At 34.0% G+C, this 115,343-nt stretch carries 119 protein-coding genes, 2 tRNA genes, 4 rRNA genes and 1 other RNA gene (2 of these 126 only partly in view); 82 read left to right on the top strand and 44 right to left on the bottom strand.

Going from position 1 to position 115,343, the window contains the following annotated elements:
* The 17 genes from AC1QSP_RS07795 to AC1QSP_RS07715 all read left to right on the top strand — a co-directional run.
* Positions 1 to 266, top strand: the 3' portion of a protein-coding gene (locus AC1QSP_RS07795) for a glycosyltransferase (RefSeq protein WP_484078222.1). 925 nt of this gene lie to the left of the window's left edge; only the last 266 of its 1,191 coding nucleotides appear in the window; the start codon falls outside the window, past its left edge; the stop codon is at positions 264 to 266.
* Positions 253 to 1,155 carry a glycosyltransferase family 2 protein gene (locus tag AC1QSP_RS07790; protein WP_484078221.1) on the top strand — a complete coding sequence of 301 codons (903 nt, stop codon included), beginning with the start codon at positions 253 to 255 and terminating at the stop codon, positions 1,153 to 1,155. Before AC1QSP_RS07795 ends, AC1QSP_RS07790 begins: the two co-directional genes overlap by 14 nt.
* On the top strand, positions 1,156 to 2,025 hold the full coding sequence (locus AC1QSP_RS07785) for a UbiA prenyltransferase family protein (RefSeq protein ID WP_484078220.1): 870 nt from the start codon (positions 1,156 to 1,158) through the stop codon (positions 2,023 to 2,025).
* A complete protein-coding gene (locus AC1QSP_RS07780) occupies positions 2,022 to 3,332 on the top strand; it encodes an FAD-binding oxidoreductase (protein WP_484078219.1) in 1,311 nt (436 codons plus the stop codon). The genes AC1QSP_RS07785 and AC1QSP_RS07780 overlap by 4 nt, the downstream gene beginning before the upstream one ends.
* Before the next feature lie 8 nt (positions 3,333 to 3,340).
* Positions 3,341 to 4,066, top strand: coding sequence for an SDR family NAD(P)-dependent oxidoreductase (locus AC1QSP_RS07775; RefSeq protein ID WP_484078218.1), 726 nt, complete (start codon positions 3,341 to 3,343; stop codon positions 4,064 to 4,066).
* A complete protein-coding gene (locus AC1QSP_RS07770; RefSeq protein ID WP_484078217.1) occupies positions 4,066 to 4,656 on the top strand; it encodes an HAD-IB family hydrolase in 591 nt (196 codons plus the stop codon). The genes AC1QSP_RS07775 and AC1QSP_RS07770 overlap by 1 nt, the downstream gene beginning before the upstream one ends.
* A 26-nt stretch (positions 4,657 to 4,682) precedes the next feature.
* The gene (locus tag AC1QSP_RS07765; RefSeq protein ID WP_484078216.1) at positions 4,683 to 6,191 is read left to right on the top strand and encodes a glycosyltransferase family protein; all 1,509 of its coding nucleotides are present in this window, start codon (positions 4,683 to 4,685) and stop codon (positions 6,189 to 6,191) included.
* On the top strand, positions 6,191 to 7,336 hold the full coding sequence (locus AC1QSP_RS07760) for a glycosyltransferase (RefSeq protein ID WP_484078215.1): 1,146 nt from the start codon (positions 6,191 to 6,193) through the stop codon (positions 7,334 to 7,336). Before AC1QSP_RS07765 ends, AC1QSP_RS07760 begins: the two co-directional genes overlap by 1 nt.
* Before the next feature lies 1 nt (position 7,337).
* Positions 7,338 to 7,886, top strand: a complete 549-nt coding sequence (locus tag AC1QSP_RS07755; RefSeq protein ID WP_484078214.1) for a serine O-acetyltransferase — start codon at positions 7,338 to 7,340, stop codon at positions 7,884 to 7,886.
* 3 nt (positions 7,887 to 7,889) lie between these two features.
* On the top strand, positions 7,890 to 8,954 hold the full coding sequence (locus AC1QSP_RS07750; RefSeq protein WP_484078213.1) for a glycosyltransferase: 1,065 nt from the start codon (positions 7,890 to 7,892) through the stop codon (positions 8,952 to 8,954).
* Positions 8,955 to 9,944 (top strand): glycosyltransferase family 2 protein, encoded by a 990-nt coding sequence (locus AC1QSP_RS07745; RefSeq protein WP_484078212.1) that lies wholly within the window; start codon positions 8,955 to 8,957, stop codon positions 9,942 to 9,944.
* A gap of 4 nt (positions 9,945 to 9,948) precedes the next feature.
* A complete protein-coding gene (locus tag AC1QSP_RS07740; protein ID WP_484078211.1) occupies positions 9,949 to 11,064 on the top strand; it encodes an EpsG family protein in 1,116 nt (371 codons plus the stop codon).
* Positions 11,052 to 11,801, top strand: coding sequence for a glycosyltransferase family 2 protein (locus AC1QSP_RS07735; protein ID WP_484078210.1), 750 nt, complete (start codon positions 11,052 to 11,054; stop codon positions 11,799 to 11,801). The genes AC1QSP_RS07740 and AC1QSP_RS07735 overlap by 13 nt, the downstream gene beginning before the upstream one ends.
* A complete protein-coding gene (locus AC1QSP_RS07730; RefSeq protein WP_484078209.1) occupies positions 11,788 to 12,879 on the top strand; it encodes a glycosyltransferase family 4 protein in 1,092 nt (363 codons plus the stop codon). The genes AC1QSP_RS07735 and AC1QSP_RS07730 overlap by 14 nt, the downstream gene beginning before the upstream one ends.
* Before the next feature lie 2 nt (positions 12,880 to 12,881).
* On the top strand, positions 12,882 to 13,670 hold the full coding sequence (locus AC1QSP_RS07725; RefSeq protein ID WP_484078208.1) for a polysaccharide biosynthesis/export family protein: 789 nt from the start codon (positions 12,882 to 12,884) through the stop codon (positions 13,668 to 13,670).
* A 229-nt stretch (positions 13,671 to 13,899) separates the two neighbouring features.
* Positions 13,900 to 16,116, top strand: a complete 2,217-nt coding sequence (locus AC1QSP_RS07720) for an exopolysaccharide transport family protein (RefSeq protein WP_484078207.1) — start codon at positions 13,900 to 13,902, stop codon at positions 16,114 to 16,116.
* Between the two features lies 1 nt (position 16,117).
* Positions 16,118 to 16,690: a sugar transferase gene (locus AC1QSP_RS07715; RefSeq protein WP_484078206.1), complete on the top strand. Its 573-nt coding sequence runs from the start codon at positions 16,118 to 16,120 to the stop codon at positions 16,688 to 16,690.
* 46 nt (positions 16,691 to 16,736) lie between these two features.
* Here AC1QSP_RS07715 and AC1QSP_RS07710 read toward each other — a convergent pair whose 3' ends face one another.
* The 4 genes from AC1QSP_RS07710 to glmM all read right to left on the bottom strand — a co-directional run bounded on the left by AC1QSP_RS07710 (position 16,737) and on the right by glmM (position 21,930).
* Entirely contained in the window at positions 16,737 to 18,365 is a 1,629-nt protein-coding gene (locus tag AC1QSP_RS07710) for an acyl-CoA carboxylase subunit beta (protein ID WP_484078205.1), read from the bottom strand.
* A gap of 62 nt (positions 18,366 to 18,427) precedes the next feature.
* Positions 18,428 to 19,012, bottom strand: a complete 585-nt coding sequence (locus tag AC1QSP_RS07705; RefSeq protein WP_484078204.1) for an acyl carrier protein phosphodiesterase — start codon at positions 19,010 to 19,012, stop codon at positions 18,428 to 18,430.
* A gap of 86 nt (positions 19,013 to 19,098) precedes the next feature.
* Entirely contained in the window at positions 19,099 to 20,463 is a 1,365-nt protein-coding gene (locus AC1QSP_RS07700; protein WP_484078203.1) for a tetratricopeptide repeat protein, read from the bottom strand.
* A gap of 84 nt (positions 20,464 to 20,547) precedes the next feature.
* Complete coding sequence (gene glmM / locus AC1QSP_RS07695; RefSeq protein WP_484078202.1) at positions 20,548 to 21,930, bottom strand: phosphoglucosamine mutase; 1,383 nt, start codon at positions 21,928 to 21,930, stop codon at positions 20,548 to 20,550.
* A 109-nt stretch (positions 21,931 to 22,039) separates the two neighbouring features.
* On the opposite strand from glmM, the gene AC1QSP_RS07690 reads away from it, so the two are divergent.
* On the top strand, positions 22,040 to 22,324 hold the full coding sequence (locus tag AC1QSP_RS07690; protein WP_484078201.1) for a GlsB/YeaQ/YmgE family stress response membrane protein: 285 nt from the start codon (positions 22,040 to 22,042) through the stop codon (positions 22,322 to 22,324).
* A gap of 52 nt (positions 22,325 to 22,376) precedes the next feature.
* On the opposite strand, the gene AC1QSP_RS07685 is transcribed toward AC1QSP_RS07690, so the two are convergent.
* The 4 genes from AC1QSP_RS07685 to ffs all read right to left on the bottom strand — a co-directional run bounded on the left by AC1QSP_RS07685 (position 22,377) and on the right by ffs (position 26,810).
* Positions 22,377 to 22,946: an acetate uptake transporter gene (locus AC1QSP_RS07685; RefSeq protein ID WP_484078200.1), complete on the bottom strand. Its 570-nt coding sequence runs from the start codon at positions 22,944 to 22,946 to the stop codon at positions 22,377 to 22,379.
* A 217-nt stretch (positions 22,947 to 23,163) separates the two neighbouring features.
* The gene (gene yidC / locus AC1QSP_RS07680; RefSeq protein ID WP_484078199.1) at positions 23,164 to 25,002 is read right to left on the bottom strand and encodes a membrane protein insertase YidC; all 1,839 of its coding nucleotides are present in this window, start codon (positions 25,000 to 25,002) and stop codon (positions 23,164 to 23,166) included.
* 13 nt (positions 25,003 to 25,015) lie between these two features.
* Positions 25,016 to 26,632 (bottom strand): CTP synthase, encoded by a 1,617-nt coding sequence (locus AC1QSP_RS07675; RefSeq protein WP_484078198.1) that lies wholly within the window; start codon positions 26,630 to 26,632, stop codon positions 25,016 to 25,018.
* Between the two features lie 79 nt (positions 26,633 to 26,711).
* An RNA gene (gene ffs, locus AC1QSP_RS07670) (signal recognition particle sRNA small type) lies at positions 26,712 to 26,810 on the bottom strand.
* Positions 26,811 to 27,060: 250 nt separating this feature from the next.
* On the opposite strand from ffs, the gene AC1QSP_RS07665 reads away from it, so the two are divergent.
* The 4 genes from AC1QSP_RS07665 to AC1QSP_RS07650 are packed head-to-tail and all read left to right on the top strand — an operon-like array spanning position 27,061 to position 31,050.
* Complete coding sequence (locus AC1QSP_RS07665; RefSeq protein ID WP_322971883.1) at positions 27,061 to 27,627, top strand: DUF4199 domain-containing protein; 567 nt, start codon at positions 27,061 to 27,063, stop codon at positions 27,625 to 27,627.
* 4 nt (positions 27,628 to 27,631) lie between these two features.
* On the top strand, positions 27,632 to 28,594 hold the full coding sequence (locus AC1QSP_RS07660) for a glycosyltransferase family 2 protein (RefSeq protein ID WP_322971884.1): 963 nt from the start codon (positions 27,632 to 27,634) through the stop codon (positions 28,592 to 28,594).
* A gap of 22 nt (positions 28,595 to 28,616) precedes the next feature.
* Positions 28,617 to 29,321 (top strand): GIN domain-containing protein, encoded by a 705-nt coding sequence (locus tag AC1QSP_RS07655; protein WP_484078197.1) that lies wholly within the window; start codon positions 28,617 to 28,619, stop codon positions 29,319 to 29,321.
* A gap of 13 nt (positions 29,322 to 29,334) precedes the next feature.
* On the top strand, positions 29,335 to 31,050 hold the full coding sequence (locus AC1QSP_RS07650; protein WP_484078196.1) for a phospho-sugar mutase: 1,716 nt from the start codon (positions 29,335 to 29,337) through the stop codon (positions 31,048 to 31,050).
* 566 nt (positions 31,051 to 31,616) lie between these two features.
* Here the strand turns inward: AC1QSP_RS07650 and AC1QSP_RS07645 are convergent.
* The 5 genes from AC1QSP_RS07645 to AC1QSP_RS07625 form a co-directional block, all read right to left on the bottom strand.
* Positions 31,617 to 31,826 (bottom strand): T9SS type A sorting domain-containing protein, encoded by a 210-nt coding sequence (locus AC1QSP_RS07645; RefSeq protein ID WP_484078195.1) that lies wholly within the window; start codon positions 31,824 to 31,826, stop codon positions 31,617 to 31,619.
* Positions 31,827 to 32,106: 280 nt separating this feature from the next.
* Positions 32,107 to 33,204, bottom strand: coding sequence for an anion permease (locus tag AC1QSP_RS07640; protein WP_484078194.1), 1,098 nt, complete (start codon positions 33,202 to 33,204; stop codon positions 32,107 to 32,109).
* A 100-nt stretch (positions 33,205 to 33,304) separates the two neighbouring features.
* Entirely contained in the window at positions 33,305 to 34,417 is a 1,113-nt protein-coding gene (locus AC1QSP_RS07635; protein WP_484080395.1) for an anion permease, read from the bottom strand.
* 30 nt (positions 34,418 to 34,447) lie between these two features.
* Positions 34,448 to 35,092: a DUF47 domain-containing protein gene (locus AC1QSP_RS07630; protein ID WP_322971890.1), complete on the bottom strand. Its 645-nt coding sequence runs from the start codon at positions 35,090 to 35,092 to the stop codon at positions 34,448 to 34,450.
* Positions 35,093 to 35,155: 63 nt separating this feature from the next.
* Positions 35,156 to 37,414, bottom strand: coding sequence for an anion permease (locus AC1QSP_RS07625; protein ID WP_484078193.1), 2,259 nt, complete (start codon positions 37,412 to 37,414; stop codon positions 35,156 to 35,158).
* A gap of 320 nt (positions 37,415 to 37,734) precedes the next feature.
* Between AC1QSP_RS07625 and rpsL the strand changes: the two genes are divergently transcribed.
* The 32 genes from rpsL (at position 37,735) to rplQ (ending at position 55,089) form a co-directional block, all read left to right on the top strand.
* The gene (rpsL, locus tag AC1QSP_RS07620) at positions 37,735 to 38,118 is read left to right on the top strand and encodes a 30S ribosomal protein S12 (protein WP_019974211.1); all 384 of its coding nucleotides are present in this window, start codon (positions 37,735 to 37,737) and stop codon (positions 38,116 to 38,118) included.
* Positions 38,119 to 38,126: 8 nt separating this feature from the next.
* Complete coding sequence (rpsG, locus tag AC1QSP_RS07615) at positions 38,127 to 38,603, top strand: 30S ribosomal protein S7 (protein ID WP_322971892.1); 477 nt, start codon at positions 38,127 to 38,129, stop codon at positions 38,601 to 38,603.
* 6 nt (positions 38,604 to 38,609) lie between these two features.
* Positions 38,610 to 40,733, top strand: a complete 2,124-nt coding sequence (fusA, locus tag AC1QSP_RS07610; protein WP_484078192.1) for an elongation factor G — start codon at positions 38,610 to 38,612, stop codon at positions 40,731 to 40,733.
* 12 nt (positions 40,734 to 40,745) lie between these two features.
* Positions 40,746 to 41,051: a 30S ribosomal protein S10 gene (gene rpsJ / locus AC1QSP_RS07605; protein WP_019974208.1), complete on the top strand. Its 306-nt coding sequence runs from the start codon at positions 40,746 to 40,748 to the stop codon at positions 41,049 to 41,051.
* A gap of 232 nt (positions 41,052 to 41,283) precedes the next feature.
* Positions 41,284 to 41,913, top strand: coding sequence for a 50S ribosomal protein L3 (gene rplC / locus AC1QSP_RS07600; protein WP_322971895.1), 630 nt, complete (start codon positions 41,284 to 41,286; stop codon positions 41,911 to 41,913).
* Complete coding sequence (rplD, locus tag AC1QSP_RS07595; RefSeq protein WP_484078191.1) at positions 41,913 to 42,542, top strand: 50S ribosomal protein L4; 630 nt, start codon at positions 41,913 to 41,915, stop codon at positions 42,540 to 42,542. Before rplC ends, rplD begins: the two co-directional genes overlap by 1 nt.
* Before the next feature lie 7 nt (positions 42,543 to 42,549).
* Complete coding sequence (gene rplW, locus AC1QSP_RS07590; protein WP_322971897.1) at positions 42,550 to 42,834, top strand: 50S ribosomal protein L23; 285 nt, start codon at positions 42,550 to 42,552, stop codon at positions 42,832 to 42,834.
* 15 nt (positions 42,835 to 42,849) lie between these two features.
* Positions 42,850 to 43,674 (top strand): 50S ribosomal protein L2, encoded by an 825-nt coding sequence (rplB, locus tag AC1QSP_RS07585; protein WP_484078190.1) that lies wholly within the window; start codon positions 42,850 to 42,852, stop codon positions 43,672 to 43,674.
* 3 nt (positions 43,675 to 43,677) lie between these two features.
* The gene (rpsS, locus tag AC1QSP_RS07580; protein ID WP_121933338.1) at positions 43,678 to 43,956 is read left to right on the top strand and encodes a 30S ribosomal protein S19; all 279 of its coding nucleotides are present in this window, start codon (positions 43,678 to 43,680) and stop codon (positions 43,954 to 43,956) included.
* Between the two features lie 9 nt (positions 43,957 to 43,965).
* Positions 43,966 to 44,382 carry a 50S ribosomal protein L22 gene (gene rplV, locus AC1QSP_RS07575; protein WP_194182981.1) on the top strand — a complete coding sequence of 139 codons (417 nt, stop codon included), beginning with the start codon at positions 43,966 to 43,968 and terminating at the stop codon, positions 44,380 to 44,382.
* A 4-nt stretch (positions 44,383 to 44,386) separates the two neighbouring features.
* Positions 44,387 to 45,103, top strand: a complete 717-nt coding sequence (gene rpsC, locus AC1QSP_RS07570) for a 30S ribosomal protein S3 (RefSeq protein WP_177707785.1) — start codon at positions 44,387 to 44,389, stop codon at positions 45,101 to 45,103.
* A 35-nt stretch (positions 45,104 to 45,138) separates the two neighbouring features.
* Positions 45,139 to 45,558: a 50S ribosomal protein L16 gene (rplP, locus tag AC1QSP_RS07565; protein WP_019974199.1), complete on the top strand. Its 420-nt coding sequence runs from the start codon at positions 45,139 to 45,141 to the stop codon at positions 45,556 to 45,558.
* A 24-nt stretch (positions 45,559 to 45,582) separates the two neighbouring features.
* On the top strand, positions 45,583 to 45,771 hold the full coding sequence (gene rpmC, locus AC1QSP_RS07560; protein ID WP_177707783.1) for a 50S ribosomal protein L29: 189 nt from the start codon (positions 45,583 to 45,585) through the stop codon (positions 45,769 to 45,771).
* Positions 45,772 to 45,787: 16 nt separating this feature from the next.
* The gene (gene rpsQ, locus AC1QSP_RS07555; protein WP_484078189.1) at positions 45,788 to 46,042 is read left to right on the top strand and encodes a 30S ribosomal protein S17; all 255 of its coding nucleotides are present in this window, start codon (positions 45,788 to 45,790) and stop codon (positions 46,040 to 46,042) included.
* Between the two features lie 9 nt (positions 46,043 to 46,051).
* Positions 46,052 to 46,420, top strand: a complete 369-nt coding sequence (gene rplN / locus AC1QSP_RS07550) for a 50S ribosomal protein L14 (protein WP_092907634.1) — start codon at positions 46,052 to 46,054, stop codon at positions 46,418 to 46,420.
* An 11-nt stretch (positions 46,421 to 46,431) separates the two neighbouring features.
* Positions 46,432 to 46,746 (top strand): 50S ribosomal protein L24, encoded by a 315-nt coding sequence (gene rplX / locus AC1QSP_RS07545; RefSeq protein WP_177707781.1) that lies wholly within the window; start codon positions 46,432 to 46,434, stop codon positions 46,744 to 46,746.
* Between the two features lies 1 nt (position 46,747).
* Complete coding sequence (gene rplE, locus AC1QSP_RS07540) at positions 46,748 to 47,311, top strand: 50S ribosomal protein L5 (protein ID WP_484078188.1); 564 nt, start codon at positions 46,748 to 46,750, stop codon at positions 47,309 to 47,311.
* Between the two features lie 3 nt (positions 47,312 to 47,314).
* Positions 47,315 to 47,584, top strand: coding sequence for a 30S ribosomal protein S14 (gene rpsN / locus AC1QSP_RS07535; protein ID WP_019974193.1), 270 nt, complete (start codon positions 47,315 to 47,317; stop codon positions 47,582 to 47,584).
* A gap of 210 nt (positions 47,585 to 47,794) precedes the next feature.
* Positions 47,795 to 48,196 (top strand): 30S ribosomal protein S8, encoded by a 402-nt coding sequence (gene rpsH / locus AC1QSP_RS07530; RefSeq protein ID WP_322971901.1) that lies wholly within the window; start codon positions 47,795 to 47,797, stop codon positions 48,194 to 48,196.
* A 19-nt stretch (positions 48,197 to 48,215) separates the two neighbouring features.
* The gene (gene rplF, locus AC1QSP_RS07525) at positions 48,216 to 48,761 is read left to right on the top strand and encodes a 50S ribosomal protein L6 (protein WP_484078187.1); all 546 of its coding nucleotides are present in this window, start codon (positions 48,216 to 48,218) and stop codon (positions 48,759 to 48,761) included.
* Positions 48,762 to 48,774: 13 nt separating this feature from the next.
* On the top strand, positions 48,775 to 49,122 hold the full coding sequence (gene rplR, locus AC1QSP_RS07520; protein WP_322971903.1) for a 50S ribosomal protein L18: 348 nt from the start codon (positions 48,775 to 48,777) through the stop codon (positions 49,120 to 49,122).
* A gap of 16 nt (positions 49,123 to 49,138) precedes the next feature.
* Positions 49,139 to 49,660 carry a 30S ribosomal protein S5 gene (rpsE, locus tag AC1QSP_RS07515; protein WP_484078186.1) on the top strand — a complete coding sequence of 174 codons (522 nt, stop codon included), beginning with the start codon at positions 49,139 to 49,141 and terminating at the stop codon, positions 49,658 to 49,660.
* Positions 49,661 to 49,671: 11 nt separating this feature from the next.
* Entirely contained in the window at positions 49,672 to 49,848 is a 177-nt protein-coding gene (gene rpmD, locus AC1QSP_RS07510; RefSeq protein ID WP_322971905.1) for a 50S ribosomal protein L30, read from the top strand.
* 28 nt (positions 49,849 to 49,876) lie between these two features.
* Positions 49,877 to 50,335: a 50S ribosomal protein L15 gene (rplO, locus tag AC1QSP_RS07505; RefSeq protein ID WP_484078185.1), complete on the top strand. Its 459-nt coding sequence runs from the start codon at positions 49,877 to 49,879 to the stop codon at positions 50,333 to 50,335.
* Positions 50,336 to 50,348: 13 nt separating this feature from the next.
* On the top strand, positions 50,349 to 51,722 hold the full coding sequence (gene secY, locus AC1QSP_RS07500; protein WP_484078184.1) for a preprotein translocase subunit SecY: 1,374 nt from the start codon (positions 50,349 to 50,351) through the stop codon (positions 51,720 to 51,722).
* Between the two features lie 13 nt (positions 51,723 to 51,735).
* Positions 51,736 to 51,951, top strand: a complete 216-nt coding sequence (infA, locus tag AC1QSP_RS07495) for a translation initiation factor IF-1 (RefSeq protein ID WP_322971908.1) — start codon at positions 51,736 to 51,738, stop codon at positions 51,949 to 51,951.
* Positions 51,952 to 52,034: 83 nt separating this feature from the next.
* On the top strand, positions 52,035 to 52,151 hold the full coding sequence (gene ykgO, locus AC1QSP_RS07490) for a type B 50S ribosomal protein L36 (protein ID WP_013598490.1): 117 nt from the start codon (positions 52,035 to 52,037) through the stop codon (positions 52,149 to 52,151).
* 12 nt (positions 52,152 to 52,163) lie between these two features.
* Positions 52,164 to 52,541 (top strand): 30S ribosomal protein S13, encoded by a 378-nt coding sequence (gene rpsM, locus AC1QSP_RS07485; protein WP_322971910.1) that lies wholly within the window; start codon positions 52,164 to 52,166, stop codon positions 52,539 to 52,541.
* Between the two features lie 11 nt (positions 52,542 to 52,552).
* Positions 52,553 to 52,942, top strand: coding sequence for a 30S ribosomal protein S11 (rpsK, locus tag AC1QSP_RS07480; RefSeq protein WP_322971911.1), 390 nt, complete (start codon positions 52,553 to 52,555; stop codon positions 52,940 to 52,942).
* 45 nt (positions 52,943 to 52,987) lie between these two features.
* Positions 52,988 to 53,590: a 30S ribosomal protein S4 gene (rpsD, locus tag AC1QSP_RS07475; RefSeq protein ID WP_322971912.1), complete on the top strand. Its 603-nt coding sequence runs from the start codon at positions 52,988 to 52,990 to the stop codon at positions 53,588 to 53,590.
* A 22-nt stretch (positions 53,591 to 53,612) separates the two neighbouring features.
* Complete coding sequence (locus AC1QSP_RS07470; protein WP_177706115.1) at positions 53,613 to 54,605, top strand: DNA-directed RNA polymerase subunit alpha; 993 nt, start codon at positions 53,613 to 53,615, stop codon at positions 54,603 to 54,605.
* A gap of 10 nt (positions 54,606 to 54,615) precedes the next feature.
* Positions 54,616 to 55,089 (top strand): 50S ribosomal protein L17, encoded by a 474-nt coding sequence (rplQ, locus tag AC1QSP_RS07465; protein ID WP_484078183.1) that lies wholly within the window; start codon positions 54,616 to 54,618, stop codon positions 55,087 to 55,089.
* A gap of 64 nt (positions 55,090 to 55,153) precedes the next feature.
* Here rplQ and AC1QSP_RS07460 read toward each other — a convergent pair whose 3' ends face one another.
* The 5 genes from AC1QSP_RS07460 to AC1QSP_RS07440 form a co-directional block, all read right to left on the bottom strand.
* On the bottom strand, positions 55,154 to 56,077 hold the full coding sequence (locus AC1QSP_RS07460; RefSeq protein ID WP_484078182.1) for a T9SS type A sorting domain-containing protein: 924 nt from the start codon (positions 56,075 to 56,077) through the stop codon (positions 55,154 to 55,156).
* A 77-nt stretch (positions 56,078 to 56,154) separates the two neighbouring features.
* A complete protein-coding gene (locus AC1QSP_RS07455; protein ID WP_484078181.1) occupies positions 56,155 to 57,447 on the bottom strand; it encodes a glycosyltransferase in 1,293 nt (430 codons plus the stop codon).
* Between the two features lie 6 nt (positions 57,448 to 57,453).
* Positions 57,454 to 60,093 (bottom strand): YfhO family protein, encoded by a 2,640-nt coding sequence (locus AC1QSP_RS07450; RefSeq protein WP_484078180.1) that lies wholly within the window; start codon positions 60,091 to 60,093, stop codon positions 57,454 to 57,456.
* Positions 60,083 to 60,343, bottom strand: a complete 261-nt coding sequence (locus AC1QSP_RS07445; protein WP_322971917.1) for a hypothetical protein — start codon at positions 60,341 to 60,343, stop codon at positions 60,083 to 60,085. Before AC1QSP_RS07445 ends, AC1QSP_RS07450 begins: the two co-directional genes overlap by 11 nt.
* 6 nt (positions 60,344 to 60,349) lie before the next feature.
* Entirely contained in the window at positions 60,350 to 61,420 is a 1,071-nt protein-coding gene (locus AC1QSP_RS07440) for a DUF6263 family protein (RefSeq protein ID WP_322971918.1), read from the bottom strand.
* A gap of 272 nt (positions 61,421 to 61,692) precedes the next feature.
* Here AC1QSP_RS07440 and AC1QSP_RS07435 point away from each other — a divergent pair, with 272 nt between their 5' ends.
* Positions 61,693 to 62,511, top strand: a complete 819-nt coding sequence (locus tag AC1QSP_RS07435) for a T9SS type A sorting domain-containing protein (RefSeq protein ID WP_484078179.1) — start codon at positions 61,693 to 61,695, stop codon at positions 62,509 to 62,511.
* Between the two features lie 65 nt (positions 62,512 to 62,576).
* On the opposite strand, the gene dnaK is transcribed toward AC1QSP_RS07435, so the two are convergent.
* Together dnaK and AC1QSP_RS07425 are read right to left on the bottom strand one after the other, a co-directional pair.
* Positions 62,577 to 64,463 (bottom strand): molecular chaperone DnaK, encoded by a 1,887-nt coding sequence (gene dnaK / locus AC1QSP_RS07430; protein ID WP_484078178.1) that lies wholly within the window; start codon positions 64,461 to 64,463, stop codon positions 62,577 to 62,579.
* Positions 64,464 to 64,673: 210 nt separating this feature from the next.
* On the bottom strand, positions 64,674 to 65,000 hold the full coding sequence (locus AC1QSP_RS07425) for a tRNA-binding protein (RefSeq protein ID WP_484080394.1): 327 nt from the start codon (positions 64,998 to 65,000) through the stop codon (positions 64,674 to 64,676).
* A gap of 598 nt (positions 65,001 to 65,598) precedes the next feature.
* Between AC1QSP_RS07425 and AC1QSP_RS07420 the strand changes: the two genes are divergently transcribed.
* The 8 genes from AC1QSP_RS07420 to AC1QSP_RS07385 all read left to right on the top strand — a co-directional run bounded on the left by AC1QSP_RS07420 (position 65,599) and on the right by AC1QSP_RS07385 (position 72,000).
* Positions 65,599 to 67,242 carry a M1 family metallopeptidase gene (locus AC1QSP_RS07420; RefSeq protein ID WP_484078177.1) on the top strand — a complete coding sequence of 548 codons (1,644 nt, stop codon included), beginning with the start codon at positions 65,599 to 65,601 and terminating at the stop codon, positions 67,240 to 67,242.
* A gap of 56 nt (positions 67,243 to 67,298) precedes the next feature.
* Positions 67,299 to 68,960, top strand: a complete 1,662-nt coding sequence (lnt, locus tag AC1QSP_RS07415) for an apolipoprotein N-acyltransferase (protein WP_484078176.1) — start codon at positions 67,299 to 67,301, stop codon at positions 68,958 to 68,960.
* Positions 68,961 to 69,035: 75 nt separating this feature from the next.
* Entirely contained in the window at positions 69,036 to 69,272 is a 237-nt protein-coding gene (rpmB, locus tag AC1QSP_RS07410) for a 50S ribosomal protein L28 (protein ID WP_484078175.1), read from the top strand.
* Positions 69,273 to 69,283: 11 nt separating this feature from the next.
* Positions 69,284 to 69,466, top strand: a complete 183-nt coding sequence (gene rpmG, locus AC1QSP_RS07405) for a 50S ribosomal protein L33 (RefSeq protein WP_084018523.1) — start codon at positions 69,284 to 69,286, stop codon at positions 69,464 to 69,466.
* Between the two features lie 14 nt (positions 69,467 to 69,480).
* A complete protein-coding gene (locus AC1QSP_RS07400; protein WP_019974156.1) occupies positions 69,481 to 69,630 on the top strand; it encodes a DUF4295 domain-containing protein in 150 nt (49 codons plus the stop codon).
* A 120-nt stretch (positions 69,631 to 69,750) separates the two neighbouring features.
* Positions 69,751 to 70,713 (top strand): signal recognition particle-docking protein FtsY, encoded by a 963-nt coding sequence (ftsY, locus tag AC1QSP_RS07395; RefSeq protein ID WP_484078174.1) that lies wholly within the window; start codon positions 69,751 to 69,753, stop codon positions 70,711 to 70,713.
* A gap of 262 nt (positions 70,714 to 70,975) precedes the next feature.
* Entirely contained in the window at positions 70,976 to 71,560 is a 585-nt protein-coding gene (locus AC1QSP_RS07390) for a hypothetical protein (protein WP_484078173.1), read from the top strand.
* A gap of 5 nt (positions 71,561 to 71,565) precedes the next feature.
* Positions 71,566 to 72,000: a hypothetical protein gene (locus AC1QSP_RS07385; RefSeq protein WP_484078172.1), complete on the top strand. Its 435-nt coding sequence runs from the start codon at positions 71,566 to 71,568 to the stop codon at positions 71,998 to 72,000.
* Between the two features lie 48 nt (positions 72,001 to 72,048).
* Here the strand turns inward: AC1QSP_RS07385 and AC1QSP_RS07380 are convergent, their stop codons facing one another.
* The gene (locus AC1QSP_RS07380) at positions 72,049 to 73,113 is read right to left on the bottom strand and encodes an acyl-CoA reductase (RefSeq protein ID WP_484078171.1); all 1,065 of its coding nucleotides are present in this window, start codon (positions 73,111 to 73,113) and stop codon (positions 72,049 to 72,051) included.
* Positions 73,114 to 73,175: 62 nt separating this feature from the next.
* Here AC1QSP_RS07380 and AC1QSP_RS07375 point away from each other — a divergent pair, with 62 nt between their 5' ends.
* On the top strand, positions 73,176 to 73,526 hold the full coding sequence (locus AC1QSP_RS07375) for a 4Fe-4S dicluster domain-containing protein (protein WP_322971930.1): 351 nt from the start codon (positions 73,176 to 73,178) through the stop codon (positions 73,524 to 73,526).
* Positions 73,527 to 73,586: 60 nt separating this feature from the next.
* Here the strand turns inward: AC1QSP_RS07375 and AC1QSP_RS07370 are convergent, their stop codons facing one another.
* The 6 genes from AC1QSP_RS07370 to AC1QSP_RS07345 all read right to left on the bottom strand — a co-directional run bounded on the left by AC1QSP_RS07370 (position 73,587) and on the right by AC1QSP_RS07345 (position 78,442).
* On the bottom strand, positions 73,587 to 74,072 hold the full coding sequence (locus AC1QSP_RS07370; RefSeq protein ID WP_484078170.1) for a DUF420 domain-containing protein: 486 nt from the start codon (positions 74,070 to 74,072) through the stop codon (positions 73,587 to 73,589).
* A 5-nt stretch (positions 74,073 to 74,077) separates the two neighbouring features.
* Positions 74,078 to 74,542 (bottom strand): hypothetical protein, encoded by a 465-nt coding sequence (locus AC1QSP_RS07365; protein ID WP_484078169.1) that lies wholly within the window; start codon positions 74,540 to 74,542, stop codon positions 74,078 to 74,080.
* A 78-nt stretch (positions 74,543 to 74,620) separates the two neighbouring features.
* Positions 74,621 to 76,291 carry a gliding motility-associated ABC transporter substrate-binding protein GldG gene (gldG, locus tag AC1QSP_RS07360; RefSeq protein ID WP_484078168.1) on the bottom strand — a complete coding sequence of 557 codons (1,671 nt, stop codon included), beginning with the start codon at positions 76,289 to 76,291 and terminating at the stop codon, positions 74,621 to 74,623.
* Between the two features lie 4 nt (positions 76,292 to 76,295).
* Positions 76,296 to 77,024 carry an ABC transporter permease gene (locus AC1QSP_RS07355; protein WP_322971933.1) on the bottom strand — a complete coding sequence of 243 codons (729 nt, stop codon included), beginning with the start codon at positions 77,022 to 77,024 and terminating at the stop codon, positions 76,296 to 76,298.
* A 1-nt stretch (position 77,025) separates the two neighbouring features.
* Positions 77,026 to 77,571, bottom strand: a complete 546-nt coding sequence (locus AC1QSP_RS07350; RefSeq protein WP_484078167.1) for a CopD family protein — start codon at positions 77,569 to 77,571, stop codon at positions 77,026 to 77,028.
* Between the two features lie 16 nt (positions 77,572 to 77,587).
* Positions 77,588 to 78,442, bottom strand: coding sequence for an SAM hydrolase/SAM-dependent halogenase family protein (locus tag AC1QSP_RS07345; protein ID WP_322971935.1), 855 nt, complete (start codon positions 78,440 to 78,442; stop codon positions 77,588 to 77,590).
* Between the two features lie 66 nt (positions 78,443 to 78,508).
* Between AC1QSP_RS07345 and AC1QSP_RS07340 the strand changes: the two genes are divergently transcribed.
* Complete coding sequence (locus AC1QSP_RS07340; RefSeq protein ID WP_322971936.1) at positions 78,509 to 79,492, top strand: PhoH family protein; 984 nt, start codon at positions 78,509 to 78,511, stop codon at positions 79,490 to 79,492.
* 30 nt (positions 79,493 to 79,522) lie between these two features.
* On the opposite strand, the gene AC1QSP_RS07335 is transcribed toward AC1QSP_RS07340, so the two are convergent.
* Complete coding sequence (locus AC1QSP_RS07335) at positions 79,523 to 81,040, bottom strand: YifB family Mg chelatase-like AAA ATPase (RefSeq protein ID WP_322971937.1); 1,518 nt, start codon at positions 81,038 to 81,040, stop codon at positions 79,523 to 79,525.
* A gap of 110 nt (positions 81,041 to 81,150) precedes the next feature.
* Between AC1QSP_RS07335 and AC1QSP_RS07330 the strand changes: the two genes are divergently transcribed.
* The 14 genes from AC1QSP_RS07330 to AC1QSP_RS07265 all read left to right on the top strand — a co-directional run bounded on the left by AC1QSP_RS07330 (position 81,151) and on the right by AC1QSP_RS07265 (position 95,015).
* A complete protein-coding gene (locus AC1QSP_RS07330) occupies positions 81,151 to 81,624 on the top strand; it encodes a cytidine deaminase (RefSeq protein ID WP_484078166.1) in 474 nt (157 codons plus the stop codon).
* Between the two features lie 56 nt (positions 81,625 to 81,680).
* Positions 81,681 to 82,682, top strand: a complete 1,002-nt coding sequence (pdhA, locus tag AC1QSP_RS07325) for a pyruvate dehydrogenase (acetyl-transferring) E1 component subunit alpha (RefSeq protein ID WP_322971939.1) — start codon at positions 81,681 to 81,683, stop codon at positions 82,680 to 82,682.
* Between the two features lie 8 nt (positions 82,683 to 82,690).
* On the top strand, positions 82,691 to 84,304 hold the full coding sequence (locus tag AC1QSP_RS07320) for a 2-oxo acid dehydrogenase subunit E2 (protein WP_484078165.1): 1,614 nt from the start codon (positions 82,691 to 82,693) through the stop codon (positions 84,302 to 84,304).
* Between the two features lie 97 nt (positions 84,305 to 84,401).
* On the top strand, positions 84,402 to 85,343 hold the full coding sequence (locus AC1QSP_RS07315; RefSeq protein ID WP_484078164.1) for a YihY/virulence factor BrkB family protein: 942 nt from the start codon (positions 84,402 to 84,404) through the stop codon (positions 85,341 to 85,343).
* A gap of 1,199 nt (positions 85,344 to 86,542) precedes the next feature.
* Positions 86,543 to 88,059: ribosomal RNA gene (locus tag AC1QSP_RS07310) — 16S ribosomal RNA — on the top strand.
* Between the two features lie 171 nt (positions 88,060 to 88,230).
* Positions 88,231 to 88,304 (top strand) — tRNA-Ile (locus AC1QSP_RS07305).
* Between the two features lie 34 nt (positions 88,305 to 88,338).
* A tRNA-Ala gene (locus AC1QSP_RS07300) sits at positions 88,339 to 88,412 on the top strand.
* 216 nt (positions 88,413 to 88,628) lie between these two features.
* A 23S ribosomal RNA gene (locus AC1QSP_RS07295) occupies positions 88,629 to 91,405 on the top strand.
* A 146-nt stretch (positions 91,406 to 91,551) separates the two neighbouring features.
* Positions 91,552 to 91,659 (top strand): 5S ribosomal RNA (gene rrf / locus AC1QSP_RS07290).
* A gap of 91 nt (positions 91,660 to 91,750) precedes the next feature.
* Positions 91,751 to 91,858, top strand: a 5S ribosomal RNA gene (gene rrf, locus AC1QSP_RS07285).
* The 16S, 23S and 5S rRNA genes sit together here with 2 tRNA genes alongside, the layout of an rRNA operon.
* A gap of 89 nt (positions 91,859 to 91,947) precedes the next feature.
* On the top strand, positions 91,948 to 92,574 hold the full coding sequence (locus AC1QSP_RS07280) for a DUF3667 domain-containing protein (RefSeq protein WP_484078163.1): 627 nt from the start codon (positions 91,948 to 91,950) through the stop codon (positions 92,572 to 92,574).
* A gap of 73 nt (positions 92,575 to 92,647) precedes the next feature.
* Positions 92,648 to 93,853 carry an IS256 family transposase gene (locus AC1QSP_RS07275; protein ID WP_225539945.1) on the top strand — a complete coding sequence of 402 codons (1,206 nt, stop codon included), beginning with the start codon at positions 92,648 to 92,650 and terminating at the stop codon, positions 93,851 to 93,853.
* A gap of 22 nt (positions 93,854 to 93,875) precedes the next feature.
* Positions 93,876 to 94,316 carry a hypothetical protein gene (locus AC1QSP_RS07270; protein WP_484078162.1) on the top strand — a complete coding sequence of 147 codons (441 nt, stop codon included), beginning with the start codon at positions 93,876 to 93,878 and terminating at the stop codon, positions 94,314 to 94,316.
* 57 nt (positions 94,317 to 94,373) lie between these two features.
* Positions 94,374 to 95,015 carry a hypothetical protein gene (locus tag AC1QSP_RS07265; RefSeq protein WP_484078161.1) on the top strand — a complete coding sequence of 214 codons (642 nt, stop codon included), beginning with the start codon at positions 94,374 to 94,376 and terminating at the stop codon, positions 95,013 to 95,015.
* A 191-nt stretch (positions 95,016 to 95,206) separates the two neighbouring features.
* On the opposite strand, the gene carB is transcribed toward AC1QSP_RS07265, so the two are convergent.
* The 8 genes from carB to AC1QSP_RS07225 form a co-directional block, all read right to left on the bottom strand.
* On the bottom strand, positions 95,207 to 98,437 hold the full coding sequence (gene carB / locus AC1QSP_RS07260; RefSeq protein WP_484078160.1) for a carbamoyl-phosphate synthase (glutamine-hydrolyzing) large subunit: 3,231 nt from the start codon (positions 98,435 to 98,437) through the stop codon (positions 95,207 to 95,209).
* Positions 98,438 to 98,448: 11 nt separating this feature from the next.
* The gene (carA, locus tag AC1QSP_RS07255; protein WP_484078159.1) at positions 98,449 to 99,537 is read right to left on the bottom strand and encodes a glutamine-hydrolyzing carbamoyl-phosphate synthase small subunit; all 1,089 of its coding nucleotides are present in this window, start codon (positions 99,535 to 99,537) and stop codon (positions 98,449 to 98,451) included.
* Entirely contained in the window at positions 99,530 to 100,666 is a 1,137-nt protein-coding gene (locus tag AC1QSP_RS07250; protein ID WP_322971950.1) for an aspartate aminotransferase family protein, read from the bottom strand. Before AC1QSP_RS07250 ends, carA begins: the two co-directional genes overlap by 8 nt.
* Before the next feature lie 32 nt (positions 100,667 to 100,698).
* Positions 100,699 to 101,055 carry a four helix bundle protein gene (locus AC1QSP_RS07245; RefSeq protein WP_484078158.1) on the bottom strand — a complete coding sequence of 119 codons (357 nt, stop codon included), beginning with the start codon at positions 101,053 to 101,055 and terminating at the stop codon, positions 100,699 to 100,701.
* Between the two features lie 46 nt (positions 101,056 to 101,101).
* Positions 101,102 to 102,088, bottom strand: a complete 987-nt coding sequence (argC, locus tag AC1QSP_RS07240; protein WP_484078157.1) for an N-acetyl-gamma-glutamyl-phosphate reductase — start codon at positions 102,086 to 102,088, stop codon at positions 101,102 to 101,104.
* Between the two features lie 81 nt (positions 102,089 to 102,169).
* Entirely contained in the window at positions 102,170 to 103,351 is a 1,182-nt protein-coding gene (argG, locus tag AC1QSP_RS07235; RefSeq protein ID WP_484078156.1) for an argininosuccinate synthase, read from the bottom strand.
* A gap of 4 nt (positions 103,352 to 103,355) precedes the next feature.
* Positions 103,356 to 103,808 carry an arginine repressor gene (locus tag AC1QSP_RS07230; protein ID WP_322971954.1) on the bottom strand — a complete coding sequence of 151 codons (453 nt, stop codon included), beginning with the start codon at positions 103,806 to 103,808 and terminating at the stop codon, positions 103,356 to 103,358.
* A gap of 70 nt (positions 103,809 to 103,878) precedes the next feature.
* Complete coding sequence (locus AC1QSP_RS07225) at positions 103,879 to 104,460, bottom strand: GNAT family N-acetyltransferase (RefSeq protein ID WP_484078155.1); 582 nt, start codon at positions 104,458 to 104,460, stop codon at positions 103,879 to 103,881.
* A gap of 252 nt (positions 104,461 to 104,712) precedes the next feature.
* Between AC1QSP_RS07225 and argB the strand changes: the two genes are divergently transcribed.
* Together argB and AC1QSP_RS07215 are read left to right on the top strand one after the other, a co-directional pair.
* On the top strand, positions 104,713 to 105,480 hold the full coding sequence (gene argB, locus AC1QSP_RS07220; RefSeq protein ID WP_484078154.1) for an acetylglutamate kinase: 768 nt from the start codon (positions 104,713 to 104,715) through the stop codon (positions 105,478 to 105,480).
* Positions 105,474 to 106,541, top strand: a complete 1,068-nt coding sequence (locus AC1QSP_RS07215) for a M20 family metallo-hydrolase (protein WP_484078153.1) — start codon at positions 105,474 to 105,476, stop codon at positions 106,539 to 106,541. Before argB ends, AC1QSP_RS07215 begins: the two co-directional genes overlap by 7 nt.
* Positions 106,542 to 106,645: 104 nt before the next feature.
* Here AC1QSP_RS07215 and AC1QSP_RS07210 read toward each other — a convergent pair whose 3' ends face one another.
* The 4 genes from AC1QSP_RS07210 to AC1QSP_RS07195 all read right to left on the bottom strand — a co-directional run bounded on the left by AC1QSP_RS07210 (position 106,646) and on the right by AC1QSP_RS07195 (position 109,675).
* Positions 106,646 to 107,602 (bottom strand): hypothetical protein, encoded by a 957-nt coding sequence (locus AC1QSP_RS07210; protein WP_484078152.1) that lies wholly within the window; start codon positions 107,600 to 107,602, stop codon positions 106,646 to 106,648.
* 33 nt (positions 107,603 to 107,635) lie between these two features.
* Positions 107,636 to 108,172: an ExbD/TolR family protein gene (locus tag AC1QSP_RS07205; RefSeq protein WP_484078151.1), complete on the bottom strand. Its 537-nt coding sequence runs from the start codon at positions 108,170 to 108,172 to the stop codon at positions 107,636 to 107,638.
* Positions 108,173 to 108,190: 18 nt separating this feature from the next.
* Positions 108,191 to 108,781, bottom strand: a complete 591-nt coding sequence (locus AC1QSP_RS07200; protein ID WP_484078150.1) for an ExbD/TolR family protein — start codon at positions 108,779 to 108,781, stop codon at positions 108,191 to 108,193.
* Positions 108,782 to 108,862: 81 nt separating this feature from the next.
* Entirely contained in the window at positions 108,863 to 109,675 is an 813-nt protein-coding gene (locus AC1QSP_RS07195; RefSeq protein WP_484078149.1) for a MotA/TolQ/ExbB proton channel family protein, read from the bottom strand.
* Positions 109,676 to 109,998: 323 nt separating this feature from the next.
* Between AC1QSP_RS07195 and AC1QSP_RS07190 the strand changes: the two genes are divergently transcribed.
* Complete coding sequence (locus AC1QSP_RS07190) at positions 109,999 to 112,137, top strand: type IA DNA topoisomerase (protein WP_484078148.1); 2,139 nt, start codon at positions 109,999 to 110,001, stop codon at positions 112,135 to 112,137.
* 3 nt (positions 112,138 to 112,140) lie between these two features.
* Here the strand turns inward: AC1QSP_RS07190 and AC1QSP_RS07185 are convergent, their stop codons facing one another.
* The 4 genes from AC1QSP_RS07185 to AC1QSP_RS07170 form a co-directional block, all read right to left on the bottom strand.
* Positions 112,141 to 113,094, bottom strand: coding sequence for a helix-turn-helix transcriptional regulator (locus AC1QSP_RS07185; RefSeq protein ID WP_322971963.1), 954 nt, complete (start codon positions 113,092 to 113,094; stop codon positions 112,141 to 112,143).
* A 70-nt stretch (positions 113,095 to 113,164) separates the two neighbouring features.
* Positions 113,165 to 113,785 carry a hypothetical protein gene (locus AC1QSP_RS07180; protein WP_484078147.1) on the bottom strand — a complete coding sequence of 207 codons (621 nt, stop codon included), beginning with the start codon at positions 113,783 to 113,785 and terminating at the stop codon, positions 113,165 to 113,167.
* A 145-nt stretch (positions 113,786 to 113,930) separates the two neighbouring features.
* Positions 113,931 to 114,641 (bottom strand): hypothetical protein, encoded by a 711-nt coding sequence (locus AC1QSP_RS07175; RefSeq protein ID WP_484078146.1) that lies wholly within the window; start codon positions 114,639 to 114,641, stop codon positions 113,931 to 113,933.
* A 64-nt stretch (positions 114,642 to 114,705) separates the two neighbouring features.
* Positions 114,706 to 115,343 carry the 3' portion of a tRNA threonylcarbamoyladenosine dehydratase gene (locus AC1QSP_RS07170; protein WP_484078145.1) on the bottom strand. It continues 85 nt past the right edge of the window, so 638 of the gene's 723 nt are visible here — the last part of the coding sequence; its start codon lies off the right edge, out of view — the gene reads right to left on this strand; it ends in the stop codon at positions 114,706 to 114,708.

The following is a 115,343-nucleotide window of genomic DNA, read 5'->3' as shown; positions in this document are numbered from 1 at the left end:
GTATGAACAAACCTATTATCTCTACAAATGTTGGTGGAATTTCTGAAATGATAGAAGATGGTGTTGATGGTATTTTAATACAGTATAATGAAGATGAAATGTATGAAGCTATGAAATCATTTTTAACTCATCCTGAATTGGTTGAAAAAATTATTGATGGAACATTAAATGCACCACAAAAATTTGATGAGAATGAAATTTATCGTCAAATAACAGCAGTTTTCGAACAACAATATCAACTAAAACTAGAAAATGAGAGAAGCTAAAATCACTATAGTAACTCCTACATTTAATCGTGCACATACATTAACAAGAGTTTATGATTCATTAAAAAATCAAACGTTTAAAGATTTTAAATGGATTATTATGGATGATGGATCGACAGATAATACAAAAGAGTTGGTGCAAACGTTCATAGAAGAGAAAATTATTGATATTGAATATTATTGGAATAATAACGCAAAAAAATTTTATACCGTATTTGAAGGGATTAAAAAAGTAAAATCACCATATTTTACAATTTTAGATTCAGATGACGCATATATCATTGAGGGGTTGGAGAAAATGTATAATGTGATTTCTCAATTAGATGAATCATATATTTCAGCAACCTTTAATTCTCAATTTCCGAATGGTGAACTAGTAGGAACATTATTTCCAAACAATTTTTCAGGCTCTATTTTGGAGATGAGATATAAATACAAAGTCAGAGGAGATAAGCACACAATTTTTTGTACATCAAAATATTTAGATTATCTGAAAAAATTTGATTACGAAATGTTTAAAGGGAAATATGCACCACAAAAAATATTTTTTAATCAATATGATGGAAATGGAGAGAAATCTAAGTTTGTCAACGATAAAATCAGAATTTACTATCAAGACGAAAATGATTTAGCTTCAATGTCTAATGATCGTGTAAAACCTTCATCTTACTTAGGTTTAATGGAAGGTCATAAATCGTTTTTAAATTCATACAGAAATCAATTATGGAAGTATCCCAAAGCATTAATAAGAAATTTAATAGGGTATCAAGTATATTCGATTTTAAATAAAAGAAACCTGTGTGTGATTAATAAAGAGTTAAAATCATTTAAACTTTTGTCGATTATTATATATCCTTTGAGCCTAACTTATACCAAAATAAAAGCCTAAATGAACCAATACCTAAAACTTATAAGAGTAAAACAATGGGTTAAAAATTTATTCGTTTTTATCCCTGTTTTTTTCTCAGGTCATTTCTTTCATACCGATTTAGTCTTTCAATCGTTTTTAGGATTTATTCTATTTAGCTTTGTAGCGAGTAGTATTTACATTGTTAATGATTATGTAGATATCGAAAAAGATAAAAGACATCCTGAGAAAAAGTTTAGACCATTAGCTGCCGGAACAGTTTCTAAGTCCAATGCGAAAGTACTATTCGCTTCTCTAGTAGGGATATCACTGATTGGGACAGTCTTGTTAGACAATTATAAAGTCGGGATAATTTTATTGGCATATTTTTTATTAAACATTGCTTACTCGTTTAAATTAAAACAAATTGCCATCCTTGATGTCATGATTATTGCCACAGGATTTTTGATGAGGGTTTTTGTCGGGGGGTATATCACTGGAATTGTGATTTCAGACTGGACGATCTTACTTATTTTTACATTAGCTTTAATTTTAGCGCTAGGGAAAAGAAGAGGTGAATTAATTAATAGCGAGTTAACGGGGGAAACTCGAAAATCTTTGGATGGATATAATGAACCCTTTGTTAATGCTGCACTAGTTATTACATGTACGGTAACCATTGTATGTTATTTAATGTTTATTCTTTCGACAGAAACTCAACTTAAATTTCATCATTACATCATCTATACTTTTGTATTCGTATTTGCGGGTGTTCTACGGTATTTGCAACAAACATTTGTATTTCAGAGAACAGAATCACCAACCAAATTAATATTTAAAGATGTTTTTCTTCAAATCTTAATTGTGATGTGGGGAATTTCCTATTTCTTACTAATTTATTTTAAATCATGAGAATCAATAAATCAAAAAATATAGCCAATTGGGGATTGTATCCTTCGATTCGTACGAATGAATATGAACCTCAATCTATAGAAGAATTTAAAGAAGCTATAGCATCAACAAATAAATTAATTGCCAGAGGAAATGGGAGATGTTATGGAGATGCTTCATTACAAAACGATGTTGTATCCACTCGTCGATGGAATAAATTTATCGAATTTGATCGTGAGCGTGGATACATCGAAGTGGAAGCGGGTGTATTATTATCGGATATTTTAGAAGTATCTGTCCCAGCAGGTTACTTTATAACTGTAACACCGGGTACCAAGTTTATCACGGTGGGAGGGGCTATTGCTTCAGATGTACATGGTAAGAATCATCATGTGGATGGATGTTTTTCAGAACATGTTGTCTATTTTGATTTAATGATCGAGAATGGAGAAGTTTTAAGATGTTCTCGTGATATGAATGCTGATTTATTTTGGTCGACGATTGGAGGAATGGGTCTTACAGGAGTTATTTTATCGGCTCGATTTTTATTAACAAAAATTGAAACAGCTTATATCAGAAATGAAGCCATCCAAGCTAAAAACCTTGATGAAATCTTTCAATTGTTTGAGGAATCTGAATCATGGACTTACACAGTAGCATGGTTAGATTGTTTACAAAAAGGAGAAGCTTTAGGGAAATCGATTATGTTGCGTGGAGAACATGCTACATTGGATGAGGTTCCCGAGAAAATAAAGAAGAATCCATTAAAAATTAAAAAGAAACCAAAACTTAATATTCCATTCTTCTTCCCCAATTTTGTTTTAAATCCATGGTCAATTAAAATTTTTAATTGGTTGTACTTTAATAAACAAGTGAAGAAGCATGTCCAAAATTTTGTGGATTATGATCAATTCTTCTATCCATTGGACATGGTGCATAATTGGAATCGAATTTATGGAAAGAATGGATTTATTCAATACCAATTTGTGATTCCAAAAGAAAACGGGTTAGAAGGAATGAGAGAAATTCTTCGAACAATTGCAGAGAGTGGAAATGGCTCGTTCTTAGTTGTTCTAAAATTATTTGGAGAAAATAATCCCAAAGCATACAATTCTTTTCCAAAGCCTGGATACACTTTAGCGCTAGATTTTAAAGTGAATAAGGATTTGAAAAAGTTAATTGAGAATTTAGACTTAATTGTTGAAGCATTTGGAGGAAGAATTTATCGTACCAAAGATGCGATGTCTAAACCTAGCTTAACAGATTATTTAAAAAATACAGATTCATCTAAATTTGAATCTTTACAAAACGAACGTATAAATCGATAGAAAAGAAAATGATTGTATTAGGAAGTAACTCAGATATCTCTCTGGCATTTGTAGAGAAAGTGTTGAAAGAAGGACAACGTTTTCCATTAGTGTATTTATTTACATCGAATGTGGATAAAACGATGAAATTAGCTCGACACATTGAAGCAAAATATGATCAGAAATGCGAAATAGTTGAATTTGATTTAACGAAAAATAATAATTTCGATGCCATTGCACATGTTGAATCTGATTTATTGTTCTGTGCATCTGGGTTTTTAGGAAAAAATTCAGAAGAAGGATTATATGATTTGAATAATACAATACGAATTGTTGAAATTAATTATTCAAAATTAATTCACTTAATCAATTTCTTTGCTCAAAAAATGGAAGTAAAGGGTAAAGGTACTATCATTGCATTAAGTTCTGTAGCTGGTGAAAGAGGAAGACAAAGCAATTTTATCTACGGATCAGCCAAAGCAGGTTTCACGGCATATTTATCAGGACTAAGAAACTATTTGTATCATAAGAAAGTGCATGTCATGACGGTGATACCAGGTTTTATGGATACAGAAATGACAGCTGATATCCAAACACCAAAACCTTTGACTGCTCAACCTGCTCAAGCGGCAAATATTATATATAAAGCATATAAAAAGAAACGTAATATTGTGTATGTAACTTTTGTATGGTGGGGAATTATGATGATTATTCGTAATATTCCTGAATTTATTTTTAAAAAATTAAAAATGTAATGAATCGTAAATTATATTTATTCGATTTTGATGGAACGTTGACGACGAAAGATTCTTTATTCGATTTTTTAAAATTTAGTTTTCCGAACCATTATAATAAATATTTTCTAATTTTCTTCCCTTTATTCATTTTAGCAAAATTAAAATTAGCAGAACCAGGGCGAATAAAAGAAAAATTTATTGCACGTTTTTTAAAAGGGAAATCCTATCACGAAATACAAAGTTTATCTAATCGTTATTTTGAGAAAAATTATCCATTAATTATTCATCCTAAAGCAGATGAATATATTAAATCCGTAAGTAATTATCATGATAAATTCATTGTTTCAGCATCTGTTAATTTTTGGTTGCAACCATTTGCAGATTATTATGGAATGGGATTGATTTGTACTGAAGCAGAATTTGATGAACAAGGATATTTTACAGGTAAATTTGCTTCAGAAAATTGCAACAACGAACAAAAGAAAATTAGAATCGAAAAAGAAGTCGATTTATCACTGTATGATGAGGTCATTGCATTTGGTGATACATCTGGAGATCGAGCAATGTTTGAATTAGCGACCAAGTCCTTTTTTAAACATTTTAATTAATATATTTGTTGGACTAAACTAAACTTATGGAAAATTACATTGATAGGAAGAAAATATTCTTTGCTTCTATCATAATAATTGCACTAAAGTCAATATTCTTTTTTACAAGACATATTCAAGAGGATGCATTGATTTCTTGGCGTGTAGCACGAAATATTATCGAATATGGTGTATATGGTTATAATGGTGCAGAAAAAATATCAGCCTCTACAACGCATTTCTATGTTTTTATAGGGGTAATCTTCCAATCCATTTTCGGTGAAGGAAATTTTATTTACCCTTTATTAATTTTTAACACCATTTTACTAACCATAGGAATCTATTGGTTAGGAAAGCTATTATTATCAACAACTGCAAGAGTAATCTTATTTATTCTTTTTGTAAGTTTTTTACCACCTGCGATAAAGATGTCCATTTTAGGAATGGAATTCGGAATGCTTTTCTTTTTCTACATGGCATTAATTAAATACGGTTTTGTCGAACGAAAAAATTGGGCATTTATTTTAATGCCGATTTTAATATTATGGACACGTATTGATACATGCATTTTCTTGGGAATCTTATTTATCTATGATGTGATTCAACAACGTAAATGGAATAATGCATTAATGATTGGTGGAATTTTAGCTGTATTGACAACCGTCGCATTTAATTGGTTTTATTTTGGTGAAATCGTTAACAATACAATTACTTCAAAGAAAAATAATTACGCCAATCCTTCTTTATTAGAGCGTTGGACAGAATTTAAATATTTTGGTCCAAACTATTTTGGAATGATTAAATTTCCTACATCCATTTATAATTTTTCAACAATATTTTTGTTTGTTGTTTCATTAATTTGCTTAATTATTCTAACAGGAAAATGGGATACGAACCGTAAAAAAGTAATTGGATTTTTATTCCTATTTGGTGTGATTAAAACGTTCATTTTTGGGGCTGCGAACTCTTGGTTCGATTGGTATTATTGGATACCTCAAATCTGTCTATTCATGCCAATTATATTAATTATTTTAGATAATGAATTTTACAAGAAATTAGCTTTAGCATATGGAATATTTGTTTTGATTCCTTTTACAGCATATCAAGCCGTACATTCTATAGCAACCGGACATGGGGAATGGAATCATGCCCGAAATATAGGATTGTATTTAGATTCAATTGAACCAAATAAAGACAATTACATTTTCTTAGAACCAGCAGGTTATATTCCATACTTTTCAAAACTAAAAGTGATTGATTATGTAGGTTTGGTGGACAAACGCTTAACAGAAGAAAATATCGTGAAGAATGGTACTGAAGTAGGTTTTTCAAACTTGATTAATAAAGCAAAACCGAAATATATTTTAGAAGATTTTAAACCAATGTTCAAAGGGAAATTGGCTGATCAATCCATCTATGAGGATTACGAATTAATCAAAGAATTTAAAATTATGGATGTTGCTCAATCAGACAATCCAATTTTAGATAAAATCTATAAATTCAAACCTTCTGGTCGAGATTTCTATTTGTATAAACGTAAGGAAACTGCGAAATAATGGCTGAAAAGAAGAAAATATTAATCCGTATTGGCTCGCTTCGTCACGGAGGTGCCGAAAAGGTATTAGTCACTTTTTTAAAAAATCTTTCACCAGACAAATATGAAATCGATTTGTTGTTGAATCTTTATTCCGGTAAATATTTAAAAGATGTACCGTCTTGGATTAACATCTACTATTTGAATAAAGGAGAAATGATAACAACCAATCGTCCACAAGATATTCCTGAAAAAGCATTCAGAGTAATTTATCAATCTGTTCTGAAGCAGTTTCCCAAATTATTGTACAAATTCATCTTACCCAATAAAACGTATGATATCGAATTTGCTGCAATCCATGGTATGGCCGATGAGATTCTAAATTCTCCTATAAAATCTTCCAAGAAAATTGTTTGGATTCACAACGATTTATCCAATATCCCAGAATATACAAATGAACGTTTGAAATCTTTTTTCAAGTTCGATCGTATTTTGGTGATTTCACAGAAAATCAATCAATTATTTTTGGATTTGGCGACTTCGGATGAGCAGAAAGGGAAAGTCGTTCGAATTTATAATCCGATTGATGTAGAAGAAATCAAACGTTTGGCTAAAGAACCTTGCGATTTAGCGAAAATCGATAATCAACCAACGTTTGTTTCGATAGGAACTGTATTTCCACAAAAAGGTTTTGATCGTTTATTACGTGCGCACCGCCGATTATTAGATGAAGGGTTCAAACATCAAGTGTGGATTGTAGGAGATGGGTACGATTTTCCGAATATCAAAAAATTAGTGGATGAGCTTCAAATAAATGATACAGCACATTTGATTGGTTTCAAAGAAAATCCATATCCGTATTTTATCCAAGCAGATTGTTATATTTTGTCTTCACGTTACGAAGGATATCCAACAGTTTTATTTGAAGCAATGACGTTGGCTAAGCCTATAATAGCTACTGATGTTTCCGGAGTGAGAGAAATGTTGAATGATGGTGAATTAGGTTATATCATTGAGAATTCAGAAGAAGCAATTTACAACGGATTGAAATATTTTCTTCAACATCCTGAAGAAGCGAAAAAATATCAACATAATATTGAAGCAAAAGCATTACCTTTTGAATTAAGTAGTGCAGTAAATTCGATTGAAAAATATTTAAACGATTAAGATGAAAACAATTATTCAGAAAGATTTTTACAGAAACTTTGGATATTGGACCAACTCGCCTTTTTTGAAAGGGTTTATGAGTCCAGGTTTTCGTTTTTTATACTGTTTAAGAAAAGCACAACAATACCCTACTAAACATCCGCTTGGATTATTTTATCGTGTATTGTTGAGAAGATATTCGATTAAATATGGTTATCAAATTTCTGCGAAAACAGAAATTGGACCAGGTTTAAATTTAGGGCATTGGGGACACGTTGTCGTGAATCCTAACGCTAAAATTGGGAAGAATTGTAATATCGCTCACGGTGTAACTTTAGGTCAAACCAATCGTGGAAAATCGAAAGGTTTTCCAACGTTAAAAGATGATGTTTGGGTAGGGACAAATGCCGTAATTGTGGGTGGAATTACAATTGGAAATAATGTTTTAATTGCACCAAACAGTTACGTGACACAAGATGTGCCAGATAATTCGATTGTGATGGGAAATCCAATGCAAATTATCCCGAATGAAAAAGCAACAGAAGGCTATATTAATAATAGAATCGATTAATTGTTGAAAACAATACTATTCATATTACCTGACCTAAATCAAGGTGGAGCAGAACGTGTGATTACAACGCTTTGCAATGAATTGGACCGAACGAAGTTTTGTCCAAAATTAGTGTTGTTCAAAAAGGAAGGGCATTACCTGAATCATTTGAAAAAGGATGTTGAAATTATCGAACTGAATGTGGAACGCATTCGTTATTCGATTTTTAAGATTGTTCCGTTGATCAATAAGCTTCAACCCACTATTGTGTTTACAGGTTGGGGAGAAATCTCAGCATTTCTATCACCTCTGATTCCTATGTTCAAAAAAACTAAGTTTATCACAAGGGAGACAAATGTGGTTTCAAAGCACGTTACTCGAAAAGAGATTTTATTTTTCTACCGTTTTTATAACAATTTTCATCAAATCATTGCCCAAAGTGATGATATGAAAAATGACTTGGTTCAAAATTTTCGAATTTCGGAAAATCGAATTGTAAAGATCAATAACCCAGTGGATTTTGATTTAATCGATCAAATGAAATCTCAAAAGATTAATTTAGGTTTTGACAAGAGCTATAAAAATATTGTCGCAATTGGAAATCTTTCACCTCGAAAAGGATTTGATTTATTATTAAATGTAATGAATGAATTGAAAGATGAAAAAATCAAATTAACAATCTTGGGCGATGGAGCTTTTAAAGATGAATTGTTGCAGCAAAAAAATGAATTAAAATTGGATAACGTGACCTTTCAAGGGAATGTTGCCAATCCATTTGTTTATCTAAAAGCAGCCGATTTATTTATTCTTTCTTCACGTTACGAAGGTTTTCCAAATGTATTGTTGGAAGCTGGTGCCTGTGGTACCTATAGTTTAGCGAATAACTGTCCAGGAGGAATCAATGAAATTATTCAAGAGAATATTAATGGTGAAATTTATCCGATAGAAGATACTGAAGGTTTTGCGGAAAAAATCAAATCCATTTTAGATAAAGAACATTCGTCAGAAAAGATTATAAATAGTATTCATTCGCGTTTTAGCAAAGATATCATTATCCAACAATACGAAACCATTTTCGAAATTATATAAATGAAACCATCGCCAAAAATATCCGTAATTGTACCTGTTTATAATACAGCGGCCTATTTACCGAAATGTTTAGATTCGATATTGAATCAAACGTTTGGTGATTTTGAATTGTTGGTGGTGAACGATGGTTCGAAAGATAATTCACAACAAATTATTGATCAATATGTAGAACAAGATCATCGTATTGTATCAATTATTAAAGAAAATGGTGGTTTAAGCGATGCTAGAAACGTTGGAATTGATCAAGCAAAAGGGGAGTATATCGCGTTTATTGACTCAGATGATTATATCGATTCAAAGATGTTTGAAGAGATGATTCATCTAGTCGAAAAGCATCAATCGGAGATCGTTTTTTGCGATTTGGTAAAAGTGGATGAAAATGGAAATGAATTTCGAGATTTGCCACAATCACCTCAATTACCAGAGAAAATAATTTTAATAGATGATTTAACGATTTTTGGAGAAATGAGTTGTTTTGCATGTAATAAATTATTCAAACGTTCATTATTTGAAAAACATCGTTTTCAAAAAGGTATTCATTTCGAGGACATTGAATTAATTCCGAAATTAGTGTTAGATTCAACTATTATCTCAAAAATAAATCAACCGTTTTATAAATATTTTGAACGTCAAGATTCAATTACGAAAACGCATACCCAAAAAGGCTTGGATATGTTTATTGCGATTGATAATGTGACGAATTATTTTAAACAAAGTCAATACAAAAACAATTTAAAAGAATTGAAACGTTTTCAAATCATTCAGGGTTATTATTCGTATTTGGCTTATGTAGCTTATGTGAAAGATAAAGAATTGAAGTCTGAAATGATTGAATACTTAAAACAATATTTAAAAACAAATAGAATTTCGGATTCTGAAATTATAAATTATAAACGATTTAAATATAATTATTTATCGTCATTACCTTTCAAAAAGAAAGTCTTTTATGGTATCTCATTAATTAACCTTAAACTCCTAGCAAAATTGTAATATAATGAGTTTAATCTATTATTTAATATTCTTTTTATTAGTTGTGACCTCTTATTTTGAGTTCTCGAAAAATGAACAAGGAAGTAAACAATGGTACTATGTCATTGTTATCATTATGATGTTCACAGCAGGGCTTGGATATGGGTTAAGCCCAGATTGGGTGGCTTATTTTCAAACGTTTAATTTATTAGGAGATATTTCATGGGGGCAACTTGATCGATTTGCAGAATTAGCATCCATGGAAAAAGGGTATCTGGGTTTAAATAAATTGCTCGGAGATATTGGATTTGATTTTGGGATGTTAACTTTAATAATGGCGATTGTTGCATTGACTTTAAAAACATCAACTTTTTATAAATATGGAGGATTGCCTTTTCTAGTATTGTTCATCTATGCGATGCCTAATTTTATGTTTGAAGAACATGTGCATATACGTCAGGGGGTGGCAAATGCAATTGCAATTTTTTCGGTACGATATATTATTGATCGTAAATTGTGGAAATTTTTATTGTGTATAGCGATTGGATACCAATTCCACGAATCGATTATCGTATTCATTTTAGCGTATTGGATAGGAGTCATGAAGTTTAATGAGGTGACAATTGGTTGGTTAGTAACAATTGCTATCATTGGCAACTATACAGGATTGAATGCAATTATAGAAATCATAATGCAATTTATGCCAATTGGACAAGATAAGTTTGAAGACTATCAAAGTCAATTGTATGCAGAATCTGATGTGGCTATTGGGGACATAGTTAAAATTCTGTCGGTGATGTCGGTAATGATTTATAATAAATATGCTGTTCATGATAAGTTATATTGTATATTCAGAAATCTCTTTATCATGGGCGTTTTATTATATTTTTTCTTAGGAAAAGGAATTTTTGGAATTCGGTTACCCGGTTTTTATTTAGTCTTTTTAGGTTTGACATTAGGTCGTATGATTTATTCGTTCAATGGAGATCATTTCAAACGCCGATTTGTATATTTTAGTTTTGTTTTTTATACATTATTGTTAATATTTTGGTTCCAAGTTAAACAGGGTCACAAATCTAATTTTGCAAATTATCGCACATTTTTCACTAATGGAGCAGTATACGGATTATGGAGGAATTAGTATCAATTATAACTCCATGTTATAATTCAGAAAAATATATAAAGGAGACATATGATTCAATTCTGAATCAAACTTATAAAAATTGGGAATGGATTATTATAGATGACTGTTCAACTGATGATTCAGTCGAAATTATTGAAAAATTTAATGATTCTCGAGTAAAATTACACGTGAATCATATGAATAGTGGTGCGGCAGTTTCTCGTAATAAAGCATTAGAAATAGCAAATGGTAGATATATTACCTTTATTGATAGTGATGATTTATGGTTACCTCAATTTTTAGAGAAAAGTATTGAATTTTTAAAAATTAATCATGAAGAGTTAGTATACGCTACGTATAAACGTGTAGATGAAGAATTAAATCCGCTTTTAAATGATTTTATTGCGGAAGATCGAATAGATTATCAAAGAATATTATATAATTGTCCTATTCCCATGCTAACATCTCTTTATGATAGTAAGCGGATCGGTAAAATTTCTTTTCCACAAGTAGAGTTGAGAGAGGATCATGCGATGTGGATGGAATTGCTAAAAAAAATTAAATCTGCGCGAGCAATAAAGGAACCCTTGGGAATTTATCGAATGCGTGAAAATTCAGTCTCAAGAAATAAATTATTTATAGCAAAAAAACAATATCGTCTATATCGAAATTATTTAAAATTAAGTATATTTAAGTCAATGTATTATACTTTTCATTGGGGAGTTAACGGATTAAAAAAGTATGGAAAACTTTAAATTATTAGAATTCTTATATCAGTTGAATATCTCTCCGATATTTATCAATGTAATAGGAGCATTTAGCTTTGCATTTCTAATCTCTATAATATCAATCCCAAAGATTATTCGAATTTCTTTTAAAAAGGGATTAATGGATGTCCCTGGAGAACGTAGTTCGCATATTAATAAAGTTCCTACATTAGGAGGAGTTGCTTTATTTTTTGGAATAGTGGTATCAACGTCAATTTTTGCAACGGAATTAGGTGCAAACTATGCTTTTTTCTTATCAGCCATTACCATATTATTTTTTGTTGGTTTAATGGATGATTTATTAGTTGTTGCTCCTGATAAGAAATTATATGCCCAATTAATTAGTACAACTTTAATCATTTTTGGATCGGGAATAATGGTGAATTCATTATTTGGATTATTTGGAATTCATGAATTAAACTATTGGGTGGGAGTTTTCTTAACCTATTTTGTATTTATAGTACTGATTAATGCTTATAATCTGATTGATGGTATTGATGGATTAGCTTCTGGAATCGGAATCGTGATTAGTATGGCTTTTATTTTTATATTTTATCGCATTTTTGATTATAGCATTGGGATTTTAGCAATATCAATCGTTGCTGTATTAATTGGATTTTTGCGTTATAATTTATCCGATAAAATGAAAATTTTTATGGGAGATACAGGTTCAATGGTCATAGGTTTTATTTTAACTTTTATGGCTATTCGATTTTTATATATGGCGAGTTTGCCAACGTATGAACTACATACTGCACCAGTATTATTGATGTTCATTTTTTGTATACCAGTCATCGATACACTACAAGTATTTGTTATGCGTATTTTACAGAAAAAACATCCTTTACATCCCGATAAAAATCATTTGCATCATCATATTTTACGAATGGGGTATAGTCATACTCAAACTTCATCCATTTTAATAATCGTTAATATCATTTTTATTATTATCGGCTATATCTTGAGAAATCTCGAGATCAATAAACTTTTTTTGATATTTCTATTACTTTCGTTTAGTTTTGTTGCTATTATTCGATACAAAATCTCCAAAAATATAACTTCTTAAACATGAAAAATTATTTTACCAACTCTATATTAATCGCTTTGCTTTTATTGATTACTTCGTGTATATCATTAAAAGATATACAATTGATACAACCTGATGAAAATTTGAAGTTGAATAGTAAAGGTATGATTGAATATAACGTCCCAGAATATTATATTCAACAGAATGATTTAATCTTAATTAATGTTTCATCTGTAAATCCTTCTACTTTAGGAATTTTAAGTGATTTTACAACATCAGGGAATAGAACATTTTCAACAGGACAGAATCAAGGAGTTTTAGTGAGAAAAGATGGAAGTATTGAATTACCACGTATTGGTAAAATTAGTGTGGAGGGACTTACAATAGAGCAGGCTCGTAAAGCAATTCAAGAAGAATTTTATAAAATTTATACACCAGATGGAACTTACATTGATGTAAATCTTGCAGGAATTGATTATACGATTGTAGGAGAGGGAACTAATGGTAATTTTAGAGCACAAAAAAGGGATCTAACAATAATCGAAGCTTTTGCACGCGCAGGTGGTGGAAGTAATATTTATGCTGATTTAAAAAATGTACGTATTATTAGAACTACACCTGATGGTACAAAACAAGTATATGTAGATTTAACAAAAGAATCTATCATGAATTCAGAATATTATTGGATTCAAAATAATGATATTATTGTTGTAAATCCACGTAAAGAAAAAGTTTGGGGTGTTGGTCTAAATCCTTTGTCAGTTGTTACAACAACGATGGGGGTAATTGGAACCATTTTAGGGGTGTATTTATTTTTTGATCGTTTTTAATGGAAAATATAAAGAAGAAAAAGACAGGTGATATATTAGATATTGAGAGATTAATTCCTCGATTAATTTCGGCTTGGCCTCTTTATTTAATATCGTTACTAATTTGTTTGCTTGTAGCTTTCTATTTAAATAATTGGAAGTTTGATAAAATTTATAGTGCTTCAACGACTTTTAAAATTGCCCATAATGCAGCAAGTAATAATTTATCGAACAATTCAATCAATTTTATTTGGGGGGGAACTCAAATAAAGTGGATGCACTTTCTTATACTTTAAATTCTAGAATACATAATGAAAAAGTTGTTAAAAAGACGGGCGCATATGTATTTTATTACCAACAAGGTAAATTAAAGAAGTCAGATATTTACAAGTTAGATGCTCCTTTTGTTGTTGAAATTGATACATCGCATCATCAAATCATAAATTCTGAAATTGAAATTACACCTGTAAACGCACAATCATTTCAATTAAAAATGGTAAGTGAATCAGGAAAAATTTACAGTTATCCGAATGATAGTATTTTAGGAAATAGTAATTATAATTTCACTCGTCCTTATCAATATGATCAATGGATACAATCGAAGAATTATCGTTTTAGAATTAAAAAGTCGAATATTCGTTTTGATGATAATACTTATACGTTCAAATTTGTTTCACTTCCAGAAGCAACGCGTAGAGTTATGCAAAATTTTAGTGTAAGTCAAGCTTCAAAAGTTGCTAGTATTATTTCAGTAAGTAAAAATTCTAAAAGTATTAATGAATCGGTTGATTTATTAAATACCTCAATTAAGGTATTAATAGAAACAGAATTATCTGAAAAGAATATTTCAACCATTAAGACTAAAAATTATTTACAAGATCAGATTGCAAAAGTTAGGTTTAAATTAGACAGTGCTACAGCTAATCTTCAGGATTTGCAGAAGCGTACTGGAATTAATAATTTTCCAGCTAAAAAATCAGAGATTTTAACTTCTTTAATGCAATTGGATAGGGAACGAATTGCAATAGAAGAACGAATTGAAGCTCTAAATCGTCTTACACCACGTTCTAATAGTAGTGTTAGCAATATGATTGCATTAAATATTGCTGGTCTTGATGTGTCATATTTCATGTCAAATGTTAATAAACTAGAGGCAGCAGAAAACCAAAAAGATGAATTATTAAAAATTTATCAGAAAAATGCTAAGGAAATTAAGGAAGCTGATTTAAAAATAGCTGAAGCCAGAGCCGCGATTGATAATATTGTAAAAGCTCATAAACTTAAATTAAACACGGACTTAGAACAAGTTGATCAAAAAATAGCAGAAATTGAGTATAAAGTAGCTGATTTACCTTTCCAAGAAATTGAATTCTTAGAAGCGAATCGTGCGTTTGAAATGAACAATAGTTTATATTCAAGTTTAATTACTCAATTAAATGCTACAGGATTAACGTTAGCTTCAAATGTATCAGATATTACAATCATAGATCCTGCGAAGAATCAAAATCAACGTCCTATCTCTCCTGACACGAAAAGAAATTATTTGATTGCATTAGCCATAGGATTAATCATTCCTATTATTTTCGTTATTATTCGAGAATTATTAGACTTTAAAGTTAAAGTGATAAAGGATATCACTTCACGTACTAATATTCCTTTGGTTGGAACCGTTGGAGATTTAGGAGATAATGCACCATTAATTGTAATTAATAGTCCAAAATCAGGTTTGGCTGAATCATTTAGAGCTATTCGATCAAATTTAAAATTCCTATATCGATCAGAGCCATTACATTCAAATAATAAAACAATATTGATGACTTCATTTATCGGAGGAGAAGGTAAAACATTTAATTCGATGAATTTGGCATCTGTTTTAGGATCAAGTGATAAAAAAGCGTTATTAATCGGAATGGATTTGCGTAAACCAAAAATTTTTGATGATTTTAGAATCAGTAATAAATATGGTATGACGAATTACTTGACGGATAATGCTTCAATTGAAGAAATTACTCAAGATACAATCTTACCAAATTTAAAGATCATTACAGCTGGACCAATCCCTCCAAATCCATCGGAGTTAATTCTTAGTAAACGCATGGATGAATTCTTTAAAATTGTTAAGGAACAATATGATTTTATTGTCATTGATTCGCCACCGATCGGATTAGTAGCGGATTCCTATGATTTGATGAAGTATAGTGATTGTACATTGTATGTGACGCGATATAATTATTCTGAAAAGAATTTTATCAATACCATTTCTAACAAATACGATGAAGGAGAAGTTTCTAACATTGGTATTATTATAAACGGATTTAAAGTTAATTCAGGATATGGTTACGGCTATGGCTATGGTTACGGCTATGGCTATGGTTACGGTTATTTCGATGAGGATACCTCTTTTGATGATTCATTAAAAGGGAAAGTGAAACGATTATTTTTACGAATAAAAGAGCGTTTCTTTTAATATGTTTTGGAAACAATTATTTGATTACATATTTGCATTAATCCTACTAATTGTATTGGTAGGATTAATCTTTTGTATGATTTTAATTGCAACAATTGATACTAAGGAGTTTGGACTATTCAAACAAAATAGGGTAGGTCAATTTGGAAAGTCGTTCAAAATTTTTAAAATAAGAACGATGAAGGGTGTACAGCATTCTACGATAACAACTCATTCACATCGAATCACGAGAATTGGTAAATTCTTAAGAGATTATAAATTGGATGAATTACCTCAACTGTTTAATATTTTAATGGGCGATATGAGTTTCGTTGGTCCTCGTCCAGATGTAGAAGGTTATGCAGATCGTTTAAAGGGACAAGATCGCATTATTTTACAGGTAAAGCCAGGCATTACAGGCCCAGCTCAACTAAAGTATAGAAATGAAGAACAGATTTTATCTATGGTGGAACATCCAATAGAATATAATGATGAAGTCATCTGGCCAGATAAAGTTAATATCAACAAAGAATATGTTGAAAACTGGACATTTCAAAAAGACTTGTATTATATTTTAAAAACGGTTTTAAAATAAAAGAGAGCTGTAATAGCTCTCTTTTTTATTTTAATAATTGATTAGACTATACTTGAATTACGCCTAAGTTAAACGGTGTTTCAATTGGAGCATGATTAGCAGCTTCGATTCCCATTGAAATCCATGTACGTGTATCTAATGGATCGATTATTCCATCGGTCCAAAGACGTGATGCGGCATAATAAGGGCTTGTTTGAGCCGTGTACTTATCAGTAATTTCTTTTAATAACTCTTCTTTCTTCGTTTCATCAACTTCAACACCTTTTCCTTTTAAAGTTGCTTCTTGAATTTGTAATAAAACTTTTGCAGCTTGTTCACCTCCCATTACAGCTAACTGAGCTGATGGCCATGCAGCAATTAATCGTGGATCATAAGCTTTACCACACATCGCATAATTACCTGCTCCGTAAGAATTTCCAACAACAATTGTGAATTTTGGAACAACTGAATTTGAGACCGCATTAACCATTTTAGCTCCATCTTTGATAATTCCTCCATGCTCAGATTTTGATCCAACCATAAATCCTGTTACATCTTGTAAAAATACCAATGGAATTTTCTTTTGATTACAGTTGGCTATAAAACGAGTCGCTTTATCTGCAGAATCAGAATAGATGACACCTCCAAATTGCATTCCGTCTTTAGCTGATTTTACAATTTTACGCTGATTCGCGACAATTCCTACAGCCCAACCATCAATGCGTGCATAGGCTGTAATAATGGTTTTTCCATAATCGGGTTTATACTCATCATACTCAGAGTTGTCCACTAAACGTTTGATAATATCGTACATATCGTACTGTTCCGCACGTGAAACCGGTAGAATGCCATAAATTTCTTTTTCGTCTAAAGCAGGTTTTACAGGATCAATACGATTAAATCCAGCTTTTTCATAATCACCAATTTTTGACATTACCGATTTGATACGATCTAATGCATCCTTATCATCTTTGGCTTTATAATCTGTAACTCCAGAAATTTCGCAGTGTGTAGTTGCTCCACCTAGAGTTTCATTGTCAATATCCTCTCCAATTGCTGCCTTTACCAAATAACTTCCTGCAAGGAAAATAGAACCTGTCTTATCTACAATCAACGCTTCGTCACTCATGATAGGTAAATATGCTCCACCAGCCACACATGATCCCATAACAGCTGAAATTTGTGTAATCCCCATAGCAGACATTTTTGCATTATTTCTAAAAATGCGTCCAAAATGTTCTTTGTCAGGGAAAATTTCATCTTGCATCGGTAAATAAACGCCAGCACTATCGACCAAATAAATAATCGGCAGTTTATTTTCCATAGCAATTTCTTGTGCTCTTAAGTTCTTTTTACCCGTAATTGGGAACCATGCACCAGCTTTCACCGTTGCATCATTTGCAACGACGATGCATTGTTTTCCAGAAACGTAACCGATTTTTACAACCACTCCACCAGAGGGACAACCGCCATGTTCCTTATACATATCGTCACCAACTAAAGCTCCAATTTCAATGGATGGCGTGTTATCATCAAATAAATATTCGATTCGTTCTCTAGCAGTTAATTTACCTTTCGCTTTATGTGCTTCAATTCGTTTTTTTCCTCCACCTAAGTAAACCTCGTTTAACTTATGTTTTAGCTTTGATAATTCAAGTTTATTGAAATCTTCTCTTTTATTGAATGTTAAGTCCATTTCGTTTTACTTTTCTACGTTGTATTTTTTGTAAGTTTTGATTCAGAAAGATAATGTATTTGTCAATTATTCTCAATAAAATCTTTGCAATGTGCTATTAACTCGGGAAAAAACAAACTGAAATCATTTTCAATTTCAATTTCATAATGTTTCATTACCCTAAGAGCATCATTGAGATTATTATCAAATGTTGTCCTTTTACTAATACCATTTAATGTCAATTGAATTCCCTCTAAGGTTGAATAATTTTTAAACCAGTTATGTTGCAACAAATGATCTAACATGACTTGTAATCGAGTAGGGAAATTATCATAATTCATATGGAATAATTCATAACAATTGGAAGTAAAATATTCAAAAGGGATGGTTTGATAATTACTCCATTGTTTAATTAAACAATAATCATACATTAAATCTACTAGGATAGGGGCGTATTTATTCTGGGATTGGTGAAAGTAACTTGTACTTTTCTTTACAATATCATGTTGATCTGTAAAGGTATCAATCGCTCGATGCAAAAGAATACCCAATTTAATATCTTCAGGATAATCGTTGTATTTGTTTCCTTTGACAACTTCTCCTAATAAATTTCCGATTTGAAGTGATGGATTATTAAACGATAAAAATTGGTGAGCGACTAAATTCATAAAATAAAATTGACATTTAAATATAGTTTTAAAATTTGAATTGGAGATTGTTTATAAAACATTTAAATGTCAATTTTAGATGAATTTTATTCATCGGATTTGGTGTGAAATCGATGAAGTATGGGATATTTTAAAAAATATTCTTCTTTTATTGATGCGTCTAAGGTTAAAGCTTTTTCTAAATGTTCCTTTCCTTGTAACTCATCGTTAATTTGAAAGAATATGCTGCTCAATTGGTAATGAATTTCTGCACGATTAAAGTGCTTTAATGCATTTTGTCCCTCTTGAATAGCGGTTTGATATTCTTCCATAACAATATTGGCTTCGATTAAAGCAATCCAATTGTTCAATCGAAATGGTTCAATGTCTACAATTGTACGATAGCTAGTAATCGCTTCTTCATATTTTCCAAGCTTGATTAAGATATAGCAGTGAGCCTTCCAATACTCCACATTACGATCATCTAAATCTATTGCGCGGTTCAAGTAAAACAACGCCTCTTGATAATTTTCGGACTTAGAATATAAAGCACTCGTTCTGGCCCATACTTTATCCAATTGGGGATCCTCTTTAATCGAAAGATGATATGATTTCAATGCTTTTAAAGGAAGGTTTAATTTCTCATAGCATTCCCCGATAACTAAATAAGTAATAGCAGGTGAATCATCATATTCTAAAGATTCTTCTAAGGTTAAAATCGCTTCTTCATATCGTCCCAATTGGGTTAATATATTTCCCTTTTGGGTATAACCTGAAATACTTGTAGGATTTATTACAGTAACATAGTCATAAGCTTCTAAAGCATCTTCTAATTGTTTGACTTGCTCGTATTGTGCTCCAAGTTGCCCCCAAGCGATTTCTGAATATGGATTTTCATCAATATATGTTTTTAAAAAATTGATGCAATCTTGGTATGCATGTAGTTCGTTATAACATTGGATGATGGAATAAAATGAATAATCATTATCTTCACTATATTCTAAAGCCTTTAAGAAATACTCTAGGGCGTTACTTACCTCATCTAGATTCAAATATTCATTTCCGATACAATTGTATATAAAATCTAAATCTTCTTCGTGTAGTGCAGCTTTCTTATAGAACTGAATGGCTTTTTTAGGTAAATCCTTTATCGCCCAAAAACGAGCAACGACCAATAAATATTCTAAATCATCGGATAAAATATCTTTTAATTCTGTAATTAATTCCGCTGCTTTTTTTAGTTGAGTTAACGATAGGTGATATTCAATTTTCTTTACTTTAAGGTCATGGTGATCCGGATGCAATGAAAAGGCATAATCAAGCGCTTTCTTAGCATATTCAAAATCGCTCACGTCTAAGTAAAAAGAAATTATTTCTTGTAACTGTTCAGTGTCAAAGTAAATATTTTCTTTGTGGTCCAACATGTGTTCGAATTGTTCGATCAATTCGTTATTTAAAAACTCATCCTCCATAATACCTATCTAAAATAGAAAAATGCTTTTAAATAAAAGCATTTTTCAAAGTTTATAGTTTTGCACAACTAATTAACAAATGGATTATATGATCGACTGGATACTTTCAATCATTTTATCGGCTAATTGGTTGGCATTTTCTTCTGATGTACTTTCTGTATAAATTCTAATAATTGGTTCTGTATTAGATTTACGTAAATGAACCCATTCGTTTTCAAAATCGATTTTTACACCATCCACTGTATTGATTTCTTCATTTTTATAAAGTTCTTGAACTTTAATTAATAAATCATCAACATTTATTTCTGGCGTTAATTCAATTTTCTTTTTTGCCATAAAGTATGCAGGGTAAGATGCTCTTAAGTCAGAAACTGACATTTCATTTTCTGCTAAATGAGATAAGAATAATGCAATTCCAACTAATGAATCACGACCATAATGCAATTCTGGATAGATAATTCCTCCATTTCCTTCTCCACCGATTAAAGCATTATTCTCTTTCATTGCTACAACAACATTCACTTCACCGACTGCGGATGGAGTATAAGTTTGTCCGTGTTTAGTTGCAATATCACGTAATGCACGAGAAGAAGATAAATTAGAAACTGTAGCAGAAGGAGTTTTCCCCAATACATAATCCGCTACTGCGACTAATGTATATTCTTCTCCAAACATATTACCTTTTTCATCAATGATTGCTAATCGATCTACATCTGGATCTACTACAATCCCAAAATCAGCTTTTTCTTCAACAACTTTGGCACAGATATCTCCTAAATGCTCCTTCAAAGGTTCTGGGTTGTGAGGAAAATGACCTGTAGGTTCACAATACATTTTGATGTATTCTACGCCTAATTTATCTAATAAATTAGGAATAGAGATTCCACCAGTCGAATTTACAGCATCAATCGCTACTTTAAATTTCTTCGCTTTGATAGCTTCAACATTCACTAATGGCAATGCTAAGATTTTCTCAATGTGTAAATCAATTGCTCCATCAAATGTTTCGTAAGAACCTAGATCGTCTACTTGAGCAAAATTGTAATCATCTGCATCTACAGTGGCTAAAATTTGAGCGCCATCTTCCGCAGATACAAATTCTCCCTTTGCATTTAATAATTTTAATGCATTCCATTGTTTTGGATTGTGTGATGCAGTTAATATAATTCCTCCATCAGCTTCTAAATGCGTTACCATAACTTCTACTGTAGGAGTTGTTGATAAGCCTAAATCAACAACATGAATACCTAAACCTTGTAAAGTTGAACAAACTAATTGAGAAATCATTTGTCCTGATATACGAGCATCACGACCAACAATTACTTTATAATTTTGTTTATTTGATTGATTTTTTAGCCAAGTACCGTAAGCTGCTGCAAATTTAACAGCGTCAATAGGTGTTAAATTATCTCCTGGATTTCCTCCAATTGTACCTCTAAATCCTGAAATAGATTTAATTAAAGACATAGTTAAGTTTATTAATTTGACCAAAGTTACAAAATGCCCAACAACTTTTAAAATACAGATTGGTATGATTTTAGTTAACTTATAATTAACAACTTAAAATACTATAATTATGATGACATCAGTGTTAATTTTCTCATTCCTATGGAATTGGATTTCATGGGCAATTTTCGGTTTAATTGCTGGAGCGATAGCAAAAGCTATTATGCCAGGGAAAGATCCGGGAGGATTTTGGGTAACAATGTTAATAGGAATTATCGGAGCAATCCTAGGAGGATGGATTTCAACAATTTTATTACAATACGATCCAAACAACTGGTCTTTCGGAGGATTTTTAGTAGCAATTGCTGGAGCATTAATTTTATTATTTATCTACAGAAAAGTAGCTACGAAATAATCAAGGAATTATGAAATACAAAAAAGCCTTACAAAATGTAAGGCTTTTTTTGCTAAAGAGGAAGGATATCCTTTTCGAATGTTCTATTAATCATAATAGTTGATGCTTCGTAAAATGCAATGAATCCACACACGATTCCTACATAACCCGCAATATTTAAAATTTGTTCGCTACCAGTAAAATTACTAGCGGCTAATAAAAAGAATAGTAGAGTCAATGATCCAAATAAAAGTTTACCTACAGTATGTCCTTTTAATGTTTGGATAAAATTAACTAAGGTAAATAGTCCCCACAGTCCTAAGTAGCATCCCATCGCGTTACCATCCGCTTTTTCTGCTCCTAAAACCCCAGGGGCTAACCAAGTAAATACTAAAGAAAGCCAAAAAGCTCCGTAAGCCATAAATGCTATACTTCCAAAATGATTTCCTCTTTTCCATTCCATAACACCAGCGATAAACTGGGCTCCACCGCCAAAGAAAATACCCATACCCATTATCATACTATTTACAGGGAAAAAGCCTGCATTATGGATGTTTAATAGAATTGTCGTTAATGCAAAACCATATAAACCTAATGGTCCGGGATTGGCTGTTTGATCTTTAATAGTGTAAATATTTTCCATAATACTTATTTGATTCGGACAATAATACACTGAAAATAATAAAATTACAACTGATTTATTAAAAATTGTGTAAAAAATACACCATTAATACATGTGATGTGATTTATTTATTTTGAAATGAATAAGTTACGGATTGAATAAATTTATGACTGAATAAAATAAAAAATCCGTTAATTATTATTAACGGATTTAAAGTATTGTGAAATTGTAAAAATATCTATTTACGATTTTTTTTCATTTGCTCTTGTTGCTCTTGCATTTCTTGAGCTTTCTTCATCATGTCTTGCATACGAGATGAGAATTTACCTTCTTTTTTAGGTTTCGCTTTGTTTGCAGCAATAATCTGATGAATCTTTTCTTCATTAATCATTACTTTCTTAATGTATAATACAATAAAGATATTAATCGTATTTGATACTAAATAATACCAAGATAATCCCGATGCATAGTTGTTAAGGAAAATAAAGAAGAAAATTGGCATTATATACATCATGTATTTCATGAATTCCATATTTGGCATTCCTTCTTGTTGTGGCATTTGGAAATTATCCATCGAACCAGAAACTTTAAAGTAAACCATCATGGCAACAATATATAATAATGCAAACACAGATAAGTGACCATCTAATACTGGAATCCATTCCGGGATTTTAATGATATCATCATATGCTGTTAAATCTTCTGCAAATAAGAAAGAAACGCCTCTTAAATCGATTAAGTTAGGGAAGAAACGGAATAATGCATAGAAAATTGGAATTTGTAATAACGCTGGTAAACATCCCGCTAAAGGATTAACACCCGCATTACGATAGATTTCCATCGTTGCTTGTTGTTTCTTCATCGCATCTTTAGAATCTTTAAACTTTTCGTTGATCTCATTTAATTCAGGACGTAAAACCTTCATTAAAGCAGATTGACGATATTGTTTGTACATAATAGGAGATAGGACTAACTTAACAACGATTGTTAATAAGAAAATTACCCATCCTAATTCGATACCAAAGTTCGCTAAGAATTTAAATACAGGTAAGAAGAAATATTTGTTTAATCCTCCAAAAATACCCCATCCAAAATCAATTAAGTTTTGAAAACCTTTATCATTATAATCCTTTAACATATTATAGTCTAAAGGAAGGAAATCAAAAGTTAATTTATGGTTTAATTCAGCATTCTTTAATTCTAATCCTGAGGTAAAGAAATAGTGCTTCGCAAATGTTGTATCTTCTTCGTCAGCATTTAAAGATCCACCTTTTGTATTTTTAAAACCTTCTTCAGAAGATAATACCGTAGCAAAGAATTGTTGTTTATTTGCTACCCATGAGATCGCTTCTTCTTCTTCCCATTCGTCAGAACCAAATAATTCATATTCTAAATCATTAGATCCTTTGAATTGGAAATAAGTATGTGACCAGTATTTTTCTTGATCATGACCTTTCTCTGTAGAGAATCCATCCATTTTCCAGCTCAACGCAACTTCTTTATCTGAAGTCATGTTGGATAACCCTTGAGATTTAACTTCTAAATCAATTCCGTACGAGTCACCTAATGTATACACATACTGAATTTGACCTCCTTGTGCAGCAGCAGTCATCGTCACAATAGTGTTAGATGCATTTTTCTGAACAGAAGGGATAAAGTTTAAGTCTTTGGTATTCACTTCAACTCCATCTTTTGTTTTAAAAGTTAAGTTGAAAGAGTTAGATCCATCTTTTGCTAAATATAAAGGAGTGTCTTTTACACCTTTTTCGTAAGCGGTATAAGAAATCAACTGAACAGATTCAATTTGTCCTCCTTTAGAAGCAAACTTCACATTCATTTTTTCATTAGAAGCTTCGATGTCTTTGGCTTCTCCAGTTACGGGTTGAAAAATGGCTTGCGCTTTCTGTGAATTTACAGCTTGTTTTGCTTTAGCTTCTTTTTCTTTCTGTACTAATTCTTTCTTTTGTTGTTCTAGTTCTTCATCACTTGGTGTATTATAATACATTAAACCAAATAATAAAATACCCATTAAAACAAAAGCAATAATCTGATTAAGATTAGATTTTTCTTGTTGCATTTAACGTTTCAATTTACTTGTTCGACAAAGCTGCTTCGATAAAGCTAATAAATAGCGGGTGTGGTGAAGCAACCGTACTTTTGTATTCCGGATGGAATTGAACACCGATATAATAAGGATGTTCGTTGTGTTCTAATATTTCGACTAAATCAGTTTCAGGATTTTTACCAACTGGAATTAATCCATTTGAAACAAATTCATTGTAATACTCACTGTTAAATTCGTATCTGTGACGGTGACGTTCTAAAATTTCAGTAGAACCATAGATGTCTTTAATTTTAGAACCTTCTTCTAAATGACATTTCCAGTTTCCTAAACGCATTGTACCTCCTTTGTCTGAGATATCTTTTTGATCTTCCATTAAACTAATTACCGGATGAGGAGTCGATAAATCCATTTCCGCAGAATCAGCTTTTTCGTAACCTAAGACATTACGAGCAAATTCAATGGCCATAATTTGCATACCTAAACAAATTCCTAAGGTTGGAATATTGTTTTGACGTGTATATTTTGCCGCAATAATTTTTCCTAAAATTCCTCGATCACCAAAACCAGGTGCGATTAAAACACCTGAAACTCCTGCTAAAACCTCGGCTACATTTTCTTCTGTAATATCACCAGAATATACCCATCTGACTTTTACCTTCGTTTCACTTGCAGCTCCAGCATGAGTAAAAGCTTCTGTAATAGATTTGTAAGAATCATGTAAGGAAACATATTTACCAACTAATGCAATTTCAACTTCATTCGCTGGATTTTTATGACTTGCTAAGAATTTTTTCCAAACCGTAAAATCAGGTTCCTGATTGGTTGGCAAATCTAATCCTTTTAATACAACTTCATCAAAATCTTGTTCGTGTAATAAAAATGGAACATCATATATAGTATCAGCATCCATACACTCAATTACATTTTCTTTACGAACATTACAGAATTGAGCCAATTTAGCTTTTACTTCTTTAGATAAATGGTGCTCAGTTCGTGTTACTAATACATTGGCATTAATTCCACTTTCCATTAATGTACGAACAGAATGTTGTGTAGGTTTTGTTTTTAATTCACCAGAAGCGGCTAAATAAGGAACTAATGTTAAATGAATCACCAGTGAATTGTGATCACCTAATTCCCAAATTAGCTGACGAATTGTTTCGATGTATGGTAATGATTCGATATCACCAACCGTACCACCAATTTCAGTAATGATAATATCATAATCCCCTGTATTACCTAATAATTTGATACGACGTTTAATTTCATTGGTGATGTGAGGAACAACTTGAACTGTTTTTCCTAAATAATCTCCACGACGTTCTTTTTCGATAACTGATTGGTAGATTCGTCCAGTAGTAACTGAATTCGCTTTTGAAGTTGGACGATTTAAATATCTCTCGTAGTGACCTAAATCTAAATCGGTTTCAGCTCCATCTTCTGTTACATAACACTCACCGTGTTCATATGGATTAAGTGTACCTGGGTCAACATTGATGTAAGGATCAAGTTTTTGAATGGTTACACGATATCCTCTTGCTTCTAATAGCATTCCTAATGAAGATGCTACAATTCCTTTACCTAACGACGATGTTACTCCTCCCGTAACAAAAATGTACTTTGCTGTTTTGTTTGTTTCCATTGAATCTCTAAATCAATGGATGCAAAATTAAGAATAATTTATGGGGTAAAAAAAAGGGAATGTAAATTTAGGGAATAAAAAAAGGCAAGCGACCTACATCACACCGCTACGACCGTATACCTTTGCTACGTTCCCGTCCTGGAGGATTCAACAGGAGCTGGTTGTGTAGGACTTGCCTGATGCAAAGGTAAGAATAGTTTGTAAATTTCAAAATGGTTTTTTGAAAAAGTATGATAAAAATAAAGCTGCAAAAAATAAAACAATTGATAATGAGGGTGATATTTATAAAACTTTTTTTTATTTTTTTTACATATCTCCATTTTTGTGAGTAGGAATGGAACATTTTTAGCTCTAATTCGAAGAAAAATTTGCTGTAAACATTATTTTTTTCATACAAGAATATGTATTGATATCCTTATCTTTGCAGCATGAATACAATAAATAAAGTATTAAGAAGCTCACTAATATTAACAGCAATCGTATTAGTGTTGTTTTTTGGATTATATATGGCGTTTTCAACGAATGGGGGGATTACACCAAAAGATTATTATAAATATACAATGATGATTTGTTGTTTTATTTTGGTTCCCTTATTTGCAGGATTCTCTTTCTTTACCACTTTAAGTGTATCGAAAGCAAAAGCAAAAACGGCAACGACTATAGAAGAATTAATGTCATTTAAAGAAGGATTTAAAATTGGCTTTTATACCATGTTTATCGCAGGTGTTATCAGTTTAGCAGTTATTTTTATTTTCTTCAATACAGCAGGAGAATGGGCACAAGATGCATTACGTAATGGAATCTTGGATACATTTATGACCAATATGGATGCTGAACAAGCAAAAGTAATCGAACAAAGTCGTAAAGAACCAGAAATTATGAAAGTGAATTTATTTTCATTTAAATATTTCTTTGGTTTACTTTCAATGTTCTTATCTTTTTATATGGCTGTTTCTGCAATTTTTGCACAGTTCTTAAAAAAACGAGTTTATTAAAACCATGGATTTATCAATAGTTGTTCCTTTACTGAACGAACAGGATTCTTTAGAAGAATTATTTACACGAATCAAAACTGTATGTCACGAAAACGGATTCTCTTTCGAGGTGATCTTTGTGGATGATGGTAGTACAGATGATTCATGGGAAATTATCGAATATTTATCGAAATTTCATCAAGAAGTTAAAGGAATTAAATTCCGTAAGAATTATGGTAAATCACCTGCTTTAAATGCTGCTTTTAAACAAGTTAAAGGGAATGTAGTGATTACGATGGATGCCGATTTACAGGATTTTCCTGAAGAAATCCCCGCATTATACAATACTTTAATCAATAAGAAAGCAGATATTGTTTCTGGATGGAAACAAAATCGTCAAGATAACAAATTAACGAAAAATTTACCTTCGAAGTTGTTCAATGCAGTAGCTCGAAAAACTTCTGGTGTTAATTTACATGATTTTAATTGTGGATTAAAAGCTTATCGTTATGAAGTAACTCAAAATGTAGAGCTTTATGGCGATATGCACCGATATATTCCCGTTTTAGCTAAAAATGCAGGTTACCATCGCATTTTAGAAAAACAAGTACGTCACCAAGCACGTAAATACGGTGTTTCTAAATTTGGTCCAAGCCGTTTTATAAATGGATTTTTAGATTTAATCACATTGTATTTCCAAGCGAAATTCGGTACACGACCAATGCATATCTTTGGATTGATTGGTACGATCATGTTCGTCGTTGGATTTTTAGCATCTGTTTATTTGGGTCTGGATAAATTATTTCGATTATTTATTCTAGATAAACCAACACGACTTATTACAGATAGTCCATATTTTTATATCTCACTTACATCGATGATTTTAGGTACTCAGCTTTTCTTGGCAGGGTTTTTAGGGGAATTAATTGTAAGAGGAAATAAAGACCGCAAGATTTACAGTGTCCAAAAGGAACTTAATCTGGATTAACAACAACCAAAACCTATTAACTATGAATAAATTTTTAGCATTATCACTTTTAGGATTCTCGATGATGAGTTGTTCATCATCTATTGATGGTGAAGGAGCAGCAACTGCTCAACAATCATTTACAGTAGATCAAATCAATGAGCTGAATGTTGCATGTAATTGTAATGTCACTTTAATTCCAGGAAATGAAATTGGCGTTAAAGTAGAAAGTCATCAGAATATTATTGATAACCTAAAGGTTGAAGGTAAAAGTGGGACTTTAAACATATCAGAAAACAAATCGATTGGTCAATACAGTGCATATGATGTATTTGTTTATGTGACACGAGATTTAAAAGATATTGATGTTTCAAAACAAACAAACTTAAAAGTTTCAGGAACTTTAAATGTAGATGATTTGGAAATTGAAGCTTCGGAACAGTCTAAAATTGATGATACTTATTTGATTACAAATAATCTTAAGCTTTCAGTTTATGATCAATCAGCTGTTAAACTTCAAGGGACAGCTTTAGCTTTAATCTATAAAGGGTCTAATCAATCGCAAGGTGATCTTTTTGCTTATGAGTCCAATGATGCTCAAATTAACGTAAGTGATAATGCGATATTAAATATTAATTCTAGAAAATCTTTAGCGGGGTCGGCGAAAGGAAATGCGGTAGTCACTTATGTAGGAGAGCCTTCTAAGGATACTAAAATTTCTGACAACGCTCAAGTCATAAAAAAATAACGATTAGAGAATAATGAGTACAAGTTTAGAAAGAGCTCAACTTTGGCTTTCTGATGCATATGACGCAGAAACAAGAAATGCTGTACAAGATTTAATAGATAACAATCCAACAGAACTAGATGATTCTTTTTACCGTGATCTTGAATTTGGAACGGGAGGTATGAGAGGAATTATGGGAGTGGGTACGAATCGATTAAATAAATATACTTTAGGTGCAGCAACACAAGGTTTATCGAATTATTTAAATGCTCAATTTCCTGAAAAAGAGAAATCAGTTGCGATAGCTTATGATGTAAGACATAATTCAGATAAGTTTGCTAAAATGGTCGCGGACGTTTTAACAGCTAATGGAATTAAGGTTTATTTATTTGAATCTTTCCGTCCTACGCCAGAGTTATCTTTTACAGTACGTCATCTTGGATGCGATGCAGGAATTGTTTTGACAGCATCTCATAATCCGCCAATTTACAATGGATATAAAGTGTATTGGAATGATGGGGCGCAAATTGTACCTCCTCATGATAAAGCCATTATTTCTGAAGTTGGAAACGTAAAAGTGGAAGAAATCCGATTTGAAGGTAACGACAAATTAATTACATACATCGGTCAAGAAATAGATCAAGCATTTATCGATGCAGCGGTTGAAAATGGAAGTTTTACGAATGAAGGGAAAGAAGATGTGAAAATTGTTTTCACTTCCATTCATGGTACTTCTGTAGTGATTACACCTAAAGCTTTTGAACAAGCTGGATTTACGCAAGTTCATCAAGTGGCTGAACAAGCAATTCCTAGTGGAGATTTTCCAACTGTAAAGTCACCAAATCCGGAAGAGCCTGAAGCATTAACGATGGCTGTCGATTTAGCCAATGAAATTAATGCAGATATTGTAATTGGAACTGATCCAGACGCTGACCGTGTAGGTGTAGCAGCTCGTGATAATGATGGTAACATGGTTTTGTTGAATGGAAACCAAATGAATACGATCTTAGCTTACTACTTATTAGAAAAATGGGAAGAAGCTGGTAAAATTACAGGGAAAGAATTTATTGGGTCTACGATTGTAACCTCAGATATTTTCTATGATATCGCTGCTAAATTTGGTGTGGATTGTAAAGTTGGATTAACAGGATTCAAATGGATTGCTGACATGATCCGTAATTTCGAAGGTCAAGAGAAATTTATCGGTGGAGGAGAAGAGTCTTTTGGATTTATGGTCGGTGACTTTATTCGTGATAAAGATTCTGTAACAACTGCTTTATTAGTTTCTGAAATTGCAGCTGTAGAAAAAGCAAAAGGAAGTTCTTTATACAACAAGTTAGTCGATATTTATATTGCTTTAGGAAAAGCCTTCCAAGAAGATTTAATTTCGATAGTTAAGCCTGGTAAAGAAGGAGCCGAATTAATCGCCAATATGATGGTTGATTTCCGTGCTAATCCTCCGAAAGAATTAGCTGGTTCTCCAGTTGTTCGTGTGAAAGATTTCCAATCATCTATCGAAAAGGATTTAGTTTCAGGAGAAGAAAAAGCAATTGATGTTCCTAAGTCGAATGTATTAATTTTCTATACAGCGGATGGAAGCAAAGTAGCTTGTCGACCTTCGGGAACTGAACCAAAAATTAAATACTATTTTTCTGTTAATGCTCCTTTAGTAGCTAAAGAAGATTATAAAGAAGTACAAAAAGTATTATTAGCTAAAATTGATCAATTAAAAGTAGATTTTAGTCAATAAGATTTTAGATGTATAGCATATCAATAGCCCTGGTTTAAATTTAAACCAGGGCTATTTTATGATGTGTATTTTGATTAATAGTTATTGTTGTATTACTGATTGGAAGTAGGGGGGCAATAGTAAGAAAAGAAAAATAGAGAAATTAAGCTGTAGGCGTATATTTATTAAGGAAGAAGGATGTATTGGCAATGAACGAAGAAAGGCAGGATAAACCTTGGAGTTGAGGCGGCATAAAGGCGACATTAAGGTAGCATAAAGGCGGCATAAAGGCGGCATTGAAGATGACGGGATTCACTTTTATCCTGGCGTAGATTAAAAATACAAAAAATCATGAAGTTTATAATATTTCAATAGATGCACTTTCTAAGAAGAAATCAGTTGGCTATACGTCGTGTTGTTTTTAGCGGTATCACTTCAGGATATGGGAAATTATTGATAGCCCGTGTACTGTTTGTAACAGGGTTTGTTAATTCGGTGTAGTTAGAATAATCCCACGAGTTCTTTAACTGTGATTAATAATAAAGACTTAAAAAAATCCTCATCCATTACAAAGAGGATTTTTTATGTTATCGGATAATCAATTTCTCTTGAAAAGGTTTCCCATTGATATCTGTTGCTTTGATGATGTAAGTTCCTTTTGGTAAAAACTGCACCTCAATTGTTTGTGTTAATCCACTTTTTGCTTTTTGATTGATTACCTTTTGTCCGACTAAATTGTAAATTTCTATTGTAGAATCTTGATGAAAAAATCCTTTGATGTATACTTTGGTACTCAAATACTGGTTTTGTATTGTTAATCAGAATTAAATGATTAGGATTTAAGAAATTTAACCATTGATACTTTAGCAGAAGAAGCTGGTTTTAAATACCGAACAACACTTTAAGATGCCTTTTTACAACACATACAGGTTTTCGGCCATCTTACTTCATTAATAAACTGAACAATCGAAAACGTTAATTTTTTTTATAGCACAAAAAAATCCGAAGAAATCAAATTCCTTCGGATGTATATGTTATTGAATAATTTTTTATTATAACCTCGACTGTAATTCTATTTTAGAAAAATAATGTCAAAAAGTAATAAAATCCTGTAGCAATTAAAGCGGAGATTGGAATAGTTAAAACCCATGCCCATAATAAACTTACTGTAACGCCCCAACGAACCGCAGAAACTTGTTTTACCATTCCAACACCAATAATTGATCCTGTGATGACGTGAGTCGTAGATACAGGCATTTTGATGTGTTCTGTAAAAAACAATGTAATGGCAGATGCTGTTTGTGCTGTGAATCCTTCAATCGGAGTAATCTTCGTAATTTTATTCCCCATTGTTTTTAAGATTTTCATACCTCCACCTAATGTTCCAATGGCAATTGCAGAGAAACAAACGATGGGTACCCAATCGTGAATATCGGCACTATTTTCAGTTATAAACCAATCTTTCCAATGGAACGTATCATTTAGGATCCAAGTATTCATATCAGTAGCTAAAATTGCATCTTGATTAGCCAATAAAACGAATGTAATTACACCCATTACTTTCTGAGAGTCATTTAAACCATGTCCAATACTTAACATAGCAGAAGAGACCAATTGTAGTCTTTTAAACCAAGTATCGGCTTTATGCGGTTTTGCATTTCGACAAATATTCAAAGTGATAATACTGATAATATTTCCAGCTAATAAACCAATCACCGGTGCTACAAAGATAAATGCGATAATGGTTAGGATAATTTCAATATTGATTGAAGAGAAATCAAAAGCTGTTGATGCTAAAGCTCCTCCTGCTAATCCACCAATTAAGGTATGAGAGGAAGAAGAAGGAATTCCCAATTTCCAAGTTAATAAGTTCCATGTGATCGCAGCTAGTAGTGCAGCCATAATTACAATGGAAGGATTGGCTCCGAATGAAGTGACGATATCTTCTTTAATAATTTTTGAGATGGTGTCAGCCACTCCAAATTCTCCAATAATAAATTTAGCAATAAAGTATGCTACGAAATTGAAGAATGCCGCCCATATAATGGCTTGAATAGGGGTAAGAACTTTTGTTGTCACAACGGTTGCGATAGAATTTGCAGCATCATGAAAACCGTTGATAAAGTCAAATACAATTGCTAAAGCAATGACTAAAAATAAAATCGTAAGGTCCATCTTATGGATTAGTTATTTAAAAAGTGTGGCAAATGTATAAAAAAAAATAGGTCTATCAATAATAGACCTATCTTAATATATTATGATGACTATCTATAATTTAGAATAATCGAATAATTAAATAGCATATACCTGCAATTACAGCCGATACTGGTATTGTTAATACCCATGCCCATAGCAAGCTAATTGTTACTCCCCAACGTACAGCAGAAACACGTTTTGTCATTCCAACACCGATAATTGATCCTGTAATGGTATGTGTAGTAGAAACTGGGATTCCAAAATGCTCGGAGATATATAATGTCATCGCTCCAGCAGTTTCAGAAGCTACACCTTCTAATGGAGTAACTTTTGTAATCTTAGAGCCCATGGTTTTAATAATCTTCCATCCACCAGCCATTGTTCCTGCACCAATAATAATAAATGATGTGATAGGAACCCATCCCCAGTGTTCAACAAAGTATCCAAATTTATCTTCAGCATCCACATACGCTTGGTTGAAATCAACATTTAAATGATAGAAGATAACTGCTGCTCCAATAATACCCATTACTTTTTGAGCATCATTCATTCCGTGTCCTAAAGAAAATAAAGCAGAAGATACCAGTTGTAATTTTTTAAACCACCATTCTGCTACCGCAGGTTTTGCTTTTTTACAAATTTGTAAAATGATTAACGTTAATGTACTTGCAAGTATCATCCCGATAAATGGTGCCAAGAATATAAATAAGAAAATTGGTAAAACCTTATTGTAAACAATCACATCCCAAATTGAACCTATTTCAGGATTCACATACGCGTGCATTAAAGCTGCACCTATAAAACCGCCAATAAGCGTGTGTGATGAAGAAGATGGAATTCCAAATTTCCAAGTCAATAAATTCCACGATATAGCTGCTACAATTCCTGCAAGAATCACTTCAAGGGTAATGAAGTTTTCGTTGACAGATTTTGCAATTGTATTCCCAATCTTAAACTCTCCAATCCAATAAACTGAAATAAAATAAGCAGCAAAATTAAATGCAGCTGCCCATAAAACAGCTTGAAAAGGAGTTAAAACTTTAGTGGCAACAATGGTTGCAATAGAGTTTGCTGCATCATGAAACCCATTAATGTAATCAAATACAAAAGCTAAAAAGATAATTATCAGTAAAAATATCCCTGCCTTTGAATCTAACATACCATTAATGATATTCAAAACATCATTAATCATTTCCATATGTAAAAAATAAAAATGTATAGATTATGAATGTTTAACTGCTACAGCTTCTAATACGTTTGCAACACTTTTACACTTGTCTGTCGCAGATTCTAAAGATGATAGAACTTCTTTGTATTTGATGATATTTTTAGCATCAGTCTCATTCTCGAATATTTCTTGAACTGCTTTGTCAAAAATACGATCAGATTTATTTTCTAATTTATTGATGCGTTCACAGATTTCGTAAACACGAGTTAAATTTTTAAAATCCTTTAGATTTTCAATTCCCTCACCAATTAATTGACAAGCCTCTAAATTAACCGCAGTAATTTTACGAATTGATTTTGTGATTTTATCAACTTGATAAATGTTGATACGATTAGCAGCACCATTTAAATTATCAGCAACATAGTCAATTGCTTTGATTAATGAATAAATATCTTCACGATCAAAAGGCGTAATAAAGTTTTTACCTAACTCTAAATTTGTTTTTTGAGTTAAAAATTCAATTTTGCTTTCAAGGTTAGAAATTTGAGCAAAGTAATCTTCACGCTCTTCTAATGGAGCATTAACGCATTCGTGTAATAACTCAGCTAAATTGATTAATGTTTTTGATGATTCCTCAAACAAAGGGAAAAATGTTTTATCCCTTGGTGTAAATAATTTGAAAAATGAGTTTACTGACATCTAAAAATGTATTTGTGTGGCAAAATTAATCTAATTAATGTAAAATTAAGGTTAATTCGAAACTTAGTTTTTGATTCTGATTTGATTATTGATCTCATCATATAATTTTACTAATTTTTCTATGCGATCAACAGTATATTCTACTTCGGTTAAAATAGTAAAAAACAAGGTGGCACTTTTCTGACCAACTTTTTGTTGTTGAATCCTTTCAATCTGATTGTTCAATGCTAAAGTGAGTTTTTCATCTAATGCTACACGTTTCTTCTCAAAATTGTAAAAATCATTATTGGTAAAATCTTTAGAAGTCTGCATTAATAATTCACTATAATATTGATTAATATTTTTTAAATCTTGGATTTGTTCATCTGTCAATTTCTTATGGTTATTATTAATGTAAGTATGGATAGAAGTATTAATAAAGTTAATACTTGTTGTAATATTTTGTAAGTAACCAAAAGACTTTACGAAATCTTTTGTAGTATGAACATTCGAATTGTCCATATCTCTTAATAAACGATAGAAATTTGATTTTAAATCTTGAATAGAATTTAATAATTTTTTTAATTTCTTTTTGTTATCGGATAAATGGCTTAAGTTTTCGTCTTCGATACTTGTAATGCTGACTTCAAAAGTTTCTGCAGTTTTATGTAGAACTTTACCAATTTGCTTTTTATTCTTATTTAAGATTTTCTGTAAAGAATCAATATCATCATTGGTAAAATTAACCAATGTGTCTTCAGTCATAGTCTTATCTTTTTTATCGTAGCTGCGATAAGATTTAAATAAAATGAAAGCGAGTAATGCAATCATAGTGAAGATTCCGTATTCCTCTCCAAAATACATTATCAAAGCGACTGTAGCAGCCATAATGAAGGCAGAAATACCAGTTAAGAACCATCCTCCAATTACATTAAAAACTCCTGCAACTCGAAAAACGGCACTATCCCTATCCCATGCTCGGTCGGCAAAAGAAGTACCCATAGCGACCATAAAAGTTACATAGGTAGTAGATAAAGGAAGTTTAAGAGAAGTTCCGATCGAAATTAATACAGCAGCAACAATTAAGTTGATTGAAGCGCGAATCATATCAAATGCTTCTTCATCCGTGGTACGATCCTTTAAGGATAAGTTCTTTTTAGGATTTTCAAAGCGTTGATCAATTTTTAACTGTAAGGATTGGGGTAAAACGCGATCTAGTACTTTTCCGATGATGATAACTCCACGTACTATAGCACGTGATAAGAAATTAGGATTAAAATCTTCTTCACCATCGTCTTGTTTACTTAGATTTAAAGAGGTTTGAATTACATTTTTTGCTTTTTTAGAAGTCCATAATGTAATAATCATGATGACTCCTGCAATAATCAGATAATATACTGGAGCTACAATATTATTGTTCGCTAACTCCGCCATCATAAAATTTCGAGGATCAGTGGAACCTGAAGCGACGAAGATGTCGTAAGATTGTAATGCAGCGATTGGTATCCCGATAAAATTCACTAAATCATTTCCTGCAAAGGCTAATGCTAAAGAGAAAGTTCCAATTAGAATGATAATTCTCAAAATATTTATTCGGAAAAAAATCAAGATCTGAGAAACAATTGTCCAAAGAATAAAATTAATTCCGATCAATAAAATTTGATTGTATTTAATCCAATCTTTTACATCTTCACTTAAAAATGAAAGGTTTTTCGCCCCTTTGATCAAAATGAAAAATGAAATTGCAGTAATTGCAAATCCTCCGAATAATGCGCCATATTTCTTAATGCGTGTTTCAGATTTAAACGTAAAAATAATTCGGGTAATGTATTGTACAATCGAACCTAATATAAAAGATAAGAATACCGATAAAATAATGCTAAAAACAATTTCTGAAGCTTTATCTGTATTAATGTATTGAAGTAGTGTTACAAAAGAATCATCATTCGTAATGATTTTAATAACTGCTAAACATGTTGCTGCTCCTAATAATTCGAAAATAATGGAAACCGTAGTCGATGTAGGGAAGCCAATATAGTTGAACAAGTCCAATAATATGACGTCAGCAAGCATAACGGCTAAAAAGATAATCATCACGTCATAAAATGAGAACATTGACGGGGTAAAAATACCGCTGCGGGCAATTTCCATCATTCCACTCGAAAATACAGCTCCGATTAAAAGTCCTGCCGAGGCGATAATCATAATTGTACGGAAGCTAGCAGCTTTTGATCCGATAGCAGAATTAAGAAAGTTGACAGCATCATTGCTTACACCTACCATGACATCGAGTACAGCAAGTAGAACAACTGTAATTAAGATTACAATAAATATTGTTTCCATATTCAAATTAAAATGTTTGCAAAAATCAGTTTTTTGAATGGCATCTATGTAAACTTAATGTAAAATTATCCTTTACTTCATGAGAAATAATTCGTACACGGAATCAAGTTTTGACTCTTTTAGAATGTAAAAAGCTAAACATTTTGAATTCTGAATAGCGGTTAAAAGATTCATAATAGATTGACAATTAGCACCAGTAAATTAGTGTTAATTCATAGAAAATCAAAAAAATAATTCAAATAAATTTTGCAAGTCGGAGAATATTTGTAGTTTTGCAGACCCGAAAATGGGTTTAAACTAAATTAAAAAGGTAAATTAGTATGCCAACAATTCAACAATTAGTTCGAAAAGGTAGAAAAAAACTAACTAAGAAGAGTAAATCGGCTGCATTGGAATCATGTCCACAACGCCGCGGTGTATGTACACGTGTTTACACTACAACTCCTAAGAAACCTAACTCAGCAATGCGTAAAGTTGCTCGTGTTAGATTAACAAACGGAAAAGAAGTAAACGCATACATCGGGGGTGAGGGTCACAACTTACAAGAGCACTCGATAGTATTAGTTAGAGGAGGAAGAGTAAAAGACTTACCAGGTGTTCGTTACCACATTGTACGTGGAGCATTAGACACAGCAGGAGTAAACGGACGTACTCAGCGTAGAAGTAAGTATGGAGCGAAACGTCCAAAAGACGCTAAAAAATAATTTAAGAAATGAGAAAGACAAGAGCTAAAAAAAGACCTTTACTTCCAGATCCTAAATTTAACGATCAGTTAGTTACACGTTTCGTAAACAACTTAATGTACGATGGTAAAAAGTCAGTAGCATTCAAAATTTTCTATGATGCATTAGATATCGTAGAATCTCGTAAAGAAGATGCTGAAAAAACTGCTTTAGATATTTGGAAAGAAGCATTATCAAATGTAATGCCTCACGTAGAAGTACGTTCTCGCCGTGTTGGTGGAGCTACATTCCAAATTCCAATGGAAATTCGCCCAGATCGTAAGATCTCTACAGCTATGAAATGGTTAATTTCTTATTCACGTAAGCGTAATGAGAAATCTATGGCACAAAAATTAGCGGGTGAAATTATTGCTGCTGCTAAAGAAGAAGGTTCTGCTGTTAAAAAACGTCAGGATACTCACAAAATGGCAGAAGCTAACAAAGCGTTCTCTCACTTTAGATTCTAATACACGATGGCAAGAGATTTAAAATACACAAGAAATATTGGTATTGCTGCTCACATCGATGCAGGAAAAACTACAACTACAGAACGTATCTTATTCTATTCAGGTAAGAATCATAAAATTGGAGAAACTCACGAAGGTTCTGCAACTACTGACTGGATGGAGCAAGAGGCTGAAAGAGGTATTACAATTACTTCTGCAGCTGTAACTGTTAACTGGACTTTCCCTACTGAACAAGGAAAACCATTACCAGATGCTAAAGGATACCACTTTAATATTATCGATACTCCTGGTCACGTTGACTTTACAGTAGAGGTAAACCGTTCTTTACGTGTTTTAGACGGTTTAGTTTTCTTATTCTCAGCAGTAGATGGAGTTGAACCTCAGTCTGAAACAAACTGGCGTTTAGCTGATAACTATAAAGTACCTCGTTTAGGTTTCGTTAATAAAATGGACCGTCAAGGTGCTGACTTCTTAAATGTTTGTCGTCAAGTACGTGAAATGTTAGGATCAAATGCTGTTCCTATCGTTTTACCAATCGGTGACGAAGCAGACTTTAAAGGAGTTGTTGATTTAATTAAAAACCGTGCAATTGTTTGGCATGATGAAAACCATGGATCTACTTTCGACGTAGTTGAAATCCCTGCTGATATGGTTGATGATGTAAAACAATACCGTGGTCAATTAATCGAAGAGATTGCTGCATACGATGAGAACTTATTAGAGAAGTATATGGAGGATGAAAACTCTATTACTGAAGAAGAAGTTCACACTGCATTACGTGCTGCTACTTTAGATATGTCTATCATCCCAATGACTTGTGGATCTTCGTTCAAGAACAAAGGTGTACAATTCATGTTAGATGCTGTGTGTCGTTACTTACCATCTCCAACAGATAAAGAAGCAATTCCAGGTACAGATCCTAAAACAGATGAGCCTATCTCAAGAAAACCATCTGTAGAAGAACCATTCTCAGCATTAGCATTTAAAATTGCTACTGACCCATTCGTAGGTCGTTTAGCTTTCTTCCGTGCTTATTCTGGTGCTTTAGATGCTGGTTCTTACGTGTTAAATACTCGTTCTGGAAACAAAGAACGTATTTCTCGTATCTTCCAAATGCACGCCAACAAACAAGAGCCAATCGAGCGTATCGAAGCTGGTGATATTGGAGCTGCAGTAGGATTTAAAGATATCAAAACAGGGGATACTTTATGTGACGAAAAAGCGCCTATCGTTTTAGAGTCTATGGACTTCCCAGATCCTGTAATTGGTATCGCGGTTGAGCCTAAAACTAAAGCTGACGTTGATAAATTAGGTATGGCTTTAGCTAAATTAGCTGAAGAAGATCCAACATTCCAAGTAAAAACTGATGAGGCTTCTGGTCAAACAGTTATTTCTGGTATGGGTGAGTTACACTTAGATATCATCGTTGACCGTTTAAAACGTGAGTTTAAAGTTGAAGTTAACCAAGGTGAGCCTCAAGTAGAGTACAAAGAATCATTCTCTAGACCAGCTAACCACCGTGAGGTGTACAAAAAGCAATCTGGAGGTCGTGGTAAATTCGCGGATATTGTATTCGAAATGGGACCTGCTGATGAAGGTAAAACTGGATTAGAATTCATTTCAGAAATTAAAGGTGGTAACGTTCCTAAAGAATTTATCCCTTCAATTGAGAAAGGTTTCAAAGCTGCAATGAAAAACGGACCTTTAGCTGGATTCGAAATGGATTCGTTAAAAGTTACTTTAAAAGATGGATCTTTCCACCCTGTGGATTCTGACCAATTATCTTTCGAGTTAGCTGCTCAAATGGGTTACAAAGCTGCTGCTAAAGCTGCTGGTGCTCAAATTTTAGAGCCTATCATGAAGTTAGAGGTTTTAACTCCAGAGGAAAACATGGGGGATATCGTAGGTGACTTAAACAGAAGACGTGGACAAATTTCTGGAATGGATGATAGAAATAACGCAAAAGTTATTAAAGCATTAGTTCCATTAGCTGAAATGTTCGGATACGTAACATCATTACGTACTTTATCTTCTGGTCGTGCTACATCAACTATGGAGTTTGATCACTATGCTCCAGCTCCTACAAACGTAGCTGAAGCTGTAATCGCAAAAGCAAAAGGTAACGCTTAATTAAATTAAGAAATGAGTCAAAAAATCAGAATAAAATTAAAATCTTACGATTATTCTTTAGTTGACAAATCAGCTGAAAAAATCGTAAAAACTGTTAAAGCTACAGGAGCTGTTGTTAATGGTCCAATTCCATTACCAACTCACAAAAGAATCTTTACAGTTTTAAGATCTCCACACGTAAACAAAAAATCTCGTGAGCAATTCCAATTATCAGCTCACAAAAGATTATTAGATATCTATTCTTCTTCATCTAAAACAGTAGATGCTTTAATGAAGTTAGAATTACCTAGTGGTGTTGAAGTTGAAATTAAAGTGTAGTCAGCTGACGAATCTTTAAAATCATATAAATATATAACCTCGAGAAGTGCACGTCTCGAGGTTTTTATTTGATTACAAATCATAAAATAGCTGATTTAAAAATAATTAGCTAAAAATTTGTGTTTTGTGAAATAATTCATACATTTGCAAACTGATTTTAGGGAAGGTCTCTAGTGGATTAACCTCCACATTCTCTAAAACATATAATAAATTATAAACATAAATTAATCAAATGTCAGGTATCATTGGTAAAAAGATCGCGATGACTAGCTTATTTGATGAGAACGGGAAAAATATTCCTGTGACTATCGTACAAGCTGGACCATGTGTGGTTACTCAAGTCAGAACCTTAGAGAAAGATGGGTACGTTGCTGCTCAACTTGGTTTCGATGACGCAAAAGAAAAAAACACGACTAATGCTTTAAAAGGTCACTTTAAAAAAGCTGGAACAACTCCAAAACGTAAGTTAGTTGAGTTCTACGGTGATGAGTGGGTTTCTTCTTTAAACTTAGGAGATGTTGTAGGAGTTGATTTAATCAACGAAGGGGAGTATGTAAGTGTTACAGGTACTTCTAAAGGTAAAGGTTTCCAAGGTGTTGTTAAACGTCATGGTTTCGGTGGAGTAGGTCAAGCTACACACGGTCAACATAACCGTTTAAGAGCTCCAGGTTCTATCGGTGCTGGTTCTGATCCTTCTCGTGTATTCAAAGGAATGCGTATGGCTGGAAGAATGGGTGGTAAACAAGTTACTGTTCAGAACTTACAAGTTTTAAAAGTGGATACGGAGCAAAACCTTTTAATTGTTAAAGGTGCTATCCCAGGTCCAAAAAGTTCATACGTAATCGTTAGAAGATTCAAGTAATGGAAGTAGTAGTATTAAACATAAACGGTCAAGAGACTGGAAGAACAGTTTCTTTAGACGAGACAGTTTTTGGAATTGAGCCATCTACACATACAGTGTATTTAGAAGTTAAGCAATACTTAGCTGCTCAACGTCAAGGAACTCATAAAGCAAAAGAAAGAGCTGAAATTGCGGGATCTACTCGTAAGATCAAAAAACAAAAGGGTACTGGTACTGCACGTGCGGGATCTATCAAATCTCCAGTTTTCCGTGGAGGAGGTAGAGTTTTCGGACCACGTCCAAGAAACTACTCTTTCAAGTTAAATAAAGCTCAAAAGAGATTAGCTAAAAAATCTGTATTATCTCAGAAATTAGCTGATAACGAAATCAAAGTTGTAGAGAACTTTACATTTGAAGCTCCTAAGACTAAAGAATTTAAAGCAATCTTATCTAACTTAGGATTAGAGAACAAAAAATCTTTATTCGTATTAGGTGAATCAAATAATAACGTATATTTGTCATCACGCAATTTACAAAGAACTAAAGTTGTAACTACTTCAGAATTAAATGTTTATGACTTAATCAATGCTTCTGAAATTATCTTTTTAGAAGGTTCTTTAGCGTCAGTACAAGAAAATTTAAGTAAATAAAACGAAAATGGGAATATTAATTAAACCAGTAATTTCAGAAAAAGCGACTAATAACAGTGAAGTATTAGGGCAATATTCGTTTTATGTAGATACAAAAGCTAACAAAATTCAGATCAAAGAAGCGATTGAAAAAGCTTACGGAGTTTCTGTAGTTTCAGTTAGTACTTTAGTTTCTGCTCCTAAAGTGAAAACTCGTTACACAAAAACAGGTTTTCAAACTGGGAAAACTAATAAAATGAAAAAAGCGATCGTTAGCTTAGCTGAAGGTCAAGAAATTGAGTTGTTCGGATAATTTAAGAATTAAAAAATGTCAGTAAGAAAATTAAAACCTATCACCCCAGGACAACGTTTTAGAGTAGTTAATGACTTTTCTGCTGTTGATAAAGCAGCTAAACCAGAGAAAACATTAATCGAAGGTAAATCTAAATCGGGTGGACGTAACAACACTGGTAAAATGACAATGCGTTATATCGGTGGTGGACACAAACAAAAATACCGTATCATCGACTTCAAACGTGATAAAGAAGGTGTTGCAACTGTAGAATCTGTACAATACGATCCAAACAGAACAGCATTCATCGCTTTATTATCTTACGAAGATGGTGAAAAACGTTACATTATCGCGCAAAACGGATTAAAAGCTGGACAAACTGTTGTTTCAGGTGATAACGTGGAGCCAGAGGTAGGTAACGCAATGAAATTAAAAAACATTCCTTTAGGTACTGTAATCTCTTGTATTGAGTTACGTCCAGGTCAAGGAGCTGTTATGGCACGTAGTGCTGGTACTTATGCGCAATTAGTTGCTCGTGATGGTAAATACGCTATCGTTAAGTTGCCAAGTGGTGAAGTGAGAATGATTTTAGTGGAGTGTAAAGCAACAGTAGGTGTTGTTTCTAACACAGACCACCAGTTAGAAGTTTCAGGTAAAGCAGGTCGTTCTAGATGGCAAGGTCGTCGTCCAAGAACTCGTCCAATGGTTATGAACCCAGTAGATCACCCAATGGGTGGTGGTGAAGGTCGTGCGACAGGAGGTATCCCTCGTTCTCGTAACGGTATCCCAGCGAAAGGTTACAAAACTCGCGATAAGAAAAAAGCGTCTAACAAATATATTGTTGAAAGAAGAAAAAAATAATTTATGGCACGTTCATTAAAAAAAGGACCATTCATCCACTATAAATTAGAAAAGAAAGTTCTTGCTAACGTTGAATCTGGAAGCAAAAACGTTATTAAAACTTGGTCAAGAGCATCAATGATTTCTCCTGATTTCGTTGGTCAAACGATCGCTGTTCATAATGGAAAGCAATTTATTCCAGTTTTCGTTACTGAGAATATGGTAGGTCATAAATTAGGTGAGTTCGCTCCTACACGTACTTTTAGAGGTCATGCCGGAGCTAAAAACAAAGGAAAAAAATAGTAGAAGGCCATGGGATCTAGAAAAAGATTAAGTAACGAAAGAATCAAAGAAGCTAACAAGCAGGTAGCTTTCGCGAAATTAAATAATGTTCCTACTTCTCCTCGTAAAATGAGATTGGTAGTAGATATCATTCGTGGAGTTGAAATTCAAAAAGCTTTAGGTATTTTAAAATATACTAAAAACCACGCTTCAATCCGTTTAGAGAAATTGTTATTAAGCGCTATCGCGAACTGGCAAGTGAAAAACGAAGGAGCTGACGTTGAAGAAGCTGGATTATATGTTAAAGAAATCTCTGTAGACAGTGCACGTCAATTAAAACGTATCCGTACTGCTCCACAAGGTAGAGCACATAGAATCAGAAAACGTTCAAACCATGTAACTTTGGTTTTAGGAACTAAAGAAGATAAACAAAAAGTACAAGATTAAGAATATGGGACAAAAGACTAATCCAATCGGAAATCGTTTAGGAATCATCAGAGGATGGGATTCTAACTGGTACGGTGGAAATGATTACGGTGATAAAATTGCTGAAGATGCGAAAATTCGTACTTACTTAAGAGCTCGTTTATCTAAAGCCGGAGTTTCTCGTATTTACATTGATCGTACTTTAAAATTAGTTACTGTAACTGTAACTACTGCTCGTCCAGGTATCATTATTGGTAAAGGTGGACAAGAGGTTGACAAATTAAAAGAAGAGTTAAAGAAAATCACTGGTAAAGAGGTTCAAATTAACATCTTCGAAATTAAGAGACCAGAATTAGATGCAATCTTAGTAGGTGATAGTATCGCTCGTCAAATTGAGAATCGTATTTCTTACCGTCGTGCTATTAAAATGGCTATGACTTCTGCGATGAGAATGAATGCTGAAGGAATCAAAGTTCAAATCTCTGGACGTTTAAACGGAGCTGAAATGGCACGTTCTGAAACTTACAAAGATGGACGTATTCCATTATCAACATTCCGTGCGGATATTGATTACCACATTTCAGAGGCTCACACAACTTACGGTCGTTTAGGGATCAAAGTGTGGATCATGAAAGGTGAGGTATATGGTAAGAGAGAATTATCTCCATTAGTTGGATTACAAAAGAAACAAAAGAAATCTAACGGAAAAGGAGGTGAAAGATCTAATAATAGAAAGCGATAATTTAGTTTTAAACTAACATAAAGAATTAAGTAGATATGTTATCACCGAGAAGAGTAAAGTTTAGAAAAACCCAAAAAGGTAAGATGAAAGGTGTTTCTCACAGAGGAACTCAATTAGCTTACGGGACTTTCGGGATCAAATCTTTAGACGAAGCGTTTATTACAGCTCGTCAAATCGAGGCAGCTCGTATTGCTGCAACTCGTTTCATGAAGAGAGAAGGTCAATTATGGATTAAAATATTTCCAGATAAACCAATCACTAAGAAGCCAGCAGAGGTACGTATGGGTAAAGGTAAAGGTGCTCCAGAATATTGGGTAGCTCCAGTACAGCCAGGACGTATTTTATTCGAAGTGGGAGGTGTGCCATTAGAGGTTGCTACTGAAGCATTGCGTTTAGCTGCTCAGAAATTACCTGTTAAAACTAAGTTTATCGTTGCACGTGATTTCCAAAATTAATTAATTACAAAAAATTAAGAAAAAATGAAAGCAGCAGATATCAGAAATCTAAGCGTAGAGGAGATCAAAGCTAAATTAGCTGAAGAAAAAGCAAACTACGATTCGTTAAAATTAACAAACGCAGTTTCTCCTGTAGGAAATCCAATCGGTATTAGAGACTTACGCAGAACAATTGCTCGTCTTAATACTGTATTAAACGAAAAACAATCATAACAGTAATCTGTAACTGATGGAAAGAAATTTAAGAAAAGAAAGAATTGGTTTAGTTACTTCAAACAAAATGGATAAAACCATTGTTGTAGCTGAAACTAAAAAGCAAAAGCACCCATTCTATGGGAAATTCGTTTTAAAAACGAAGAAATATACAGCGCACGACGAAGCTAACGAGTGTAACGAAGGTGACACTGTGCGTATCATGGAAACTCGTCCTTTGTCTAAAAACAAAAGATGGAGATTAGTAGAAATTATTGAAAGAGCTAAATAATAATAAGTTATGTTACAACAAGAATCTAGATTAAAAGTTGCAGATAACACAGGAGCTCGCGAAGCATTAGTAATCCGCGTTTTAGGGGGTACTAAAAGAAGATACGCATCAGTTGGTGATAAAATCGTCGTTGCTATTAAAGATGCAACTCCAAACGGAAACGTTAAAAAAGGTGCTGTATCTAAAGCTGTTGTAGTTAGAACTAAGAAAGAAGTTCGTAGAAAAGACGGTTCATATATCCGTTTTGACGATAATGCTTGTGTATTATTAAATACTCAAGGTGAGATGCGTGGTACTCGTGTATTCGGACCAGTAGCTCGTGAATTACGTGACAAAGAATATATGAAAATTGTTTCATTAGCCCCAGAGGTATTATAATATAGATCAACATGGCAAAGTTAAAAATTAAAAAAGGAGACAACGTAGTTGTTTTATCAGGTTCTTCAAAAGGACAAACTGGTACAGTATTACGCGTATTCCCAGACAAAGCTAAAGCTATCGTTGAAGGGGTTAATATCGCAAAAAAACGTGTAAAGCCAAGCGCACAGAATCCACAAGGAGGTGTTGTAGAAAAGGAAGCTCCAATCTATTTATGCAAATTGGCTTTAGTTGATCCTGAAACTGGAAAAGCAACTAAAGTTGCAATCAAAGTGGAAGGTGATAAAAAAGTAAGAATTGCTAAAAAATCAGGAAAAGCTATCTAAGATGAGTACAACTAAATTCACACCTCGTCCGCAGGTTAAATATAAAGAAGAGATTGTATCTGCTCTAATGGAAGAGTTCGGATATAAATCAATTATGCAAGTTCCTAAATTAGAGAAAATTGTTTTATCTCAAGGTTTAGGTGCTGCAACAGCAGACAAAAAAATTGTTGATTACGCTATCGAAGAGTTAGAGTTAATCACAGGTCAAAAAGCAGTTGCTACTATCTCTAAGAAAGATGAGGCAGCTTTCAAATTACGTAAAGGAATGCCAATTGGTGCTAAAGTTACTTTACGTGGTGAGAAAATGTACGAATTCTTAGATCGTTTCGTATCTGCATCTTTACCTCGTGTACGTGATTTCAACGGTATCTCAGCTACAGGATTTGACGGTAGAGGTAACTACAACTTAGGTATCAAAGAGCAAATTATCTTCCCAGAGATTTCTATTGATAAAATCAAAAAAATCCAAGGTTTAGATGTTACTTTTGTTACTTCTGCTAACACAGATAAGGAAGCAAAATCTTTATTAACTAAGTTTGGTTTACCATTCACTAAAGAAAAATAAGACATGGCTAAAGAATCAATGAAAGCGCGTGAGCGCAAAAGAGAAGCATTAGTTGCTAAGTATGCTGCTAAACGTCAAGCTTTATTAGAAGCTGGTGATTATGAAGCATTACAAAAATTACCTAAAAACGCTTCTCCTGTTCGTTTACACAACCGTTGTAAATTAACAGGTCGTCCAAGAGGATACATGAGAACTTTCGGGATCTCTCGTGTAACTTTCCGTGAGATGGCTAACGAAGGGTTAATCCCAGGTGTTAAGAAAGCTTCTTGGTAATCTACCAATCGCTTATAGATATAAAAGTCCTTACTCAGAAATGAGTAAGGATTTTTCTTTTTGGGATAAATCTTAAGTTAAGATAATAATTTGCAACGTATTGCGATTATATTAAAAAAAAGATATATATTTGCAACCCAAATGCATAGTGCATTAAGGTAAAATTTTAATTTTAAAAGTAGGGTTTAGCCCTATACTATAGAATTATTTATGTATACAGATCCAATTTCAGATTTTCTAACGCGTGTTAGAAATGCACAGATGGCGGGACACAAAGTTGTGGAAATCCCAGCATCTAAAATTAAAAAAGAGATCACTAAGATCTTATTTGAACAAGGTTATATCTTAAACTACAAATTCGAAGGTCAAGATCAACCTCAAGGTACAATCAAAATCGCTTTAAAGTACGACAAAGTAACTAAAGAAGCTGCTATCCGTAAAATCAAAAGAGCTTCGACTCCAGGTTTACGTCAATACGCAGGTGCTAAAGAATTACCACGTGTTTTAAACGGTTTAGGTATCGCTATCGTTTCTACTTCTAAAGGAGTAATGACTGATAAACAAGCTCGTCAAGAGAATGTAGGTGGTGAGGTATTATGTTTTGTTTACTAATATTTAAAAGCAAGTAATTATGTCAAGAATAGGAAAAGCAACAATAAATATCCCTGCAGCAGCTACAGTAGAATTCGCTAACAATGTTGTAACTGTAAAAGGTAACAACGTCACGATGACTCAAGAAGTTAAACCAGGTTTCGAAATTAAAATCGAAGACGGTGTATTATCAGTAGTTCGTCCAGATGATTCTAAAGAAAACAGAGCATTACACGGTTTATACCGTGCGTTAATCAATAACATGATTATCGGTGTTACTGAAGGATTCAAAAAACAATTAGAATTAGTAGGGGTAGGGTATAGAGCATCAAACCAAGGACAAAAATTAGATATGTCTTTAGGTTTCTCTCACAACGTAGTTATGGAAATTCCTGCTGAAGTAAAAGTTGAAACTTTAACTGAAAAAGGTAAAAACCCAATCATTACTTTATCTTCTCACGACAACCAATTATTAGGTATGATCGTAGCTAAAATTAGAGGATTCCGTAAACCAGAACCTTACAAAGGAAAAGGTATCAAGTTCGTAGGAGAAATTATTAGAAGAAAAGCAGGTAAATCTGCATAAAAATCATTGAAAAATGGCATTATCTAAAGTAGAAAAAAGACAAAAAATAAAAAGACGCGTTCGTCGTAATATTTTTGGTACTGCTGAGAAACCTCGTTTATCAGTTTACCGTTCAAATAAAGAAATTTACGCTCAAATTATCGACGATAATTCAGGAGTTACTATCGTATCTGCTTCATCACGTGAGGCTGGAGTTGAAGGAACTAAATCTGAAAAATCAACGACTGTTGGTAAAGCATTAGCTGCAAAAGCTATCGCTAAAGGAATTGAAACTGTTGTTTTTGACCGTAATGGTTTCGTATATCATGGTAGAATTAAAGCTTTAGCTGAAGGAGCTAGAGAAGGTGGTTTAAAATTCTAAAAAAGAGAAAGAAATTATGTTAGGATTCAAAAACGTAGAAAGAGTAAAACCAACAGGATTAGATTTAAAAGATCGTTTAGTTGGAGTTCAACGTGTTACTAAAGTAACAAAAGGAGGTAGAGCATTCGGATTCTCTGCTATCGTAGTTGTAGGAGATGGTAATGGTGTAGTAGGTTACGGTTTAGGGAAATCTAAAGATGTTGCTTCTGCTATCGCTAAAGCAATTGAAGATGCTAAGAAAAACTTAGTACGTATTCCATTAAATGGAAACACAATTCCTCACGAACAAGAAGCTCGTTTCGGTGGTGCGCAAGTATTCATCCGTCCTGCAGCAAAAGGTACTGGGGTAATCGCTGGTGGTACTGTACGTGCAGTATTAGAATCAGTAGGTGTACACGACGTATTATCTAAATCTAAAGGTTCTTCTAACCCTCACAACGCTGTTAAAGCTGTATTCCGTGCTTTATTAAGCTTACGTTCAGCTGAAACAATCGCTCGTCAAAGAGGTATTTCTGTAACTAAAGTATTTAACGGTTAATTAAAATTATCATGAAAGTAAGAGTAAAACAAACACGTAGTGCTATCAACCGTGATAAATCTCAAAAAGCAACGTTAGTAGCTTTAGGATTAAGAAAGTTAAATCAAGTTGTTGAGCACGAATCAACTCCTCAAATTGAAGGAATGATCCGTAAAGTGCAACACTTAGTAGTAGTAGAAAGAGCTTAATCGCTTTAACCTTTAAAAGATTTAAAAAATGAATTTAAGTAATTTAAAACCAGCTGCTGGTTCAGTAAAAAATAAATTCCGTAAAGGTAGAGGTGAAGGTAGTGGAAACGGTTTAACTGCAGGTCGTGGACACAAAGGTGCTAAATCTCGTTCTGGTTATTCAAGAAAAATCGGATTCGAGGGTGGACAAATGCCTTTACAAAGACGTTTACCAAAATTTGGTTTCAAAAACATCAACCGTGTTGAGTACAAAGGAATCAATTTAGATACTATCCAAGCTTTAGTTGATAACAACAAAATCACGGATACATTAAATAAAGAAACTTTAGTACAGTTAGGATTAGCTCACAAAAACGACTTAGTGAAAATCTTAGGTCGTGGTGAATTAACTGCTGCTGTTACAATCACTGCTGATAAATTCACTCAATCTGCTCAAGAGGCTGTTGAGAAAGCTGGTGGTAAAGTTGAATTAATTAACGCTAAGTAATATTTTTTTATAGATGAAAGGGTTTATTCAGACCGTAAAAAATATCTGGAGCATTAAAGAATTAAAGGAAAAGTTAATTTTAACTTTTCTTTTAATTTTGGTTTATAGATTCGGATCATATATTCCGCTTCCAGGTGTCGATATTAACGAAGTAAATCGTTATGTTGCAGACCAAGCAAGTGCAAATTCTGGAATTTTAGGATTATTAAACTCTTTTACCGGAGGTTCTTTTAGTAGAGCTTCCGTTTTGGCGTTAGGTATTATGCCATATATCTCTGCTTCAATTGTTGTACAATTAATGGGATTAGCGGTACCTTATATACAAAAACTACAAAAAGAAGGGGAAAGTGGACGTAATAAAGTAAACCAAATTACACGTTGGTTAACGATTGGTATCTGTTTAGTACAGGCACCTGCGTATCTTACTTTAGTAACTTCACAAATTTTACCTTATGATCCTGCATCACCATATGCATTTTATTTAGTTCCACCATCGAACTTTTGGTTTTGGTTTCCTTCAGTAATCATATTAATTACAGGAACAATCTTTTCGATGTGGATGGGAGAAAAAATTACAGACAAGGGAATCGGTAATGGTATTTCAATCTTAATTATGGTTGGTATCTTAGCAGATTTACCTCGTGCAATCTTAAATGCATTTGAAACTGATGCTTCAGGAGGAATCTTCTTCTTGTTAGAAATGTTAGGATTAATTATCGTAATTGCATTATGTATTCTAATTGTGGCAGCTGTACGTCGAGTACCTGTACAATACGTTAGAAGAGCGCAAACTTCAAGTAGCTCATATATGAGATCAGTTACTGATTCAGTACGTTCTTATATTCCTTTAAAGGTGAATGCTGCGGGAGTTATGCCAATTATCTTTGCACAAGCAATTATGTTTTTACCAGGAACGCTAGCAAGTTATGTTTTATCAGACGAAAGTCCAATAAAACAATTCTTTACGAAGATGGCAGATCCATTTACATTAGAGTATAATTTAATCTTCGGATTCTTAATTATTATCTTCACATATTTCTATACTGCGATTACAATTCCAGTAAATCAGATGGCTGAAGACTTAAAAAGAAACGGAGGAATTATACCAGGAATCCGCCCAGGAAAAGAAACTGCAGATTTTTTAGATGAAATTTTATCAAAAATTACGTTACCTGGAGCAATTTTATTAACTTTGCTTGCTGTTTTACCTGCGGTTGTCAATTTATTAGGTGTTGAACAAAATTTAGCTATGTTCTATGGAGGTACATCAATGTTAATTATGGTTGGTGTAATTCTTGATACAGTTCAGCAAATCAATACTTATTTATTGAATCACCGTTATGATGGATTAATGTCATCAGGAAGAACATCTAGTGATATAGCTTAATTAAATTTTAAGAATGGCTAAAACAAAACATATTGAACAAGACGGAACAATTACAGAAGCATTATCAAATGCCATGTTCCGTGTTGAATTAGAAAATGGGCATGTCGTGACATGTAACATTTCTGGTAAGATGCGTATGCACTATATTAAATTATTACCAGGTGACAAAGTAAAAATTGAAATGTCTCCATATGATTTAAGTAAAGGGCGCATTTCATATCGTTACTAATACAAGTAAAAATATTAATAATGACTGGAGATAGAGTTAATAGGCGATATTAGCTCTATCGGATTATAGATAAATTTATAAAGATGAAAATTAGAGCATCCATTAAAAAGAGAAGCGCTGACTGTAAAATTGTGCGTCGTAAAGGACGTTTGTATGTGATCAACAAAAAGAATCCTAAGTTTAAACAAAGACAAGGTTAATTATTTAGAATTATGGCAAGAATTTCAGGTGTAGATTTACCTAAAAACAAAAGAGGGGTAATCGGACTTACATACATTTACGGTATCGGTAGAAGTACAGCTTCTAAAATCTTAGCTGAGAACAACATCTCAGAAGATACAAAAGTTAGCGATTGGTCGGATGAAGAAATCAATGCAATCCGTGCGTCAATCAACGACAACTTTAAAGTTGAAGGGGAATTACGTTCAGAAATCCAATTAAACATTAAACGTTTAATGGATATCGGATGTCAGAGAGGTATTCGTCACAGATTAGGTTTACCATTACGTGGTCAAAGAACTAAAAACAACTCACGTACTAGAAAAGGTAAAAAGAAAACAGTTGCTAACAAGAAAAAAGCCACTAAATAATAAATAGGATCATGGCAAAAAATCAAAAAGTAGTTAAGAAAAGAAAAGTAGTTATTGAAGCTACTGGACAAGCTCATATTCAAGCATCGTTTAATAACGTTATCGTTACTTTAACGAACAAAAACGGTGAAGTTATTTCTTGGTCTTCAGCAGGTAAAATGGGATTCCGTGGTTCTAAAAAGAACACTCCTTACGCTGCTCAAGTTGCTGCTCAAGATGCGACTTCAGTTGCTTACGAAGCTGGATTAAGAAGAGTAAAAGTATTTGTTAAAGGACCAGGTCAAGGTCGTGAGTCTGCTATTAGAACTATTCACAACGGAGGGATTGAAGTTTCTGAAATCATCGACGTAACTCCATTACCACACAATGGATGTCGTCCTCCTAAAAAGAGAAGAGTATAATTTATTTTTCTTTATTTAACAATTAATTTTATAACAGAATAAATCATGGCAAGATATACAGGACCAAAAACTAAAATCGCTAGAAAATTTGGACAACCAATTTTCGGTGATGACAAATCTTTTGAGAAAAAGAAATATGCTCCAGGGCAACACGGGCCAAACAAAAGAAGAGCTAAAAAATCTGAGTATGCTATCCAATTAGCAGAAAAGCAAAAAGCGAAATATACATACGGAATCTTAGAGCGTCAATTCTCTAATTTATACAAAAAAGCAAATGCTTCTAAAGGAATTACTGGTGAAGTATTATTACAATTATGTGAGTCTCGTTTAGACAACGTAGTTTACCGTTTAGGTATTGCTAATTCTCGTGCTTTCGCTCGTCAATTAGTTTCTCACAAACACGTAACTGTAAACGGAGAAGTAGTTAACATCCCTTCTTACCAATTAAAAGCTGGTGATGTTATTGCTGTAAGAGAAAAATCAAAATCTTTAGCTCCTATCGCAAACTCATTACACGCACGTAAAGAGTACGATTGGTTAGTTTGGAATGATGAGCAATTATCAGGAACTTTCACTAAAGCTCCAGAAAGAGTTCAAATCCCAGAAGAGATTAAAGAGCAATTAATCGTCGAGTTATATTCTAAATAAACCTTAAAATCAGACTAATAAAATGACTATTTTAAATTTCATCAAACCTGACAAGGTAATCTTAGTTGAATCTGATTCTAACTTTGGACAATTCGAATTCCGTCCATTAGAGCCAGGTTACGGGATTACTGTTGGAAATGCTCTTCGTAGAGTATTACTTTCTTCATTAGAAGGTTTCGCAATTACTTCAATCAAAATTGAAGGTGTAGAGCACGAATTTTCAACAATTCCAGGGGTAGTGGAAGATGTTACAGAGATCATTTTAAATCTGAAAAAGGTTCGTTTTAAGAAACAAATTGATGAATCAGATGCTGAAACTGTAACTGCTACTATCTCAGGGCAAGATCAATTAACAGCAGGTGATTTAGGTAAGTTTATTTCTGGATTCCAAGTTTTAAACCCTGAATTAGTAATCGCTAACTTAGATTCAAAAGTGAATTTGACAATCACTTTCACAATTGAGAAAGGTAGAGGATACGTACCAGCTGAAGAGAATAAAAAGGCTTCTGCGCCAATTGGTACTATAGCAATTGATTCAATTTACACTCCGATAAAGAATGTAAAATACGCAATTGAAAACTATCGTGTAGAACAAAAAACTGATTATGAAAAATTAGTTTTTGAAATTACTACTGATGGTTCTATAACTCCACAAGATGCTTTAACAGAAGCAGCTAAAATCTTAATTCACCACTTTATGTTATTCTCTGATGAAAGAATCACTCTTGAAGCAGAAGAAGTAGCATCTGGTGAAACATACGATGAGGAAGCTTTACATATGCGCCAATTGTTAAAAACTAAATTGGTTGATATGGACTTATCAGTTAGAGCATTAAATTGTTTAAAAGCAGCTGAAGTTGAAACTTTAGGCGAATTAGTTTCTTTCGCTAAGTCTGACTTAATGAAATTCAGAAACTTTGGTAAGAAATCACTTACTGAATTAGAAGAATTGGTGGATAGCAAAGGGTTAAACTTTGGTATGGACATCGTAAAATATAAGTTAGACGTAGAATAATATTATTACAATGAGACACGGAAAAAAAATAAACCATTTAGGTAGAACTGCCTCTCATAGAAGAGCTTTATTATCTAACTTAGCTATCGCGTTAATTACTCACAAGAGAATTAATACGACTGTAGCTAAAGCTAAGGCTTTACAAAGATACATCGAGCCTTTATTAACAAAGTCAAAAACTGACGATACAAACAACCGTCGTGTTGTTTTCTCTTACTTACAAGATAAAGAGGCCGTTACTGAATTATTCAGAACAGTAGCTCCAAAAATCGCTAACCGTCCAGGTGGATACACTCGTATCATCAAAACTGGTTTCCGTTTAGGAGATAGCGCTGATATGGCTATGATCGAGTTAGTAGATTTCAACGATATCTATACTAACGCTAAAGTTGAGAAAAAAGCAACTACACGTCGTGGACGTAAAAAAGCAACTGAGACTGTAGAGGAAACTCCTGCAACTCCAGAAGCTACTGAAGAAGCTTAATCTTAATTAGATTATCAATAACGAAAAAAGGACTCCATTGGAGTCCTTTTTCATTTTATATCGTTTACTTCTTAATGAATTTTTTCGTCATCGTTTTACCATCTTTAAAAGTGATTTTAGCGATATAATTTCCTGGTTTTAGAACATTAGTATCCACTGATTTTAAACCTTTAGAAATCATTTCTAATTGTCCTAATCCATTATATATTTCAACGGTTTGTACTTCTTCAATGGTATGGACAAATAGATTTTCTTTCACTGGATTTGGATAGATAGAAGCCTCATGAATTGCAAGTTCTGATGTATTCATCTCGACTTCATTAATCTTAAAGTTATCATAGAAAGCATCTCCGCCGTAATTGTTATGGAGTATTGTTAATCCCTTAATCTCAGTTTGTGTAAAATTAGGGGTCGTATGAATTAACGTACCATTCAAGTAATAATTAATTTGATTGGCATTTACTTCTATTCTAATAGAATTCCAGGCATTAAGAGGCCAGTTTTCTCCTGCATCGGCGTATTCAAATTCATAATCTGTATTTTTAGTGATGTAGATGTAACCTCTATTCTCCATTCCAATTCCAACTACAGGTACATATTCCTCATTTGCATTAATTCCATATAAATTAAATTCAAAATCTGCACCATTACGTTGTGAAATATATACATCGTACGAGATTGTAAATTCTTGATAAGAATAAGGAGTTTCAAACGCTTTACTACTTCCGAATATTGGTAACCATTGGGGATTATATTCGGATTGATGACCATTTTTGAACGATAAGATTCCATCACTTGCTCTTTCGTCTGTAATGATTTGATTCGTTAAAAATCCATTATACCCTTCTGTGACTTCCCAACCATTTTGTTCGTTTAATGATCCTATGATATAACCTTCATTGGTCTCGAAAGAAATCGTTTCTTGTGCATAAGTAGTAGATGCTAATGCAAAAACAACAGCACAAGCAAAGTAAAATTTTTTATTCATGATTAATGTTTATTGAATTTATAAATATACAAATTTCATGATATAAAAAAACTCCATCGCATGGGATGGAGTTAATACTATAAGCGTTGAAGTGTTTGTGCTAATTCTTGGGTCAATTGACGTCGATGAAATTTTTGTACTTCGGAAATATCGGCTTGCATAGTTTGATTAGGATTTGCTAGCCATTGATTATAGATTTCTAAAATATATTTTTTGATGCTATCGACCTCTTGATGGGAAAAGTATTGTCCAGCTTTGGTTTGGTTTAATATTTTTTCTACATCTGCATCTTGTGGTCCAATGGCGATTATCGGGTTATTTGTAGCCATATATTCAAATAACTTTCCAGGAATGATCCCTTTTGAAGCTTCAGTATCAAAGTTGGTTAAAACTAAGATATTCGCTTTATTGATTGCTTCTAATGACTCTTGATGCGATACATATCCATGAACCAATAATTGATCTTTAATTCCAGCTTCTAAAATAGATGCCTTTACATCTTCTGCTAAGGAACCATAAAAATTCAATTTAAGATCACTTTTAAAAAATGAATTGCTAGCCGAAAGATCAGCTAAAGCTTTCCAAAGTGCGACGGGATTACGAAGCATTTCTAAACCTCCTGAATAGGTAATATGAAAATGTTCATGATCCTTTTTCGTATCCTTTTTAACGGATTCAAAACCATTCGTGATAACTTGAACATTTTTAGCACCAATTTTTGTGAAGTTTTCACCATCCGTGTAACTAGTGGCAAGAACCAAGTTAGCTTTAGTCATCACTTCATGTTCTAAGGATTCATGTTTTTTGGCTGCCCATGAAGTTAATTTTAATTCTTTATGGTAACTGATTTGTGTCCATGGATCACGAAAATCTGCAACCCATTTAAGTTTTGGATTGGATTTTTTCAAACCTAAACCAATCAAATGCATACTATGAGGTGGACCAGAGGTCACAATAGTATCAATTTGTTCTTTCTGGATGTAATCCGTTAAAAACTGGATGGAAGGTTTAATCCAATATTTTCGAGCGTCAGGTATAAAGAAATTCCCTCGAATGAATACCGATACTTTTGACATGAAAGATTGTGATTCTTTCTTTTCAAAATGACCACCTTTATAGGATTTGTTCTTGGGATTTAATTTCTCAGCAATTTGGTATGGTTCCCAAATTTTAGATTTGATGATTTTAACTTTTGAATTGATGTCCTTAGCCAATGTTTCATCTAAAATGGGATAGGATGGATTTTCTGGAATATACACATGAGGTTCATACCCAAATTCAGGAAGATATTTGGTAAACTTCAACCATCTTTGAACACCAGGGCCTCCCGCAGGAGGCCAATAATAGGTGATAATTAATATTTTTTTCATTTCAAATTAAGCAACTGATTTGAAATCGTCATTTTTATTTTTACAATTCTTATATCCAAAGAATATTCCACCAATTAGGATGGCAATCAGAAGAATATTGGATGCAATCATAATGGTTTTTCCTGTAGAAATGACCGACGGTTCGTAGGTAAATACAATTTCATGATTTCCTTTTGCTAAAGGAATTGCTCTTAAAATGTAATTTGCTTTTACAATTTCAACCTCCTGTCCATCGACAGTAGCTTTCCATCCATGCGGATAATAGATTTCAGAGAAAACAGCAATTTGATCTGTAGTACTATTTGCTTGATATACCAATTTTGTAGGTGAATAAGAAGTTAATTTGATTTGAGCTGTAGAATCAGGCGTGATAGTTTGCGGTAATTGTTTCGCTATATCATTTCTTACAATAACTTCTTCTTCTAAAAAAGTATTATTAAGCGCTAAAATTTCTTCGTTCGCATTATTTACAACTTTTGTTTTACCCACTAACCAAGCATTTCCAAAAGCTGTAGGATTCACTTCAATTTTTGGTTCTTGAATACTACCATGAACAATGTATTTGGTATTTAACATGTTCAATACATTGATCATTCCACTTTCGTCTGTAATCCCATATTTTTTAGCACGTGGATCATTTGAAAAATACAAATCGATAATATCTTGGTATTTTCCTAATTTGGCTGCGTGATACCCTCCAATTGAATGAACAAAGAACGATGTTCCGGCTTCATTAAAGGTGCTTTGAGTCGTATTATAAACGCGATATTGTCCTTTATCCGATTGTGCTAAATCAGAGAGAGCTTTATTCAGTGGAACCTTGTAAGCAATTTGAGCTACATTGTTATTGGAATTTGCCTCTGATTCTAACTTCACAGATAATTCAGTAGGGAATGGGTTATCTACGATATAGCTCGATACAAAGTTTTCTTCATTAAAATATCTTTTGTTTACAAACAATCCATCAATCAGTGCCAATCCTCCTAATGCTAAAACAACAATCGTTGCATTTTTGATGTATTTCTTTTGATAAGCAAATAATAAGGCTACTGTACATAATACAAAAATCAAAGTACGTATAGTATCTGCTCTAAACATTGATACACGATCTGCGATTAAAGCTTGATCCAATTGCTGTAAAGTAGATTGCCAAAAACCAATGGCATTTGGATTCGCCTGACCAATCAATGACATGAATTGATCCGTCATGTATTTATCAGTAGACGATTGGAAAGGGAAAATAGCATCTGCCCCTAGGTATAAAATTCCTAATATTACAACTGTAGCCCCACCAACAACCGTTAAGATTTTTGTTTTGTATTGATCATCTTTTTCTTCATTCATAAAGTAATAAACTGTGATGATAGCAAGTAAAGGCATTGTAAATTCAGCCATTACTAAGATGGAAGATACAGCACGGAATTTATCGTACATTGGGAAATAGTCGACAAAAATATCTGTTAACCATTGTAAATTTTTACCCCATGCCAATAAGATACTTAAGACAGTAGCTGATAATAACCACCATTTGTATTTGGCATAATGACCTCTAATCATGACTAAACCTAAGATGAAAAGGAATACAACAATAGCTCCTTGATATGCTGGTCCTGAAGTTCCAGGTTGTTCCCCCCAATACGTTGATCGAGGTTGCTGTGCTAATGCTTGAAATACCTGCTGATTAAATTCATCATCTCCAATATTTTGATATAGATTTTGTAATTGACCGTAATAATTGGCTAAATCTTCTTCAGAACTCATCGATGAACCACCCATTAAATTCGGAATGAATAAGTTTAAAGTTTCTAATTTTCCATAGCTCCATTGCGTGATATAATCATGATCTAATCCCTCTGTATTGGTTTTTAATAAGGACATTTCAGATTTTCCACGAGTTGTTTCTTTAGAATATTCGTAAGTGGATAATAATCGTGAAGCATTAAGTCCTAAAGCAATGATACATGCTACAACAACTAGTCCCGAGGCTTTAAAGAAATCTGGAAGTTGTTTAGCTTTGAGATCGGCAATGAATTGGAAAATTGCAAACACTAACATCACTAAGAATAAATAAAATGTCATTTGGATGTGATTGGCTTGCAATTGTAAGCCCATAAAAAGTGTCGTTAAGACAAAACCAGAAATATATTTTTTACGGTAAAGTAATAGTATTCCGGCAACCAACGGAGCAAAATATGCAATCGTGTGAACTTTTGCGTTATGTCCCGCGGCTATGATAATAAAGAAATAGGCTCCAACAGCAAAGAAAATCGATCCTGTTAATGCATATTTCCATTTTTTAAATAAGGTAAGTCCAAGGATAAAGAATCCACTGAATAATAAAAAGATATAATCTGCTGGCCTTGGTAAAAATCGAATAACTTTATCAATACCTTTAATTAAATCAAAATCATATTGTGCTCCTGTTTGGTAGGTTGGCATCCCTCCAAACATAGCATTGGACCAATAGACATGATCATCGGTTTGTTCTTGATAAGTTAACATTTCTTCGGCACTACCACGGTAATTGATAATGTCGGGTTGTATAATGGATTTTCCTGATAATACAGGGGAACAATAAATCAATGCAACCAATGCAAAGAAAATGATTGAACCAAGGATGTAGAGTAAATTCTTTTTATTTTTCATTCTTTTCTTCGATTATTTCGAAATCTATAGTTTCAGCTTCAATATTATAGCGTGGTTTCTCTGTGTTAGGACGTTGTGATTGTCCTTGTGATGATTGTTGATATGGATTTTGAGGATGACCACCACCAAATTGTTGACTTTGGTTAATGGCATCCTTAAATGCTTTTTTGATCATCAATAATTTTCGGACAAATCGAAAAACGAAAAGGAAAATAATCCCTAAGACGATAATCCAAATAATAGTTTTCATTTTTTCTTAATTTACAGTCGTTGTCGTCGTCACATTTTCAGTCATGGTTTGTTTTTGTCCATTGACTTCAATTGTACGTTTCATTGACTCTTTTTTCGTTAAATTAACATTATTGATCCAACCTGATTGGGTATCAATTAAAATAGTACCTGTGACATCAGCGTTTGCATTTGCACTCATCGACATTCCTTGCTGAGAATCTGATCCACTTAGTTTTTGATTTCCTTTTACAGTAATTTTAGTGTTCTTAGAATCGACATTGGCAAGGGTACGTGTTAGATCAGAATTCCCTTTCATTCCCCCTTGGTTTAGATTTTGTTTATCCGACCAAGTTTCTTTTAATTTTAATTTTTTATCCGGATAAATGTTCATGGTTTCTTCGAACTGACCTGATATCACTTCTTTGCTTAAAGATGCTTTCAACATTTCAGAAACAAATTTTTGCTCTTCTGCTGATAATCCGTTTTTTACTGAAGCTTCGATTTGTTGACGGATTTTGTCAAGACCTTCTACAGCAACCACTTTACCTTTCTGATCAATTTTTAAGGTATATGTTTTTCCAATCATCGCTTTGTAAATAGACCAAGGGAAAGCTACATCTTTATCCGCAGGTTTTGGTCCATTGGTATCATAAGCGATTGTTTTACCGGTTTGATCAGTCATTTTTTCGCTATAATGTTTCGATTTAACTTCTAAAGTATACACTCCATTCGAAAAATCTTTCACATAGTATTCAATGGTCTTTTTGTTTTCATTTGTCATTTTCACCGTTTCTTTTCCGTCACTTGCAGAGTGCGTACCTTTTACGGTTAACGTCATAGGATATGTTTTTCCTTTCTCTAAGTTATAACGGAAATCATATGTGTCATCTTCATTTTTTTGAATCGCTGTTTGATCGTCGATTGTAATAGGTTTTGCAATGGTATCAGCCACATCTTCCACTTTTACAATGGTATCTCCTTTTTCGTCAACAACTAACTCTTGTCCTGCTTCATTTTTACCAACTACTTTTTGTTCTTCTTTCTTACAAGCAACAACTGCAGAGATAATCGCAACAGCGAATAATATTTTTTTCATAGTAAATTCAATTTATATTTTGATCAAATACCAAAATCAATCCAAAAATATGGATTTATATCCTAATGGAATTCATTTTAAAAGCCGAACCACTTTATTTCAGACGGTTTGAAGTTTAAATTCATTCATGCTCAATCATATAGAGAGGTATATTGCAGAATGTCCATTGAAACAAAAATAAGGCTTTTTATTTTCATGAATTTAGAAAGTGTCATGTTTTTATTGTAATTCTTGACCACTTAATTTTATCCCCTAATCAAAACAATCAAAACATGAGAAAACAATTACTGTTTGCATTTTCATTAGTAGCGATGATCACAACAAATGGACAAATTAATATTTCGGAGAATTTTGAAAACCCCTATAATGATTGGGCAAATCCAGAATCGGGAAGGGATCGTTTTGTGGTTTCCGAAATTTACGTATGCAATGGCTCAGGTGCTGCGGGTGCAATGATTGGATCAATTTTAGGGAATTTCGGAGTAGGTCCTAAATACATGTATTCTCCACTATTGACAAATAATAACGGCAATGATCTTCATATTCAATATTCGGTGATGATTGGTCAAGCCAATGCAACTTTAACGGAAATGATTGCCATTCCTTCTGAAATTGATTGGGGGTATATGAAGGTAGCGTACTCTACGGATAATGGTAGTTCTTGGACTGAAATTCAAACCCTGAATTCTAGTAATTATACATCCAAAACGACATGTGAACCTTATCATTTGATTATTCCATCCGATGAATTATCAAGTTTAAATCCTGTAATTCTTCGTTGGGAAGTCGATAAAAATGTTAATCATGATGAACTGATGATGTATGTCATCGATGATGTGATGGTCAACCAAGATGCATTATCGACGCACGATGTAATGAAATCGAAAGTGAAAATATATCCTAATCCAGCTTCTGATTTTGTCCAAATTGAGATCGATGATGTAATAAAAGTGGTGGAAATTTATAATCCAGCGGGAGTCCTTGTAAAAAAAGTATTCAATACCAACTATATTGAAATTAAAGATTTACCGAGAGGAAATTATTTTTTAAAGATTAATGATTCCTTGACGTCAAAGTTCATGAAGAAATAAAAAAAAAGCCACTCGAAAAATCGAGTGGCTTTTGAATATGAAAAAGAAATGTATTTAATCTATGATTATTTTACTTCTTCGAAGTCTACATCTTCAACACCATCTGCTTTAGCGTCAGTACCTGGTTGAGCTTGAGCTCCTCCTTGTTGACCTTCGTTCATTGCAGCATAGATTTCTTGTGATGCAGCGTTCCATGCAGAATTTAATTTCTCCATTGAAGTGTCGATTGCAGCAACATCTTGTGCAGCGTGAGCAGCTTTAACTTCTGTTAATGCTTCTTCAATTGGTTGTTTTTTATCTGCAGGGATTTTATCTCCGTACTCTTTTAATTGTTTTTCCGTTTGGAAAATTAAAGCATCAGCCGCATTGATTTTTTCAATCTTTTGTTTTGCTTCTTCATCTTTAGCCGCATTTTCTTGCGCCTCTTTTTTCATTCTTTCGATATCTGCATCAGATAATCCTGAAGAAGCTTCAATTTTGATTGATTGCTCTTTTCCAGTTCCTTTATCTTTAGCTGATACATTTAAGATACCATTCGCATCGATGTCGAAAGTAACTTCGATTTGAGGAACACCACGTGGTGCTGGTGGAATATCAACTAAGTCAAAACGTCCGATTTCTTTGTTGTCATTGAATAATGGACGCTCGCCTTGACCAATTCTTAAAGTTACAGCAGGTTGGTTGTCAACAGCTGTTGAGAATACTTCAGATTTTTTTGTTGGGATTGTAGTGTTCGCTTCAATTAATTTTGTGAAAACACCTCCTAACGTTTCAATACCTAAAGATAATGGTGTAACGTCTAATAATAATACGTCTTTTACATCACCTGTTAATACCCCTCCTTGAATAGCAGCTCCGATCGCAACAACCTCATCTGGATTAACTCCTTTTGATGGTTTTTTACCGAAGAATTTTTCTACTTCTTCTTGAATTTTAGGGATACGAGTAGATCCACCTACTAAAATTACTTCATCGATATCAGAGATTGATAAACCTGCATCGTTTAAAGCTTTTTTACATGGTTCCATTGAACGACGAACTAAATCTTCTGTTAATTGATCAAATTTAGCACGAGTTAACGTTTGAACTAAGTGTTTAGGACCTGTTTCGTTTGCTGTAATATATGGTAAGTTAATTTCTGTTTGAGCAGAAGAAGATAACTCAATTTTTGCTTTTTCAGCAGCCTCACGTAAACGTTGTAATGCCATTGCATCTTTCTTTAAGTCTACATTTTCAGCCGCTTTAAATTCGTCAGCTAACCAATCGATGATGGCATCATCAAAATCGTCACCACCTAAACGAGTATCTCCATTAGTCGCCAATACTTCAAATACACCGTCACCTAATTCTAAGATCGAGATATCGAATGTACCACCACCTAAATCGTAAACTGCGATTTTTTTATCTGATGAAGCTTTATCTAATCCATAAGCTAATGCTGCTGCAGTAGGCTCATTGATGATACGCTCAACTTTTAAACCTGCAATTTCACCTGCTTCTTTTGTTGCTTGACGTTGTGCATCATTAAAGTAAGCTGGTACTGTAATTACGGCTCTTGTAACTTCTTGTCCTAAGTAATCTTCAGCAGTTTTTTTCATTTTTTGTAATGTCATTGCTGAGATTTCTTGTGGAGTATATAAACGACCATCGATCTCTACACGTGGCGTATCGTTGTCACCTTTTACAACTTTATATGGCATTGCTTCTGCATCAGCAGTATCAAATTTAGAACCCATGAAACGTTTTACAGAGTAAATTGTTTTTGTAGGGTTAGTTACTGCTTGACGTTTTGCAGCATCTCCAACTTTTCTTTCACCTCCTTCAACGAAAGCTACGATAGATGGAGTTGTTCTTTTTCCTTCTGCATTTGGGATAACAACTGGCTCGCTACCTTCCATTACAGATACACAAGAGTTTGTTGTCCCTAAATCGATTCCAATAATTTTGCTCATATTATTTTTTTATTCTTTTAATTAAGATTCAATTTCTATAGTAAAGTTCAATGCTAATTCAAGATTGAACGTTTCTATATAGACAATCTTTATGCCAAGGCAAAAAATAATGACAATCAAGAATTATTAAATGTCATCTTGTCATATTTCGAAGCAAAATATTCCCTAATTTTTACCTTTCGTCACATCTAAAGGATTGTTATGTCAAAATCAACCAATCTTCCAACCATTTTCTACTTTACGTTGAGGATTTAAAAGAATTACATCCTTATCATTCCCATAAATTCCCATTACTAGACATTCGCTCATAAACTTTCCTATTTGTTTAGGCGAAAAATTAACAACAGCAATAATTTGTTGATGAATTAATTGTTCTTTGGAATACAACGAAGTAATTTGAGCAGCGCTTCTTTTGATGCCTAATGGTCCAAAATCTATGTGTAATTGATACGAAGGATTTAATGCTTCTGGAAAATCATCAACTTGTATAATTGTTCCTACACGCATATCAATCTTTTCAAAGTCGTGCCATGCAATCGTGGTCTCCTTTTCATCAGGTTGGGGTTGTTCTTTTTGTAGAATCGTTTCAATAACCTGATCGATCTGACTTTTTTGATGTTGATAAGCTAATTTAAAATCCTCCGTCATGCGTTGATAATAAGACAGAGCTTTATTTGCGAATTGTTTGCAATAGAAATCACTCAATGGAGGGATGTTTGGGAATTTTTCATGAAAAATCATTTCATAATAGGCTTGCCATTCGCGCTCTTCCCTTGTCTCCACTTGATTTTTTCCGCTGCGTTGGAAAACGTGATACATTTCGTGCATTAATAGGTTTGCAACCAAAGCTAAATCGAAGTCTAAAATATTACGCGGAACTTTTATCGTAATTCCAGTAGTTTCTGTCCCTTCTGCCGTTAATAATAATCCTTTTGGGTTGATTTCTTCTCGAAATTCAAATCCATTAAAAGAGGAATGGCGTAAATCAAACTTTTCAAGAATTTCGTATAAGGCTTCAAATATGAGTTGATTTTTCTTTAGATATAGGATTCGATTTTTAAATTCTTTTGTAATCATTATTTTAGGCTTTACTTCAAATATATAATGTTATTTTTGATAAGTTTTAATAATTAACATGAAGAAGATACTGTTACTCCTAGGTTTACTTTCGTTGCCTTTAAGTGCACAAGTTTTAAGTCAAAAACAAGAATTTACCAAACAAGATACTTTGCGTGGAACCAATACGCATTATAGGGATTGGTGGGATGTCAAACATTATAAAGTTTCGGTAGAACCTGATTTTAAAACAAAGTCCATTAAAGGGCATACAACGATAACATTTGATGCTGTAAAAAAATCAGAGACCAATGAACTTCAGATCGATTTACAAGCACCAATGCAAATTACTTCAGTTCAATTCAATGGAAAGAAAATAAAATCTTGGACAACCGATGGACATGTGGTTTTTATTCCGGTTGGACCAAAATTTAAAGCGCAAGGAAATCAGTTGACGCTAGGATTTGATGGTATTCCAAAGGAAGCTAAAAATCCTCCATGGGATGGTGGATGGATTTTTCGTAAAGATGAAAAGGGACGTGAATGGATGTCTGTGGCATGTCAAGGATTAGGAGCGAGTGTGTGGTATCCCAATAAAGATTATTTAGGCGATGAACCTGATCATGGAATGGAATTGGAAATTATTACCCCTAAGGATTTGGTGGGTGTAGGTAATGGTCGTTTGGTAAGTCAAAAACCTAAGGGTGATAAAATGATCTATACCTGGAAAGTAACCAATCCCATTAATAACTATAATATAATTCCTTATATCGGAAAGTATGTCAACTTTAAAGATACATACCAAGGGGAGAAAGGGGTTCTTGATTTAGACTATTATGTCTTGGATTATAATGTAGAGAAAGCTAAAGTTCAATTTGAACAAGCAAAATCGATGTTAACAAGTTTTGAACATTGGTTCGGTCCTTATCCATTTTATGAAGATTCTTTTAAAATGATTGAATCGCCACATTTAGGAATGGAACATCAATCGGGAATCGCTTATGGAAATCGTTTTGAGAATGGATATTTAGGAAATGATTTATCCAATACAGGATGGGGATTGAAATGGGATTTTATCATTATTCATGAAGCAGGACATGAATGGTTTGGTAATAATATTACGAACAAAGATGTAGCTGATATGTGGATTCATGAAGGTTTTACATCCTATTCAGAATCCTTATATACTGAATCCTTATTTGGAAAACAAGCTGGTTCAGATTATGTGATTGGAACGCGTTATTCAATTGCTAATGAAAAACCATTGATTGGGATTTATGGCGTGAATCATGAAGGACCTACAGACATGTACAATAAGGGAGCAAATATGATTCATACATTCCGTACATGGTTGAATGATGATGTCAAATTTCGTGAAATCCTTCGTGGCATGAATAAAACATTCTATCATCAAACTGTCACTACAAAACAAATTGAAGATTATTTAGCGCAACAATCAGGGTTGGATTTAAAATTATTTTTTGATCAATACCTAAGAACGCCTCGTATTCCTCTATTGGAAATTAAACAAGAAGGAAAAGATATTTTATATCGTTACAATTATGTGGTAGATGGATTTAATATGCCAGTACGTTTGGTTGGGGATCAAATTACATTATACCCAACGCAGGAGTGGAAAGTGTTAAAAGAAGAAAAGTTTAAATCATCATTTGATGTAGAAGTAAATCCGAATTATTATATTGACACGTTTGTCATCAAATAAATCGATACAGAATAAATATCAGCAATTTCTATTGTCTGATGCACTAAATTTGTCTCATGAAAAAATACGTTGCTTATGCAATAGCCTCAGGGCTTTTATTATCGGCAGGTTGGCCATCGTATGGTTTTCCGTTGTTACTCTTCTTTGGATTCGTTCCATTGATGTTAGCCGAACATCAGATTACTCAACGTGCACAATACAAAAAGAAAGCACGTAAAGTTTTTGGATTATCGTTACTATCATTCCTAATTTGGAATGCCATCGTTATTTGGTGGTTGCATTATGCACAACAAGCAGATGCCAATGGTGATTTTCATAATTCGTGGGTATCCTATATTGGACCTGTGATCGCCAATTCATTATTAATGAGTGGATGTTTTATGCTTTATCATTTTGTGAAGCGTAAAGCAGGAAATTTATATGGATTAATCTTTTTACCTGCGGTTTGGATGTCATTTGAAAAAATGCATCTGAATTGGGAATTGGCATGGCCATGGTTTAATTTAGGAAATGGGTTTGCTCGATTTTATGAATGGGTCCAATGGTACGAATTTACAGGTACGTTTGGAGGAACATTGTGGATTTGGTTGGTAAATATTACAGCCTTTTACTATATCACAGCTTACATCAACAAAAAAGAGATGAAGTATGTGAACAAATTAGGGATGTATGTATTGCCTATGATTTTAGTTCCAATTGGAATTTCATACATCATGTATGCCACATATGAAGAAAAGGGAGAACCATTACATGCATTAGTTCTTCAACCAAATTTGGATCCTTATACAGAAAAGTATGAAAAAGATGGATTACAAATTTATGATGAGGTAAAACAATTGGCGATTCAAAATATTAAACCAGAAACGCAATTTGTTGTTGCACCAGAAACATCTATTCCAGGTTCTTCGTATTTGGTATTTGATAATATGTACAAAGATTTAATTGTACAAGATATCCGCCAATGGACGGGAATGAAGAAAGACCTGAATTTCGTCTTTGGAGCATCAGTGATTCGTTTTTATCCAACCCCATCATTAGCATCTGAAACGGCTTCTGTCATGCCGGATGGAATCACTTGGTATGATAGCTTCAACTCAGCATTACAAGTGAACGGAAATGATTCAATTTCGATTTATCATAAGTCAAAATTAGTCGTTGGTGTAGAAAATTTTCCATATCGTAGCATTTTAATGCCAATTATTGGAGAATTTATGCTTAACTTTGGCGGCACAACAAAAACGTTAGGGGTTCAACCTACTCGTTCTGTTTTTAATAATAAAACAAACGACGCTTCTGTCGCTCCGATAATATGTTACGAATCGATTTTCGGAGAGTATGTGACAGACTATGTGAGAGCGGGTGCGAATGTTTTATTCACGATGACCAATGATTCTTGGTGGGGCTACACCGATGGACATCGTCAATTACTATTATATGGTAATTTAAGAGCCATTGAAAACAGACGCGCTATTGTTCGATCAGCAAACTCCGGAGTTTCGGCTTTCGTGAATCAGCGAGGAGATATCATGAAATCAATTCCATATGGAGAGCAAGGGGCCTTAAATGGTACCGTATTGATGAATAGTGAGTTAACGTTTTATTCGAAGTATGGTGATTATCTAGCGAGAATAGCTTTATTGGTAATGGGAATTATCTTAGCTTATACTTTCGCTCAGAAACTGCTATACCAAAAGAATACGAAAAAAATTAAGAAATAATAACCTAAAAGAGTTGCTTAAGTGATTTATAATTTGTTACTTTGCACTCCGTTTAAAATAAGACAAGAAAAGGAAATGTCAAAAATTTGTCAAATTACAGGTAAGAAAAGATTAGTTGGAAACAATGTTTCTCACGCTAATAACAAAACAAAGCGCACATTTGAGGTAAACTTATTCTCAAAAAGATTTTTTATGCCAGAAGCTGGTGAGTGGATTACATTAAAAGTTTCTGCACACGGTTTAAAAACAATCAACAAATTAGGTGTTGATGAGGCTGTTAGACGTGCACGTAAAGAAGGTTTAATCAAATAATTTAAGACACGATGGCTAAAAAAGGAAACAGAGTACAAGTTATTTTAGAGTGTACAGAGCATAAAGAAAGTGGTATGCCAGGAATGTCTCGTTATATCACTACAAAAAACAAAAAAAATACTCCTGATCGTATCGAGTTGAAAAAATTCAACCCAGTATTAAAGAAGTATACAGTTCACAAAGAGATTAAATAATAAAACTTTAGACGATGGCAAAGAAAACCGTAGCAACATTACAAACTGGGTCAAAGAAAATGACTAAAGTTATTAAGATGGTAAAATCTCCTAAAACTGGAGCTTACGTATTTGTTGAAAAAGTAGTAAACGCTGACGAAGCAGATTCTTTCTTTGCGAAATAATCTTTTGGCATTACTTACAATATAATATATTAAGAGCTGCTCTATCAAATAGAGCAGCTTTTTTTATTCGTTCAATTTATTGTATCTTCGTACAGAATTTTTAAGATAAATTAACTTTTAATGAGTTGGTTCAAAAAAATATTAGGTAAAGAAAGCAAAGAAAAGTTAGATGAAGGGTTAGAAAAATCTAGTTCATCTTTCTTTGATAAAATATCTCGTGCGGTCGTTGGTAAATCTAAAGTTGATGATGAGGTATTAGACGATTTAGAAGAAGTGTTAATCTCTTCAGACGTGGGTGTTGAGACAACAATCAAAGTCATTCGTCGCATCGAAGAACGTGTAGCACGTGATAAATATGTATCGACATCAGAATTAGATAAAATCTTACGCGAGGAAATTGCTGGATTATTGTCTGAAAATAATGTAGAAGATACCAATGGTTTTGCTATTCCTAAAAAGAACGTACCTTATGTAATTATGGTCGTTGGGGTGAATGGAGTAGGAAAAACAACGACAATTGGTAAGTTAGCTTCTCAATTCAAATCACAAGGATTAAAGGTTGTTTTAGGTGCAGCGGATACTTTCCGTGCAGCAGCTGTGGATCAATTGGTGATTTGGTCAGAGCGTGCAGATGTACCAATTGTTAAACAAGCCATGGGGTCTGATCCCGCATCAGTTGCTTTCGATACCATTCAATCAGCCGTTGCTCAGAATGCTGATGTGGTATTAATTGATACTGCAGGGCGTTTACATAATAAAATTAATTTGATGAACGAGTTATCGAAAATCAAACGTGTCATGCAAAAGGTCATTCCAGATGCGCCTCACGAAGTTTTATTGGTTTTAGATGGTTCAACTGGTCAGAATGCTTTTGAACAAGCCAAACAATTTACACAAGCGACTGAAGTGTCTTCATTAGCGGTAACTAAATTAGATGGTACTGCAAAAGGTGGGGTAGTAATTGGTATTTCAGACCAATTCAAAATTCCAGTGAAATACATTGGAGTAGGAGAAGGTATCAATGATTTACAAGCCTTCAATAAAATGGAGTTTGTCGATTCTTTCTTTAAACGAGTAAAATAAGTTTTTTAAAACTTTTATATAAATGAAGCTTCCTTTGGGAAGCTTTTTTTGTTTAGTAGATTTTGGATTTATTTATATAAGCATCACATTCTATTCGTTTTTGTGTCAAGAAAAAATGAATGAAATTTTGATTTAATTTCATTATCATAAAAAAAAATCAAAAAGCTTCGATAGGACTATTTTCAATTTTTATTTACTTGTCATTCAATTAAAACGATTAAAATTTATTAAGTTTTATTAACTTAAATAAATAAAATTCTTATTGTTAATCGTATTAATGCTAGCTTCAATCGGTCATGCTCAAATCATAGAAATTAGAGTGACAGATTTTAAAACCAATTTACCACTAAGTAATGCAGATGTATATTTTATGCATTCTACAAAATATTTTAGTACGAATAATGATGGTAAAGTAACTATCGATTTATCTGGTATATCACCATCTGATGAATTGTTTGTCGCAAAAAAAGATTATCAAAACGCAAAACTTCGTGTGAAGAATATAGCCTCTGATTTAAATGTGAAATTAGAAAAAATGAGTGAAGTAAAACTTAATGAAGCATTGATAACTAATTTGACAATACCAGACATTTTACAGAAAGTAATTGAAAATTACGATTCTAATTACAATGTGGACAAATACTATTTTTTGGTTGATTTAAGACAGGATTTTAAAATCGATACTTTATATCACAATTTAATCCATCTCAATTTACAATTAAAATATAATAAAGGTAAAGTGAAAGTAAAAACGAGTGGGATTGTAAAAAATAAATTAGAAGGGGTAAAGCGCCAATACATTTATCATTTGATCAGTCTGAGTATTTTAAGCATCTATATATTTTAGAAACATTGAAAAGTACTTATCAAAAATTCGTGGATAAGAAATATAAATTTACTGATTTAAAGAAATCGAGTTATGCAGAGAAGAAAATGTATGAGATTATTCTAGAAAATGATATTGATGACAAAACGTTCTTTTTAATAGATCGAGAAACTTTTTCTGTAGTGGAATATGCGTTGCAATTAAATAATGTGATTTTAACCAATAAAATTTTACCCCTTGAAAGAGTAGGTCATATATCTTTTAAATATCGTCCGTATAATGATCAATGGGTACTAAAAGAATCTGAAGTGAATTTTAGGATAAATTTAAAACAGTTAAATAAAGAAGATTTAAAGATCGATTTTATGCATAAAATTTCTTCTTGGAATTTTTCAGAAAAACCATTTCAATATTTCAACAAAACATTAAATCTAGGGCAGGATTTACATGATCAATTTTAAATATTTCAGAATAAAATAAAAACCCCACCAATGGGAGGGGTTTTTATTTTATATTTCAGCTAAGAATTTTAACGTATCAATATTATCGGCATAATCCGTTAAGGTTGGTGTTTGCGTTTTTCCAAATTCCACATAGTTTGGATTATCTTTCATATCATGTCCAACTACACATTGGATTTGATCTTGGTTTTCGTTTAAGAAAGATTTTACTTGATCTAAATCTTCATAAATTTCATAATTTACAACAGCAATTGGTGAATGTAAATTTTGATCTTTCTTTAATAAAACAAAGTTGTTATCTAAGAAATCATCTTTTCCTAATAAGTAAATCGCACGATTGTAATCATAATTGTTTGCGTATTTCGGGTGATTAATCACAATATTTCCCCAGTCCATTATATTTTCAAAAAACGTTGGGATTTGTTCTTCTGATTTAAAGTAAATCTTTGTGATGTTTCGACAACCTAATCCATAATAGCGGAAAATATCATCACCTAAAGCTTTAAAATCTTCTAACGTTTCTGTTCCATTTAATACAGCAACAGAGGTTCTATTTTTACGGATGATGTTCGGAACTTTTGAAAAGTATTGTTCAAAATAACGAGCAGTATTGTTGCTACCTGTAGCAATTACGGCGTCAAATCCTTCTAAACGTTCAACAGTTTGAATAATCGTTTGGAATTCTTCATCTATACCTTGTAAAAATTGAATCACAAAAGCCATTAATTTATCATCTTTCGATGAGGTTTTGATTAAGGCATTGTGTCCAGCCAATACAACCGATAACAAATCATGAAATCCAACCAATGGTAGATTTCCTGCCATAATAATCCCTACGTTTTTAGGTGTAGTAGCCATGGGATAATCTTTTACCCATTCGGCTAAATTCGATGTGGTTAATGCTTCTGCCCAATTGTCCAAAGCAAAAAATACATTTTCTTTTGTAAACCAATTGTTGTATGCTTCAGCATCGCTAATGGTATAACCAATCGTTTCGTCTAACGATTCAAATTTAGTTTTTAAGGCTTCTGATGTAGGAAGCGTCTTATTTGTAATATATTTAAATAGTTGTGCTAATTGGTTAAATGCTGAAATCCTTTGATTGATTGTCATAATACTTAAAAAATAAAATGTAATTTTGTAGCTACAAATGTAGGAATTTAAAAACAGATACAATGGCTATTATTATAACTGATGAATGTATAAATTGTGGAGCTTGTGAACCAGAATGTCCAAACAACGCAATTTATGAAGCTGCTGTGGATTGGAAATATTCTGAGGGAACTTCTCTTTCAGGAACTATCGTAAATATCGACGGAAAAGAATTTGATGCCGATGCTGTACAAGATCCTGTAAGTGATGAAGTATACTACATCGTTCCTGATAAGTGTACAGAATGTAAAGGTTTCCATGAAGAACCTCAATGTGCTGCAGTTTGTCCAGTGGATTGTTGTATTCCAGATGATAATCATGTGGAAAGTGAAGAACGTTTATTATCAAAGAAAGCTTTCTTACACGCAGAATAATCTTATTTTAAACACATAAAAAAAATCCCTTTTGATTTCGGTCAAAAGGGATTTTTTATTTTATAAGATAAATCCAAAGATGTAAAGAATTAATCCTGTGATACAGGTAAGTGCCATGTCCCACATTCCAATCCTTCCCCAAAATTTATGTCGTTTACTGAAAGTGTTCGGTTGGGGATTTTTTCCAAATTTCAGCAAAGAAACCACAATCAATACCAACCAAATAAGGGATGTCGTGATGGATAAGAACGTATGAAAATAAATCATGAAATTAAGAAAAAATGTTCCTTCATAACTGGATCCTTTGACCATTTCAAAGATTCCACCATTTTGTTTCATGTCATATTCAAATAAGAGTACAACAAAAAACAAGATGATAAACATGTACAATTGGATCTTACGATGTTTCTTATACGCTTTTTTATATTTAACTTCTTGTACAGAATACCAAAGCATTGGAAGAATAATGGCCATGGAAATAACGACAATATCCATTAAAATATCACATCTTCCACCCAATATACTAGGAGGTAAATTGAATTGCATAATATTTATTCTTTTGACTTATTCATATAGGCTTGGATAAATTCATTGGTGAATTCTTCCATTTCTAAATCTTTTGGAGCTTCCTTTCCATTAAATAATAACACAGAAAAAGGCTTTTCAACTAAATTGACATCGTGTAATTGCCCCTCACTTGTCGTAAACGTAATGATCTCATTGGCTAGTCGATCAATGGTTTCAATTTTATTTTCTTCCAGAATAAGATTAGCTTCATTGATGAAATGTGCTCCATCGCCATGAAATATTTGATAATCCTCACCGAACTCTTTTTTGGCTTCTTCCAATTGTTCGTTTGTTGGAACCACTAAAATAGCCATGGGACGATTCACGACGAAGTTTTTACCGACGGTAATCTCTCCTTCCGCATTTTCATGAATTTTAGCTTCATTTTTAGGTTGTTCACAACTTGTGAATAATGCCAATACGGATAGTATTAAGATGTACTTTTTCATATTTTGTGTTTTGTACTTCTAAAATAAGGGATTTACGACCAATAAAAAAGTCCGATATCAATCGGACTTAAAAAAAAATTATTTACTGAATTTTTTTCTTCGAATAAAGTAACCTAATCCGCCCAAAATGGCGATGATTCCAATTGGAACAATTAAGTTCAGCTGTTGCCAATATTGTTTATCAGATAATACTTTAGTTTCATTTAATAAAGGAATTTCCAATTTACGATTACGTAAGGCTAAGAAATCTTCATCACCCAATAAATAATCCATGGCATTTAATACAAATGTTTGATTCGCATAGGTTGTAGGACGAGAATTTGGATTATCAGGTCGTACAGAATATTTATCTTCTCCCAAACGCATCGGCATTCCTCGCCACAGGTGATTTTTTAAAACATCACCATCCGAGATAACAATCATTTTACCATTGGTTGATTGTGCCTTGAAATTTGGAATCTCTTGTCGTTCGAATCGAGAGGCATAAGCCGATTTAAAGTTCCCTTCCAATAACACAGCCATTGGAATTTTTCCCATCACAAATTCATCCACATTCTCTACATCAACTTCACCCAACGAAATATAATTTAATGCAGGTTTCATTGAGGTTTGTGGAGACGAACTTAATAAGACAGTTTGTTTAATGTTTGGATTTTCTAAAAGTTCAATAGGATTCGCAAAATTAAAAATAACTGGATCAATACTCGCGGTAATAGGATTAGGATCACCTGCTAAACCTAACTCAAAGTATGGCCAAGTGTAGTAATTGTAACTTACATTTCCAGCCGTTTCACCATCTGCTAAAACGATTTTCCCTCCATTTAAGTCTTTGATAATGGTATTGTGTAATCGAACCCCATAATTGAATAAGAATTCATTAATTTTTAGATCACGTGGGAAAGCAACAATTTTACCTGATCGAAAAATTGAATCCATTTCAGCATCAACAGTTTCAACAGCAAAAAGCATTTTTCCTCCATTCATGATGTATTGATCTAATACCATTTTATCTTTTTCTGAAAATGGTAAAGTAGGTTTTGCAACAATCAATCCATCAAATCGTTTCAGACTATCAATATCTTCATAGTCAAAACTAAATTTTTTATTGGCAATTGGATTTAAGTATATCTCAACATCGTATTTTTCTGATAGCGCACGACCTAATCCATCGATATTTTGCTGTGGTAATTCATCATGATGAACAATAAATCCAATTTTCTTACGATTGGTATTGGTAATTTTCTGAATCTTTTCAGCAAATAGATATTCTAACTTTTCAGTCGAAGCCACGGCTAATTCTTCGAAAGGAGTAGACGGGTCATTGACTAACGTTTCCATCCACATTACTTTATCACCATAAGAAAGACGAGCGTAGGGATAAACATTAAGTACACCTTTATCTGTTTTTATAGGTATTGCAACTATCCCTGCTTCTTCCATTTCTGAAGTATTCATTTCCAATGGATCAACGAAACGGTATTTTACTTTTGGATTTTTCTCTTTTAATTCCTCTAGTAAAAACTGAATTTCATTTTTAAGAATACGATAATTACCTGTTAATTCGCCACCTAAAAGAATATCAATTTGTAATTCTTTATCGATATTTTCTAATAACAGATTTGAAGTTTCTGTTAAAGTATAGCGTTTATCTTGTGTTAGGTCAAAACGTTTATAAGCAAATTGGCTGATAATCAAAACAGCGATTAAAAGCCCAAAAACAACGAATGATTTTTTTTCAATTGCTTTCATTCAATTATTTTTTAAGGTGTAGGTTAATAATAGTTGCTTGAAGTAATAAAGCAATAATCACGACAAAATAGGCTAAATCTCTCGTGTCTAATATTCCTTTTAAAAATTGTTGGTAGTGAGAATAACTTCCTATTTTTTGTACATAGTAATCAGCAGATCCTAATAAGTTATAAGATGCTAATCCTTCAAATCCATAATAGCTAATAAAACAGATGAATACAGCAAAAACATAGGCCATCACCTGATTTTTAGAAAGGCTAGAAGTCAAAATTCCAATTGCTGAAAATAAACTTCCCAATAGAAACAATCCCAAATAACCATTATAAATCGTTCCATAATCCAACGATTGATCAGAAATGATAAAGTTTTCTAATGTCAAAGTAAATAAGAACGTTCCCAATAAACAGAAAATAACAATGCTTAGAACAGCAAAGAATTTTCCCCATACAATTTGGTTAATTTTTATAGGTAGTGTAAATAACCATAATAAAGTACCATTGTTTTGCTCTTCAGCAATCATCTTCATGGTTAGCGCGGGTATCATAAACATAAAGATCCAAGGTGCGATAAAGAAGAAACTACTTAATGAAGCGTTTCCGGTATTGAATACGTTAAACTGGTTATCGAAGAACCAAAGAAATAATGTAGAAATGAAAATGAATGCAAATGCAGCCAAATACGCTGTAAATCCTAAAAAGAACTGATTAAATTCTTTTTTGAAGATGGTCCACATGTTAGTTTTTATTGTTACGGTTAATAATCTTTACAATTGCCATAATGATAAATCCAACTAAAAAGAAGCTGATTACCGCCCATGGCCAATGTTGTACAAAACCTCCTTTTTGGATAACTGCAAACACAACAGCAAATAAAATAATCGTTGCTACTTCATTCATCATGCGAAGACGAACGGATGTATATTTATGAATATCTTTTTTCTGTTCTTGGATGGTTTTCCAGCACCAAAAGTGGTAGGCAGACAATAAAACGATAACTCCGAGTTTAAATTGCATCCAACCTGCATTTAATAATCCTGGATTTTTAAAAAGCATGTTAGCCCCCATAATTACCATAATGGAAAATGCAGGCACAGTAATCACATTCCAAAGACGTGATTTCATAAATTTATACTGTTCAGCTAAAATGGACTTTTTTGGTTCATCCATCGATTGGGTGTCATTATGATAAATCATTAATCGGACGATATAAAATAATCCTGCAAAATAACTTACCACGAAAATCACGTGTATCGCTTTATATATAAGATAATTATAACCCATATAATTCTATCTATCGTTAGAAATTCGATTGGTTATCGAATTCAATTGTAATTGTATCTCCTTTTTTTAATCCCATTAATTGATTTGCTCCACCCGTAAGTTCAGGATTACTTTTATACAACGTGACTTCTAGGAAATCCGCTGAATTGAACAGACATAATGTTCTACCCATTGCTTGGAATTCTTTCGAGAAATCCTGAACAACGTCATTGTAATGATTGTAGATGATATCAATGTCTGTAATCGAAAAGTCTTTTTGTCTTAAAATGATTTTGAATGCTCTATCATTCGATACTTCATTAAAATATCGACGTGTAATATTCGTAATCACATTTCCAAAATGATCGATGTAAATCACATTCCCTACTAAGAATTTATCATCACGATAAATTGGTTTTAATTCATTCAGTTGTTTAAATTCGTTTCGTTTAAACCCAAGTAAAGATGGTAATCCACCACGTGCTAAATGGCACGCTACAGGAACAAAACAATTCTTTACAGGGAACAAACTATCGATTCCTTCCGGATGTACCGTTATTTCATAAACTTCCTCATGAATCTCCGTTTGGCAAATCAAAGATAATATTCCATTATCTCCACAAATAAAATAGTGTCCATTGATATGAGCACAAATAGGTTTTTGGTCTGGTGTTGTCAATGAGTTGACACCAATAATGTGTATCGTTCCTTTCGGAAACTCATTGTATGAATTACGAATAATATACGCCGCTTCTGATAAGTCGTAAGGACTGACCTGATGCGAAATATCTACAATAGTAACGTCCGACAATTCTTTAAGAATTGCACCCTTAATACTCGAAACAAAATAGTCTTTGGTTCCAAAATCGGTAGTTAACGTAATAATTGCCATTATTCTTTTAATACTTAGCAAATATATTGTTTATTTTTGTGTTAGTGAACCAAAACAATAGCACATTTGACTGAAATTAATATAGAACTAAATGAAATAAATGCACAAGACTTCTATGGTCCTAATAATGAGCATTTAAAGCGTATTAAAGAATACTATCCTAAACTAAAAATTATTGGGAGAGGGAAGGTTTTGACGGTGTTTGGAAACGAAGATCAATTGCAGATTTTCGAACAAAAAATAGCAAAAATTATTCAGCATATTCAAAAATATAATCGTTTGAACAATAGAGATCTTGAGATTATTATGATGGAAGATCAATTGGAAATGCTTCAAATGAAAAAAGAAGATGAAATTATTGTTCATGGAGTAAATGGGAAGTTAATAAAGCCTCAAACTCCGGGACATAAGAAGCTCGTCGAAAAAGTGTATGCGAAAGATATGACATTTGCGATTGGTCCTGCTGGAACTGGAAAAACCTATATGAGTGTAGCTTTAGCTGTTCAAGCATTAAAAAATAAGGAAGTTCGTCGAATTATCTTGACTCGTCCAGCTGTAGAAGCAGGTGAAAGTTTAGGATTTTTACCAGGGGATATGAAAGACAAATTGGACCCATATTTACAACCTCTATATGATGCATTAAAAGATATGATTCATTTCGAAAAATTAGATGGTCATTTGGAGCGTGGAGTAATTGAAGTAGCGCCTTTAGCTTTTATGCGTGGACGAACGTTGGATGATGCTTTTGTGATCTTAGACGAAGCCCAAAATACAACATATGCTCAAATGAAAATGTTCTTAACGCGTATGGGGAAAAACTCGAAGTTTATTATTACAGGAGATCCGAATCAGGTTGATTTACCACCACGTCAAAAATCAGGTCTACGAGAAGCATTGCATATTTTAAAAGATGTAAAAGATATTGGATTTATCTTTTTGGATGATCGTGATGTGGTTCGTCACCAATTGGTGAGGGATATTTTAAAAGCTTACAAAGTTTCCGAAGATAAAGAAAGAGAAGAAATCGACATCAATGATGTCAAAAAATAAAAAGAAAGCAAGGGGTTAAGCCTTGCTTTTTTAGTTTCGGTCCAAACTTCGGTATTGGATGGCCTCCCCAATATGTTTCGATAAAATTGGCTCTGATTCATCTAAGTCAGCAATTGTACGTGCCACTCTCAATATTCGATCGTATGCTCGTGCCGAAAGATTTAATCGGTCCATTGCAGTTTTAATTAATTTTTTACTCCCTTCATCCAATACACAATAACGATCCAATTCCTTAGGTCCCATTTGAGAATTATAATGAATGGTTTGATTTTCGAAACGTTGGGTTTGTTTAGCTCTTGCTTGAATAACCCTTGCGCGAATGACATCACTTTTTTCTCCATTTCGACTTTGAGATAAATCATCAAAAGGTACTGGAGTAACTTCGATATGTAAATCAATGCGGTCCAATAAAGGACCAGAAATTTTATTCATGTAACGTTGCATTTCGGCTAATGTGGATGTATTTTGTGGGTCATCTGGGAAGAATCCACTTGGACTTGGATTCATAGAAGCAACAAGCATAAAACTTGAAGGATAAGTAACCGTAAACTTCGCTCTTGATATGGTTACTTCTCGATCTTCCAAAGGTTGACGCATGACCTCTAAAACGGAACGTTTAAATTCAGGTAATTCATCTAAAAATAATACGCCATTATGCGATAACGAAATTTCTCCAGGTTGTGGATATGAACCACCTCCCACCAAAGCAACATCTGATATGGTATGATGGGGTGATATAAATGGGCGTTGCAAAACAAGAGACTTCGAGCCTAATTTACCTGCGACGCTATGAATCTTTGTGGTTTCAAGTGCTTCATCAATGGTCATCGGTGGTAAAATGGTCGAAATTCTTTTCGCTAACATTGTTTTCCCACTTCCCGGTGGACCTATTAATATAATATTATGTCCACCAGCAGCAGCAATCTCCATGGCGCGTTTCACATTTTCTTGTCCTTTTACATCCGAAAAACAATATTTGTATTGATTAAGTTCATTTAAATGATGATGCGTCAAATCAAAATGATGAGGTTCTAATTCGATGTCGTGATTTAAAAATTGAATCACTTGCAAGATATTAGTAACTCCATAAACTTCGATACCTTGTACTACGGCTGCTTCATCCGCATTTTGTTTTGGTAGAATGATTCTTTTAAATCCTTGATTTTTGGCTTCGATTGTAATAGGTAATGCTCCTTTGATTGGTCGCAATGATCCATCTAAAGAAAGTTCACCCATCATGACATATTCTTCCAATTGATCATTATGAATCTGTTCAGAGGCGGATAAAATTCCAATCGCAATGGTTAAGTCATAAGCAGAACCTTCTTTTTGTAAATCGGCAGGCGCCATGTTGATGGTAATTTTTTTTCCAGGAATTTTGAATCCTTGATTCTTGAGCGCGGATTGGATGCGAAAATTACTTTCTTTAATCGCTGAATCGGGTAGTCCGACCAGATGATATCCAACGCCTTGATCAATATTTACTTCGACCGTGATGGTCTGAGCTGAAACTCCAAAAATTGCACTTCCATAAATTTTCTTCAACATAACAACTATTTTTTATAAATTTACTTCCTTTTTCTAGTTAATAAAAGCTCAAAAAGGATTTAAATGTTTAATTATAAACAGAATAGCGAAGAAGTCTATTCAAAATCTATATGAAGAAAGAAAAAATAAGTTTCGAATACGAAGTATTTGACTCAATCCACGATTTATCTGAGGAAAATAAAGTCTTAGTATCGAAAGCCAATCATATCTCAAAATCGGCTTACGCCCCTTATTCAAAATTCCATGTTGGAGCTGCTGTAGAATTGGAAGATGGACAAATCTTTGTCAGTAGCAATCAAGAAAATGCATCCTACCCTGTAGGAACATGTGCAGAACGTGGTCTATTAGCATATGTCAATGCCAATTTCCCTAATATTAAAGTAAAAAAACTAGCGGTTTCTACCATTAATATTAACGTTCCTTTACCTCCTTGCGGGATGTGCCGTCAATACATTCTTGAAATTGAAAAGAAGCAAAACGATAATATAGCGTTGTTTTTATCCGGAAACGAAGGGCAAGTAATTAAAGTAGATGCTGCTAAAGATTTGCTACCGCTCCATTTTACGGAAGATTTTTTAGACTAGCAATTTTGCACACTTATAAAGTTTAGTTTATTTTTGTTCGAACGAATTGTGCAATTATGGAAAAATTAACGCAAGAACAATACCTACAATGGTATCGAGATATGAACTTTTGGCGTCGCTTCGAAGACAAGTGCCGTTCATTGTATTTAAAACAAAAGATTAGAGGTTTCTTACATTTATATAATGGTCAAGAAGCTTTACCAGCTGGGTTTTTACATGCAATGCAACCAGAAGATCGTGTAATTACAGCTTACCGCTGTCACGTATGGCCAATGGCAATGGGAGTAGATCCTAAACGCATCATGGCTGAGTTATGTGGGAAAGCGACAGGTACTTCTCAAGGTTTAGGAGGTTCGATGCACGTATTTAGTAAAGAACACCACTTCTTCGGTGGACACGGAATTGTCGGTGGACAAATTAACTTAGGGGCAGGTATTGCATTTGGGGATAAATACAACGACAAAAAACATGTAACAATCTGTTTAATGGGAGATGGGGCTACGCGTCAAGGAACATTACACGAAACTTTTAACATGGCAATGAACTGGAAATTACCCGTGGTATTTGTTTGTGAAAACAACCAATACGCTATGGGAACTTCTGTAAAACGTACAGCGAATCACGAAGACATTTGGAAATTAGGTTTAGGATATGATATGCCTTCAATGCCTGTGGATGGAATGGATCCTGTAAAAGTAGCGGAAGCGGCTTACGAAGCGATTGAACGTGCGCGTCGTGGTGATGGACCAACATTCTTAGATATTCGTACGTATCGTTACCGTGGTCATTCGATGTCGGATGCAGAACCATACCGTACGAAAGAAGAAGTTGAATCATTCAAACAAGAAGATCCAATTTTACATGTTGAAAATGAAATTTTATCAAATAACTGGGCAACTCGCGAGCAGTTAGATGTAATTATGGATGAGGTGAAAAGCGCTGTAGAAGAGTGTGTGGAATTTGCAGAAAATTCACCATATCCAGACGCGAATGTGATGTATGACTACATCTATTCTCAAGAAGATTATCCATTTTTAGATAAAGTTGAAAATAACTAATTAAAACCATGGCAGAAATTATTACAATGCCGCGCTTAAGCGATACAATGGAGGAAGGTACTGTTGTAAAGTGGCATAAAAATGTTGGAGATAAAGTTTCAGAAGGGGATATTTTAGCCGAAATAGAAACAGATAAAGCAATTCAAGAATTCGAATCCGAATACGATGGTGTTTTATTATTTCAAGGGGCAAAAGAAAATGAGCCTGCTGCTGTTGATACAATTTTAGCAGTAATCGGAAACGAAGGGGAAGATATTTCAGCGCTTATCAATGGTGAATCGACTCAAGGATCAGAAGTAGAGGTAAAACAAGAAACTCCTGTAGTTTCAGAACAACCTGCTTCTGCACCTGCAGAAATTCCATCTAATGTAAATGTAGTCACAATGCCTCGTCTTTCAGATACAATGGAAGAAGGGACAGTGGTTGTTTGGCATAAAAATGTTGGAGATAAAATTTCAGAAGGTGATATTTTAGCCGAAATTGAAACGGATAAAGCAGTACAAGAATTCGAATCTGAATTTGATGGTGTTTTATTATATCAAGGGGCTAAAGAAAACGAACCTGCACCTGTAGATACAGTATTAGCAATTATAGGTGAAGAAGGAACAGATGTTTCAGCTCTTGTAGCAAATGGAGGTCAAATTCCAGTTCAAGAATCAAAAACTGAAGTGATTGAAGACGAAAAACCAGTAGTGGTGGAGTTAGCTGTCGAGCCAACTCAAACGTCGAATGATCGTATTTTTGCTTCTCCATTAGCAAAGTCAATTGCAAAAGATAAAGGAATTAATTTAGCTGAAGTTAAGGGTTCAGGAGATCAAGGTCGTATCGTGAAGAAAGATGTTGAAAACTTCCAACCAGCTGCTAAAGCAGAAACTCCTAAAGAAACGAAATCAGAAGTAGCTGCTCCAATTGCTGCTGCTCCAGTTCAAGAGTTTATATCAGGAGAGGATAAAGAAATTCCAAATTCTCAAATGAGAAAAGTAATTGCAAAACGATTAGCAGAATCGAAATATTCAGCTCCTCATTATTATTTAAATATTGAGCTGGATATGGATCATGCGATCGAAGCACGTAAGCAATTAAATACTGTGCCTAATACGAAAGTATCGTTCAATGATATTGTAGTGAAGGCTTGTGCAATGGCATTACGTAAACATCCAGCAATTAATGCTTCTTGGTATGATGATAAAATTGTACAACACGGAAACATTAATATTGGAGTAGCGGTTGCTGTAGAAGATGGATTATTAGTACCGGTTGTTAAAAATACAGACCAAAAAACATTCTCTCAAATTTCTGCAGAAATTAAAGATTATGCAGGTCGCGCAAGAGAGCGTAAATTGAAAGCAGATGAAATGGAAAAATCGACTTTCTCAGTTTCTAACTTAGGAATGTTTGGTATTGAATCATTTACTTCTATTATCAATCAACCAAACTCTTGTATTTTATCTGTTGGTGCAATCATTGAAAAACCTGTCGTGAAAAATGGTCAAATCGTTGTAGGGAACACAATGAAGTTGTCTTTAGCATGTGATCATCGTACGGTAGACGGGGCAACAGGTGCTCAGTTTTTACAAACATTGAAAATGTACATCGAGAATCCAGTAACTATGTTAGTTTAGGATTTAAGATTTTAACATAATCGATAAAGGTCATTCATTTTGAATGGCCTTTTTTTTGTTTCAAAAATTGTACATTTACGTTAACCAACAAATTTCTATGAATAAGCTAAAATTCTACTTTAATATATTAAAACAAACAATTGTCGAATTTGGGGATGATCGCATTATGAAAATGAGCGCGTCATTAACGTATTATACGATTTTCTCCTTGTCGCCCTTGATCTTAATTATTATTTCAAGCGCCAGTTTGTTTTATAAAAAAGATGCTATTGAGAATCGATTATTCTATGAATTGAAAAATGTGGTAGGTCCAGATGTCGCTTTATCAATTCAGAATTTTGTGGCTAATTCTACATTATCAGGGGATAGTTCGGTTGCTTTATATATAGGTATTGGAGTTCTACTGTTTGGTTCAACGACGATGTTTACTGATATGCAAGATTCACTCAATCTTATTTGGAGAGTAGAAGCAGTGCCTAAAAGAGCATGGTTAAAACAAATCATTAATCGCGTATTATCTTTTTCAGTGATTTTGGGCTTAGGATTAATTTTAATGACCACGGTTATTTTAAATAGTGTGCTGGTTGGATTTGGAGAAGAAATTTTTTCAACTTTACAATTGGACACAAAATTAACTTCTGCAACGGTAATTCTGATTAATAATGCGTTGAGTGTTTTATTGTCGATATTAATTTTTTATATCTTATTCAAAGTGTTACCCGATGCAAAGATTAAAACGCGACCTGCTTTAATTGGAGCTTTATTTACAGCTGTATTATTTTTTATCGCTAAATATTTAATCGGTATTTATATTTCAAATACACGTTACACAACGATTTTTGGTTCAGCAGGTTCGTTGGTGATTTTATTGTTGTGGATTTATTATGTTGCGACCATTATTTACTTGGGAGCTAAATTCACAAAAGTATATGCCGAACATATGGGATATCCTATTATCCCAACTAAAAATGCTAAACTGCGCCAAGTAACTTTTGTCCAGAATGAAAATCCAAATAAATTTTTGAATGATGAGGTATAGTGTGAATCTGTAATATTTATTCAAAAGTGAGTAAAAGGTCTGCTTCTAGAGTAGTCCTTTTATTTTTTTATGGGTATTGCATTAATATTGTAGTGAGGTAGTGATTTGGTGAATGAGATAATTTGTTAATTTTTTAATTTGAGAATGAGATAATTATTTTATTCTTATAATTTAATAGTTGTTCATCCTGAGTTGGTCTCAGGATCCCCTACGATCTATTATAGGATAAGAAGTTGAAACGAGTCCAACTTGACAAGTTTATCCTTATGTCTTAAACCTTACGTCTTATGCCTTAGATTGTTATGGGTTGTGGGTTCTGGGTTATTTTGTATAAAGTAAAATGTAAAATGTAAAAAGATTAGTGAATAACTAAAAGTGAAAAGTGAAAAATTAAAAGTGAAAAATTAAAAGTGAAAATTTACTTTTCTTCTAACCTATCCGTCACTTCGAGTAATTTTCGAAATGAAATGAATAAAATTTTATCGAGAAGTAAGACGATAAGTGGCAAGACGCATAAAATTTGTCAAAAATTCTAAGCTTCAATATTTCGATAATAAAATCATTAAATATAAAAGCTCGCAGTCTTTTTAATAGATACTCCCTAGATAAAGGCAGGATAAAGGCAGGATAAAGGCAGGATAAAGGCAGGATAAAGGCAGGATAAAGGCAGGATAAAGGCAGGATAAAGGCAGTATAAGGTATAGACAGTATATCAATTTGTATTTTACTAACCTTTATCCCATAGCTATTAACCCAAAACATAAAACACTTTAAAAAATATTTCACCGAGGTTCAGTGAGTTAGGGATAAAAGTGAAAATAATTCCCAAAACCATTTGGAAAAACGAAATATGTTGCCCTATATTTGCACTCTCAATACGAAAGAAGAGTAGTGTTGAAAACTTGAAATCGCGAAGAAGTAAACTTATTAATGAGAGATGAGATTATTCTTAATAAAGTCTTGAAAAAATAAAACTTCAAAAATTTTTAAAAAAAAAGATTTTGTAGTTTAAAAATAAGTATTACCTTTGCAACCGCAAACAACGAAAGAAGTTTGCATGATTTGAGAAGTTCATTTGAAATTACAATATAGACAGAAGAAATAAAAGCCGAATATAAATTAGGTCAATCCTTAAATAATAGAGCTAAAGGAAATTCGAAGTTGTAAAACATAAGCAGAAATGCTAAAAGAAATTATTTACAATGGAGAGTTTGATCCTGGCTCAGGATGAACGCTAGCGGGAGGCTTAACACATGCAAGCCGAGGGGTAGAGATAGCTTGCTATCTTGAGACCGGCGCACGGGTGCGTAACGCGTATGCAACTTGCCCTACTGAAAGGGATAGCCCAGAGAAATTTGGATTAATACCTTATAATAAATTTCATTGCATGATGAGATTTTGAAAGATTTATCGCAGTAGGATAGGCATGCGTCAGATTAGCTAGTTGGTAAGGTAACGGCTTACCAAGGCGATGATCTGTAGGGGGCCTGAGAGGGTGAACCCCCACACTGGTACTGAGACACGGACCAGACTCCTACGGGAGGCAGCAGTGAGGAATATTGGACAATGGGTGAAAGCCTGATCCAGCCATCCCGCGTGAAGGATGACGGCCTTATGGGTTGTAAACTTCTTTTATATGGGGATAAACCTACTCACGTGTGAGTAGCTGAAGGTACCATATGAATAAGCACCGGCTAACTCCGTGCCAGCAGCCGCGGTAATACGGAGGGTGCAAGCGTTATCCGGATTTATTGGGTTTAAAGGGTCCGTAGGCGGACCAATAAGTCAGTGGTGAAAGCCCATCGCTTAACGATGGAACTGCCATTGATACTGTTGGTCTTGAGTGAGGTTGCAGTGGCTGGAATGTGTAGTGTAGCGGTGAAATGCTTAGATATTACGCAGAACACCAATTGCGAAGGCAGGTCACTAAGCCTCAACTGACGCTGATGGACGAAAGCGTGGGGAGCGAACAGGATTAGATACCCTGGTAGTCCACGCCGTAAACGATGGATACTTGCTGTTGGGCGCAAGTTCAGTGGCTAAGCGAAAGTTATAAGTATCCCACCTGGGGAGTACGTTCGCAAGAATGAAACTCAAAGGAATTGACGGGGGCCCGCACAAGCGGTGGAGCATGTGGTTTAATTCGATGATACGCGAGGAACCTTACCAAGGCTTAAATGCATAATGACGTATTTGGAAACAGATATTTCTTCGGACAGAATGCAAGGTGCTGCATGGCTGTCGTCAGCTCGTGCCGTGAGGTGTTAGGTTAAGTCCTGCAACGAGCGCAACCCCTATCATTAGTTGCCAGCGTTTAAAGACGGGGACTCTAATGAGACTGCCAACGCAAGTTGAGAGGAAGGTGGGGACGACGTCAAGTCATCACGGCCCTTACGTCTTGGGCTACACACGTGCTACAATGGTAAGTACAGAGGGCAGCTACCTGGTGACAGGATGCGAATCTCGAAAACTTATCTCAGTTCGGATTGGAGTCTGCAACTCGACTCTATGAAGCTGGAATCGCTAGTAATCGCATATCAGCCATGATGCGGTGAATACGTTCCCGGGCCTTGTACACACCGCCCGTCAAGCCATGGAAGCTGGGGGTACCTGAAGTCGGTGACCGTAACAGGAGCTGCCTAGGGTAAAACTGGTAACTAGGGCTAAGTCGTAACAAGGTAGCCGTACCGGAAGGTGCGGCTGGAACATCTCATTTTTAGAGAACGACGAATTTTCTTCTATTTATAGAAGATTGACCTTTGTTCGGTTTTATTTTACTGTCATATACTAGTAATTAGTAAAAAGTAAATAGTAATTAGAAAATCTAAGTACTCATTACTAACTACTGAAAACTAGAAATATAGACCACTCTTTAAGAGTATTAAAGAGTCTCATAGCTCAGCTGGTTAGAGCGCTACACTGATAATGTAGAGGTCGGCAGTTCGAGTCTGCCTGAGACTACAACGTTTAACGTTGTACGTAATACGTAAAAAGAGGGGGATTAGCTCAGCTGGCTAGAGCGCTTGCCTTGCACGCAAGAGGTCATCGGTTCGACTCCGATATTCTCCACGAAGTCCTAACGGACAAGAAGAGTTCATTGACATTATTAGAAAAAGATAACAAGAAATTGTTAACGACATACAATCAAACAGAGATTAAGAAATTAATCAAAGCAATATAGAATTAAATAATTAAACGATTTAATTCGGCAAATTGAAGGTATACAATTAAACAAAAACGAGTAAGATTAACATAACCGCTCATTATTATGACGGTTAAATTATGAAAAAAGTTACTAAGGGCGTACGGCGGATGCCTAGGCTTTGAGAGGCGATGAAGGACGTGATAAGCTGCGATAAGCTACGGGGAGCGGCACATACGCATTAATCCGTAGATTTCCGAATGGGACAACCCGGCATGTTGAAGACATGTCACTGCGCAAGCAGAGCGAACGTTGGGAACTGAAACATCTAAGTACCAATAGGAAAAGAAATCAATTGAGATTCCGTAAGTAGTGGCGAGCGAACGCGGATTAGCCCTAAAGACTTTATAATGCTAGCAGAATAACCTGGAAAGGTTAACCGAAGAGGGTGATAGTCCTGTAAGCGAAAGTGTTATAAGGTTGATAACGAGTAAGGCGGAACACGAGAAATTCTGTCCGAATATGGGAGGACCATCTTCCAAGGCTAAATACTCCTCAAAGACCGATAGTGAACTAGTACTGTGAAGGAAAGGTGAAAAGCATATCGAATAGATAGTTGAAATAGAACCTGAAACCGTACGCCTACAAGCGGTCGGAGCACGTAAGTGTGACGGCGTGCCTTTTGCATAATGAGCCTACGAGTTAATGTCACTGGCAAGGTTAAGTACTTCAGGTACGGAGCCGAAGCGAAAGCGAGTCTGAATAGGGCGATGCAGTCAGTGGTATTAGACGCGAAACCTTGTGATCTACCCATGGGCAGGTTGAAGCTTTGGTAACACAAAGTGGAGGACCGAACCGGTTGACGTTGAAAAGTCTTCGGATGACCTGTGGGTAGGGGTGAAAGGCCAATCAAACTGGGAAATAGCTCGTACTCCCCGAAATGCATTTAGGTGCAGCGTTTAGTGAAGTATATTAGAGGTAGAGCTACTGATTGGATGCGGGGGCTTCACCGCCTACCAATTCCTGACAAACTCCGAATGCTAATATATGTTTCTAGGCAGTGAGGGCATGGGTGCTAAGGTCCATGTCCGAGAGGGAAAGAACCCAGACCATCAGCTAAGGTCCCCAAATATATGCTAAGTTGAAAAAACGCGGTTGGATTGCATTGACAGCTAGGATGTTAGCTTGGAAGCAGCTATTCATTTAACGAGTGCGTAACAGCTCACTAGTCGAGCGATCCGGCATGGATAATAATCGGGCATAAGCATATTACCGAAGCTATGGATTCATACTATGTATGACTGGTAGGGGAGCATTCTAACGGCGCAGAAGTCACCTGGTAATGGGTGGTGGAGCTTTTAGAAAAGAAAATGTAGGCATGAGTAACGATAAAATAAGTGAGAAACTTATTCGCCGTAAGACTAAGGTTTCCTAAGCTATGCTAATCAGCTTAGGGTTAGTCGGGTCCTAACACGAACCCAAACGGGGTAGTGGATGGCAAACGGGTTAATATTCCCGTACCTGCACTCAATAAAAGTGACGAATGATTGTAGGAGGTGCGTGCTGACGGAATAGCACGTTGAACCTGCGTAAAGCAGGGATAGTACACAAATCCTTCGGGTGGCGTGATAATCCTCTGAAAATTGTTCCAAGAAATAGCGAGATGTGCAGCCCGTACCGTAAACCGACACAGGTGGTCGAGGAGAGTATCCTAAGGCGCTCGAGTGAGTCATGGTTAAGGAATTAGGCAAAATAGACCTGTAACTTCGGGAGAAAGGTCGCTGGCGTAAGTCAGCCGCAGTAAAAAGGCCCAGGCGACTGTTTATCAAAAACACAGGACTCTGCAAAATCGAAAGATGACGTATAGGGTCTGACACCTGCCCGGTGCTGGAAGGTTAAGGAAGGGGGTTAGCTTCGGCAAAGCTCTTAACTGAAGCCCCAGTAAACGGCGGCCGTAACTATAACGGTCCTAAGGTAGCGAAATTCCTTGTCGGGTAAGTTCCGACCTGCACGAATGGTGTAACGATCTGGGCACTGTCTCAACCATGAGCTCGGTGAAATTGTAGTATCGGTGAAGATGCCGGTTAATCGCAACGGGACGAAAAGACCCTGTGAACCTTTACTATAGCTTTGTATTGACTTCGGGTAAATAATGTGTAGGATAGGTGGGAGACTATGAAGCAGGTTCGCTAGGATTTGTGGAGTCATTGTTGAAATACCACCCTTTATTTACTTGGAGCCTAACTCCCTTTTGGGAGGACAGTGCATGGTGGGTAGTTTGACTGGGGTGGTCGCCTCCAAAAGAGTAACGGAGGCTTTCAAAGGTACCCTCAGCACGCTTGGTAACCGTGCGTAGAGTGTAATGGCATAAGGGTGCTTGACTGTGAGGCCAACAAGCCGAGCAGGTGCGAAAGCAGGACATAGTGATCCGGTGGTTCCGTATGGAAGGGCCATCGCTCAAAGGATAAAAGGTACTCCGGGGATAACAGGCTAGTCTCCCCCAAGAGCTCACATCGACGGGGAGGTTCGGCACCTCGATGTCGGCTCGTCACATCCTGGGGCTGGAGAAGGTCCCAAGGGTTGGGCTGTTCGCCCATTAAAGTGGCACGCGAGCTGGGTTCAGAACGTCGTGAGACAGTTCGGTCTCTATCTGTTGTGATCGTTAGAAGTTTGAGCGGACTTGACTCTAGTACGAGAGGACCGTGTTGAACAAACCTCTGGTGTATCAGTTGTGCCGCCAGGTGCACCGCTGAGTAGCTACGTTTGGATGAGATAAGCACTGAAAGCATATAAGTGCGAAACTCGCCGCAAGATTAGACTTCTTTAAAGGGTCGTGGCAGACTACCACGTTGATAGGCTATAGATGTAAAGGCAGTGATGTCAAAGTCGAGTAGTACTAATTACCCATAAACTTTTTCAAATATTAATTTAACCGTCATAGAGAAGGTTAGTTAATCTTATTTGAATTGTATACTGGATTGTATAAGCAAGAGTATTTGTATTCAATTATCTAATAATGTCAAAAATAGATTAGGAACAAAACCTAATTAAAAATAACTAAGAAATTAGGGTGGTTATAGCGAAAGGGCTCACCTCTTCCCATTCCGAACAGAGAAGTTAAGCCTTTCAGCGCCGATGGTACTGCTATTGCGGGAGAGTAGGTCGCCGCCAGTCTTTATTTAAATCCTCAATCATTTATTTGGTTGGGGATTTTTTATCCCATATCAGGATTGTAAACCTGAACAAAAAATACACTTAAAAATATTAGGGTGATTATAGCGAAAGGGCTCACCTCTTCCCATTCCGAACAGAGAAGTTAAGCCTTTCAGCGCCGATGGTACTGCTATTGCGGGAGAGTAGGTAGTCGCCAGTCTTTGTCGAGAAGTCTTTAGATTCGTTTCTAAAGACTTTTTTATTTCCAAAAGTTTCTCGTTAATTTAGTAGTACTAATAGAATTAACAAATGAGTCACGGAAAATTACGAGAAGATTCTTCTTGTCAAAACTGTGGAAATCACGTAGAACATCGTTATTGTTCCTATTGTGGACAAGAGAATACAGAAACCCGTCAACCTTTTCATTTTTTATTTACCCATTTTATCGAAGACTTTGTCCATTACGATGGAAGTTTTTGGAAAACTGTAAGAACATTATTTTTTGAACCTGGAAAGGTAACTAAAGAATATCTTTCTGGTAAAAGGAATCGTTGGGTAAATCCTGTTAAACTATATATTTTTGTCAGTTTTATAGCCTTTTTTGTAATGGCTATTTTTCCAACTAAAAAAATTGACCAAAATAAAATATATGCAGATGTCAAAAACAATGTTGAAATTACCAATCAACAGCTGGATAGTTTACGTCTAATCAAAGAACTTTCAGAAGATGAATACCAATTAGCAAAAAAACAAATGGCAAATAAAATAACGTTGTTAAGCCATGATGAAATAAACACAAAAGAGTTACGTCGAAAAGTTGAACAGCAAGCACCCATATTAAAACCATTGACCGAAAAATACATCCAGTTACAAGAAAGTAAATTAACAGCAAATGATAAGGAACGTCTGTTTGGCAGTATCCAAAAAACTGTGTAAACATAAAATAGGGTGGGTTATTATAACTCACCTTTATTTTTTTTTTAATTACATTTATAAAACACAGTTTGTTATGAAGAAATCTGTCGGCAAAATGATCAAAGATCAAGGTTTATTAGAAGGCGTTAAAACGCAAGAAGACCTTAGTAAATTACTAAAAGAACTCCATTCAGAATTATTAGAAGCCATGCTCCATGGCGAGCTTGAAGCACATTTAGGCTATTCAAAAAATGAAAAAAGTGATAATTCTAATTCACGAAATGGGACTACTTCCAAACGTATAAAAAGCGAATACGGAGAATCTACAATAGAAGTTCCACGTGATCGAGAGGGTAGTTTTGAGCCTATAATTGTTCCAAAGCATCAATCCAAATCAGTTTCAGTCGAAAATATGGTGATATCGCTATACGCTAAAGGTCTGAGTGTATCGGATATCGAATCGGAACTTTACGAATTATATGGTTATAAACTCTCTACTTCTGCGATATCTATCATCACCGATAAAGTGAATCAGCAAGTATTAGATTGGCAAAACCGTCCATTAGAATCGGTTTATTGCATTGTTTGGATGGATGGTATCGTTTTTAAAGTTCGACAAGCCGGAAAAGTGATAAATAAGACTATTTATTTAGCCGTTGGTCTAAACCGTGAAGGATACAAAGAAATCCTTGGAATGTGGCTTGGAGAGAACGAGTCTGCTGCTTTTTGGCAAGGTGTAATGACAGATTTAAAAGTTCGTGGTGTGGAAGATATTTTGGTTTCTGTAACCGATAATTTGCATGGTTTTACACAAGCAATTAGCAATATTTTCCCTCAAACAAACACGCAAATTTGCGTAGTTCATCAGATCAGAAATTCAGCTCGATATGTGGTGTGGAAAGATAAAAAAGAGTTTACTTCGGATATGAAATTAATTTATAATGCGACAAGCAGAGAAATGGCGGCGCATGAATTAGATCGTTTTGCAGAAAAATGGAATCAAAAATATCCTTATGCAATACAATCTTGGAGAAAGAATTGGGACGAATTAACCGTATTTTTTGACTTTCCGGTAGAAATTAGAAAAATTATATATACCACTAATTTAATTGAAAATCTAAATGGAAAAGTCCGTAAATACACTAAAAATAAGATGGTTTTCCCAACGGATGATGCGCTTAAAAAATCGGTATATTTATCCTTAATGCAGATATCCAAAAAATGGACAAAACCAATTCAAAACTGGGGATTAATTTTAAATCAATTTTTAGCTATATTTGAAAAAAGGGTTCAACTATAAAATAGTCAAACCCATCTGAAATATGTTTACACAAAATTTTGGACAGTGTCGTCTGTTTAAAAATAAAATACTAACTGCCATTCCAAAAGGTTTATTCATCTATATGCCATTATTTGCTTTTGTATTATGGATTTTTTACAACAAGAAGAAATGGTGGTACTTTGATCATGGAATATATACTTTACATTATTTTTCCATACTCTTATTATCCATAACTTTTATTACGATATTATCTAGAACTTCCGATTGGATTGATATAGGAATCATCAGTTTCTTTATTGGATGCCTTAATTTTATCCTATCAATTTATTTAATCTATATTTTTTACAAAGGTGCCAATGTCCTTTATACAGGTAATAAATACATTAATTTCGTTAAATTATCAATGGCATTATTTATCAATACTATCATATTTACTATATTGTTGATTTTTTTATTAATTTATGCTTTTTTAAATATGTAAATTACTAAGCCACTCATTTGTGTGGCTTTTTGTATATTAGAATATAGCTAATCATTTATGAAATATATATTCTTTTTACTCGTGATATTTTCTAGTTCTGCATTTGGATGTAGTTGTGCATTTTCTTCTATAAAAACATCATATGAAAATTCTGATGCCATATTCATAGGAAAAGTAATAGCGGTTGATTCATCTAAATATGATTTTTCTTCCAATCCTGTTTATGCTTATACTTTTGAAATTGAAAAGGATTTTAAAAGAAAATGGGAAGATAGTTCAAGAAAGAAATTTACAACTATTTATTCACCTCTTAGGAATATGTTTGGAGGTTGTGGAAGTTCGTTTCAACTAGATAAAAATTATGTTGTATATGGAAAAAGAGAAGAATATGGCACATATACTGATATTTGTTCTAGAACTTTAAAACTAGATTTAGTTGAAAAACAAGAGTTAGATTCTTTGAATATTTTAGAAAATAATTTCTTCAAAGAAAAGAAAGATTTAATCGATGTTGATTATTATGGAGAATATTTAGATTCTAATAATGAATTATTAATTAAGTTCGAGGATAAAATTAAAAGTCAAAAATTGCAGATCGATAATGAAAAACAAAAAAGTAAGAATTATTTGTTTGGATTTTTAACTTCGACAATATTTCTAATAACCAGTATCTTTTTCTTTTATTTAAAAAGAAGATAAATTATGTTCATTTTTTTCTTGATAAAAAAACGAACCAAAAAATCAAGATTTTAAATCTATATTTTAGGCACAATCGTTAAGCTGAATTTAGTTCAGCTTCTCATTCTACTACTCATCTCTTTATGTGAAACAAATAAAAAAGCCTCGCAATTGCGAGGCTTTTTTAACTTCTAATATATAGATTCTAATTTCTATTTATTTCGATATTCGTTCCAAGTTTTGATTTTTAAATCATCCATTGTTAACGTTGTAAATGCGTTGATGAAAGCCGAAGCTAAACGTGCATTCGTAACTAAAGGAATGTTGAAATCTACTGCTGTACGACGAATTTGGTAATCGTTATCTAATTCCGCTTTTGTTAAATTTTTCGGAATGTTAATTACCATATCAATTTTCTTATCGTGTAAGTAAGACATAACGTTAGGTTCTTTTTTATCCGATGGCCAGTACACTAACGTCGAATATACATCATTATCCATAAAGAATTTGTGTGTTCCTTCTGTTGCGTAGATTTTGTATCCTTTCTCGATTAATTGTTTCGCAGGAGCTAATAAAGCCACTTTAGATTCAATTGGTCCTCCAGAAATTAAAACAGTTTTCTCAGGAATTTCGTATCCTACCGATAACATTGATTTTAATAAAGCTTCTTCCGCTGTATCTCCAATACATCCAACTTCACCTGTAGATGACATATCTACTGATAAAACAGGGTCAGCACCAGCTAAACGAGTAAATGAGAACTGAGAGGCTTTAACCCCAACGTAATCTAAATCGTAAACAACTTCTGATTTACCTTTTTCTACTTCAATTCCTAATAAAACTTTTGTCGCTTTTTCGATTAAGTTATTTCCTGCTACTTTCGATACGAATGGGAACGAACGAGAAGCACGAATATTTGTTTCGATTACACGAACAGTATTGTTTTTCGATAAGAACTGAATGTTCATTGGTCCAGAGATTTCGAAACGTTTAGCAATTTTCGCTGCCACTTTACGCATTTGGCGAATTGTTTCGATATACACTTTTTGAGGTGGATAGTACATTGTCGCATCACCCGAGTGAACTCCGGCGAACTCCACGTGCTCAGAAATTGCATAATCTACAATTTCTCCGTTTTGACAAACAGCATCTAATTCGATTTCTTTTGCTCCTTGTACGAATTCAGAAACTACCACAGGATAATCCGGAGAAACTTCTTTCGCTAATTTTAAGAACGCATCTAATTCATCCGTATTTGATACAACATTCATTGCCGCACCTGATAATACGTAAGAAGGACGAATTAAAACTGGGAAACCAACTTCATCTACAAAGTGATGAACAGCTTCTAACGAAGATAACTCTTTCCAACGTGGTTGATCGATTCCTAATTCATCTAAGATTGCAGAGAATTTGTGACGATTTTCAGCATCATCAATACGTAAAGGAGATGTTCCTAAAATATTGATTTTTTCATCGTACAATTTCATCGCTAAGTTATTTGGAATTTGACCACCTGTCGAAACGATTGTTCCTGCTGGTTGTTCAAAATCCATAATATCCATTACACGTTCGAACGATAATTCTTCGAAGTATAAACGATCTGACTCATCATAATCTGTAGAAACCGTTTCTGGATTATAGTTGATGATGATTGTTTTGTAACCGTTTTTAGCCGCTGTATGTGCTGCATTTACAGAACACCAGTCGAACTCAACTGACGAACCGATACGGTAAACACCAGAACCTAAGATACAAACTGATTTTTCAGTTTCAGGTTGTAAATCATTTTCAGTTCCGTGGTAGGTTACATATAAGTAATTTGTTTGCGCTGGGAATTCAGCTGCTAACGTATCAATTTGTTTAACAACAGGAACAATTCCAAAGTTCTTACGTAATTCACGAACCGTTAATTCGTTACGGTGAACATTTTGGTTACCTTTTACTAAAACAGCGATTTGTTGATCAGAGAAACCAGCTAATTTTGCTTTTTTCACTAAGTCAGCATCCACTTGTTCAAATCTTTCTAAGGCTTCAAATTCTTTCGAAATGTTGAAAATTCTTTCTAAACGTTGTAAGAACCATAAATCGATTTTCGTTAAATCGTGGATTTTCTCAATTGAATATCCCGCTTTGAACGCTTCAGTAATCGCGTATAAACGCTCATCATTTGGTTCAGCTAACCACGTATCTAATGATTCTCCTTCTGGAATAGTGAATGAGTTGGCAACAAAACCTCTGTGTCCGATGTCTAACATACGAACCCCTTTCTGAATTGCTTCTTCGAAAGAACGTCCGATGGCCATTACCTCACCAACTGATTTCATGGCAGAACCGATGTTACGACGAACGCCGTAGAATTTGTTTAAGTCCCAACGAGGTAATTTAACTACACAGTAATCTAACGCTGGCTCGAACATCGCAGATGTGGTTTGCGTTACACTGTTTTTTAATTCGTATAAAGAGTATCCTAATGCTAATTTAGCCGCTACGAAAGCTAAAGGGTAACCCGTAGCTTTAGATGCTAAGGCAGAAGAACGCGATAAACGAGCGTTCACCTCAATTACACGGTATTCTTCAGAAACTGTATCAAATGCGTATTGAATGTTACATTCTCCAACTACACCAAGGTGGCGGATTGTACGAATAGCAACTTCACGTAATTTGTGGTATTCTGAGTTTGATAACGTTTGAGATGGAGCGATTACGATAGACTCACCCGTGTGAACACCGATTGGATCGAAGTTTTCCATATTACAAACGGTAATACAGTTATCGTACGCATCACGTACCACTTCGTACTCAATTTCTTTCCATCCTTTTAATGATTCTTCCACTAAAACTTGAGAAGAATAGTTGAATGCTTTTTCAACTAATTCTAATAATTCCTCTTCGTTGTTCGCGAAACCAGAACCTAAACCTCCTAAAGCGTAAGCTGCACGGATGATTAATGGGAAACCGATACGTTTTCCAGCTTCCATTGCTGCTTCCACTGTTTCAACCGCTTCTGAACGCGCTGTTAAAACACCAATTTGGTCTAATTTTTCGATGAAAATATCACGGTCTTCAGTTGCTTCAATGACAGGAATTTGTGTTCCTAAAACTTCAACACCGTATTTTTCAAAGATGTTTTCTTTATTTAATTCAACCGCACAGTTTAAAGCTGTTTGTCCTCCAAAGGCAACTAAAACACCGTCTGGTTTTTCTTTTTTAATTACTTCTTCTACAAAGTAAGGGGTAACAGGTAAGAAGTAAACTTCGTCTGCAATACCTTCAGAAGTTTGAACAGTTGCAATATTTGGATTGATTAAAACTGTTTTAATTCCTTCTTCTTTTAAGGCTTTTAACGCTTGAGAACCAGAGTAGTCAAACTCACCCGCTTGACCAATTTTTAATGCTCCTGATCCTAATACTAATACTTTTTTAATATCTTTTTTTAACATCGTGATTCTGATTATGCGTTAGCGCTTTTATATTTTTTTACTTCTTCGATGAATTCATCAAATAAATACTCTGTATCCACTGGACCTCCCATGGCTTCTGGGTGGAATTGAACTGTGAAAATTGGTTTAGACTCGTGACGAATCCCTTCACACGTTCCATCATTTAAATTCGTGAAGAATGTTTTAAATCCTTCTGGTAATTTAGAATCATCCACTGCGAAACCGTGGTTTTGTGAAGTGATGAAACATTTTTTTGTACCCACTAATTGTACTGGTTGGTTGTGCGAACGGTGTCCATATTTTAATTTGAATGTCGATGCACCAGCTGCTAAACTTACCAATTGGTTCCCTAAACAAATCCCAAAGATTGGTTTATCCCCTTTTAAAGATTCTTTGATGTTGTTGATTGTAGGCACACATAAAGCAGGATCTCCAGGTCCATTCGAAATGAATAATCCGTCATACTCTAACGTTGAGTAATCGTAATCCCAAGGCACACGAATTACTTCAACACCGCGGTTGGTGAAACAACGGATGATGTTATTCTTCACCCCACAGTCGATTAAAACAATTTTTACATCAGCACCTTCATTGTAACGAATCACTTCTTTACAAGAAACTTGATCCACTAAATTATCTAAATCTGGATTGTAAAATTCTACGTCTGTATCTGCTACGATTTTACCTAAAGTAGAACCTTGCTCACGTAATTTCTTTGTAATCATACGTGTATCTACACCGTAGATTCCAGGGATATTTTGGCTTTCTAACCAAGCACCTAATTTTTGAATCGCGTTCCAGTGTGAGTAATCATCAGCGTAATAAGAAATTACTAAACCAGTTACTTGGATTTTGTTTGATTCCATCCAAGCTTCGATTGATTCAATCATCGCTTTATCGTCTGGAACACCATAGTTTCCGATCATTGGAGCTGTCATTACCATAATCTGACCTTTATAAGAAGGGTCAGTCAAACTTTCATTGTATCCAACTAATGCTGTGTTGAATACTACTTCTCCTGCGGCAGAAGTGTAAGCACCGAAAGATTTACCTTCGATCTCTAATCCGTCTTGGAATACTAATTTTACTGTCTTATCCATTGATGATAATGTTAATTTCAGTTTCTAATGCTGATATGAATTTATCTACGTATTGTTTTGTAATAGTAAGTGGTGGTAGTAATCTGATTACATTTGTTCCAGCGTATCCCACAAAAATGTTGTGTTTCGCTAGTAAGTTTTTCTTTAATTCCGCAATTGGGAAGTCGAACTCGATTCCGATCATTGATCCTCGACCACGAACTTCTTGAATTTTAGGGAATTTATTTAATTGAATACCGATGTATTCACCGATTTCTTTTGCGTTTTCGATTAAGTTTTCTTGCTCGATCACATCTAAAACAGCAACAGCTGCCGCACATGCTAAGTGGTTTCCTCCGAAAGTTGTTCCTAATAAACCGTAAGACGCTTTAAATTCAGGAGAGATTAATACACCACCGATCGGGAAACCGTTCCCCATCCCTTTTGCCATTGTGATTAAATCTGCTTTGATGTTGGAATGTTGGTGTGCAAAGAATTTTCCTGAACGTCCGTATCCTGATTGTACTTCGTCTGCGATTAAAATCACGCCGTTTTCTGTACAAATAGTTCTTAATTCTTGAACGAATTCGTCTGAAGGTAAAATGATTCCTCCAACCCCTTGGATTGGTTCGTAAATGACTGCAGCTACATCTCCACCTGCAATGATTTCTTTAATTGCATCGATGTTGTAGTCAACGAAAGAAACTTTGTGGTGAGCGTTGAAAGGTGCAACAATTTTTGGGTTGTCTGTTAAAGCAACTGTTCCTGATGTACGTCCGTGGAAAGCGCCGTTGAACGCAATGATACGATCTTTACCTGTGTGGAAAGATGCTAATTTTGCTGCATTCTCGTTGGCTTCCGCTCCAGAGTTACATAAGAATAAGGTATAGTCATCATATCCTGATAATTTCCCTAATTTCTCTGCTAATTCTGTTTGAATTGGAATTTGAACAGAGTTAGAGTAAAATCCGATATTGTTGACTTGTTCTGTAATTTTTTGCACATAGTGAGGGTGTGCATGCCCGATCGAGATCACTGCGTGACCACCGTATAAGTCTAAATATTCTTTTCCGTTTTCATCCCAAAGAATACAATCTTTAGCTTTAACCGGAGTTACGTTCATTAATGGATATACGTCGAATAGTTTCATTTTTCTTTATGTTTTATGTGATACGTTGTAGGTTATACGTTTTTAATTTTACCGATAAGATTAATTAACATCGCTTTGATTTGTTCAATTTGATTGTTTAAAATTTCAAAATCTTCATTTGTTAAATAATTCAAATCTTTAGCTAAGAATAATAAGTATGATGTTTCGTTAGCAGAACCTAAACTGATATTTAAGTATTGAGTCAATTCTTTAGAAGAATATCTTCCACAACCTTCAGCAATATTAGTAGGAATTGAGCTTGCAGCTCTTCTAATCTGAGATGTTAATCCAAACATTTCCTCTTTTGGGAAAGTAAAAGATTTTTGATAAACCATTAATGTTAATTCATGGCTTAATTCCCAAACTTTTAATTTCTTATAATCTTGCATATTGAAACGTATAACTTATAACTTATTACTTATAACGTACAACTTTTTAAAACGCTACCGTCTTTAAATTAAGTCCTAAATTCTCTTCCCATCCGAAGATGATGTTCATATTTTGTACCGCTTGACCAGACGCCCCTTTTGTTAAGTTGTCGATGATCGAAGTGATTAATAAAACATCGTCTTGTTTTTGGATGTGTAATAAACATTTGTTGGTATTTACCACTTGTTTTAAAGCAATTGGCGCATCCGATACAAATGTGTAAGGCTCATCTTTGTAGTATTCTTTGTACAATTGGATCGCCTCTTCTTCTGATAAATCAGATTTTAAATAAACACCGGCTAAAATACCACGAGCAAAATCTCCACGCATTGGTAAGAAATACACTTTGTGATCAAAACCTGGTTGTAATAAATTCAACGTTTGATAAATTTCTCCTTCGTGTTGGTGCGTAAATTCTTTGTAGAAAGATACATTATTGTTTCTCCAGCTGAAGTGAGTAGAAGCCGATAATGATTGTCCAGCTCCAGTAGAACCTGTAACAGCGTTGATATGGATGTCTGCATGAATTTTTTTACTGGCAGCTAATGGTAATAACGCTAATTGAATGGCTGTTGCAAAACATCCTGGGTTCGCAATATTTTTCGCATCTAAGATGGCCGAACGATTGTATTCTGGTAATCCGTAAACGAAATCTCTTTCTTCAAATTTTTGATTAGCATCTAATCGGAAATCGTTACTTAAGTCGATGACAACGGTATGCTCCGCATATTTGTTGTTTGATAAGAATTCTGCCGATTTTCCGTGACCTAAACATAAGAAAACAACATCTGCATTTTCGTCAATTTTATCCGAAAATACGATATCGGTTTCACCGTATAAATCATCGTGAACCTGAGAAACAGGATTTCCTGCATTGGATGTGCTGTATACAGAAGAGATATTGACATTTGGATGATGAATCAAAATGCGAAGTAATTCTCCGGCAGTGTAACCAGCTCCACCTACGATACTAACATTAATTTTATGTGTCATTTGTTATTTTTGCGCGTGTTTATTGTAATCTATATTGAAATAAAGTGGATTCAAGTCAATGAACCCACTTTAACGAATCAATTAATCGAAACTATGAACAATCTTTAATTGATTACCAAATATTTTGATAAATCCTCTGGCATCTCTCGAATCCCAAGCGTCGTTCTCTTCACCATATACAGCAACTTTAGACTGCATCATATCGTAAGGAGATTCGATACCGATCATTGAGAAGTGGTAAGGGTTTAATTGTAATTTCACTTTACCCGTTACTCTCTCTTGCGAAGACTCTAAGAAAGCTTCGATGTCACGCATCACAGGATCTAAGTACTGTGCTTCGTGTAATAAAGTTCCGTACCAGTTTGATAACGAATCTTTGTGTAATAACTGCCATCTTGTTAACGTGTGTTTCTCTAACAAGTGGTGTGCTTTAATTAAGATGTAAGCTGCAGGCGCTTCGAAACCTACACGTCCTTTGATCCCTAAAATTGTATCACCAACGTGGATGTCACGACCGATCGCATATTCACCACCGATTTTGTTTAATTTTTGGATTAAATCAACTGGAGACATTTTTTCACCATCTAAAGCCACTGGAATCCCTTTTTCGAATTCTACTTCGATCACAGATGGTTCTGTTCTTGATAATTGTGTTGGGTAAGCTTCTTCTGGTAAAGCTTCGTTAGAAGTTAATGTTTCTACACCTCCAACTGAAGTTCCCCAAATACCTACGTTTACAGAGTATTTTGCTTTTTCCCAGCTATAATTTACTCCTTTAGAAATTAAGTAATCTACTTCTTGTTGACGAGATAATTTTTCGTCACGGATAGGAGTGATGATTTTTGAATTTGGAGAGATCACTGCGAAAGCAACGTCAAAACGAATTTGATCATTTCCTGCACCTGTTGATCCGTGTACGATGTATTCAGCTTCTACATCTTTTGCGTACTGAGCAATAGCAATTGATTGGAACATACGTTCAGCACTTACAGATAATGGGTAAGTGTTGTTCTTTAAGATGTTTCCGTAAATTAAGTAGCGAACACAATCGTTATAATATTTATCTGTAATATCGATTGTTACGTGTTTAGAAGAACCTAATTCGTAAGCACGAGTTTCGATTTCTTTTAACTCTTCCTCTGAAAATCCACCCGTATTTACAATGACTGTGTGAACTTCCATTCCTTGATCTTTTGTTAAGTTAACTAAACAGTAAGATGTATCTAAACCACCACTGTAAGCTAAAACCGCTTTATTGCTCATTTTGTTATTTGTTTATATTGGGAACTATTGTTTTTAATTCTGTTGTTACCTCTTCTCGAGTACTTGTTTCTTTCATGATGATCAAAATGGTGTCATCTCCTGCGATAGTACCGATGATGCTTTTGAAAGGTGCATTGTCAATCTCGAAAGCTAAACTTGTTGCGTAACCTGGTTTGGTTTTGATAACCCCTAAGTTCTGAGAAAAAGTTAGCGTAACTTGATTCGTATGCGTTATGGTTTGATGAGAATGTTCGTTTTCTGTAAGTTTATAAATGTAATTTCCATTATGATTTGGAAACTTAGAAACTTTTAATTCGCGTAAATCTCTTGATAAAGTTGCTTGAGTGACCACGATGTCCAGGTCCATTAACTTTTTTAAAAGTTCATCTTGACTTCCAATTTCTTCAGTAGAAATCAATTCTTTAATTACCTGGAATCTGTATTTTTTATTACTCATTTTGAATATTTATTCGAAAATTTATGCAAATATACTATTTTTAGACAAAAAAAAACCTAAGAACGAATATTTATTCATTCTCACCATTAATATTTTTATTTTCTTTCGCTGCTTTTGCAAAATCATCATCTAAATTATCGTACACTAATCCTGTACAGATGCATCGTTCTCTATCGTTCTCCATTAAGATGTGGTAGTTTTTACAACTCTTACATCCGTTCCAAAATTCATCAGACTGCGTTAATTCCGAAAAAGTTACTGGTTTGTAACCAAGTTTAGTATTCATACGCATTACGGCTAATGAAGTTGTAATACTGAAAACTTTAGAATGAGGAAATTTCGTTCGAGATAAAGCAAAGACTGCTTTTTTGATTTCTTTACCGATTCCTGAGCTCCTTAAATCCGTACGTACAATTAAACCTGAATTAACGACGAACTTTTCTTCTTCGTACGTCTCAATGTAACTAAAACCTGCTATTTGATCTTCATCATCAAAAGCAATGACCGCATTACCGTTACGCATCTTGCGTTCCAGATATGCCGGATTTCTTTTCGCGATACCAGTCTTTCTCATACGAGCGGATTCTTCATACCACTCGCACAAAAGCGCAGAGTACTTGGCATCGTCTGCATTTGCTATTCTTACATACATAATTTAGGGAGTGTTGATTAGGAAATTAGAAGTTAAAAAAATAGATGACCAATAGCCATCATTACCATTAAAGTTTCTAAAAGAAGTAGAAACCTTTGAATTAAAAGAGTCTTTCTCAGAGTTGAGAAGAATGTTCTTAAAATTTTCTTCCATTAATCAACAAGATATTCAGTTATTATACTGAGATGCAAAGTTAAATACTTTATTTTTGTATCACCAAAAAAACACAATAAAATTTACAGATTTATTAACATGCTTAAAATTATTAAGATAGGAGGAGGGATTATTGATAATCCAGAGGAGTTAACGCGATTTTTGAAAGCGTTTTCTGAAATCCAAGAACCAAAGATTTTAGTTCATGGAGGAGGTAAAGGTGCTTCAAAAATGTTACAGCAATTAGGAATTGAACCTCAGATGGTGGAAGGAAGACGTATTACGGATCAAGCCACACTAGATGTCGTGACAGGTTTATATGCAGGAAATCTTAATAAGAATATTGTAGCACAATTACAACAATTTGGTACAAATGCTGTCGGTCTTTCTGGTGCTGATGGAAATGTGATACAAGGAGTGAAACGTCCGGTAAAAACTATTGATTTTGGATTTGTGGGCGATATTACTCTAGAAGGAATCAATACAGATTTCATTCAATTATTAATTGATCATGGATATACACCTGTTTTGTGCGCCATTACTCATAATGGCGAAGCTCAACTGTTAAATACAAATGCCGATACGATTGCTTCAACGGTAGCAGAAGCTTTGGCTGTAAAAAATGAAGTACAATTGAATTTTTGTTTCGATAAAATCGGAGTTTTACGTGATGTAAATGATGACACCACATTAATCCCAACCATCAACAAAGAATTGTATCAAACGTTGAAAACTGAAGGAGTTATTTTTGAAGGAATGATCCCAAAATTGGATAACGCGTTTCGAGTGATTGAAAATGGAGTGAAACAAGTGACGCTTGTTCATGCCAATAACATTAATTCGGATATTAAAACTACATTATGTTAGAATTATCAATTTTAAATAAAAAAGCAGTTGACTTGTTATGTCAATTGATCGAAACCCAATCATTCTCGAGTGAAGAGCATGAAACAGCAGAAATTATTTTTAATTTCTTAAAAGAGAATGGAGCCACTCCACAACGACAAGATAATAATGTATATGCCATCCATCCTGGATATGATGAATCGAAAAAGACCATTCTTTTAAATTCTCACCATGATACAGTAAAATTTGGAAAATCGTGGACTTATAATCCTTTAAAGGCGACTATTGAAGGTGATCGTTTAACAGGTTTAGGGAGTAATGATGCGGGTGCATCAGCAGTGAGTTTATTAGCCACATTTATTTACTACTTAAATGAAGATATTCCATTTAATTTAATTGTTGCAATTACAGCAGAGGAGGAGAGCTCTGGAAAATTAAATGTAGGAAGTTTGTTACCCGCTTTGCCTAAGATTGATTTAGGAATTGTAGGTGAGCCAACAAAAATGGATATGGCGATTGCCGAAAGAGGGTTAATCGTTTTTGACGTGATTGCAAAAGGTAAAACTGGGCATGCAGCTCGTGAAGAAGGAGTGAATGCTATTTATGAAGCATTAAATGTTATTGAATGGTTTAAAACATATCAATTCGAAAAAGTTTCGGATATGTTAGGACCAGTAAAAACAACGGTAACTCAAATTAACGCAGGGAAACAACACAATGTAGTTCCTGATGAATGTGCTATGGTTGTCGATTGTCGCGTGAATGAATTATATACCAACGAAGAAGTGGCATCAATTATTCAAAAAGCTTTACCTCATGCAGAAGTAAATCCTCGTTCATTGCGATTAAATTCATCGCGAATTTCAATTGATCATCCCATTGTTCAAAAAGGGATTGCATTAGGATGTTCTACCTATGGATCTCCAACGATGTCGGATCAAACGATGATGGCTTTTGATACGATCAAAATTGGTCCTGGAGATTCTGCTCGTTCACACACCCCGGATGAGTATATTTTAATTTCTGAAATTGAACACGGTATTGATCGTTACATTAAATTATTAAAAGATTTTAATTTCTAAATATAAATTCATTGGAAAAAAAATGCGAATCAATAAGATTCGCATTTTCTATATATCATATACAAAAAGAATAGGACAACCATTGGATTGTCCTATTTTGTATGTTATTGCATTTGGAAACGTACCGGGATGTTGAATTGTAACACCGCTGGTCTTCCGTCTTCAGATTCTGCAGGTTTAATTGTTTTACCTCTTCTCTGTTGTTTTTGCGTAATACGCTCTAAAGCTTTTTTCGCTTCAGGACCTAATTTTGCATCTCCTTGAGGAGAGATTTTAACAATACGACCTTGAGTATCAATTTGGAAATTTAATTTCGCTACTGCACTTGTGATACCATCACGTTCTGCAATATCCACGAAATCTGATAACTCATCAGTTAAGTCGTTTTGTAAGCGTTTCGACATACACTCAACTGCTTGGTCTTTCCCTTTTGCTGCTTCTTTTTCACATCCTGGGTAAACTGCCATAATTTTAGCAGAACGGGCTGTTACTGTAGCCGGAGCAGAAGGTTTGTTATTATCGCTATCATTTTTTGGAGCTTGAGTTGTGTTTTTAGGAGCTTCAGGGTTTAAGTTAACTGGACCACCTCCAGTTTGTCCTGTAGACTCTTTACCTTCTCTTTTCTCGAATGATAAATCTTTTCCTTTTAAATCTTCAGCAGGCGGAACCGTTTCTTGAACTTTAGGCTCAGGTTTTGGTTCAGGCATCACAAATTTTTCTTGTGCTGTTTCCTCCTGATAGTGATTTTGTTGAGGTTCTGGTTCTTCTGGTTCTGGCTCAACCACTTCTGGTTCTTCTTCTTCTTCAGGAATATCAGGAATTTCAATATTTGCTAACTCAACGTCAACAGAAATATCTTCGTTTGAATCTCCTTTTACTAAATCAGAAACTGATAACCAAACACCAATTACCATTAACAAAACAATAAAACCACCGCGTAAAAGAGCTCTTAATAAGGTTTGTTTCTCAGACATACGTAAGTCGTAGGCCCCATATTCCTTATTTCTGTTCTCGAATACGATTTCGTCTAGAGACTTTATATTCTTATTGTTATCTGACATTTTAAATTTTCTTTTTTAATTAATCAATCTACGTTATTTACCTACTTTCTCGTCTAAAGCAGCTTGCTCGTAAGGAGCTACTTCCACGATACCATATTTAGTAGATTTCGTAATTTCCATCTCATCTAAAACGTCAACTAAGTTTTTATAACTTGCTCCGTCTGTTGGTTTAATGATAACAGTGAATAATTCTTTATCTTCTGCTCTTGCTGCTGCATCAGTAATTACTTTACGGATACCTTCAGCAGAGTAGTCTGTTTCATTTAAATCAGCTGCAGTTAAGGTTTGATCTTTTTGATGCCAAAGGATTTTACCTTCTTTTCCAATTAAAATAGATAACGAGTTTGATAATTTAATCTCTGGTTTAACAGATTGCTCTATTTTCTCATCTAATTTTGGAGGCATGTTTAAGTTCATCACGTTCGGTTTGATTTGCGTCGCTGCGAACATAAAGAATGTAATTAATAAGAAACCTAAGTCTACTAACGGTGCCATATCAACTTTCGTTGACTGCTTCTTGGAGCGAACTTTTTTACCGTCGCCACTATCTGATGTATCTATTTGCGCCATTTCTTAAACTTCTTTTAATTATTCTTGTGATGTGATTAACTGAAACTTGTTCATATTTTTCTCTTGCAATTGCTTGATTAAAGTTTTGAATTTTGAATATTCAGAATTTTCATCACCTTTAATTGCTAAGAATAAATCTGGATTTGTTTCTTTCGCTTCAAATATCCAATCGATAACTTCCACATTTTTACCACCGATAGTATCCAAAGGAATACCAGGGTTATATTGTGACTGTTTATCAGCAGTAAGATTCAAAAATTGTCTCATTTCTGCCATTGGTACTCCAAACTCGGGGATACTTTTGAAAGCTTTCTTTTCAGCGTCTGTAAATCTAACTCCATATTTCTCACCCATTCTCTCAAGAACTGGAATTCTATCATCTTCTTCGAAAGATAATAAGTAATTTCCTTTTCCATCAATTTTAGCGATCATCATGTTTTCCTCTGCCATTTTCTCATTTGAAACAGATGTAGGTGTTACAACTGCTACAGTTTCTGGATCACGGAAGTTAGATGTTAAGATAAAGAAAGATAACAAAAGCCAAGCCATGTCAGACATAGCTGTTAAGTCCATCGATGGACCTCTTCTTTTTGGTTTTACTCTTGCCATTTTTCTCTGTTTTAATTATTAATATTCGGGATTGTTTTACTAAATCTCAAAGTTTAACTTTGAATTGATTTGCGTTGAATATTAATTGTGAGCAGAGAAAGATTGTTGAATGCTCATACCAACTTCGTCAATTTTGAAAGTTAACTCATCAATTTTAGAAGTAAAGTAAGCATAAGCGATGATAGCGAATGCTGACGCACCAATACCCATACCTGTATTAATTAAGGCTTCCGCGATACCTACAGATAATGTAGCTGAATCTACAGATCCTCCACCTTCACCTAATGCGAAGAACGACTTAATCATCCCGATTACAGTACCCATTAAGGCAATTAATGTACCTACTGAGGCAATTGTAGAAATGATTGTCATGTTTTTCTCTAAAGTTGGCATTTCTAATGTAGTAGCCTCTTCTAAAGTTTTTTGTAATTGAGCTAATTTTTGCTCTTTATTTAAAGTTGTATCGTTTTCTAAAGCTTTGTAAGTTGTTAAACCTTCTTTCACTACGTTTCCGATAGACCCTTTTTGTTTGTCACATAATTCGATCGCTTTGTTAATTTCGTTTTTGTTTAATAAAGCGCGGATATCATTTACAAATTTGTCAGCACTTCCTGTTCCTTTAGCTTTTCCTAAAGCGATAGCACGGTCAATTGAGAAAACAATTACCATGAAGAAGAAAGACATTAAGAATGGGATGATTACCCCCCCTTTATAAATAATTCCTAAAAAGTTTAATGGGTGACCTTTTGCAGTGTCCCCACCCTCGAAGTTAGAAGGTTGACCAAATAAACCGTAGAAAATAGCCATTGCAAGACCAATTAATACGATCATAGTAATAACAGGATTTATACCTCCTTTTTTACCTTTAGCTGGTACTGATACATTCTTTTCCATTTACTAATTCTTTTAAATATTATGATTTTTATTAATGTGGGTGTAAATTAAGTGAAAATATTTTAAAGTCACGATATTTTTTATTCACATATCACGTTAAATTTATAATAAATCTGTTTTTTCTACAATTTATTATTAATCTGCTAATCTGAATTTTTATTGTATTTTAATACATTTTCAGCGGTAATTTACTGATGTTAAATTAAATGAAAGACGAATATATTACTTTTTTTATAGTATTGTATTTTTAAATTATAGTATTTCTAAAAATATTTTAAAAATTAAATTTTAATCAGGAATTTTGTCAAATATTAATAGACTTCATGAAAATTTGTATTGCAGAAAAGCCAAGTGTAGCGAAAGATATCGCCAAAGTAATCGGTGCGCATCAAAAAAAAGATGGGTATTTTGAAGGGAATGGCTATCAAGTCACATGGACTTTTGGACATCTTTGCACTTTAAAAGAGCCACATGACTATGCTGCAGAGTGGAAAAGTTGGGATTTGAATTATCTTCCAATGATCCCACCTACTTTTGGAATCAAAGTGATTGAAGATAAAGGGGTAAAGAAACAATTCAAGATTATCGAAAACCTTGTAACTCATCCAGAAGTGGAAGAGGTTATAAATTGTGGCGATGCCGGACAAGAAGGAGAGTTAATCCAGCGCTGGGTTTTGCTAAAAGCAAGAAGCAAAGCTCCTTTAAAACGTTTGTGGATATCGTCCTTAACGGAAGAAGCCATTAAAGAAGGTTTTGCCAACTTGCGTTTAGGGTCACAATACGAAAACCTTTTCGCCGCAGGCCAGGCTCGTGCCATTGGTGATTGGCTGTTAGGAATGAATGCGACTCGTTTATTTACCAAAAAATTTGCACCACCTAAAACAGTCTTATCAATAGGCCGTGTGCAAACTCCAACATTGGCAATGATTGTAAAACGCCAAAAGGAAATCGATGCCTTCCATTCAGAAGAGTATTGGGAATTAAAAACATTATATAAGACAGTAGAATTTACTGCTGACATTCCACGCCTAAAATCAGAGGAAAAAGCCAATAATGGGTTGGCTTTTATTAAGGATCGTCCTTTTGAGATTATTAATTTCGAAGTAAAAGAAGGGAAAGAAAAAAATCCTCGTTTATTCGATTTAACTTCTTTACAAGTAGAGGCCAATAAGAAATATGCTTATTCAGCTGAAAATACATTAAAGTATATCCAAAGTTTATATGAAAAGAAATTTGTGACTTATCCCCGTGTGGATACCACATATTTATCCGAGGATATTTATCCTAAAGTTCCTGGCATTTTACAAAAACTAACCGCATATCAACCGTTGGTTGAACCATTGCTACAACAACCGATACCAAAATCTAAAGCGGTGTTTGATGATACTAAAGTGACGGATCACCATGCGATTATTCCTACAGAGATTTTTCCTCAAGGGTTAAACTTAGATGAAAAACGCATTTATGATTTAGTTGCTCGACGCTTCATAGCTGTTTTTTATCCAGAATGTAAAGTAGCGAATACCAATGTAGAGGGTAAGGTTGAAAACGAAAATAAAGAAGGTAAACTTTCGGCAATACACTTCAAAGCATCAGGAAAACAAATATTGTTTATGGGATGGCGTGAAGTATATGCTAAAGATAAGCAAGACGATAAGAAAGAGGAAGAAGAAAAATTGATGCCGATATTTGAGATTGGAGAAAGTGGACCTCATGATCCTCATATTCATAAAGGAAAAACGACTCCTCCGAAATATTATTCTGAAGCGACCTTATTACGTGCGATGGAAACAGCGGGGAAACAAGTAGATGATGAAGAGATGCGTGAACTCATGAAAGATAATGGGATTGGTCGTCCATCGACACGTGCCAATATTATCGAAACATTGTTTCGTAGAAAATACATCGAAAAGAAGAAACGAAACATTATAGCTACTCAAACGGGAATGGATTTGATTGATACCATTCAAGATGAATTACTGAAATCCCCAGAATTAACAGGAATATGGGAACGTAAATTACGTTTAATCGAACGAGGAGAATATGAATTAGAGACCTTTAAATCTGAATTGATTCAGATGGTTACTGATCTGACAAATACTGTGAAGAACAGTTATTTTCGACCAATTTCGAATCATGTGGTTACGGAGGTAAAACAGAAAACCCCGAAACCCCGCAAAGAGAAAGAAAAAATCGTTATCGAAGATTCAACTTGTCCAAAATGTAAACAACATCAATTGATAAAAGGAAAAGCAGCGTATGGGTGCGCAAATTTTAAAGTTTGTGGCTTCAAAGTTCCTTTTGCAATCGGAGGTAAAAAATTAACTGACAATCAAATTCATCAATTGTTGACGAAACAAAAGACAACAAAGATCAAAGGCTTTATCGATGGAAATACGAGCGAAAAATTTGATGCCAAATTAGTTTTAAACACCCATTACGAAATCGAATTCGAGAAATAAAAGTTATTGGTAAAACTTATTTAAATCATCTAAGTGTTCTTTTATACGATCTTTTAAAAGCTGTGGTTCCAATACTTTTATAAATCGTCCCATCGATAAAATTTCAGAAATAAAATCGGTTGTGATATATACCTTAAGTCCTATATGGACTTTATCACCCGAACGTTTAATAATATGTTGCGAGCTGTGTAGTGGAAGTGTTTCCAAATATGCAGCTTGTTTTTTTGATACTTCTAAAACAACATCGTAAGGCTCTTCGGTATTAGGGGCAATGATTCCAAAACAATGTTGGTATTTTTCTTCATAATCAAATGCAATTTTTTTTCCAATCCGTTCGTTCAGTGTTACCAATTTTGTCATACGGTCCAGTCCAAAATTCTTGATGGTTTCTTGATCTTCTGCAATTAGATACCAACGGTTATTAAATTCTTTAATCGCAATCGGATTCACTTTACGCGTCGTTTCTTCCGATTCACCAAATTTTAAATAATTGAATTCAATTTTATTTTTCTTTTGAATTGCTTGGATAATTTCAGGTAAAAATTCCGCACGTTTGGGTTGGCGTTTCTCTAAATACACTACATTTTCTAAAGAGTTCGTCAATTTAAGTGCAGAGAAACTATTAATTTCTTCAATGGTTTTTAGAAAGAAATCAGATCCATAATCATCTTGTTCGATGTAATATCCTTTATTCGCTCGACTAAAAACAATATCTATTCCTAAGATGGTACGGATTTCTTTGATGTCGCGTTGTAAGGTACGTTTTGAAAAATTAAATTCTAACGTATCATCATATACTTTCATCATTTCGAATTCTTCTTCTAGGAAAGAATTTAAATCTTCAAAAGAACAATATTTCTGTTGAGATAATTTTCGAACAATATTAAAGTAACGTGCAATGTAACCTTGTTTAGACATGATGATTTGGATTTCAACAAATTTATAACTTTTGCACATAAAAAAAAGTAGTAAAAATGGTCATTCTTACTACTTTTAATTGTTGAATTAGTATATGGTGAAGAAAGAATTAATCGATTTCTACATCCTCTGATTTAACTTGAGGTGAGGTTTCTTCAGTTGTTTCTACTTTTACATCTTTAATGTATTGGCTCAATGTTTCTACAATTTCCGTGTTGGATTGTTGATCATTTTTAGTCTCAATACTCACAAACATTGCTGGGGCAAAATTATCTTGGATATATTCGGATTCTGCTTGGAAAACTCCTCCATTTTTAACTAATGCAGTATCAAAAGAGGCAGTTAAGTTTCGCGCTGTTCCTAATGAATGATCAAAATGTTGGTTGTTTTTTGATACTACAGCAGTAACGGTATTATTTCCATCTGTAGTATTCTTAAAATTTACAGTTAGAATAACTTCTGGTTTAATGCTATCTAGAATTTCTTTTTTCTTTGCATCATCTAATCCATCTGCAATTTTTTTCCATTCTACAATTTTAACCGTTTCATCTTGATTTAATTTTTCAATCTGTTGACGAAAAGTTTGTGTGATGTTTTGATTATTCGTCGTTTCAATATTATCTACAATATCAACAATGACTACTTTAGGCGTTTGATCATCTAAGGTTGTAAAGGAGAATGAGACTAATCCTGCGACAGCTAATGCGCTTGACTTAATTAATGTTTTCATTTGTACGTTTTTATAAATTAGTTCTAAGTACTTAAAAACATGAATTGTTCCGAGAATTCCTAAATTATGGTAAAAGATGTTATAATTATCCCAATAAAAAAAGCACATCCGATGGATGTGCTTTTATAGGTATAACATATGATGCTTATACGATAGAATTGAAATATTCTTCAATTTTTTCCTTACCAGCTTCATCAAGACTTCCATGTAAATCATCATAAATGATCTCTAATTCATCTTCTGAATAGCGCTTAAGAAGAGGAGTAGCCGTTTGCAAGAAATTTTCAATTGGTTCCAATGCACGTGAACGTAAGAATTTCTCGTCGGTATTCTTCACTTTCATATACACTTGTTTTAACAATTGAAATTGCTCTTTTGCTAATTCGAACTCCTCAACTGTTATTAATGTGATCATATAATGTAACATTAATTGAACAGAAGGCATATTCTTTTGTGTTCCGTAGTGAGTATATTTATCTAAAGCGACTTCAAAAAGAGCTTTACTGCGTTCAAAATTTTTGTTCAACGCAGCAGCAATTACTGCATTAAAATAATCATCCGAGTTCGTAGAACTTTGTGTTAAATCGTAGAATGCTTCATCCGCATTCGCAAAATCTTGTTTGCTATAATAAGATAGTGCAATTAATTTTTTTGCATCATACAATTGTTTTGGATCTGTACTATCTAATAATCCTTGACAAATTTGTATACACATATCAAATGCTCCTTGACTGAAAACATCACGTGCTGAATTTAAAATAGAATTCGTAGCGTGTTTTTCATATGCTCTTTCATACATCTCACGTCTTGCACGTAAGACATCTTCGTACGTGATATAATCGTAGTTGATATTCATTGATTAATGTGTTATAGTTTATTTTAAAGTTCTAAATTAAGAAAACACAAGGGTAAACACAAGATTATTTTTTGTTTTTCAATAAATCTCGAATCACTGTTTCAGCCGCGTGTAATCCAAATAAACCAGGCATCCATGAATTGGTACCGTAAAATGATTTCTTGAAGTTCGACCCATCTGTTAATTTTACTGAAGATTCATCAGGTACTTCTGTTGAAAATACAGCTTTTACACCTTTTGAAATGCCTTCTTTTCGTAAACGTTTACGAACATTTTTAGCTAATGGACATACATCTGTTTTACTGATGTCTTTTACTTTAACTTTACTCGCTAAGAATTTTCCACCAGCACCCATATTACTAATCACTTTTACCTTTTTGCGTTTAGCTGCGATAATCAAATTAATTTTTGGGGTAACCGAATCGATGCAATCCATCACATAATCAAAATCTTCCGTCACGATCTCGTGTGTACGTTCAGGGGATAAAAATTCGTTGATACGAGTTAATTGTAATTCGGGATTAATATCCATCAAACGATCTCCCACAATATCTACTTTGTTCATGCCAACCGTAGAGTGTAAAGCAGGTAATTGACGATTGATGTTGGTAATATCTACCGTATCTCCATCAACAATGGTCATTTTTCCAACGCCTGCACGAGCTACAAACTCAGCAGCAAATGATCCCACTCCTCCTAATC

This window comes from Faecalibacter sp. (assembly GCF_057177045.1).
This window is presented reverse-complemented; position numbering and strand designations above follow the sequence as displayed.

Coding starts and splice junctions, on each gene's coding strand:
- AC1QSP_RS07790 (WP_484078221.1), top strand. CDS start 253: ATGAGAGAAGCTAAAATCACTATAGTAACTCCTACATTTAATCGTGCA.
- AC1QSP_RS07785 (WP_484078220.1), top strand. CDS start 1,156: ATGAACCAATACCTAAAACTTATAAGAGTAAAACAATGGGTTAAAAAT.
- AC1QSP_RS07780 (WP_484078219.1), top strand. CDS start 2,022: ATGAGAATCAATAAATCAAAAAATATAGCCAATTGGGGATTGTATCCT.
- AC1QSP_RS07775 (WP_484078218.1), top strand. CDS start 3,341: ATGATTGTATTAGGAAGTAACTCAGATATCTCTCTGGCATTTGTAGAG.
- AC1QSP_RS07770 (WP_484078217.1), top strand. CDS start 4,066: ATGAATCGTAAATTATATTTATTCGATTTTGATGGAACGTTGACGACG.
- AC1QSP_RS07765 (WP_484078216.1), top strand. CDS start 4,683: ATGGAAAATTACATTGATAGGAAGAAAATATTCTTTGCTTCTATCATA.
- AC1QSP_RS07760 (WP_484078215.1), top strand. CDS start 6,191: ATGGCTGAAAAGAAGAAAATATTAATCCGTATTGGCTCGCTTCGTCAC.
- AC1QSP_RS07755 (WP_484078214.1), top strand. CDS start 7,338: ATGAAAACAATTATTCAGAAAGATTTTTACAGAAACTTTGGATATTGG.
- AC1QSP_RS07745 (WP_484078212.1), top strand. CDS start 8,955: ATGAAACCATCGCCAAAAATATCCGTAATTGTACCTGTTTATAATACA.
- AC1QSP_RS07740 (WP_484078211.1), top strand. CDS start 9,949: ATGAGTTTAATCTATTATTTAATATTCTTTTTATTAGTTGTGACCTCT.
- AC1QSP_RS07735 (WP_484078210.1), top strand. CDS start 11,052: ATGGAGGAATTAGTATCAATTATAACTCCATGTTATAATTCAGAAAAA.
- AC1QSP_RS07730 (WP_484078209.1), top strand. CDS start 11,788: ATGGAAAACTTTAAATTATTAGAATTCTTATATCAGTTGAATATCTCT.
- AC1QSP_RS07725 (WP_484078208.1), top strand. CDS start 12,882: ATGAAAAATTATTTTACCAACTCTATATTAATCGCTTTGCTTTTATTG.
- AC1QSP_RS07715 (WP_484078206.1), top strand. CDS start 16,118: ATGTTTTGGAAACAATTATTTGATTACATATTTGCATTAATCCTACTA.
- AC1QSP_RS07710 (WP_484078205.1), bottom strand. CDS start 18,365: ATGGACTTAACATTCAATAAAAGAGAAGATTTCAATAAACTTGAATTA.
- AC1QSP_RS07705 (WP_484078204.1), bottom strand. CDS start 19,012: ATGAATTTAGTCGCTCACCAATTTTTATCGTTTAATAATCCATCACTT.
- AC1QSP_RS07700 (WP_484078203.1), bottom strand. CDS start 20,463: ATGGAGGATGAGTTTTTAAATAACGAATTGATCGAACAATTCGAACAC.
- glmM (WP_484078202.1), bottom strand. CDS start 21,930: ATGTCTTTAATTAAATCTATTTCAGGATTTAGAGGTACAATTGGAGGA.
- AC1QSP_RS07690 (WP_484078201.1), top strand. CDS start 22,040: ATGATGACATCAGTGTTAATTTTCTCATTCCTATGGAATTGGATTTCA.
- AC1QSP_RS07685 (WP_484078200.1), bottom strand. CDS start 22,946: ATGGAAAATATTTACACTATTAAAGATCAAACAGCCAATCCCGGACCA.
- yidC (WP_484078199.1), bottom strand. CDS start 25,002: ATGCAACAAGAAAAATCTAATCTTAATCAGATTATTGCTTTTGTTTTA.
- AC1QSP_RS07675 (WP_484078198.1), bottom strand. CDS start 26,632: ATGGAAACAAACAAAACAGCAAAGTACATTTTTGTTACGGGAGGAGTA.
- AC1QSP_RS07665 (WP_322971883.1), top strand. CDS start 27,061: ATGAATACAATAAATAAAGTATTAAGAAGCTCACTAATATTAACAGCA.
- AC1QSP_RS07660 (WP_322971884.1), top strand. CDS start 27,632: ATGGATTTATCAATAGTTGTTCCTTTACTGAACGAACAGGATTCTTTA.
- AC1QSP_RS07655 (WP_484078197.1), top strand. CDS start 28,617: ATGAATAAATTTTTAGCATTATCACTTTTAGGATTCTCGATGATGAGT.
- AC1QSP_RS07650 (WP_484078196.1), top strand. CDS start 29,335: ATGAGTACAAGTTTAGAAAGAGCTCAACTTTGGCTTTCTGATGCATAT.
- AC1QSP_RS07640 (WP_484078194.1), bottom strand. CDS start 33,204: ATGGACCTTACGATTTTATTTTTAGTCATTGCTTTAGCAATTGTATTT.
- AC1QSP_RS07635 (WP_484080395.1), bottom strand. CDS start 34,417: ATGATTAATGATGTTTTGAATATCATTAATGGTATGTTAGATTCAAAG.
- AC1QSP_RS07630 (WP_322971890.1), bottom strand. CDS start 35,092: ATGTCAGTAAACTCATTTTTCAAATTATTTACACCAAGGGATAAAACA.
- AC1QSP_RS07625 (WP_484078193.1), bottom strand. CDS start 37,414: ATGGAAACAATATTTATTGTAATCTTAATTACAGTTGTTCTACTTGCT.
- rpsL (WP_019974211.1), top strand. CDS start 37,735: ATGCCAACAATTCAACAATTAGTTCGAAAAGGTAGAAAAAAACTAACT.
- rpsG (WP_322971892.1), top strand. CDS start 38,127: ATGAGAAAGACAAGAGCTAAAAAAAGACCTTTACTTCCAGATCCTAAA.
- fusA (WP_484078192.1), top strand. CDS start 38,610: ATGGCAAGAGATTTAAAATACACAAGAAATATTGGTATTGCTGCTCAC.
- rpsJ (WP_019974208.1), top strand. CDS start 40,746: ATGAGTCAAAAAATCAGAATAAAATTAAAATCTTACGATTATTCTTTA.
- rplC (WP_322971895.1), top strand. CDS start 41,284: ATGTCAGGTATCATTGGTAAAAAGATCGCGATGACTAGCTTATTTGAT.
- rplD (WP_484078191.1), top strand. CDS start 41,913: ATGGAAGTAGTAGTATTAAACATAAACGGTCAAGAGACTGGAAGAACA.
- rplW (WP_322971897.1), top strand. CDS start 42,550: ATGGGAATATTAATTAAACCAGTAATTTCAGAAAAAGCGACTAATAAC.
- rplB (WP_484078190.1), top strand. CDS start 42,850: ATGTCAGTAAGAAAATTAAAACCTATCACCCCAGGACAACGTTTTAGA.
- rpsS (WP_121933338.1), top strand. CDS start 43,678: ATGGCACGTTCATTAAAAAAAGGACCATTCATCCACTATAAATTAGAA.
- rplV (WP_194182981.1), top strand. CDS start 43,966: ATGGGATCTAGAAAAAGATTAAGTAACGAAAGAATCAAAGAAGCTAAC.
- rpsC (WP_177707785.1), top strand. CDS start 44,387: ATGGGACAAAAGACTAATCCAATCGGAAATCGTTTAGGAATCATCAGA.
- rplP (WP_019974199.1), top strand. CDS start 45,139: ATGTTATCACCGAGAAGAGTAAAGTTTAGAAAAACCCAAAAAGGTAAG.
- rpmC (WP_177707783.1), top strand. CDS start 45,583: ATGAAAGCAGCAGATATCAGAAATCTAAGCGTAGAGGAGATCAAAGCT.
- rpsQ (WP_484078189.1), top strand. CDS start 45,788: ATGGAAAGAAATTTAAGAAAAGAAAGAATTGGTTTAGTTACTTCAAAC.
- rplN (WP_092907634.1), top strand. CDS start 46,052: ATGTTACAACAAGAATCTAGATTAAAAGTTGCAGATAACACAGGAGCT.
- rplX (WP_177707781.1), top strand. CDS start 46,432: ATGGCAAAGTTAAAAATTAAAAAAGGAGACAACGTAGTTGTTTTATCA.
- rplE (WP_484078188.1), top strand. CDS start 46,748: ATGAGTACAACTAAATTCACACCTCGTCCGCAGGTTAAATATAAAGAA.
- rpsN (WP_019974193.1), top strand. CDS start 47,315: ATGGCTAAAGAATCAATGAAAGCGCGTGAGCGCAAAAGAGAAGCATTA.
- rpsH (WP_322971901.1), top strand. CDS start 47,795: ATGTATACAGATCCAATTTCAGATTTTCTAACGCGTGTTAGAAATGCA.
- rplF (WP_484078187.1), top strand. CDS start 48,216: ATGTCAAGAATAGGAAAAGCAACAATAAATATCCCTGCAGCAGCTACA.
- rplR (WP_322971903.1), top strand. CDS start 48,775: ATGGCATTATCTAAAGTAGAAAAAAGACAAAAAATAAAAAGACGCGTT.
- rpsE (WP_484078186.1), top strand. CDS start 49,139: ATGTTAGGATTCAAAAACGTAGAAAGAGTAAAACCAACAGGATTAGAT.
- rpmD (WP_322971905.1), top strand. CDS start 49,672: ATGAAAGTAAGAGTAAAACAAACACGTAGTGCTATCAACCGTGATAAA.
- rplO (WP_484078185.1), top strand. CDS start 49,877: ATGAATTTAAGTAATTTAAAACCAGCTGCTGGTTCAGTAAAAAATAAA.
- secY (WP_484078184.1), top strand. CDS start 50,349: ATGAAAGGGTTTATTCAGACCGTAAAAAATATCTGGAGCATTAAAGAA.
- infA (WP_322971908.1), top strand. CDS start 51,736: ATGGCTAAAACAAAACATATTGAACAAGACGGAACAATTACAGAAGCA.
- ykgO (WP_013598490.1), top strand. CDS start 52,035: ATGAAAATTAGAGCATCCATTAAAAAGAGAAGCGCTGACTGTAAAATT.
- rpsM (WP_322971910.1), top strand. CDS start 52,164: ATGGCAAGAATTTCAGGTGTAGATTTACCTAAAAACAAAAGAGGGGTA.
- rpsK (WP_322971911.1), top strand. CDS start 52,553: ATGGCAAAAAATCAAAAAGTAGTTAAGAAAAGAAAAGTAGTTATTGAA.
- rpsD (WP_322971912.1), top strand. CDS start 52,988: ATGGCAAGATATACAGGACCAAAAACTAAAATCGCTAGAAAATTTGGA.
- AC1QSP_RS07470 (WP_177706115.1), top strand. CDS start 53,613: ATGACTATTTTAAATTTCATCAAACCTGACAAGGTAATCTTAGTTGAA.
- rplQ (WP_484078183.1), top strand. CDS start 54,616: ATGAGACACGGAAAAAAAATAAACCATTTAGGTAGAACTGCCTCTCAT.
- AC1QSP_RS07460 (WP_484078182.1), bottom strand. CDS start 56,077: ATGAATAAAAAATTTTACTTTGCTTGTGCTGTTGTTTTTGCATTAGCA.
- AC1QSP_RS07455 (WP_484078181.1), bottom strand. CDS start 57,447: ATGAAAAAAATATTAATTATCACCTATTATTGGCCTCCTGCGGGAGGC.
- AC1QSP_RS07450 (WP_484078180.1), bottom strand. CDS start 60,093: ATGAAAAATAAAAAGAATTTACTCTACATCCTTGGTTCAATCATTTTC.
- AC1QSP_RS07445 (WP_322971917.1), bottom strand. CDS start 60,343: ATGAAAACTATTATTTGGATTATCGTCTTAGGGATTATTTTCCTTTTC.
- AC1QSP_RS07440 (WP_322971918.1), bottom strand. CDS start 61,420: ATGAAAAAAATATTATTCGCTGTTGCGATTATCTCTGCAGTTGTTGCT.
- AC1QSP_RS07435 (WP_484078179.1), top strand. CDS start 61,693: ATGAGAAAACAATTACTGTTTGCATTTTCATTAGTAGCGATGATCACA.
- dnaK (WP_484078178.1), bottom strand. CDS start 64,463: ATGAGCAAAATTATTGGAATCGATTTAGGGACAACAAACTCTTGTGTA.
- AC1QSP_RS07420 (WP_484078177.1), top strand. CDS start 65,599: ATGAAGAAGATACTGTTACTCCTAGGTTTACTTTCGTTGCCTTTAAGT.
- lnt (WP_484078176.1), top strand. CDS start 67,299: ATGAAAAAATACGTTGCTTATGCAATAGCCTCAGGGCTTTTATTATCG.
- rpmB (WP_484078175.1), top strand. CDS start 69,036: ATGTCAAAAATTTGTCAAATTACAGGTAAGAAAAGATTAGTTGGAAAC.
- rpmG (WP_084018523.1), top strand. CDS start 69,284: ATGGCTAAAAAAGGAAACAGAGTACAAGTTATTTTAGAGTGTACAGAG.
- AC1QSP_RS07400 (WP_019974156.1), top strand. CDS start 69,481: ATGGCAAAGAAAACCGTAGCAACATTACAAACTGGGTCAAAGAAAATG.
- ftsY (WP_484078174.1), top strand. CDS start 69,751: ATGAGTTGGTTCAAAAAAATATTAGGTAAAGAAAGCAAAGAAAAGTTA.
- AC1QSP_RS07380 (WP_484078171.1), bottom strand. CDS start 73,113: ATGACAATCAATCAAAGGATTTCAGCATTTAACCAATTAGCACAACTA.
- AC1QSP_RS07375 (WP_322971930.1), top strand. CDS start 73,176: ATGGCTATTATTATAACTGATGAATGTATAAATTGTGGAGCTTGTGAA.
- AC1QSP_RS07370 (WP_484078170.1), bottom strand. CDS start 74,072: ATGCAATTCAATTTACCTCCTAGTATATTGGGTGGAAGATGTGATATT.
- AC1QSP_RS07365 (WP_484078169.1), bottom strand. CDS start 74,542: ATGAAAAAGTACATCTTAATACTATCCGTATTGGCATTATTCACAAGT.
- gldG (WP_484078168.1), bottom strand. CDS start 76,291: ATGAAAGCAATTGAAAAAAAATCATTCGTTGTTTTTGGGCTTTTAATC.
- AC1QSP_RS07355 (WP_322971933.1), bottom strand. CDS start 77,024: ATGTGGACCATCTTCAAAAAAGAATTTAATCAGTTCTTTTTAGGATTT.
- AC1QSP_RS07350 (WP_484078167.1), bottom strand. CDS start 77,571: ATGGGTTATAATTATCTTATATATAAAGCGATACACGTGATTTTCGTG.
- AC1QSP_RS07345 (WP_322971935.1), bottom strand. CDS start 78,442: ATGGCAATTATTACGTTAACTACCGATTTTGGAACCAAAGACTATTTT.
- AC1QSP_RS07335 (WP_322971937.1), bottom strand. CDS start 81,040: ATGTTGAAGAAAATTTATGGAAGTGCAATTTTTGGAGTTTCAGCTCAG.
- AC1QSP_RS07330 (WP_484078166.1), top strand. CDS start 81,151: ATGAAGAAAGAAAAAATAAGTTTCGAATACGAAGTATTTGACTCAATC.
- pdhA (WP_322971939.1), top strand. CDS start 81,681: ATGGAAAAATTAACGCAAGAACAATACCTACAATGGTATCGAGATATG.
- AC1QSP_RS07320 (WP_484078165.1), top strand. CDS start 82,691: ATGGCAGAAATTATTACAATGCCGCGCTTAAGCGATACAATGGAGGAA.
- AC1QSP_RS07315 (WP_484078164.1), top strand. CDS start 84,402: ATGAATAAGCTAAAATTCTACTTTAATATATTAAAACAAACAATTGTC.
- AC1QSP_RS07280 (WP_484078163.1), top strand. CDS start 91,948: ATGAGTCACGGAAAATTACGAGAAGATTCTTCTTGTCAAAACTGTGGA.
- AC1QSP_RS07275 (WP_225539945.1), top strand. CDS start 92,648: ATGAAGAAATCTGTCGGCAAAATGATCAAAGATCAAGGTTTATTAGAA.
- AC1QSP_RS07270 (WP_484078162.1), top strand. CDS start 93,876: ATGTTTACACAAAATTTTGGACAGTGTCGTCTGTTTAAAAATAAAATA.
- AC1QSP_RS07265 (WP_484078161.1), top strand. CDS start 94,374: ATGAAATATATATTCTTTTTACTCGTGATATTTTCTAGTTCTGCATTT.
- carB (WP_484078160.1), bottom strand. CDS start 98,437: ATGTTAAAAAAAGATATTAAAAAAGTATTAGTATTAGGATCAGGAGCA.
- carA (WP_484078159.1), bottom strand. CDS start 99,537: ATGGATAAGACAGTAAAATTAGTATTCCAAGACGGATTAGAGATCGAA.
- AC1QSP_RS07250 (WP_322971950.1), bottom strand. CDS start 100,666: ATGAAACTATTCGACGTATATCCATTAATGAACGTAACTCCGGTTAAA.
- AC1QSP_RS07245 (WP_484078158.1), bottom strand. CDS start 101,055: ATGCAAGATTATAAGAAATTAAAAGTTTGGGAATTAAGCCATGAATTA.
- argC (WP_484078157.1), bottom strand. CDS start 102,088: ATGACACATAAAATTAATGTTAGTATCGTAGGTGGAGCTGGTTACACT.
- argG (WP_484078156.1), bottom strand. CDS start 103,351: ATGAGCAATAAAGCGGTTTTAGCTTACAGTGGTGGTTTAGATACATCT.
- AC1QSP_RS07230 (WP_322971954.1), bottom strand. CDS start 103,808: ATGAGTAATAAAAAATACAGATTCCAGGTAATTAAAGAATTGATTTCT.
- AC1QSP_RS07225 (WP_484078155.1), bottom strand. CDS start 104,460: ATGTATGTAAGAATAGCAAATGCAGACGATGCCAAGTACTCTGCGCTT.
- argB (WP_484078154.1), top strand. CDS start 104,713: ATGCTTAAAATTATTAAGATAGGAGGAGGGATTATTGATAATCCAGAG.
- AC1QSP_RS07215 (WP_484078153.1), top strand. CDS start 105,474: ATGTTAGAATTATCAATTTTAAATAAAAAAGCAGTTGACTTGTTATGT.
- AC1QSP_RS07210 (WP_484078152.1), bottom strand. CDS start 107,602: ATGTCAGATAACAATAAGAATATAAAGTCTCTAGACGAAATCGTATTC.
- AC1QSP_RS07205 (WP_484078151.1), bottom strand. CDS start 108,172: ATGGCGCAAATAGATACATCAGATAGTGGCGACGGTAAAAAAGTTCGC.
- AC1QSP_RS07200 (WP_484078150.1), bottom strand. CDS start 108,781: ATGGCAAGAGTAAAACCAAAAAGAAGAGGTCCATCGATGGACTTAACA.
- AC1QSP_RS07195 (WP_484078149.1), bottom strand. CDS start 109,675: ATGGAAAAGAATGTATCAGTACCAGCTAAAGGTAAAAAAGGAGGTATA.
- AC1QSP_RS07190 (WP_484078148.1), top strand. CDS start 109,999: ATGAAAATTTGTATTGCAGAAAAGCCAAGTGTAGCGAAAGATATCGCC.
- AC1QSP_RS07185 (WP_322971963.1), bottom strand. CDS start 113,094: ATGTGCAAAAGTTATAAATTTGTTGAAATCCAAATCATCATGTCTAAA.
- AC1QSP_RS07180 (WP_484078147.1), bottom strand. CDS start 113,785: ATGAAAACATTAATTAAGTCAAGCGCATTAGCTGTCGCAGGATTAGTC.
- AC1QSP_RS07175 (WP_484078146.1), bottom strand. CDS start 114,641: ATGAATATCAACTACGATTATATCACGTACGAAGATGTCTTACGTGCA.